94 protein-coding genes, 3 pseudogenes and 2 riboswitches (2 of these 99 cut by a window edge) are annotated in these 115,343 nt (G+C 37.1%); of the genes and pseudogenes, 70 read left to right on the forward strand and 27 right to left on the reverse strand.

Annotated elements, in window-relative coordinates:
- The 4 genes from QNH29_RS02115 to QNH29_RS02130 all read left to right on the forward strand — a co-directional run.
- Positions 1–533, forward strand: partial view of a hypothetical protein gene (locus tag QNH29_RS02115; protein ID WP_283863219.1) — the 3' portion only. Its footprint begins 379 nt before the window's first position; only the last 533 of its 912 coding nucleotides appear in the window; the start codon falls outside the window, past its left edge; its stop codon occupies positions 531–533.
- Positions 534–710: 177 nt separating this feature from the next.
- On the forward strand, positions 711–1,652 hold the full coding sequence (locus QNH29_RS02120) for a diacylglycerol kinase (protein ID WP_283865513.1): 942 nt from the start codon (positions 711–713) through the stop codon (positions 1,650–1,652).
- Positions 1,653–1,753: 101 nt separating this feature from the next.
- On the forward strand, positions 1,754–2,305 hold the full coding sequence (locus tag QNH29_RS02125) for a cysteine hydrolase family protein (protein ID WP_283863221.1): 552 nt from the start codon (positions 1,754–1,756) through the stop codon (positions 2,303–2,305).
- 58 nt (positions 2,306–2,363) lie between these two features.
- Complete coding sequence (locus QNH29_RS02130; protein WP_283863222.1) at positions 2,364–3,830, forward strand: nicotinate phosphoribosyltransferase; 1,467 nt, start codon at positions 2,364–2,366, stop codon at positions 3,828–3,830.
- A gap of 212 nt (positions 3,831–4,042) precedes the next feature.
- On the opposite strand, the gene QNH29_RS02135 is transcribed toward QNH29_RS02130, so the two are convergent.
- Complete coding sequence (locus QNH29_RS02135; RefSeq protein WP_283863223.1) at positions 4,043–4,342, reverse strand: hypothetical protein; 300 nt, start codon at positions 4,340–4,342, stop codon at positions 4,043–4,045.
- A 212-nt stretch (positions 4,343–4,554) separates the two neighbouring features.
- Here QNH29_RS02135 and rlmD point away from each other — a divergent pair, with 212 nt between their 5' ends.
- From rlmD to QNH29_RS02190, 11 genes are all read left to right on the forward strand, one after another.
- On the forward strand, positions 4,555–5,925 hold the full coding sequence (gene rlmD / locus QNH29_RS02140; RefSeq protein ID WP_283863224.1) for a 23S rRNA (uracil(1939)-C(5))-methyltransferase RlmD: 1,371 nt from the start codon (positions 4,555–4,557) through the stop codon (positions 5,923–5,925).
- A gap of 179 nt (positions 5,926–6,104) precedes the next feature.
- Entirely contained in the window at positions 6,105–7,553 is a 1,449-nt protein-coding gene (locus QNH29_RS02145; RefSeq protein ID WP_283863225.1) for a Wadjet anti-phage system protein JetA family protein, read from the forward strand.
- Positions 7,554–7,558: 5 nt separating this feature from the next.
- Positions 7,559–8,182, forward strand: a complete 624-nt coding sequence (locus QNH29_RS02150) for a DUF4194 domain-containing protein (protein WP_283863226.1) — start codon at positions 7,559–7,561, stop codon at positions 8,180–8,182.
- Entirely contained in the window at positions 8,154–11,360 is a 3,207-nt protein-coding gene (locus QNH29_RS02155; protein WP_283863227.1) for an ATP-binding protein, read from the forward strand. The genes QNH29_RS02150 and QNH29_RS02155 overlap by 29 nt, the downstream gene beginning before the upstream one ends.
- The gene (locus QNH29_RS02160; protein WP_283863228.1) at positions 11,357–12,529 is read left to right on the forward strand and encodes a Wadjet anti-phage system protein JetD domain-containing protein; all 1,173 of its coding nucleotides are present in this window, start codon (positions 11,357–11,359) and stop codon (positions 12,527–12,529) included. Before QNH29_RS02155 ends, QNH29_RS02160 begins: the two co-directional genes overlap by 4 nt.
- A 404-nt stretch (positions 12,530–12,933) precedes the next feature.
- The gene (locus QNH29_RS02165; RefSeq protein WP_283863229.1) at positions 12,934–13,119 is read left to right on the forward strand and encodes a hypothetical protein; all 186 of its coding nucleotides are present in this window, start codon (positions 12,934–12,936) and stop codon (positions 13,117–13,119) included.
- A 512-nt stretch (positions 13,120–13,631) separates the two neighbouring features.
- Positions 13,632–15,434 (forward strand): hypothetical protein, encoded by a 1,803-nt coding sequence (locus tag QNH29_RS02170; RefSeq protein ID WP_283863230.1) that lies wholly within the window; start codon positions 13,632–13,634, stop codon positions 15,432–15,434.
- 532 nt (positions 15,435–15,966) lie between these two features.
- Complete coding sequence (locus QNH29_RS02175) at positions 15,967–17,568, forward strand: HNH endonuclease (RefSeq protein ID WP_283863231.1); 1,602 nt, start codon at positions 15,967–15,969, stop codon at positions 17,566–17,568.
- A 479-nt stretch (positions 17,569–18,047) separates the two neighbouring features.
- Complete coding sequence (locus QNH29_RS02180) at positions 18,048–18,749, forward strand: DUF5677 domain-containing protein (protein WP_283863232.1); 702 nt, start codon at positions 18,048–18,050, stop codon at positions 18,747–18,749.
- Between the two features lie 375 nt (positions 18,750–19,124).
- Positions 19,125–20,231: a DUF6946 family protein gene (locus tag QNH29_RS02185; protein WP_283863233.1), complete on the forward strand. Its 1,107-nt coding sequence runs from the start codon at positions 19,125–19,127 to the stop codon at positions 20,229–20,231.
- A gap of 90 nt (positions 20,232–20,321) precedes the next feature.
- The gene (locus QNH29_RS02190; protein ID WP_283863234.1) at positions 20,322–21,566 is read left to right on the forward strand and encodes a phospholipase D family protein; all 1,245 of its coding nucleotides are present in this window, start codon (positions 20,322–20,324) and stop codon (positions 21,564–21,566) included.
- 532 nt (positions 21,567–22,098) lie between these two features.
- On the opposite strand, the gene solA is transcribed toward QNH29_RS02190, so the two are convergent.
- Positions 22,099–23,277: an N-methyl-L-tryptophan oxidase gene (gene solA, locus QNH29_RS02195; protein WP_283863235.1), complete on the reverse strand. Its 1,179-nt coding sequence runs from the start codon at positions 23,275–23,277 to the stop codon at positions 22,099–22,101.
- A gap of 132 nt (positions 23,278–23,409) precedes the next feature.
- A riboswitch (SAM riboswitch) is annotated at positions 23,410–23,520 on the forward strand.
- Positions 23,521–23,665: 145 nt separating this feature from the next.
- Here solA and QNH29_RS02200 point away from each other — a divergent pair.
- The 5 genes and pseudogenes from QNH29_RS02200 to QNH29_RS02220 form a co-directional block, all read left to right on the forward strand.
- Complete coding sequence (locus QNH29_RS02200) at positions 23,666–24,487, forward strand: transporter substrate-binding domain-containing protein (protein ID WP_283863236.1); 822 nt, start codon at positions 23,666–23,668, stop codon at positions 24,485–24,487.
- A gap of 20 nt (positions 24,488–24,507) precedes the next feature.
- Entirely contained in the window at positions 24,508–25,230 is a 723-nt protein-coding gene (locus QNH29_RS02205; RefSeq protein ID WP_283863237.1) for an amino acid ABC transporter permease, read from the forward strand.
- A complete protein-coding gene (locus QNH29_RS02210; RefSeq protein WP_283863238.1) occupies positions 25,227–25,964 on the forward strand; it encodes an amino acid ABC transporter ATP-binding protein in 738 nt (245 codons plus the stop codon). The genes QNH29_RS02205 and QNH29_RS02210 overlap by 4 nt, the downstream gene beginning before the upstream one ends.
- A gap of 30 nt (positions 25,965–25,994) precedes the next feature.
- Entirely contained in the window at positions 25,995–26,930 is a 936-nt protein-coding gene (gene mmuM / locus QNH29_RS02215) for a homocysteine S-methyltransferase (RefSeq protein WP_283863239.1), read from the forward strand.
- Between the two features lie 458 nt (positions 26,931–27,388).
- A pseudogene (locus QNH29_RS02220) lies at positions 27,389–27,714 on the forward strand (anti-sigma factor); the annotation flags it as partial.
- Positions 27,715–27,943: 229 nt separating this feature from the next.
- Here the strand turns inward: QNH29_RS02220 and QNH29_RS02225 are convergent.
- From QNH29_RS02225 to QNH29_RS02235, 3 genes and pseudogenes are all read right to left on the reverse strand, one after another.
- A pseudogene (locus QNH29_RS02225) lies at positions 27,944–28,789 on the reverse strand (aminotransferase-like domain-containing protein); the annotation flags it as partial.
- Between the two features lie 408 nt (positions 28,790–29,197).
- The gene (locus tag QNH29_RS02230) at positions 29,198–29,482 is read right to left on the reverse strand and encodes a DUF4368 domain-containing protein (RefSeq protein ID WP_283863240.1); all 285 of its coding nucleotides are present in this window, start codon (positions 29,480–29,482) and stop codon (positions 29,198–29,200) included.
- 111 nt (positions 29,483–29,593) lie between these two features.
- Entirely contained in the window at positions 29,594–29,839 is a 246-nt protein-coding gene (locus tag QNH29_RS02235) for a recombinase zinc ribbon domain-containing protein (RefSeq protein WP_283863241.1), read from the reverse strand.
- 158 nt (positions 29,840–29,997) lie between these two features.
- On the opposite strand from QNH29_RS02235, the gene QNH29_RS02240 reads away from it, so the two are divergent.
- The 6 genes and pseudogenes from QNH29_RS02240 to QNH29_RS02265 all read left to right on the forward strand — a co-directional run bounded on the left by QNH29_RS02240 (position 29,998) and on the right by QNH29_RS02265 (position 37,454).
- Positions 29,998–30,156 carry a hypothetical protein gene (locus tag QNH29_RS02240; RefSeq protein ID WP_283863242.1) on the forward strand — a complete coding sequence of 53 codons (159 nt, stop codon included), beginning with the start codon at positions 29,998–30,000 and terminating at the stop codon, positions 30,154–30,156.
- Positions 30,157–30,779: 623 nt separating this feature from the next.
- Positions 30,780–31,553, forward strand: a pseudogene (locus QNH29_RS02245) (ABC transporter permease); the annotation flags it as partial.
- 191 nt (positions 31,554–31,744) lie between these two features.
- On the forward strand, positions 31,745–32,137 hold the full coding sequence (locus QNH29_RS02250; RefSeq protein ID WP_283863243.1) for a hypothetical protein: 393 nt from the start codon (positions 31,745–31,747) through the stop codon (positions 32,135–32,137).
- Positions 32,100–33,302, forward strand: a complete 1,203-nt coding sequence (locus tag QNH29_RS02255; protein WP_283863244.1) for a glycoside hydrolase family 32 protein — start codon at positions 32,100–32,102, stop codon at positions 33,300–33,302. Before QNH29_RS02250 ends, QNH29_RS02255 begins: the two co-directional genes overlap by 38 nt.
- Before the next feature lie 42 nt (positions 33,303–33,344).
- Complete coding sequence (locus tag QNH29_RS02260) at positions 33,345–33,599, forward strand: hypothetical protein (protein WP_283863245.1); 255 nt, start codon at positions 33,345–33,347, stop codon at positions 33,597–33,599.
- A gap of 39 nt (positions 33,600–33,638) precedes the next feature.
- Complete coding sequence (locus QNH29_RS02265) at positions 33,639–37,454, forward strand: GH32 C-terminal domain-containing protein (protein ID WP_481858810.1); 3,816 nt, start codon at positions 33,639–33,641, stop codon at positions 37,452–37,454.
- A gap of 617 nt (positions 37,455–38,071) precedes the next feature.
- Here QNH29_RS02265 and QNH29_RS02270 read toward each other — a convergent pair.
- Positions 38,072–38,557: a hypothetical protein gene (locus QNH29_RS02270; RefSeq protein ID WP_283863247.1), complete on the reverse strand. Its 486-nt coding sequence runs from the start codon at positions 38,555–38,557 to the stop codon at positions 38,072–38,074.
- Positions 38,558–38,866: 309 nt separating this feature from the next.
- Between QNH29_RS02270 and QNH29_RS02275 the strand changes: the two genes are divergently transcribed.
- Positions 38,867–39,094 (forward strand): hypothetical protein, encoded by a 228-nt coding sequence (locus tag QNH29_RS02275; protein ID WP_283863248.1) that lies wholly within the window; start codon positions 38,867–38,869, stop codon positions 39,092–39,094.
- 7 nt (positions 39,095–39,101) lie between these two features.
- On the opposite strand, the gene QNH29_RS02280 is transcribed toward QNH29_RS02275, so the two are convergent.
- The gene (locus QNH29_RS02280; RefSeq protein WP_283863249.1) at positions 39,102–39,638 is read right to left on the reverse strand and encodes a ferritin-like domain-containing protein; all 537 of its coding nucleotides are present in this window, start codon (positions 39,636–39,638) and stop codon (positions 39,102–39,104) included.
- Between the two features lie 139 nt (positions 39,639–39,777).
- Between QNH29_RS02280 and QNH29_RS02285 the strand changes: the two genes are divergently transcribed.
- From QNH29_RS02285 to QNH29_RS02310, 6 genes are all read left to right on the forward strand, one after another.
- Positions 39,778–40,218 carry a ferritin-like domain-containing protein gene (locus tag QNH29_RS02285; protein WP_283863250.1) on the forward strand — a complete coding sequence of 147 codons (441 nt, stop codon included), beginning with the start codon at positions 39,778–39,780 and terminating at the stop codon, positions 40,216–40,218.
- A gap of 38 nt (positions 40,219–40,256) precedes the next feature.
- Positions 40,257–40,874 carry a peroxiredoxin gene (locus tag QNH29_RS02290; protein WP_283863251.1) on the forward strand — a complete coding sequence of 206 codons (618 nt, stop codon included), beginning with the start codon at positions 40,257–40,259 and terminating at the stop codon, positions 40,872–40,874.
- A gap of 606 nt (positions 40,875–41,480) precedes the next feature.
- On the forward strand, positions 41,481–42,059 hold the full coding sequence (locus QNH29_RS02295; protein WP_283863252.1) for a TetR/AcrR family transcriptional regulator: 579 nt from the start codon (positions 41,481–41,483) through the stop codon (positions 42,057–42,059).
- Between the two features lie 356 nt (positions 42,060–42,415).
- Positions 42,416–43,114, forward strand: a complete 699-nt coding sequence (locus QNH29_RS02300; RefSeq protein WP_283863253.1) for an SDR family oxidoreductase — start codon at positions 42,416–42,418, stop codon at positions 43,112–43,114.
- 94 nt (positions 43,115–43,208) lie between these two features.
- Positions 43,209–44,291, forward strand: coding sequence for an alkene reductase (locus QNH29_RS02305; RefSeq protein WP_283863254.1), 1,083 nt, complete (start codon positions 43,209–43,211; stop codon positions 44,289–44,291).
- Positions 44,292–44,597: 306 nt separating this feature from the next.
- Positions 44,598–45,596 carry an NADP-dependent oxidoreductase gene (locus QNH29_RS02310; RefSeq protein ID WP_283865514.1) on the forward strand — a complete coding sequence of 333 codons (999 nt, stop codon included), beginning with the start codon at positions 44,598–44,600 and terminating at the stop codon, positions 45,594–45,596.
- A gap of 236 nt (positions 45,597–45,832) precedes the next feature.
- Here QNH29_RS02310 and QNH29_RS02315 read toward each other — a convergent pair whose 3' ends face one another.
- The 4 genes from QNH29_RS02315 to QNH29_RS02330 form a co-directional block, all read right to left on the reverse strand.
- Positions 45,833–47,203, reverse strand: a complete 1,371-nt coding sequence (locus QNH29_RS02315) for an MFS transporter (protein WP_283863255.1) — start codon at positions 47,201–47,203, stop codon at positions 45,833–45,835.
- Between the two features lie 126 nt (positions 47,204–47,329).
- Entirely contained in the window at positions 47,330–47,776 is a 447-nt protein-coding gene (locus QNH29_RS02320) for a PaaI family thioesterase (protein ID WP_283863256.1), read from the reverse strand.
- 75 nt (positions 47,777–47,851) lie between these two features.
- Positions 47,852–48,427: a TetR/AcrR family transcriptional regulator gene (locus QNH29_RS02325; protein ID WP_283863257.1), complete on the reverse strand. Its 576-nt coding sequence runs from the start codon at positions 48,425–48,427 to the stop codon at positions 47,852–47,854.
- 324 nt (positions 48,428–48,751) lie between these two features.
- Positions 48,752–49,384, reverse strand: a complete 633-nt coding sequence (locus tag QNH29_RS02330) for a recombinase family protein (RefSeq protein WP_283863258.1) — start codon at positions 49,382–49,384, stop codon at positions 48,752–48,754.
- A gap of 533 nt (positions 49,385–49,917) precedes the next feature.
- Between QNH29_RS02330 and QNH29_RS02335 the strand changes: the two genes are divergently transcribed.
- The 4 genes from QNH29_RS02335 to bla all read left to right on the forward strand — a co-directional run bounded on the left by QNH29_RS02335 (position 49,918) and on the right by bla (position 55,542).
- Positions 49,918–50,304: a BlaI/MecI/CopY family transcriptional regulator gene (locus QNH29_RS02335; RefSeq protein WP_283863259.1), complete on the forward strand. Its 387-nt coding sequence runs from the start codon at positions 49,918–49,920 to the stop codon at positions 50,302–50,304.
- The gene (locus QNH29_RS02340) at positions 50,304–52,100 is read left to right on the forward strand and encodes a BlaR1 family beta-lactam sensor/signal transducer (RefSeq protein WP_283863260.1); all 1,797 of its coding nucleotides are present in this window, start codon (positions 50,304–50,306) and stop codon (positions 52,098–52,100) included. Before QNH29_RS02335 ends, QNH29_RS02340 begins: the two co-directional genes overlap by 1 nt.
- 277 nt (positions 52,101–52,377) lie before the next feature.
- Positions 52,378–54,264, forward strand: a complete 1,887-nt coding sequence (locus tag QNH29_RS02345) for a peptidoglycan D,D-transpeptidase FtsI family protein (RefSeq protein ID WP_283863261.1) — start codon at positions 52,378–52,380, stop codon at positions 54,262–54,264.
- 351 nt (positions 54,265–54,615) lie between these two features.
- Positions 54,616–55,542: a class A beta-lactamase gene (gene bla, locus QNH29_RS02350; protein ID WP_481858811.1), complete on the forward strand. Its 927-nt coding sequence runs from the start codon at positions 54,616–54,618 to the stop codon at positions 55,540–55,542.
- Positions 55,543–56,097: 555 nt separating this feature from the next.
- Here the strand turns inward: bla and QNH29_RS02355 are convergent.
- The gene (locus tag QNH29_RS02355; RefSeq protein WP_283863263.1) at positions 56,098–56,247 is read right to left on the reverse strand and encodes a hypothetical protein; all 150 of its coding nucleotides are present in this window, start codon (positions 56,245–56,247) and stop codon (positions 56,098–56,100) included.
- Positions 56,248–56,637: 390 nt separating this feature from the next.
- Between QNH29_RS02355 and QNH29_RS02360 the strand changes: the two genes are divergently transcribed.
- Positions 56,638–56,754: a hypothetical protein gene (locus QNH29_RS02360; RefSeq protein WP_283863264.1), complete on the forward strand. Its 117-nt coding sequence runs from the start codon at positions 56,638–56,640 to the stop codon at positions 56,752–56,754.
- 174 nt (positions 56,755–56,928) lie between these two features.
- Here the strand turns inward: QNH29_RS02360 and QNH29_RS02365 are convergent, their stop codons facing one another.
- Both QNH29_RS02365 and pssA read right to left on the reverse strand, forming a co-directional pair.
- A complete protein-coding gene (locus tag QNH29_RS02365) occupies positions 56,929–57,402 on the reverse strand; it encodes a DUF2062 domain-containing protein (protein ID WP_283863265.1) in 474 nt (157 codons plus the stop codon).
- A 184-nt stretch (positions 57,403–57,586) separates the two neighbouring features.
- Positions 57,587–58,270: a CDP-diacylglycerol--serine O-phosphatidyltransferase gene (gene pssA, locus QNH29_RS02370; protein WP_283863266.1), complete on the reverse strand. Its 684-nt coding sequence runs from the start codon at positions 58,268–58,270 to the stop codon at positions 57,587–57,589.
- A 303-nt stretch (positions 58,271–58,573) separates the two neighbouring features.
- On the opposite strand from pssA, the gene QNH29_RS02375 reads away from it, so the two are divergent.
- Positions 58,574–59,602, forward strand: coding sequence for a LacI family DNA-binding transcriptional regulator (locus QNH29_RS02375; protein WP_283865515.1), 1,029 nt, complete (start codon positions 58,574–58,576; stop codon positions 59,600–59,602).
- 221 nt (positions 59,603–59,823) lie between these two features.
- Positions 59,824–64,164 (forward strand): pullulanase X25 domain-containing protein, encoded by a 4,341-nt coding sequence (locus QNH29_RS02380; protein ID WP_283863267.1) that lies wholly within the window; start codon positions 59,824–59,826, stop codon positions 64,162–64,164.
- Positions 64,165–64,295: 131 nt separating this feature from the next.
- Here QNH29_RS02380 and QNH29_RS02385 read toward each other — a convergent pair whose 3' ends face one another.
- Positions 64,296–65,849, reverse strand: coding sequence for an ABC-F family ATP-binding cassette domain-containing protein (locus QNH29_RS02385; protein ID WP_283863268.1), 1,554 nt, complete (start codon positions 65,847–65,849; stop codon positions 64,296–64,298).
- 296 nt (positions 65,850–66,145) lie between these two features.
- Between QNH29_RS02385 and QNH29_RS02390 the strand changes: the two genes are divergently transcribed.
- The 3 genes from QNH29_RS02390 (at position 66,146) to QNH29_RS02400 (ending at position 69,395) form a co-directional block, all read left to right on the forward strand.
- Positions 66,146–67,579, forward strand: a complete 1,434-nt coding sequence (locus QNH29_RS02390) for an alanine/glycine:cation symporter family protein (protein WP_283863269.1) — start codon at positions 66,146–66,148, stop codon at positions 67,577–67,579.
- A 515-nt stretch (positions 67,580–68,094) separates the two neighbouring features.
- Entirely contained in the window at positions 68,095–68,421 is a 327-nt protein-coding gene (locus QNH29_RS02395) for a hypothetical protein (RefSeq protein WP_283863270.1), read from the forward strand.
- Between the two features lie 185 nt (positions 68,422–68,606).
- Positions 68,607–69,395, forward strand: a complete 789-nt coding sequence (locus QNH29_RS02400) for a transposase (RefSeq protein WP_283863271.1) — start codon at positions 68,607–68,609, stop codon at positions 69,393–69,395.
- A gap of 80 nt (positions 69,396–69,475) precedes the next feature.
- On the opposite strand, the gene psiE is transcribed toward QNH29_RS02400, so the two are convergent.
- A complete protein-coding gene (psiE, locus tag QNH29_RS02405; protein WP_283863272.1) occupies positions 69,476–69,904 on the reverse strand; it encodes a phosphate-starvation-inducible protein PsiE in 429 nt (142 codons plus the stop codon).
- A gap of 146 nt (positions 69,905–70,050) precedes the next feature.
- Positions 70,051–70,157: riboswitch (SAM riboswitch) on the reverse strand.
- Positions 70,158–70,500: 343 nt separating this feature from the next.
- Between psiE and QNH29_RS02410 the strand changes: the two genes are divergently transcribed.
- The 6 genes from QNH29_RS02410 to rbsB are packed head-to-tail and all read left to right on the forward strand — an operon-like array spanning position 70,501 to position 76,161.
- On the forward strand, positions 70,501–71,487 hold the full coding sequence (locus QNH29_RS02410; RefSeq protein ID WP_283863273.1) for a LacI family DNA-binding transcriptional regulator: 987 nt from the start codon (positions 70,501–70,503) through the stop codon (positions 71,485–71,487).
- Positions 71,480–72,358 carry a ribokinase gene (gene rbsK, locus QNH29_RS02415; protein ID WP_283863274.1) on the forward strand — a complete coding sequence of 293 codons (879 nt, stop codon included), beginning with the start codon at positions 71,480–71,482 and terminating at the stop codon, positions 72,356–72,358. The genes QNH29_RS02410 and rbsK overlap by 8 nt, the downstream gene beginning before the upstream one ends.
- A gap of 3 nt (positions 72,359–72,361) precedes the next feature.
- Positions 72,362–72,757: a D-ribose pyranase gene (rbsD, locus tag QNH29_RS02420; RefSeq protein WP_283863275.1), complete on the forward strand. Its 396-nt coding sequence runs from the start codon at positions 72,362–72,364 to the stop codon at positions 72,755–72,757.
- A 17-nt stretch (positions 72,758–72,774) separates the two neighbouring features.
- Positions 72,775–74,256, forward strand: coding sequence for a sugar ABC transporter ATP-binding protein (locus QNH29_RS02425; protein ID WP_283863276.1), 1,482 nt, complete (start codon positions 72,775–72,777; stop codon positions 74,254–74,256).
- Positions 74,257–74,299: 43 nt separating this feature from the next.
- Positions 74,300–75,223 (forward strand): ribose ABC transporter permease RbsC, encoded by a 924-nt coding sequence (rbsC, locus tag QNH29_RS02430; RefSeq protein WP_283865516.1) that lies wholly within the window; start codon positions 74,300–74,302, stop codon positions 75,221–75,223.
- Between the two features lie 17 nt (positions 75,224–75,240).
- Positions 75,241–76,161 carry a ribose ABC transporter substrate-binding protein RbsB gene (gene rbsB / locus QNH29_RS02435; protein WP_283863277.1) on the forward strand — a complete coding sequence of 307 codons (921 nt, stop codon included), beginning with the start codon at positions 75,241–75,243 and terminating at the stop codon, positions 76,159–76,161.
- Positions 76,162–76,244: 83 nt separating this feature from the next.
- Here rbsB and QNH29_RS02440 read toward each other — a convergent pair whose 3' ends face one another.
- Complete coding sequence (locus tag QNH29_RS02440; RefSeq protein WP_283863278.1) at positions 76,245–77,756, reverse strand: DHA2 family efflux MFS transporter permease subunit; 1,512 nt, start codon at positions 77,754–77,756, stop codon at positions 76,245–76,247.
- A gap of 405 nt (positions 77,757–78,161) precedes the next feature.
- Between QNH29_RS02440 and cysK the strand changes: the two genes are divergently transcribed.
- The gene (gene cysK, locus QNH29_RS02445) at positions 78,162–79,085 is read left to right on the forward strand and encodes a cysteine synthase A (RefSeq protein WP_283863279.1); all 924 of its coding nucleotides are present in this window, start codon (positions 78,162–78,164) and stop codon (positions 79,083–79,085) included.
- A gap of 75 nt (positions 79,086–79,160) precedes the next feature.
- Here the strand turns inward: cysK and QNH29_RS02450 are convergent, their stop codons facing one another.
- Complete coding sequence (locus tag QNH29_RS02450) at positions 79,161–83,588, reverse strand: endo-1,4-beta-xylanase (protein ID WP_349654881.1); 4,428 nt, start codon at positions 83,586–83,588, stop codon at positions 79,161–79,163.
- Positions 83,589–83,803: 215 nt separating this feature from the next.
- The gene (locus QNH29_RS02460; RefSeq protein ID WP_283863280.1) at positions 83,804–86,107 is read right to left on the reverse strand and encodes an N-acetylmuramoyl-L-alanine amidase; all 2,304 of its coding nucleotides are present in this window, start codon (positions 86,105–86,107) and stop codon (positions 83,804–83,806) included.
- 182 nt (positions 86,108–86,289) lie between these two features.
- On the opposite strand from QNH29_RS02460, the gene QNH29_RS02465 reads away from it, so the two are divergent.
- Both QNH29_RS02465 and QNH29_RS02470 read left to right on the forward strand, forming a co-directional pair.
- On the forward strand, positions 86,290–86,997 hold the full coding sequence (locus QNH29_RS02465) for a M48 family metallopeptidase (RefSeq protein WP_283863281.1): 708 nt from the start codon (positions 86,290–86,292) through the stop codon (positions 86,995–86,997).
- A gap of 57 nt (positions 86,998–87,054) precedes the next feature.
- The gene (locus QNH29_RS02470) at positions 87,055–87,576 is read left to right on the forward strand and encodes a YehS family protein (RefSeq protein ID WP_283863282.1); all 522 of its coding nucleotides are present in this window, start codon (positions 87,055–87,057) and stop codon (positions 87,574–87,576) included.
- 104 nt (positions 87,577–87,680) lie between these two features.
- Here QNH29_RS02470 and QNH29_RS02475 read toward each other — a convergent pair whose 3' ends face one another.
- On the reverse strand, positions 87,681–90,764 hold the full coding sequence (locus QNH29_RS02475; RefSeq protein WP_283863283.1) for an efflux RND transporter permease subunit: 3,084 nt from the start codon (positions 90,762–90,764) through the stop codon (positions 87,681–87,683).
- A gap of 100 nt (positions 90,765–90,864) precedes the next feature.
- Here QNH29_RS02475 and QNH29_RS02480 point away from each other — a divergent pair, with 100 nt between their 5' ends.
- The 8 genes from QNH29_RS02480 (at position 90,865) to QNH29_RS02515 (ending at position 98,107) form a co-directional block, all read left to right on the forward strand.
- Entirely contained in the window at positions 90,865–91,698 is an 834-nt protein-coding gene (locus QNH29_RS02480; RefSeq protein ID WP_283863284.1) for a TetR/AcrR family transcriptional regulator, read from the forward strand.
- Positions 91,699–91,717: 19 nt separating this feature from the next.
- Positions 91,718–91,987, forward strand: a complete 270-nt coding sequence (locus tag QNH29_RS02485) for an iron-sulfur cluster biosynthesis (protein WP_283863285.1) — start codon at positions 91,718–91,720, stop codon at positions 91,985–91,987.
- Between the two features lie 192 nt (positions 91,988–92,179).
- The gene (locus tag QNH29_RS02490) at positions 92,180–92,953 is read left to right on the forward strand and encodes an IclR family transcriptional regulator (protein WP_283863286.1); all 774 of its coding nucleotides are present in this window, start codon (positions 92,180–92,182) and stop codon (positions 92,951–92,953) included.
- Between the two features lie 53 nt (positions 92,954–93,006).
- Positions 93,007–93,894, forward strand: a complete 888-nt coding sequence (locus QNH29_RS02495; RefSeq protein ID WP_283863287.1) for an acetaldehyde dehydrogenase (acetylating) — start codon at positions 93,007–93,009, stop codon at positions 93,892–93,894.
- Between the two features lie 22 nt (positions 93,895–93,916).
- A complete protein-coding gene (gene dmpG, locus QNH29_RS02500) occupies positions 93,917–94,933 on the forward strand; it encodes a 4-hydroxy-2-oxovalerate aldolase (protein WP_283863288.1) in 1,017 nt (338 codons plus the stop codon).
- Positions 94,934–95,299: 366 nt separating this feature from the next.
- Positions 95,300–96,409 carry an ATP-binding protein gene (locus QNH29_RS02505; RefSeq protein WP_283863289.1) on the forward strand — a complete coding sequence of 370 codons (1,110 nt, stop codon included), beginning with the start codon at positions 95,300–95,302 and terminating at the stop codon, positions 96,407–96,409.
- 198 nt (positions 96,410–96,607) lie between these two features.
- Positions 96,608–97,282, forward strand: coding sequence for a Na-translocating system protein MpsC family protein (locus QNH29_RS02510; protein WP_283863290.1), 675 nt, complete (start codon positions 96,608–96,610; stop codon positions 97,280–97,282).
- Positions 97,283–97,429: 147 nt separating this feature from the next.
- Positions 97,430–98,107, forward strand: a complete 678-nt coding sequence (locus QNH29_RS02515) for a Na-translocating system protein MpsC family protein (RefSeq protein ID WP_283863291.1) — start codon at positions 97,430–97,432, stop codon at positions 98,105–98,107.
- 67 nt (positions 98,108–98,174) lie between these two features.
- On the opposite strand, the gene QNH29_RS02520 is transcribed toward QNH29_RS02515, so the two are convergent.
- From QNH29_RS02520 to QNH29_RS02530, 3 genes are all read right to left on the reverse strand, one after another.
- Positions 98,175–98,612: a MarR family winged helix-turn-helix transcriptional regulator gene (locus QNH29_RS02520; protein ID WP_283863292.1), complete on the reverse strand. Its 438-nt coding sequence runs from the start codon at positions 98,610–98,612 to the stop codon at positions 98,175–98,177.
- Between the two features lie 11 nt (positions 98,613–98,623).
- Complete coding sequence (locus QNH29_RS02525) at positions 98,624–99,103, reverse strand: glutathione peroxidase (protein ID WP_283863293.1); 480 nt, start codon at positions 99,101–99,103, stop codon at positions 98,624–98,626.
- Positions 99,104–99,222: 119 nt separating this feature from the next.
- The gene (locus tag QNH29_RS02530) at positions 99,223–100,713 is read right to left on the reverse strand and encodes a peptide MFS transporter (RefSeq protein ID WP_283863294.1); all 1,491 of its coding nucleotides are present in this window, start codon (positions 100,711–100,713) and stop codon (positions 99,223–99,225) included.
- Positions 100,714–101,109: 396 nt separating this feature from the next.
- On the opposite strand from QNH29_RS02530, the gene QNH29_RS02535 reads away from it, so the two are divergent.
- Both QNH29_RS02535 and nagE read left to right on the forward strand, forming a co-directional pair.
- Positions 101,110–101,592, forward strand: coding sequence for a PTS sugar transporter subunit IIA (locus QNH29_RS02535; protein WP_283863295.1), 483 nt, complete (start codon positions 101,110–101,112; stop codon positions 101,590–101,592).
- 232 nt (positions 101,593–101,824) lie between these two features.
- Complete coding sequence (nagE, locus tag QNH29_RS02540; RefSeq protein ID WP_283863296.1) at positions 101,825–103,270, forward strand: N-acetylglucosamine-specific PTS transporter subunit IIBC; 1,446 nt, start codon at positions 101,825–101,827, stop codon at positions 103,268–103,270.
- A gap of 125 nt (positions 103,271–103,395) precedes the next feature.
- Here nagE and QNH29_RS02545 read toward each other — a convergent pair whose 3' ends face one another.
- Both QNH29_RS02545 and QNH29_RS02550 read right to left on the reverse strand, forming a co-directional pair.
- Positions 103,396–104,214 carry a PRD domain-containing protein gene (locus QNH29_RS02545; RefSeq protein WP_283863297.1) on the reverse strand — a complete coding sequence of 273 codons (819 nt, stop codon included), beginning with the start codon at positions 104,212–104,214 and terminating at the stop codon, positions 103,396–103,398.
- A 129-nt stretch (positions 104,215–104,343) separates the two neighbouring features.
- Positions 104,344–105,534, reverse strand: a complete 1,191-nt coding sequence (locus QNH29_RS02550; protein ID WP_283863298.1) for an MFS transporter — start codon at positions 105,532–105,534, stop codon at positions 104,344–104,346.
- Positions 105,535–105,775: 241 nt separating this feature from the next.
- Between QNH29_RS02550 and QNH29_RS02555 the strand changes: the two genes are divergently transcribed.
- From QNH29_RS02555 to QNH29_RS02580, 6 genes are all read left to right on the forward strand, one after another.
- Positions 105,776–106,000 carry a hypothetical protein gene (locus QNH29_RS02555; RefSeq protein WP_283863299.1) on the forward strand — a complete coding sequence of 75 codons (225 nt, stop codon included), beginning with the start codon at positions 105,776–105,778 and terminating at the stop codon, positions 105,998–106,000.
- Positions 106,001–106,249: 249 nt separating this feature from the next.
- Complete coding sequence (locus tag QNH29_RS02560; protein ID WP_481858812.1) at positions 106,250–106,753, forward strand: shikimate kinase; 504 nt, start codon at positions 106,250–106,252, stop codon at positions 106,751–106,753.
- A gap of 23 nt (positions 106,754–106,776) precedes the next feature.
- Positions 106,777–107,541 (forward strand): type I 3-dehydroquinate dehydratase, encoded by a 765-nt coding sequence (gene aroD, locus QNH29_RS02565; protein WP_283863301.1) that lies wholly within the window; start codon positions 106,777–106,779, stop codon positions 107,539–107,541.
- A gap of 337 nt (positions 107,542–107,878) precedes the next feature.
- On the forward strand, positions 107,879–109,237 hold the full coding sequence (locus QNH29_RS02570; RefSeq protein ID WP_283865517.1) for an arsenic transporter: 1,359 nt from the start codon (positions 107,879–107,881) through the stop codon (positions 109,235–109,237).
- Positions 109,238–109,267: 30 nt separating this feature from the next.
- Positions 109,268–109,945, forward strand: a complete 678-nt coding sequence (locus tag QNH29_RS02575) for a DUF2642 domain-containing protein (protein WP_283863302.1) — start codon at positions 109,268–109,270, stop codon at positions 109,943–109,945.
- Between the two features lie 354 nt (positions 109,946–110,299).
- Positions 110,300–110,800, forward strand: coding sequence for a hypothetical protein (locus QNH29_RS02580; RefSeq protein WP_283863303.1), 501 nt, complete (start codon positions 110,300–110,302; stop codon positions 110,798–110,800).
- A gap of 63 nt (positions 110,801–110,863) precedes the next feature.
- On the opposite strand, the gene QNH29_RS02585 is transcribed toward QNH29_RS02580, so the two are convergent.
- Positions 110,864–111,778, reverse strand: a complete 915-nt coding sequence (locus tag QNH29_RS02585) for a response regulator (RefSeq protein WP_283865518.1) — start codon at positions 111,776–111,778, stop codon at positions 110,864–110,866.
- A 5-nt stretch (positions 111,779–111,783) separates the two neighbouring features.
- Complete coding sequence (locus tag QNH29_RS02590) at positions 111,784–113,031, reverse strand: ATP-binding protein (protein WP_283863304.1); 1,248 nt, start codon at positions 113,029–113,031, stop codon at positions 111,784–111,786.
- 379 nt (positions 113,032–113,410) lie between these two features.
- Here QNH29_RS02590 and QNH29_RS02595 point away from each other — a divergent pair, with 379 nt between their 5' ends.
- Together QNH29_RS02595 and aspA are read left to right on the forward strand one after the other, a co-directional pair.
- Entirely contained in the window at positions 113,411–114,724 is a 1,314-nt protein-coding gene (locus tag QNH29_RS02595) for an anaerobic C4-dicarboxylate transporter family protein (RefSeq protein WP_283863305.1), read from the forward strand.
- Positions 114,725–114,758: 34 nt separating this feature from the next.
- A protein-coding gene (aspA, locus tag QNH29_RS02600; RefSeq protein ID WP_481858770.1) for an aspartate ammonia-lyase crosses the window boundary here: on the forward strand, positions 114,759–115,343 show its 5' portion. The gene runs 864 nt beyond the window's last position; only the first 585 of its 1,449 coding nucleotides appear in the window; its start codon is at positions 114,759–114,761; its stop codon lies off the right edge, out of view.

Below are 115,343 nucleotides of genomic sequence, written 5' to 3' on the forward strand. Positions count from 1 at the left end.
GGACAGTCGCCTACCAAACCACGATTGAAGCAACTGAAGAAAAAGAGGTATCGATGTTTGGGACTTACAGGACACAGACCGCTAAAAAGGAGAAGCTCTTAGCGAGTGCCAATGATTATGTGTATGCAAAAAGAAAGGGAGATACTCTTTATATAAACGTTAAGACACTTCCGAACGAATTGGGTCCTTTTTATAGTCATCGTGAAGTTGCTTCAACCATTCTTATTCCTAGGGATGTGGAGCTTGAGGTAATTAGTACCGGAGCAGACATTACGTTAAACCCAAGGGAACTCGAGAATCATTGGAATATTAAAGGTGTATCGTCACTAGATATTAAGGTTGCTGAAACGAGCAACTTGAGTGTTCAGGCGGTTGACGTAGATGGAGTTAATGGTGCGGACGGCGCATGGAATATTACAAAAGAAGGTGATCCTAATCTGGGTGACCGTGTAGACGCTGTACACAAGTCTGGTGAGGGTAAGTACCATATTACCATTTCGAATACACATTATGTTAGCTTAAATCGTAATTAGTTCAGCATTTTACTTTTTGCAAATTAATAAAAAAAAGGTATGATAGTAGACGGCAGAGATATGGACAGAATAATATTTGTGTCTTGGGTTAATAATTGTAAGCCAAGGGGTAAATTGGTAGAATATAGAAGGGCCGTCAATGCCATCTAATGATTTCAAAAAATAGGATGATGAATGATGAAACGAGCAAGGTTAATATATAATCCTACTTCAGGGCGGGAAATTCTTAAACGCCATCTAGCAGAAATACTAGAGAAACTTGAGATTGCCGGATATGAAGCCTCTTGTCATGCGACCACTGGTGCTGGAGATGCGACGGCTGCCGCTCGGATAGCAGTAGAACGACAATATGATGTTGTCATAGCTGCTGGAGGTGACGGTACCATTAATGAAGTGGTTAACGGGCTTGCAGAGCAGGAGTACCGTCCCAAATTAGGTATTATTCCTTCAGGTACAACAAATGATTTTGCGAGAGCACTGCATATACCAAGAGATATTGGTGCAGCGGTTGATATTATTACAAAAGGTGATCGAATTCCGGTGGATATTGGTCGAATCAATGACCGTTATTTTATCAATATCGCCGGCGGCGGGAGAATCACGGAGCTTACATACGAAGTTCCAAGTAAACTAAAGACGATGCTTGGGCAGCTTGCCTACTATCTAAAAGGCATGGAAATGCTCCCTTCGATTAAGGCGTCAGATATAAGTATCGAGTATGATGGCAAGCTTTTTGAAGGGGAAGCGATGTTGTTCCTTGTAGGGCTGACGAATTCAATCGGCGGCTTTGAAAAGATTGCTCCTGATTCTTCGATTAATGATGGACTATTTTCATTACTTATCTTGAAAAAAATTAACTTGGCGGAGTTTATTCGAGTTGCAACGCTGGCCATTCGAGGTGAGCATGTGAATGATCCCAATGTGATTTATGCTAAAGCGAGCCGGATTAAAGTACATTCTAATGAAAAGGTACAATTGAATCTTGATGGTGAATTTGGCGGATTACTGCCTGCAGAGTTTGCAAACTTGTACAGGCATTTGGAAGTATTTGTTCCCCTTGATGACATCCGTCCACTCGATAAACCAACCGATTGGGTACCGGGACAGAGATATAGCTGATAAAGTTCGTTCCATTGAGGAGCGGACTTTTTTATTTAGAGGAAAAAAAACTTTGGTACAGAATAAATAAAATAATAAAGTACGAAAGAGGAGGCAGAGGAATGGAAAAAAAGGCACTCATTAATATTGATTTTACATATGACTTTGTTGCGGATGCAGGGGCATTAACCTGCGGGAAGCCGGGGCAGCAAATTGAGGAGAGACTGGTCCATATCACACGAGAGTTTATCGAAGACGGCAGCTATGTGGTTTTTGCGGTCGACGTTCATGATAAAGGAGACTCTTTTCATCCCGAGACAAAACTTTTTCCGCCTCATAATATTCGCGGTACTTCAGGAAGAGATTTGTTTGGCGGACTGCAGGTTCTATATGAGGAGAATAAAGAGCGCGAAAACGTATATTTCATGGATAAAACAAGATACTCCGCTTTCGCTGGCACCGACCTTGAAATTAAGCTGCGGGAACGGGGAATAACCGAGCTGCACCTCGTTGGGGTTTGCACAGATATTTGTGTTCTTCACACTGCTGTAGATGCCTACAATAAGGGATTTAAAATCGTTGTTTATGAAGATGCAGTTGCTTCATTTAATCAAAAAGGGCATGAATGGGCATTAGGACACTTTGAACAATCACTTGGAGCGCTGGTGAAATAGTTTTTATAATGGTAAAATTATTAAATATGTTGAAAAAGTAGTTGTTCGGAGGGTTAGAATGAAAAACATTTATCAGGATGATAGCTTAGCACTGCATACTGATCTATACCAGATCAATATGGTAGAAACGTATTGGAGAGACGGAAGATATAATAAACGTGCAGTGTTTGAATTGTTTTTCCGTAAGCTCCCTTTTGGGAATGGATATGCTGTATTCGCTGGCTTGGAAAAAGTCATTCAATTTATCCAGAACTTCCGTTTTTCAGATGATGATCTGGAATATTTAAAAAACGAAGTAGGCTACCAGGATGACTTTTTAGAATATTTAAGGGACTTGCGCTTTACGGGTACCATTCGCTGTATGAGAGAAGGCGAGTTAGTTTTTGGAAATGAGCCGATTTTGAGCGTAGATGCCCCGCTTTGTGAAGCGCAGTTAATTGAAACGGCACTATTAAACATCATTAATTATCAAACATTAATAGCGACCAAAGCCTCTCGTATTAAGCAGGTTCTCGGCAGCGAAATTGCAATGGAATTTGGTACCCGCCGAGCTCAAGAAATGGACGCTGCTATATGGGGTACAAGAGCGGCTTACCTAGCAGGTTTTGATGGAACCAGTAATGTACGCGCGGGTAAATTATTTCAAATTCCCGTTTCAGGTACACACGCCCACTCAATGGTCCAAGCGTATAAGGACGAATATATCGCATTTAAAAAGTATGCTGAGTCTCATAAGGATTGTGTCTTTTTGGTTGATACATATGATACCCTGCGTTTGGGGGTTCCAAATGCTATTAAAGTGGCCAAAGAAATGGGCGATTCTATCAACTTTATAGGAATCCGTTTGGACAGCGGTGACCTTGCCTATCTTTCAAAGGAAGCACGAAAATTGCTCGATGAAGCAGGGTTTAAGGATGCAAAAATCTTTGCATCAAGTGACCTCGACGAGTATACCATTCTCAACTTGAAAGCACAGGGTGCAAAAATTGACAGCTGGGGAATTGGGACTAAACTGATTACGGCATATGAACAGGCAGCATTAGGGGCAGTCTATAAGATTGTTTCGATAGAAGATGATAACGGCAAAATGGAGGATACGATAAAAATCTCTTCCAATCCAGTAAAAGTGACGACTCCTGGGATTAAGAAAATTTACCGTATCATTAATAATAAGAATAACCATGCTGAAGGAGACTACATTGCGCTCGAGGATGAAAAATTGCCAGAAAAGCGCCTGAGAATGTTCCACCCTACGCATACTTACATGAATAAGATTGTGACAAACTTTACCGCTAAAGATCTTCATGAAGTGATTTTTTCAAAAGGTGAGCTTGTCTATGAAATGCCATGTTTGGAAGAATCACGTGAATATGTTAAGCAAAATCTGGCTGCCCTTTGGGATGAATATAAACGTACGATGAACCCCGAGGAATATCCAGTCGACCTTAGCCAAAAATGCTGGGATAACAAAATGAGAAATATAGAAGAAGTAAAAGAAAAAGTGGCTGAAATGAAGGCAGAATAGGTAAATGTAAAGGCACCCTAAGTGGGTGCCTTTTGTATGAAAAAAGAGGTTTGCATGATTTAAACTGAACTTTTATTTATTTTTAAAGAAATCCATGAAAGCATGGTAAATTTCTATACCTTGATAGGTAAGCATTCCTGCTGCTGTTAATGAAAATACTCCAATCATTAAGAAGCGAATCCACATTTTATTTTCCTCCTTATTGTAAGTTTCTAGCTTATCAAATGAGGAGGAGAGATCACATAATTGGATTGATGGAAAACTGGGGTAAGGAAAATGAATATCCTGTTGTGTATCCTTAAAAAGATTTTTTGAAGGATGACTACGATTAATGAAATTAGAATAAGTACACCCACAAAATGTAAATGAAATAAATGCTTTTGATCATCGTCGTTTTGGGATTTCATAATCGAATCATCAATCATCAGCACTGCTTTATCGGCATGATGGGATTGCGTAATTACATTAGAATGATGAAGAACAGTGAAGGATAAGAAAGTAAGGAGAAACACAATGGGTAAAATATTTAACTTCTTGATCGTAACCACCTCCTTATAACCGGATTGTTTTCATTATAAACACATTAGTTGTAATGTTAAATTAAAATGCTCCGACATTTTACGCAGATAGTAAATGGTATACAATCAAATTATGGCTGATTTCGCAATTAGACTGGGTTTATGATACAATCTTGCTAGTTAATTCGGAGCAAAGGAAGTAAATAATGAAAAAAACAATACCGGTTAAAAAGAATGATTACATAGATGTGGTATTTGAGGATTTAACACATGATGGTACTGGAGTAGCGAAGGTGGATGGCTACCCATTATTCATACCAAACGGTCTGCCTGGTGAAAAGGCGCAGGTTAAAGTGATAAAAGTGAACAAAGGCTACGGGTTCGGGCGCTTAATTGAAATCTATGAAAAAAGTCCATACCGCGTAGAGATTCCTAGCAGCGAGACACACAAGTATGGCGGCTGTCAGCTAGAACACATCAGCTATGAAGGACAGCTGAAATATAAGGAGAATCAAGTGCGTCAGGTACTGACCAGAATTGGAAAACTAGAGGACGTGATTGTTCATCCAATTTTAGGGATGGACAACCCATGGCATTATCGAAATAAAGCACAGGTACCAGTCGGTGAAAAAGATGGTAAGCTGATTGCTGGATTTTTTAAGCCTAGAAGTCATGAAATCGTGGATACAGATGAGAGTCTAATCCAGCTGCCTGAAATTAATGAGGCAGTTAAAGCTGTAAAAGAAATTTGCAGCAGATTAGGGATATCTGCCTATCAAGAAGAATCACATAAAGGTATTCTTCGCCATATTATGGCTCGTTATGGACAACAAACAGGTGAGCTGATGGTTGTGCTGATTACCAGAACGAATGATATTCCAAACAAAAACAAATTGGTTGAGGAAATAATCGCACGCCTTCCTAAAGTGAAATCAATTGTACATAATGTGAATTCAAAGCGTACAAATGTAATCCTTGGCGAAAAAACAACGATCCTTTGGGGTAATGAAGTGATCTATGACTTAATAGGAGACGTTAAGTTTGCGATATCAGCTCTTTCTTTCTATCAGGTAAATCCTATTCAAACGAAGGTCCTTTATGATAAGGCACTGGAATATGCAGGGCTAAGTGGGCAAGACTCAGTAATCGATGCATACTGCGGAATCGGAACAATATCACTGTTTTTAGCGCAAAAGGCAAAGAAGGTCTTTGGAGTAGAAGTTGTTCCAGAAGCGATTGAAGATGCGAAACGGAATGCAGAGATCAATGGTATGACAAATGTAGAGTTTGCAGCTGGGGAAGCAGAGGTTGTGATTCCAAAGTGGTATAAAGAGGGGAATTCGGCGGATGTGCTGGTTGTTGACCCTCCGCGTAAGGGCTGTGACGAAACGTTTTTGCAAACAATAATTGAAATGAAACCGAAAAAGGTAGTTTATGTATCCTGTAATCCAGCCACACTTGCGCGTGATTTACGGATTCTTGAAGATGGTGGTTATAAAACGGTCGAAGTTCAGCCTGTTGATATGTTTCCGCAGACGACGCACGTAGAAGTGGTCACTAGTATAGTCCTCCAATAAATAAAAAAGTGCCTGTACACCTGGAATTTGTCCATTTTATCGACTAAAACCGGGATGTGACATAGGCACTTATTTTTTTGAGTGAAATTTGTCCAACTACAAGTGCATTATAGTTCTATCCTAACGGTTCACTAGACCCACAATAAAGGATTGGTATATCATGGAATTAGCAAAAGGAAATGGTAGGAAATTTTCTCCCAAGTTTTAATGAGGTGATTACTATAAATTTATTTAACATAATCTCTGAAGATTTTTTCAAACCACTAACTAGTAAATATAAAGCAACTTATATTGATTGTATCCGGCTAATATACAATACATATAAAACTGAATTGTCGTTTGGTGTTGATAAAGAAGTTATACTTACAGAACTAGAAAGTTATTTTGAAAATCAATCAAGTGAGGATATGATATTTGACGATAACGAAGAGATTGCTAAAGATTCTAGAGCAAAAGCAAATGCAATTTTACGTAGCTTGAAGGAAAGTGGTTGGATTGAGTATGAGGTTTCCAATGACTATAAGGTAAAGATAAATTTGTTTGATTATGCTGCTACTATGATAGAATCTTTCAACAAGATATTAAAGAATGAAGAAATGGAATATCAGAGTCTAGTATCTCAAATACATGCCACCCTTTTGAATAAAGAAGCCTATGTGAAGCCCTATGAATATATTATAAAACGTGTAGTAGAAAATACGGAAGAATTAATAACAGGTCTAAAGAAACTAAATACCAATATAAAGAAATATATTGATGCTATTACAAATGAAAAGACGGCTGGGGAAATTGTACAGGATTTCTTTGTATATCATAAAGATATCGGATCTAAAGCCTATCATCGTATTAAAACAAGTGATAATATATCACATTTTAGAACGTCAATAATTGAGAGTCTTTACAACATATTGAACGATAGAAATATTTTCGAGCGTGCGGTACTAGGCTATATGGAAATAGAGCAAGTAGAAAAAAAAGCAGATGCAGAAGATTCATTGCGAGAAAAGATACTAAATGTTATTTCGGCCTTTAGAAATTATGATGATATTATTTCTGAGATAGACAACAAAAACGCTAAATACATAGGAAGTGCTGTGGCAAGAGCAAAGTTCCTGTTGACTAATACAAATAATGCAGAAGGTAAGATTTCAAAGATACTAGCGTATTTATCTAATGAATTTAATCGTGATGAAAACATAAACCTATATGATGAGGTGGATGACACGCTCCTTGAGGTGTTTAATATATTCCCACAAGGATTTATCGATAGTGACTCGCTATATGTAGTTCCTATTTCAAGGAAAATGTCTATGCCACAAGAACTTAGCCCTACGCTGGGGATTTCGGAAGATGAGCGAGAACGACGGAAACTTGCTTTACATGAAAAAAATAAGAATAGATTTTCTAGAATAAATATTAATACATATATTGAAGAATTATTAAAGGATAAACAAGCGGTACTTGCTTCTACGCTTCCTTTAGATACTAAGAGAGATTTAATACGGATAATTTTTATAAGACTCTATGGAAAAGACAAAAAGTCTATGTATAAAACAACCCAAACTAATGAGGTTATAACTGTTAATGATTTTCGATTCTCAGATTTTGTAATTGAGAGGTGTGAATAGTAAAAATGAAAATATTAAATGAAAGTGTCATACAAAAAGAAAAGTTTAGAACGACTGCTAATAAACTTCTCAATCATTGCTTTATCCTTAAGAAAAAAGACGATACACGAAATGATTATATTTTTATTGTCCAGAATAGAGAGCTTTTCATAGAATACTTTGATTTACTAGGTTACAAAATTGAAATTAATGAGATGCAAGGGGTTGTGGCCCTAACTAATGTTGCTGGAACTGGGAGGATAAGACTAAGAAAAATTGAAAGTGTTATTTTATTAATCCTAAGGCTTTTATACATAGAAAAACGTAAGGAATTAAGTCTAAATGAAGAAGTAGTAGTTTTATCAGATGATATACATGAAAAGTATAATATGCTCAAAATAGAGGCCAAGTCAAACTTAGATAAAACTATGTTTAAAGATACGATTAGATTGTTTAAAAGATTTAATATCATTTCAAATCTTGATAGTGACATTACGATGTCTGATGCAAGAATAAAGATTTATCCGTCTGTATTATTTGCTGTGCCCAATGATAATTTAACTCTTCTTTACGATGCTATAAATGAAAAACTAAATAAATATATGAATGGAGGTGAGCAGAATGATGATGAAGAAACTATGCAGGATTAGATTAATCAATTGGCATTACTTTGTTAATGAAACCATTAGTGTCAATGGTTCATTTTTAGTCAGTGGTGAAAATACGGCAGGAAAATCAACAATTTTAGATGCAATTCAATTAGTTTTAACTACGAATACTCGTAAGTTTAATACAGCTGCAAATGAGAAAAGCAGTCGTGATTTAAAGGGCTATGTCCGTTGTAAAACAGGAATTGAAGGTAGTAACTATGTCAGAAGTGGCAGTGTAATTACATATGTTGCACTAGAATTCTATGAGGAAAAAACAAGTAAATATTTTACTTTAGGTGTTAAAATAGATTCTCCTGATGAGGAAAGTAAACTTACGACAAAATGGTTTAGAGAAGAATGTAAGCTTGAGGAATTATCATTCTTGTCTGGAGGAAGACCATCTATAACAGAGGAATTCAGGAGAAATGATAAAAAAATACAGCTTATTTCTCAGATATCTGAAGCCAAAGCAAGGTTTGGGCAAAGATTAGGAAATTTAGAGAATAAGTTCTTTGAGATGATACCTAAATCATTAGCATTTAAACCTATGGATAATGTTAAAGACTTTATTAATAAATTCATACTCCCAGAAAAAACAATAGAAGTCGAAACTTTGAGAAATAATATAGCCGCATTAAAAGAGCTAGAAGATTTGATGGATTCAACGAAGGAAAAGATATCAGAGCTCGAGATAATTTTATCAAAAAATGAAGACATTGTTTCAAAAGATCGAGAGATAAAGACCAATGAAATTTTAATAAAAAAAGCTGAGATTGAAGCAAAAAAGCTAGAGTGGTCAGAACTGGAAAAAAGAAATCATACCTTAATTCAAAGGCTAAATAATGAACGTGAGACAGAAAAGGCTCTAAAAGCAAGTCTTGAAAATGAGCGGGACAGGTTAACTAATTTACAAATAGCGCTTGGACAAAATGAAACAACACAACTTATCACAGATACAAAGCATAGAATTCAAATGTTACAGAAAGATAAGGGAAATGAAGTAAAAGCGGTGAATAAGCTTAAAACCATGTTAAGCAAAGTAATTGATGCCTTAAGCTTACTAAATAAACATGAAGTTTTTATAATGGCAAAAGAAGAATTATTAAGGTTAGAGTCTGTTGATACAGATACAGAAGCGAAAGCTGAAATTATCTATAAACTAAAAAAAGAATTTAAGAAGTTATATGAAGATTATAGTTCTGAAAATTTTAGAATCAAAGAGTTACTTAAAGAATATAAAGCTCAAAAGCTTAATTTAGAGAAGGAAATAAAGAATCTTAAAAATAAGAAATTGACATACCCGGAAAATACGATAAAACTGAAAACCGCAATTGAAAAGGAATTTATTAATCAAGGAATACGTGGTGAAGTAAGGATATTTTCCGACTTACTGGAGATTACAGATAGCAAGTGGCAAAATGCTGTGGAAGGTTACTTAAACAGTCAGAGGTTTTATATAATTGTTGAACCTCAGCATTATCGAGTTGCTTTAAGGGTTTATAATAAAATAAAAAAAGAAGTTCATACTGTGGGTCTTGTAAACACAGGAAAACTAGATATTAATGCCGTAGCGGAAAAAGATTCTTTAGCCTATCTTGTAAGAAGTGATAATCGTTATGCAAAAGCATATGTGATTTACTTACTTAATCGAGTAACTCGTTGTGATCATATAGAGGACTTGAAAAATAACAAAGTATCAATAACATCCGATTGTATGCTTTATCAAAACTTCGCTGTTCGGAAAATTGATGAGCGTATTTATCGTACACCATTTATAGGCGCACATGCGTATGAAATTCAGCTTAAAAATAGGGAAACTGAGCTGAAAACTCTTAATGAGGACATAAAAACAGCAGAAAACAAGGGGATTGTTTTTGAGCAAATAATTGAAAAAGTAAATCAGTGTAAAATGGATGACCTGGAAGAAAATATTGATGCTCCTAGACGATTAGAAGAGTATAAAGAGTTGATCTTAAGAGAAGAATTACAGCTGAAAAAAGCAGAAGCGAATCCTAGTTTTATCGAGATACAAATGCAGATTGAAGAATGTAGAAAAGCTGTAGAGAAAAAGGATAAAGATCATACTTCATCAATTAAGAGCGTTACCGAAACAGAAAAGACGCTAGATATAAACACAACCAACATACAACAAATCAAAAGTTTAATATCAGATCTTGAGAGTAATTTCCAAGTATTGTGTGATGAAGACACTGAAATTACTATACAAGGGATTAATAAGTTTAATGAGCAAGTAAAAATCAAATCTCCAGCAACTATAGTTCATAATTTCTCACCACTTAAAGTTGGATTGGAAAATAAGAAAGATGAGTTTTGTACCGAGCTGATTAAGCTCCAAAGCAGCTACTGTAGTAAATATGACTGTGACCTTGGTACAGGGTATGACCAAATCAATGAATATATTCAGGAACATCATAAGTTGGTAGCATCAGACATCATTAAATATGAAGAAGATTTAAAAAGAGCTAAGGAAAATTGCGAATTGGAATTCAGAGAATCATTTTTAGCAAGATTGAAAGAAAACATTGAAAATGCAAAATTAGAATTCAAGTATCTAAATACTTCACTTAAAGACATATACTATGGCGAAGATAGTTATAAGTTTGAAATTACGCATAATAAAAAGAAAGAAAGTATATATCGAATGATTACTTCGAAGGAAAATAATGAGGGTTATACCTTATGGTCCAATTCCTTTGAAGAGGAATACAAGGAAGAAATGGAAGATTTGTTTGGTAAATTGACTGCATATGACGATAAGGGAGAAAAAGTACTAGCAGAGTACACTGATTACCGCAGTTATTTAGACTATGATATTGTTGTTGAGAAAAAAGATGGTACTGTACAGCGTTTTTCTAAAATCTATGGTGAAAAGAGCGGTGGTGAGACCCAAACACCGTATTATGTTGCAATAGCAGCGTCTTTTGTACAGCTTTATAAGCTTGGGGATACAATTAGGATTATTATGTTGGATGAAGCGTTCGACAAAATGGATGATAATCGGATTAGTTCTATGATGGACTTCTTTAATAACCAATACTTTCAAATTATATTGGCAACACCACCTGCAAAAATCGAAATAATAGGTGAGAAAGTAGATACTATTTTAATGGCAATGAGAGAAGGAAGTACATCTATAATTGAGGAGTTTGACCTATGATTAGCAATTATGAGAAAGAAATTATTAATAGGTTAATAGATAAATATGAGAAAAGTAAAAGTTTTACCGGGGATAATAAAGTTAATCAAAGATTTACTATAAAAATTCCTTCTCTCTTTCCTAAATATAATGATCACTCGGAATATGAGCTATTTGTGGCCCTTAATGATTCCATTGATACTCTTGTTAAAAAATCATATGTTATTGCAAAAGCGAATTCTGCCCATGTATATAGTAATGTTACTTTGAATGTTGATAAACTAGCTGATATATATAAATATGTCGGTAGACAAGAAAAGAAAGATATCTATAACTCAATCCTTGAAATATTGGCAAACTATAAGGAAAGAAATCAGATACTAAATCTATATTGCACATCCCAAAACGAGAGAATTGATTCTAATAAATCCATACAGTTTTTCAATGATGATTTGGTTGAATTAGATAACATCTTATTAGCAGTTGATGAATTATTAAAGGTTGACACAGAGACATTTGTAAGAGATTTTTCTGTTAAAGTTTTCAAAGATTCTAAAGTTTTCGAGAGAATAGCAGGCAAGGTGGTAAATCTCATATATGAGTACGGGAACTTTCCTGAGAAAGATAAGGTTTTAGGGAATTTAAATATTATTAAAAACCCCACTTATGTTAACTTTAAAGGTCCAGGAAGTATTTCTATAAAGGAACAGAGGCTTGACTTAACTAATTTTAGGGGAGATCTTGCAGTCTCATCCATCATGCTTTCAGATATCGATAAAATTGATATTACAGGTAAAGCTGTCATTACCATTGAAAATCTAACAAGCTTCCACACATTCAGTGATAAAGAAATGTTTGCTATTTACCTCGGGGGATATCACAACTCTGTAAGACGAGATTTTGTTAAAAAGTTACACCAACAAAATCCACAGAAAGCTTTTTATCATTTTGGTGATATTGATGCTGGTGGATTCAACATATTAGAGCATTTAAAGCATGATACGGGAATAGGTTTCATACCGTATAAAATGGATATTGAGACTTTAAAAGCATATAGAAATTACACGAAAAAGCTAACAGAAAACGATAAGAAAAGGCTTCTAATGCTGGTTGATGGCCCATACAGTAATGTTGTTAAATATATGCTTGATAATAATTGTAAGTTAGAACAAGAAGCTATAAATGTATAACGTACCTTGATAGAAGATCATTCCTCTATCAAGGATTACAAATAAAAGTGTAAAGGGAGTTAGCAGGTTTAATACCTGTTAAACAAATTCTCACCGGATACAAAACAATTACAAGGAGAAAAAATCATCACTAACAGCCTGCACATCATAAATGCAATCGTTTAAATGAACTAGTTACTGATGTCGAGGAAAAAATCCATCTTGAGAGGATGCTCAATAAGGTTTGTATGGATATTGGTGGTAAAAAAAGAAAGTAAATGGATGATTGCACTGCTGTGATTAAGGAGAGTGGTCACTTTTTAAAATGGTGCAAAATAATAAAGTTTTTGTATTGGTTGTTAATAGGTTCTACAAAGAGTGGTTAGTGCACTGCTCTTTTTTTGCGCGCTTGCCAATATAAACTTTTGGAAGATAGTGTGGATACTGCAAGTGATTATGAAAATATACTTATGTCTCATGAGCTTGATATAATCCATGTGTCAAAGGGGGAAAATGAAAGAGTAGGAATATTTTCGCTTAATGAGGCAGGGGATCCTAGAAATGATACAGGGGCTGTTTTGATGTTAAATGCTGCTTATAAAGAATTATAGTAAAGCAAACAAAGCAATTAGTGAAGACACAATCAACAAAGCTTTTAGTCGTACAGCTACAACTGTAGATATACAGTTAAGAAAGAAAATCAGTGACTGTCACTTGGCTTTATTGAAATGTCCAGTTTTTCTTTTATTCATTAAGTAAACATGGGCTATTTAATAATTGCTTTTATGAATCGAATATAAAAAATAATAAAATAAGAGTGCTAACATCCTTTGGGGGAATCATCGAAATGACCCATTTCAAAAGAGAGAAGCACTCATTGTTCTAGGATTAATTTATAAATTTATAATAACATTGCTTAAAGAATTCGTCAACAAATAGGAAAATAAATTCAATATTGGTTAAAGTATTTGTGATTATTAATTATAATAAGAAGAGTGCTAACATCATCTGGGGGAATCACCAAAATGACCCATTTCAGATGAGAGAAGCACTCTTTTCTCTGTTTATATAATATGTGTATACATTCAGTTTTATTTATCTTTTTAGAGGAAGAGTGGTAAAAGTGTCCAAGGAATATACAGCAAAAAAGTATTTTATTAATGGATTCAAGCAATATATAAAAAATGAAAATAAAGCTTTGTCTAAATTATACATGCCAAGTCTAAGAGAGTTACTAATTGAGTACATTGAAATTCATGAGGATATTACTACTAATTTAGAATTGGATAAACTTGGAAATGCTAGGAATGAGCATATAGAGGCAATGATTTATTATATTAAAAATAATATATTATATGAAAGAAGTGTCTATAAGAAGGAATTAAGTTTTCTTATTCAACAATTAGAAACTTTAAGTGATAAAAGTGACAAAGAAAAACTATTACATTATTCCAAGATATTTACACTATGTATTTCGCTTATCAAGAAATTCGATACAAATAATATATATAGGCAAATAGTTGATTTAGTAAAAACTTATTCGAATTTTAGTCAATCTGAAAATGCAATTCACTTTATTATAAATGAATTGTTATATGATGGTTACTCTTTAAAATATCTAGATTCTTGGTACAACGAACAGATTGCTAAAGAAAAAATCGAAGAGTCAAATATTGATAATGTATTAGATTTATTTTGTAAATTAAAACAAGATAATAAAAAGTTTACTTATTTTATCAATGTACTTGACAATAAATATTTTGAAAATGAAAAGTTGTATATAGATTTTAATTTAAACCTTCTTAAAAAAGATTATAATCAATTAACGTTAATAGATTCAAAAAGTAATCAGGAGACTAAGAAGTATTTGCAACAAACAAAAGGTTATAATATCTGTAGTATTGAAATAAGTGCAAAAGATTATTATAAAGGGCTCGATAATATATTAAATTCAATAAATTCATACTTTCAAATGATTCATTATGTATCGTCACCGGATGAGAGCCTATTTTTAGAAAAAATAGTTTGTGAGATTCACGATGGAACATATAAAAAATTAAGATTGAAAGAAAATGAGATGCCTAATGATACCGAAATCTTATTTGGGAATACTGAAAATAGAGAAAGACAGGATGTCGAGGATTTTATTAGATACAGAGAACAGGTTTTTACAGAAAGTATAAATTCTCAAGAAGTATTTAATATTCAAAGGGCATTAAATATTATAAAAAACCAAGTAAACCAATCGCAGGAGAACAAAATTATCAATCTGTGGGCAGTATTAGAGTATTTGCTAACCTTTAAAGAGTCTGGTGGGAGTATAATATCAAAAGTAAAAGATGTTGTTCCGAAGGTTGTATGTTTATATTATTTAAAGGATAAAATTAATGTATTTTGGAACCGCATATACGAGCATAGAGATAAAAAAATCCCTATTATTGATGAGTTCCTTAAATGCAAGAAACAAGGTGAAATCTATCAATATGATTTAGATAAATTGATTGAATTTATTTCGAATAAAGGTCCAAATTTAATTACGGAACTTGAGTTTAGTTTAGCTTTATCAAGAGATATAGCAGAAATTGGCTTATTCTTAAACAATCCTAAGAAATTAGCAGAGCAAATAAGTGTAAAAAATCAAGAAATAAAACATGATTTAGTGAGAATTTATAGGGCAAGAAATATGTTAATTCATTCGGGAAAGGAAACTAAGGCAAATTTAAGTTGCAGGTCACTCCGACTTTATAAGTATAATAATAATTTAATTGGTTTAATCATATATTATATGTGTAAAAATCCACATTTTAAAATATCAGAGATATTAAATTCTATTGATTATACTTATGAAAATTATATTCATGAATTAAAAGAAGGGGCTTCATTAGAAACTGATATTATTAAACCAAAATACCTTTTTATAAGTTAATTACTGAGATCCGAATGTGTGAATAAAGGGATAACTATGGTTAGTTTTATTAAATTAAGGATCTTTTTGATATTTTCCTGCGAGCTGCTCAATAAGTTAATGCAAATTAAGACAAGATCATTTTTATTAATGGTCTTTTTTTTTATATTTCAATTAGAGTTTCTCTAAGGAAGTAATAAAAATTTACTGTCAAAAGTCTATTTTCTTTTATTAAGTGGGTACACACCTGAAATTATTCAATTTAAGGAGTCTAATAGTTAAAATTTTAAGGTTTTCAAGGATAAAAAGAAGGTAATTATGAGTAATTACTTCGTTCGAACAAAAAGAATAGGCTCTAGGAAAGATATTTTAGTAAATCCAGAAAAGCAGTGGAAAGGTGATAATTAAGCTTGTGAAATAGCAATTTGTTGGGAAGGAGCAAAAGAATAATAACGCTGAATGAATAAAGTACAATATTTTGAAAACAGTCACCAAATGCAAATATTAATGTAGTAAAATATAGGAAAAAGTCTAATATGAGGAGTCTTCACTGGTGGCAAAAATAAAAATAAATAAAATAGAAGCAGCAATTTTTTTAGGGATTAGTATCGAACTTATCGACTATTTTACTAAAAATTGTCCAAAGTCGGGGGAAACTAGAACTCTACCCGTTCAGAGAACTGATCATGGGGATTTCTTTTTTAGAGACGATCTTATCCAATATTCTGTTTATCTTAGTAGACCCTGGCCTAAAACTAAAAATGGTACACGACCAACAATACCAACAGCTATTAGAGATGATATAAAAAAAGAGTCCCATTACTCATGTGCAATTTGTGGACATATGGAGAATGGAGAAATAGCCCATATTGAAGCAGTGGCAAGAACATATAATAATAGTCCAGAAAATCTAATACTATTGTGTCCTAATCATCACTCACAGTATGATTTTGGTTATAAGCCTGCAAGTAATGTAACGTTTGAAGAAGTTAGAGCTGCAAAGATTATAAAACAAAACTCACGAAGGCGAATGCTGAAGTTTGAAGCAAATGCAGCGAACAGTTTAATCCAACTAATAAACACTATAAATAATATCGAAAATACCCTTAGCAGAGAAAACAACGATAATATAAAGAATATATATATAAATGAAGCCAAGCAATTGCTTGTTAAGATTCCAGAAGTAACAAAAATTGCCTTAGAAGAAGCTAAAAGAGATTCTTCTAGTACTACTGAAGTAGAAAAAATGATGTTGGATGCAATTCCTAACCTTACCAAATCAGTTGCAGTTAAAATTCAAGATTCTGATGATAAACAAGAAATCAGGGACATAATGTCGGATGTTATTAAGCAAGCAAATGATATTATTATTGATATCGACGAAACATACTGTCCTAGATGTGGAGGAAAAGGAACCACAGGACTGATTGGGGATTTATGTACATACTGTAAAGGTTCCTGTTTTGTAAGTAAACAGGAAGCGGATGAATACGATGATGCAGAAATAGATGAAGTTGATTGTCCAAGGTGTTGTGGAGCAGGAACAACAGGACTGGTTGGGGATCTGTGTGCGTATTGTAAAGGTTCCCAATTTGTAAGTAAAGAACAAGCTGAACAGTATGATGAAACAGAAATAGATGAAGTTGATTGTCCAAGGTGTTATGGAAGAGGGACTAAGGGATTAGTTGGTGACTTATGTGCATACTGTCAGGGTTCCCAATTCGTAAGTAAAGAACAAGCTGAACAGTATGATGAAACAAAAATAGATGAAGTGGAATGTCCAAGGTGCTATGGAAGAGGAACCACAGGATTAGTCGGCGATCTATGTGCATACTGTAAAGGTTCCCAATTTGTAAGTAAAGAACAAGCTGAACAGTATGATGAAACAGAAATAGATGAAGTGGAATGTCCAAGGTGTTATGGAAGAGGAACCACAGGATTGGTCGGTAATCTTTGTGCATACTGTAAAGGTTCCCGATATGTAAGTAAAAAACAAGCTGGGCAGTATGATGAGGCAAAAATAGATGAAGTCGATTGTCCTAGATGTCATGGAAAAGGGGTTACTGGATTAGTTGGTGATATTTGCAAGTTATGTCAAGGGAAACAAAAAGTATCAAATAGGACCTATAAAGCTTATAATGAGCAATTTAATTAATTATTATCGAAAAAGTGAGTAGTTTAACGAAATGTTGCCCTTAGTATCGGAAACTTTCAAATATTTATGAAAGCCTGAAAAGGTTTTTATTAAATTAACTCAAGAAGGTAAGGAAAGCTGACTATTATTTAATTAATGAATTTCTTAGGTAAACACAGTTACACCAATCTATCTGCCAATCACTATTCAAGTCACGGTGAAGCGGTTGTAAAATTGGTTTTGAGGTAGGGACCTTTTTGGTATTTTCCCGCGAACCGTTCATAAGTTAAATAATCAATTAAATGAAAGTTTAGAGAAGATCATTATTAATAATGGTCTTCTTTTTTATATTACATTAAGAGTTCTCTTAGGAAGGAATTTGCAATTTACTGTCGAAAGTCTATTTTATTACATTGGGTGAGTACACACCCGCAAATATTAACTGTAATATGTTTGGGAATTAGTACAGTTAAAAAGTGTAATTAAAGGAGAGCTTTATTTTGACTAACCAGCATGAAAAATTAAAGAAAGAAATAAATAAACTACATCAAAGCTATCGGATTTTAAAATCAACTGGGGATGATAAAAGATTTTTAGATTTAAGCAGAGGATATAAATCTGACAGGAACAGAATTCATAAAGAAATATTACACAAATACTCAGATTTATTCGCTGTTATACAAGGTATAAGAAAATTAAGCGTTCTTGGTGTTCAAAATGTAGACCTATTAGTCTATAAAAATGAAGATGATTTTCAAAATTGCATTAAAAGATACAATGCAATTAATTCATTGATGATTAAGTACATAGATATTTTTGATGAGATAATTTGCCTTATAGAAAATGGCTTTCCCGACGGTGCTATGCAAAGATGGAGAACATTGCTCGAGTATTCGATAATCATTATTTTCATCCTAGAGCAAGGTGAAGAGGTAGCAGATGAGTATTCTAAGAATTTATTAATGTCTATTGTAAGCGAATTGCACCATAGAAAGAACTTTGCTTGGGCTAAAGTGGCAAACTGTTTTAAGGGAGAAAAACAGATCACCATAACAAAGTTGTTAGATAACTTAAATGGGATAGATATTGATACTAAAAAAGGGTTTCTGGCTATGTATAAACTTACATCGCAATCTATTCATGGTTCATCATTTGGTGTTAACTTATCTTTTAATGATCATATATCAATAGATATTAATTAATTGGATACAAAAAACGCTAACTACTATACTGGAGGAATTAGCACAGTAATTACACATACTATGATACTTTTACATCAAACCTTTAAGAAATACTTTGATACATTTCCTGATGTGGGAATTAACTTTAACAGCCTTTGGAGAGACCTATTCAATGAATATGTAAAAATATATAAACGTCTTTTAGAAAAGTAAAGGGGGAAGGTGAGGAATTAGGCTCATTATTTTGCTTACATTAGTAAAACTAACCTTACTCATTGTAGCTTTTTTAGAAAAAACAATAAGATGCTATGTGAGACCTGTTTTTTGCTAAAAAGGACATCAGATAATATATGTCTAATCGTAAAAAAATTTAAAAGTTCAAAAAGGAGGGTAATTATGAGTAATTACTTTGTTCGAACAAAAGGAATAGGCTCATGGAAAGATTTATTAGCAAATCCAGAAAAGCAGTGGAAACCTGGTAACTCTGCATACGAATTGGCACTTTGTTGGGAAGGTACTAAAAATCTACCACCATGTGTGGATAAGGTATTTAAAAAGAGTAATATGTCTCTGTTTCATAATGTGAAGATATTATACGGATTCCCTGAGTACAAGGTTTCTTTACCCGGTGCAGGTGCAAATTCACAAAATGATCTCTATCTGCTAGGTAAAGCAGAAGGTGAATTAATGACGATCATGGTAGAAGGAAAGGTCTACGAAACTTTCGGTGAAAAAGTGGAAGTCTGGATAGGTGAAAATCCAAGTGAGGGGAAAAGAAAAAGGCTAGAGTACTTATTGAACCAGTTGAATTTAAAAGAAGAGGATACCTTAAACAAAAGATATCAATTACTTCACCGGACAGCATCGGTAATATATGAAGCCGAGGAAGTGAATGCAAAAAATGCTCTAATGCTCGTCCATTCTTTTAGCAAAGAAGGAAAATGGTTTGAAGATTATGCGGAGTTTGTTGAATTATTTAAGTTGAAAGGAAAGAAGGATTCGGTTGTTGGTCCAGTGTTAGTGGGTCGAGTTAATCTTTATTTTGGATGGATAACTAGTGAGACTGTGGGCACCAATTCTAAGGAGTATTTTTATAGCTTATTTAAAACAGATAAATCTAGAATGCTAGCAAAAGAAATTGATGACTATATTTATAAAAAGAGTCCATATAAGACCGAAGTGGAAGACTATCATCATCGATATAATAATGGAGTCCGAACAGATTGTATAGGTTATGTCAGCAAAAAAGGCTCGTATAAATTCGTAACAATAACTGCAGCAAGGAAAGTATGCTTTGTTCTTCATCTTGGGAAAAAAATACACTCAGAAACAGCAAAAGAAATGCAAAGGGAGATTGATGAATTGCTTGGTCATGTATATGAAAAGTTTGACCCAATAAAATTGACTCCTGGTGAAGTATACATACGGTTAGAGTGGGTAGATAAATTAGAGATGATAACTAAGTTTATTGATGAGGCATATAAATTGAGGTTGCAGAAATAGTAATAACTAATAATAATAGTAGTTTAGCTGGGGATATCCCGGCAGCTTTTTTACAGGGGTTTTGGATTTTCCGTTTCAAATCAAGAATAAATGGGCGGTGTTTATATGAGCGTTAATTTTCTTAATGAAAACATAGGGAAAGAGTATCTATCTTTGCTAGAATCAACTAGTAAATCTATTTATATCATGTCCCCTTTTATAAGCTTTTCAACGGCAAATCAACTCTCTACCTGGTTGGAAGAAACTTCTGATAATATTGTTTGCAAGATTATCACTCGTTTTAATCGTGAAGAATTCATTCAGGGAGCCAATAGTTTAAAAGGAATTGAACGATTATTTGAAGCAGGAGTAGAACTATATGCTCTTCAACACTTACATTCCAAGTTATATCTATTTGATAATAGTAGCTGCATCATGGGGTCTGCAAATTTTACCTTAAGTGGATTTTTCAAAAACCATGAACTTGGAATTATTCTGAAAGAGGAGCCAGATTTCACTAAACAATGTGTTGATTATTTTGAAGATACACTTGAAAGAATCAAACAGTGTGGTGACTTCCGAATCACAAGAGAAGTTTTGGATAAAGAATTTAAATATGTTTCCCGATCAACTTCTGGTCTCGGTAAAATGAAAAAAGATACAAATCCAAATGAATTTAATCAACACCGATGGGGTGCAGTGTTAGACAAAAAAGAAAACGAACGACAAAGTGATTTTCAATATAAATTCAAAGAGCATTATGACATCCTAGAAAATACTTCTATCTTATATTACAATACCACGGAAAATGTAATAGGCGGTCGAATCAAATTCGAGGGCAACGGTGATAATCGCATTGCTAATACGGATATTTATTTAGAACGTAAGAAGAAAAATTATCAATTTATGAATCGAACATTCTTTCATAAAAGACCATCTAGTATTAAAGAAGGAGAAACGTTATTTATCGCCCAAGTTAGCCGAGACAAACATGGAAATGGTACTCCTATGATTGTCGGTTATGCAGTTGCTCACGCTTATCAGGACGGAAATATGATACAAAAGAACGATCCAAGATACCACAAATGGAACGAGGATTATCCGCATTATATAGAATTTTCAAATGGAAAATTTTTAAAAACTCCAATCGTTAATGGTATATCTTTAATTGAAGTAGGAAACGAATTAAAGCACAAATTATATCCAGGTACTGAAACTAAACCAGATACCCCTTTACCAGATATTTTAAAACGCCATCACCAAAAGGCACATATTCAAATCACACAAGAGGCAACACATTACTTAAAAACACGTTTAGATAGGTTATTCGAAGAACAAGGATACGATACTATTTAAAAATGCGGAGAATTAATAATTTATTAACATTTATCAATTAATTTAACTCTTCATTTAATCTTCATATCTTTATGTCCAGTATCAAATTTTTACATCAATAATAAACTCTATTTTTTGCGTTTAACATAACCAAGGTGAACCGTATCATAAGTAAATAAAATAAACAGGTAAACACTCCTACATCTAAGTATCTGCCATCACCATTCAAGCCATGTTGAGTGCGTGTCGCAGTTAGTGTTGAAATAGCCTGCGATCACTATTCAAGTCACGTGGAGTGCGTGTCGCACTTAGTGTTGAAATAGTCTGTGATCACCATTCAAGCAGTTTTGAAAGAAGAAGCAGAAGCCTGATAGGTTTCTGTTTTTTGGTTTTTGAGAGCAGAAGGTGAATTAGATGAAAATTGTAGAATTAATTTATTATGTAATAAGCATCTCTGGAAATATAGACACTTATTACATGAAAGATCGATTTAGCGTGTTATGGATCATCTTGGTCTAGTTATGACTAAGTTATTCTTTTTCCTGATGACATATTACAAATCAAATCTCTTAAGAGAGAATAAAGAAATATCAAAACTACTTTTCCCTTTTTGCGCCAGTTGGCCGAGCACTTCTCCCATAACGCTTCCAAACTTAAAGCCATGGCCGGAAAAACCGCATGCAATGATGATATTTTCATGTTCGGGGTGATAATCAATGATAAAGTGATTGTCACTTGAGATGGTATATAAGCATGTTTTTCCTCGTTTTAATTCTCCATTTGCTTTAGGCATATAGGTTCGGAGGAAGAATCTTAGTTCCTCTTCATCTGTTTCGTATTGACCAAAGTTCTGTTTGTGTTGGTTAGGATCAATAGCTTGACCTCCATCTGATCTTCCTATCTTAAGTCCTGCTCCATCTTTGCAAGGAAATCCATAACACATATTCGTATCGTCCTCTACGTAAAAAGAGGGGAAGTTGGCGATATCGTAAAGGTCTGCAGGGGCGTCAAACCAGCCGAAGGCTTTACGGGTTGGCTGAATAGGGAGATTTAAGTCTGGTAATAGTTTGGCTACCCATGCCCCTGCTGTAACAATCACTTTTTTCGCATAATAAACCTGGTTTTCAGTTGAGATTTTTATATTGTCCATATCTTCCATCTCAATTTGCTGTACTGGTGTATTTGTAACAAGTTTTGCTCCATTATTAATGGCGATTTCTTTATAAGCTTTAATGGCATTCTCACTATAGATGAGGCCTGACTCTGACTCAAAACAACCAATAAAATGATCTGGTACGGAAAAACCAGGCCATCTTTCTTTTATTTCTTTGCTATTTAGGATATCTAATGGCAAATCATATTTATTAGCAGCCTCAATCGTTTCTTGAAGAAAGGAAGAGTCTTTTGGACCTAATCCAAGAACACCGGTTTTTTCAAAGATTTTATAGGTGGTTTGCTGTTCTAATTCCTCCCATAATTGTTGTGCACGTTTTACTAATGTTACATACTGTCTGCCTTCACCATAAGCATGTCGAATCATACGGGTATTTCCGTGATGGCTTCCATGATGATGTGGTGGGTCGAAAGCATCGATTAACACAGTATTTACTTTCTGTTGAGCTAAAAAGGCACCGGCAGCTATTCCCATTGTACCAGCACCAATAATTGCTACATCAAAATAGGCTTCTTCTTTCAAGTTCATTTCTCCCATCTTTTTATCATGAATTCTCATAATCTATAAGATTTAGTGTGTTTACACTACAATCAGATCATTTAGTGAATTGTACATAGTAAAAAAGCAGTTGACAATAGTATTAATATTAAATATTATCATAATATACAAAAAACAACATGAAAAATGAATAACTTATCACGAGAGACCGAGGGACAGGCCCAACGACGTCCAGCAACCATCATTCGATGAAGGATGAAAGGTGCTAAATCCTGCAGAGTGTTTCATTCTGAGAGATAAGGTTTAGATAAAAAGCCTCTTTCTGATTGGAAGAGGCTTTTTTATTTTATTGTTCTGTTTCCGTTTTAGTGATTTGAATTGGATATAAGTAATGACTTAGATTCTCATTCAATAATAATAATTAATTTATTTTAAAGGAGATAGTAAAATGAAAAAGAAATCTAGGTTATTGTTATCAAGTATTGCACTAGTAGGTTTGGTTGGTATATTAAATGGTTGTTCCTCTAAAGAAACAACAAAAGCAGATGGAACGGAGGAAAAGGTTATTTTAGTTGGAACTCAAAATGATTATCCTCCTTTCGCTTATGCGGATGAAAGTAATGAACTTATCGGATATGATATCGACGTTATAAAAGAAATTGATGAAAGATTAGAGGGGTATACCTTTGATTTTGTTGCTACTCCATGGGACAGTATGTTTCTTGCACTAGAATCAAATAAAATTCAGGCAGTTGCCGACCAGGTGGCGAAAACATCTGAACGTGAAGAGAAGTACTTGTTTACAGACGAATCTTATTTTGCTGCAGAAACCGTTATTGTTGTGAAATCAGGTCGAACAGATATTCAAACAGTAGATGATTTAGAGGGGAAAAAAGTTGGAGCTTTAGCTGGTGATTCTTATACATTATTACTTGAAGAACATAATAAAAAAGCAGAAAATGATATTATTTTAAAATATAGCGAAAGTGGAACCCCTTCAGAAATTTTACAAGATGTACAAAATGGACGTGTGGATGCCTATGTAAATGACCCAATTATGATTCATTCTGTTATAGAAAAATATAATTTAGATTTAGAAGTTGTAGGACAGCCTATCGTAAATGATAAGATTGGGATTGTTTTTAAAGATGGAAAGCAGGGAGAAGAGTTAAAAGGATTAATTGATCCTATTCTAAAGGAACTCAAAGAAGACGGTACATTAGCTGACCTGTCAGTCAAATGGACGGGTGGAGAATACGTCCCTGAATAAGGCTGGAAAGGGAGGAAGAAATGGAAAATTTATTGGATATTCATTTTTTAATAGAAAGCTTTCCTGCGATAGTTGCAAGATTACCTATTACAATTGGAATTGCCGTGGGTTCGTTGATTATTAGTTTATTTATTGGGCTTACTACAGCACTGATAAAAATTTATCGAGTACCCGTATTAAAGACAATCTCTTCTTTTTATGTCTCTTTTGTTAGAGGAACTCCTCTCTTAGTGCAGATATATCTTGTGTTTTATGGAATACCAAAAGTGATTTACTTTTTTCAAACTGAATATGGATGGGTTCTGAATATTGATGTAAATATCATTGCACCGGAAGTATATGCTTTATTAGCCTTTTCAATTAATTTAGGTGCTTATTTGTCTGAAACGATACGATCAGCAATTGAATCTGTTGATCGTGGTCAGTTTGAGGCAGCTAGAGCTATAGGGTTGAGTCCCACTCAAATGATGCTGAAAATTATTTTCCCGCAGGCTTTATCGGTAGCCATACCTAATTTAGGTAACATGTTTATAAGTACAATTAAAGACACTTCTCTAGTCTTTATTATTGGAGTTATTGATATCATGGGACAAGCCAAAATTCTTGGTTCTCGAGGTTTAGCCTTTTTTGAAGTCTATATAGCAGTTTCTATTATTTATTGGATCATTTGTATTATAGTCGAGAGATTGCTAGTTATAGTAGAAAAGCGTGCCCGGAGATATGAAAGAGGGGTTGTCTCATGATTAAAGTGGAAAATCTCCATAAATATTTTGACCAACAGCATGTGTTAAAAGGGATAAATTTTTCCGTTAATAAAGGAGAGGTTGTTTCTATTTTAGGACCAAGTGGTTCAGGGAAATCAACCTTGTTACGCTGTATCAATTTCTTAGAACAACCTACAAATGGCATCGTTGAAATTAGTGGAAAGAGAGTAAATGTTGAATCCGCTAGAAAGGTAGATATTCAGTCTTTACGATTATCCACAGGAATGGTCTTTCAACAGTATAACTTATTTAAAAATTTAACAGTGTTACAGAATGTCATGATTGGCTTAACAAGTGTGAAGAATATAAGTTCGAATGAAGCGAAGAAGGTAAGTGCAGAAATCCTAGAAAAAGTTGGTCTTCAAGATAGATTGGAGCATTATCCAGTACAGCTATCGGGTGGACAACAACAAAGGGTTGGTATTGCTCGAGCACTGGCGCTCAATCCAGAGGTTTTATTATTTGATGAGCCGACTTCATCGCTTGATCCAGAGTTAGTTGGGGAAGTGTTAACTGTTATAAAAGATGTAGCAAAGGAAGGCAATACCATGCTGATTGTCACACACGAGCTTAATTTTGCACGTGAAATTTCTGATCGAATTATCTTTATGGAAAATGGAATGATTCTTGAAGAAGGAACAGCAGAACAAATGTTTACAAATCCAAGTGTTGAAAGAACGAAGCAGTTTATAAGTAAAGTATTAAAAAAGTAGGCTATTCTACTAGGAAGAAGGATAAGTAAAATGAATCCGATAGAACAGATCTTAGATAATTATCCAATTATGATTATCGATGGAGCAATGGCTACAGAGCTTGAGAATTATGGGTGTAATCTAAATGACCGTTTATGGTCAGCAAAGATATTAATGGAAAATCCAGAGCTAATCAAGCAGGTTCATTTAGATTATTTTAAAGCGGGTGCAGATTGTGCCATAACAGCTAGTTATCAAGCTACTATTGAAGGTTATAAGGAAAGAGGGATATCTGAAAAAGAGGCCACTGATTTAATTAAAAAGTCTGTTCAACTTGCTATTAATGCACGTGATGAATTTTGGGATAATACCGAAAATCAGAAGAACAGACCTAAACCAATAGTGGCTGCATCAGTCGGTCCATATGGTGCTTTTCTTGCGGATGGTTCTGAATATCGTGGGGATTATGTATTAAATGAGGATGAACTAGTTTCTTTTCATAGAGAGAGAATTAGAATACTAGTTGAAGCTGGTGCTGATATCCTAGCGTGTGAAACCATTCCATGTCTGATAGAGGCTAAAGCAATAACAAGGGTGATAAGAGAATTCCCAGAAATCTACGCTTGGATTAGTTTTAGTGCAAAAGATGAGCTTCATATTAGTAATGGAGAAAAAATGTCTGATTGTGTGATGTGGCTAGAAGGGGAGAAGCAAATAGCGGCCATTGGTATTAATTGCTCATCACCAGATTTTATTGATTCATTAATTAAAGAAATAAAAGGCAAAACTTCTAAACCAATTATTGTTTATCCAAATTCAGGAGAAGAATATGATGCTACGAATAAAAAATGGAATGAAGGAGCTTCTTCTAAACAATTTACCATTTGCACTCAACGCTGGTACGAAGCGGGAGCAAAAATAATAGGTGGGTGTTGTAGGACGAAACCTGAAGATATAAAAGCTATTAATGATTGGGCACGTAAGTAGCTTTAACTTACGGGCGGCATGAGGTAATTACCACTAAATAATCTTTAAGCACTTTCCTTAAGCAAAGGGAAAGTGCTTTTTCTATGTTTCTCAATTTTTTTAAGGAAAGCATGGGGACGGTTTTCTTGCACTTTAATTTTCATTGTTCACCAACAGGTAACAGATAAGTTTGTTAATCTTTATAAGAGTATGGCGTACTTTACGACTCACTCTATGTCGTTGGTGGACATACAGTAATATTAATGTGTGATTAAATTAGGCTCAGTCTTATTAGGACTGGGCCTTTAATCTGGGGGAAAGAAAACAAGAAGGAAGTTAATCGATGAATCATAAAAAAATATTTATAATTAATGTAAACTTTTCTTGGACGTAATACGTCTTGTAGACGGGAGGACGATAATGGATGGATTTAAAAAGAATCATGAACTCAATGTAGAACTTAATATTGTGTATAGATACTTACAAATAAGATTTTCAATAAGAGTGACAGTTGGTATAAGATGAAAGTCGGCTATTTACCAGAAAATATGGAAGCATATGAGGCTATGAAATATTCCTTTAAAGATAATTATGCAAATGGTGGGTTTTCATTCATTCTATGGAGATTAGGGAAAGATTCTGATTTTCAAACTTGTATGCAAACGACTACGAAGAAAAGGAGATCAATGGTAGGAAAGTAGTGATTGTTAATAAAGATACTGGAAACAAAAATGTAATGTTTGATAGACAGGTCTTTCTCTTATTCGAAGAAGAAGGGTTGTTGGTTAAAAGTTATGTTGGGACGACTGGATTCAATCTTCCTTGATGCTTTCCATTACAGTGGGGTTAGTCATACAGAAGACATGAATGCGGAAGATCGTTGGTGGATTGATATTCGTCAATAGAGAAAATGGGAAATTTCAGGTAATGCGGGCTATTGATATGAAAATACCCACCCCTGTCTGAAAAAGGCAACTAACCCATTGGAACTGCCCCGCAATCGTTAGATCTAACTAACGACGACGGGGTGTTTTTTATGCCCAATCCTTTTTTAAGAGCCTGACACCAAGCTCAATTTCATTACAAGAAAGATGACTAAATCCAAGTTTAATAATCCGGCTATCGGAATTATTTTTAAGAAAGTAGGTGGGACACACTTTTACACCATAAGAAGAAGCGCGCTCTATGAACCATTCTTCTGAACCGTTCAGGTGTAATTTGATTAATAAGTACAAACCAGATTGCTCACCGATAATAGAAATATTTTGGCCAAATTGCTTTTTTAATTTAGAAACTAAGTGCAGCATTTTCCTTTTATAAACAAGACGCATTCGTTTAATGTGGCGATTCCACTCTCCCATTTCCATAAATTTTGGCATTGTGAGTTGGCTGAAGAGCGAAGTGGTACTCTCGAAATAAGAAAAATGCATTTTATAACGAGTTAACAATGGCTCTGGCAACACCATATAAGTTAAACGGATTCCAGGAAGAAATGATTTTGGGAAGTTCCCTAAATAAATGACTCTTGCTGAATCAATGGAGGCAAGGGCAGGAAATGGTTTTGTGTATAGCGAAACTCACTATCATAAACGTCTTCGATAATATATCCACGCATATTGTTAACCCAATGAATAAGCATTTGCATCTGTTTTCACTCCACGTGATTGGAATAAATATGAGGAGATTTGTTCGCGCAAGGCTATTTCCCCAAATGGATCTCCGTATCGAAAGCTATCCTGTAATGTTAATAGTTGATTGGCAATTCTTCTCCAAATTTTCAGTGGGAAATGTGTTTGATCAACGGCATCTGCGCTGAAATTGACAACAGGAGGTTTCTTGGACTCTGCTTGTTTTTTATTATGAGAGATTAATGCTTCCTGAACCAATACGTAACCCATCTTCCACTTACACTAAATAATGAGAACATCTCTTAGCTTTTTTTTGGTGTTAATGGCGTAATACTCGTTGTCACATTCTTGTAGTTTATGATTAAGTTCAGCCTTTTTAATTTGAAGATCTTTTTTAATCGTTTCACATCCATAAACAGTGATGGCAGCCAGCTAGGAAATAGCTGGTTGTTGACTTTTCGTTGTATTTAAATAAGAACAATTGATGCTGTCAGTCATGTTGTGGCAAATTCCCTGGTTATAGGGGGGGAATTAAAAGGTAAACAACACTATATCCTTGTGATGTCTGCGATCACCACTAAAGCCACGTTGAGTGCGTCTCGAAGATAGTTTTAAAAGAAGCAGCAGACCCCGACCCCAAATAGGGGATTCTGCTGCGTTTTAATCAGGTATGGAAGCCGAAAAACGATAGTGGATGAAAGGTGTTCCATCATCCTTTACTTCAATACGATTTATAAAGCGGTGCAAAATCTCGGGTGTTAACTCATCGAAATTTAGAAATTGAAGTAATTCTTGTTTGAACTTCTCGATGTTATCCGCCGTTTGTTCACTTTCCATCGCTGTTAAAAGATCGTTCTTCTTTTCTGCTAACTCGTTAATTTCAATATTATTAGCCTCTACATTTTCACGGTATTCCTCTTGAGTAATTATCTCTTCGGCTAACATATTGATGTAGTTTCTTTTGCGACGCCTAATGACCTCGAGTTGCTTTTCTAATTTCTCAAGTTGTTTTTCAATGTTTTGCTTCGATTTTTTTGATTGAGCTTCTAACTTTTTTTAATATTGCTGCTTGTCAATCTGTTTCACTAACTTCTGGATGTCAGTTAGAATTGTTTCTTTCAGTAATTTCTCTCTAATTAGATGATTACTGCATGCTTTTTTACCTTGACGTGCATAGCTTCCACAAATATAGCCTTCACGATTACTCCTGTACCACATTCCTGTACCGCAGTCTTTGCAAAAAAGAATGTTGGTAAATAGATGCTTCTTAGGTGCTGTAATATACTTTGTTCTAATTTTCATTTGTTGCTGAACGGCATCAAATACTTCGCGTGTAATTATTGCATCATGAGCCTTTTCAACAATTATTAGTTTTTCAGGACTCAACCTTTTTTCTCTTTTTACTTGTCATACTTACTGTAGTTGAACGATTCTGTACTAAGTCACCTACGTAGTGAGGGTTGGGAAATCGATCGGTTATACCTGCATATCCTGTTGTCAGCGATGCAATCAAGACATTATTTGAAGATGTCGGAATCGGCAGGAAAAATGTAGAGGCTTCCGCAAGAGAAGCGGTGGAAAAAATCAACATAGGTATAAATGAAATACAGAAACCATAAATCTGTTATTCCTCTAGTAAATAAGCTAGAGGTTTTTTTATTGAATAAAAATGTCTCATATTAGTACAAAACCTGCTCACCCTAAACCTATGGGAATGAAATTGTATTTAAGTGCCAAAAATTTTAAATACCCCTATCCAAAGATATTGGAATCTAACTTTTATACTACCTGATATAGTTAAAAGCAAATAAGCAATAAAATTCTTCATAGAAGGTTAAGAGATTGCAAGAGTAGGTTAATGCCAAAAATGAAACCGCTTTAAATGTCATAACGGATACGAAAGCTGTATCTGTATGTTAAGTTTGCTTCTGCCAATTAAGAACAAAGGAGGCAGCAATTAGAAAAAATTTTGTGGAACACCCGTAGACTGACGGGATTTTTGCTAGTCATGATTAAATAGTAACAGCAAGTTTAAGGGTGGCAAATATGTTGATTATTGATTGGGAATAACATACTGCACAAAAGAGAAGTGTTGCAAAATTTCTGTATTAGGAGGGGGCCATCGAGAAATGACAAAACTTATACCAAAGGTTACAGCCTATAGGAAGAATATAAAGTCTAATACTCTAGTGTTAGAGCATGTAGAGGTCAAAAAAGAAACCAGTGGTACTCTTTTCAATACATCAGGCGTAATTACGCACTGTATCTGTTTTTAGCTCCTGCCATTATTCTAACCATTATTTTTAAATATGTACCTATGTATGGATCGATTATTGCATTTAAGGATTTTAGCCCAATGAAAGGGATTTTAGGAAGTGATTGGGTTGGACTGGAGCATTTCAGAGATTTCCTAACATCACCAAATTTTGGCGACATATTTATGAATACGCTTTTGTTGAGTGTTTATGGACTTATTATTGGGTTTCCAGTCCCTATCATTTTAGCTTTAATGCTGAACCAACTAAGAAGGGCAGCAATTAAGAAAAATATACAACTTGTGCTATATGCACCAAATTTTATTTCAGTTGTAGTTGCTACAGGGATGTTGTTTATCTTTTTCTCACCAACAGGACCCATTAATTTTATAATGTCTGTTTTTTTTGATAAGCCAATATCGTTTATGACAGATACGGACTATTTTAGGTCGCTTTACATTTTATCAGGAATCTGGCAAGGTGCTGGTTGGTCTTCGATTAATTATGTAGCGGCGCTGGCGAGTGTCGATCCTCAGTTATATGACACAGCTAAAATTGATGGTGCTACACTTTTACAAAGAATCAGGCATATAGATCTTCCGACTTTAAAACCGGTAATGGCTATTTTATTTATTCTTGGAGCTGGTGGAATTATGGCGATTGGGTATGAAAAGGCTTACCTAATGCAAACATCTATGAATCTGCCAACTTCAGAAATTTTACCAACATATGTTTATAAAAAAGGATTGCAAGCTGGTGACCCTTGGGATAAAGGTAATATATCCGGTAGAGGCACTTGAGCAAATTCTTCAGTTTGGAAATGCAATGGGAGCATATGTAGCTCAAAGAAAAGGTGGCATTCCATCCATGCCGACTTTATGTAAAATACAGGAATTTATAGCAAACCAAATGGAGATTTAAAGTAATTGGAGGTAGGTATGACCGATTGGGTATGAAAAAATTACTGGCAATATTAACTGCTGCAATGTTATTAGGCGGGTGTACTATATTAAATCAAGATCTAAAGAATGGAAAGGATTTGGAAGCACTGCGACCCAAGAAAATGCAAGCAGCCACATCAGATTACTATACAGAAATGTATCGTCCCCAGTACCACTTCTCAACTCCTACAGGAAATTTAGCTGATCCTAATGGACTCATCTATTTTGAGGGGGAGTATCATTTATTCCATCAGAAAAATGGGAACTGGGCACATGCAGTAAGTAAAGATTTGCTTCATTGGGAACACTTACCGATCGCACTGGAGCATGATACTTTAGGACAAGCTTTATCTGGAAGTGCTGTAGTTGATTGGAAGGATTCGACAGGTTTTTTTTGGAGGTAAAGCAGGCCTAGTTGCCATTTATACGAATACAGAAGGTGGTGAGGCACAAAGTATTGCTTATAGTAAGGATAATGGAAGAACATGGGAGAGATATAAAGAGAACCCAGTCATAAAAAATCCAGGAATTAAAGACTTCCGTGACCCGAAAGTGTTTTGGCATGAGAAAACAAAAAAATGGGTGATGGTTGTATCAACCAATCAAAGTGTGACCTTTTTTAATTCAGATAATCTTATTGATTGGAAATTCCAAAGTCAATTTGGTGATAAAGAAGGTTCGCATGTGGCTGTATGGGAATGTCCCGACTTATTCCGATTACCTGTAGATGGGGATAAAGATAAAGGAAAATGGGTCCTTCATGTAAGTATCGGTGATAATGATATAACAAACGGTTCGACTGCCCAATATTTCATTTGGGAATTTGATGGTAAAAAGTTTGTTAATGAAAATCCCCCTGAAACAGTGTTAACAACAGATTTTGGTCAAGACTTTTATGCGGCACAATCATTTTCCGATATTCCCAAAAAAGATGGCAGGAGAATTTGGTTAGGTTGGATGGCTAACTGGAGATATCCATATCAATCCCCGACAGATCCATGGATGTGTTCTATGTCGATACCTCGTCAATTATCCTTGAGGACTGCAGCAGATAACAGTTTTAAGCTGTTTCAAGAGCCTATAAAGGAAATGGAAAGTTTAAGGTCAGACCACATCTCCCTTGATCCATTTGAGGTAGACGGTGAGCATTTAATAAAAGAATTTTCCGGTACAAACTATGAATTTCAAGCAACGATTGAATGGGATAATGTAGAGGAATTGGGGATTCGATTACGCCAATCTGAAAAGGAAGAGACAGTATTTGGATTAAATGCTAAAGGGGAAAGACTCTTTTTAGATAGGTCCCGCGCAGGAATAAATAGTCTACTTGACCGCAATGGCAGCGCATTTCAATTTGGTAGAAGCTATTCAGCCGATTTTACACCGGAAAAGAAAAAAATGAAAATAAGAGGCTTTGTTGATGAGTCGTCTATCGAATTATTTATAAATGATGGAGAATACACCTTTACAAATCTGATTTACTCAAAGCCTACGAGCGATGGGATTGAATTCTATTCAAAAGGCGGGAAAATGAAGGTTGTTAAACTAGATTTCTATCATTTGTATTAAACATGGCGTGAACGTCCTAAAGAACAGGAAGTCGAGCGCATTGTGTTAAGTGAGGAATATGCAATGTTGGAAGTGGGGGAAAGTAAAATAATTCAAGCTCAATTAAAATCTGACTGGGTAGAGAACGATGCAAAGTTCATTTGGGAATCTAAAGACCAAGAAAATCTCACTATCACTCCAATGGATGACTCTAGTATTACAATAAAAGCCATTAAACCAGGTGTCACACATATTCAGGTGAAAGAACAATTAAGTGGAAAAACCAAGGAAATGAAGATTAGAGTTGTGGAAAAGTAAGAATAAAGTAGTATACTCTGCAAAACTACTTTGGAACAAATGACAAGGAGGAAACTAATTTTGAAAAAATGGATTTCAATATTTTTGTCAACTATACTTATTACTACCTCCGTGGGAACGTATCTTGTTTATCCTTCGAAAGGCTTGGCAGCTGTACCCAATCAAACCATAGGGGAAGAAACGAAGGTGGAATCAACTATTTTTGAAAACACAAACAAAGCAACTACAAATCTAACAGGCTGGCAAATTAAAGGGAAAGGCACACTGGAAGACACAGAACAGGGACTATTGCTAACATCAGAACCAAAAGAAAATGTAATGGCGATTTCAGATGTCATCTCTGAAGATTTTATCTATGAAGCAGATGTGAAAGTAATAGACAAGAATGCGGATGCCACCTTAGTATTCCGCTCTAATGAGGATGGCTGGGATTCCTATATGCTGCAAATCGTTCCTAATGCGGGAATCATTCGCCTTCGTGATGCTCGTGATGAAAAGAGATTAAAAGAGGAACGCAAGGTTAAGTTGCAAGAGGGTGGAATCTATCATCTGAAAGTGAAGGTGGTAGGAGATACGATCAAAGTTTATTGGGAGAACAAGTACGCTCCTATAATTGAGGTAAAAAATGCTTCATATAACAAGGGGTTTCTTGGACTTAACGTATGGGATGGGGCAGCATTATTTCAAAATGTAAAAGTCAGCGAGCTCTCAACAAATCTTGGTTCAACCATATATAAGGAAGGAAACTGGGAACCAGCTATCAAAGGTTTGAAAGGAATAGCTGATAATGCTGTGAAAGCAAAGCAAATCTATAATAAAAGCGCAAGCGACTTTGTACTCGAAGGAAATGTTTCTTTTGATCAAAACCCATCGGAAGCAGCACTTGCTTTTCGTGCAAATGAACAGGGAACAACTGGTTACCAGGCGGTGCTTTATAAAGAAGGTCATACAGTCAAGGTGCAATTGAAAAGGGCGGACGGTACAGTACTTAAAACATCGGACCATACCTATGAATCTCAAGAAAGTACCAAACATCATCTTGAAATTATAGCAAATGGCAATGAAATCGAACTGTATGTTGATGGCTACTCTGAAGCTGCTGTTAAGGTGACGGATAGAAGCTACAAGACTGGGTTTGCAGGATTTACCGTAACATCAGGTTCTGCCTACTTCCAAGATGTTTATCTAGTTCCAACATCCAGCTATTACAAAGAAAAATATCGGCCAGACTATCATTATACTCCAGCTCGCGGGTCTGTAAGCGATCCGAATGGTCTGGTCTACTACGAAGGCGAGTATCATTTGTTCCATCAAGATGGTGGGACTTGGGCCCATGCGGTAAGTAAGGATTTGGTGAATTGGAGTCGACTTCCTATTGCCTTGCCATGGAATGATCATGGGCATGTCTGGTCCGGATCAGCTGTAGCGGATTTAAATAATGCTTCCGGTTTATTTACGAATACGGGAGGGAAAGGTCTTATTGCATATTACACTTCGTTTAATCCAGATGGATGGAATGGGAACCAGCGTATTGGTCTTGCCTATAGTACCGATCAGGGACGTACTTGGAACTATTCAAAGGAACGCCCGATTGTAATTGAGAATCCCGGCAGGAATGGGGATGATCCGGGAGGCTGGGACTTCCGTGATCCTAAAGTCGTCCGGGATGATGCAAACAATCGATGGGTTATGGTTGTATCCGGCGGAGATCACATTCGCTTTTTTACTTCTACGAACTTAATAGATTGGAAGCTTACTGATAATTTTGGTTATGGAAATTATGTGCGCGGCGGAGTATGGGAATGCCCTGATCTCTTCGAACTTCAGGTTGAAGGGACAGATGAGAAAAAATGGGTTTTGATGATTAGTACTGGGGCAAATCCAAAAACGCAAGGGTCTGATGCGGAGTATTTTGTTGGACAGTTGACAGCTGATGGTAAATTCATCAATGACAATCCAACTGGGAAAGTACTTAAAACGGATTACGGAAAGGAGTTCTATGCATCAATGTCATTCTCCAATATGCCGGATAATCGCCGTGTAATGTTGGCCTGGATGACCAACTGGGATTATCCGTTTGCATTTCCAACTACGGGTTGGAAGGGAGAACTGACGATTCCGCGAGAGGTACGATTGGTGAACACAGATGAAGGGATAAGACTCGCACAAGCTCCGATTAAGGAACTACAGTCCATTCGCAGCACCATATACCAGACACAGAACAAAATAATAAATCCGGCTAATGCTTCAAACTTGTTAAAGGGAATCAAATCAGGAGCTTTTGAAATAGAAGCTGAGATTGAAATTCCTTCTACAAGCCAAATAACCGAATTTGGTTTTCAAGTTCGTGAAGGTGCGGACCAAAAAACAGTTGTTGGATACAAATCAGCAGATAACAAAATTTTTGTAGATCGTGCTGAGTCAGGTGAATCTGATTTTTCCAGCCTTTTCTCAACGTTACATGAGGCTCCATTAAAACCGGATAATAAACGTATTAAGATGAATATCTTTGTAGATGATTCATCCATTGAGGTATTTGCTAATGATGGGAAGATAGTTTTTTCTGATGTTATTTTCCCTGATCCTTCGAGTCGTAATATTCACTTCTACGCCAAGGGAGGCGAAGTGAATGTTGTATCATTACAAGTACATTCACTTAAAGATACTTGGGGCCACAATGCGGAAGATGGTACAAGTATTGTAATGGATACAAATCAAAGGGAGATGAATATTGGTGATGCTTTAAACTTATTTGCATCTGTGAAAAATGGAAATGGAAAGGGTACTCAGCCTATTAAATGGACATCCAGTGATTCGAATATAGTGGAGGTTGCGTCTTCTACTAACACCAGCGCAGTACTTAAGGCGGGAAGCAAAGGAGAAGCAATCATAACAGCGTCTACGCCGAATGGAAAGGCTTCTGCAAGTGTAGTGGTAAAAGTATATGATGGTGAATTTCATACTAATTTAACTGGATGGGAATCAGACCTTTCGGCATCAAAATGGACTATCACCGAAAATGGAATCCGTGGTACGCATACAAGTGATGCAAACTATATGGCTAAGGAAACTGCGGGAGACTTTATCTATGAAGCAGAAATGATGCTGGGAGAAGCAGGTGGTGCAGGTTCCATTCTATTCCGGGCAAGTGAAGATGGTAGAAGCGGATATTACTTTAATCTTGATCCGAATATGAAGGCTTTTCGTCTATTTTACAAGATTGACGGAGGCTTTGAGGAACGTATGGTAATTGGGAAAGTTCCTGCCTTTATTCAACCAGGAAAGACATATAAAGTGAAAATCGAGGCGAAGGGTCCTCACATCCAGATTTATGTGGACGGTCAGAAAATCATGGATTTACAGGATGGAACATTTGCCGAAGGGCATTTTGGTGTAAATGTCTTTGGAGGTCAAGCAACTTATCAACATGTTAATGTCATCAATGCCTCAGAAGCAAACTTAACGAAAACAAGCTTTACGAATATAGTAACAGGAAAAGCTCTTTATACATCCAAGTCTCAGAACGGGGAGCCGGTGACTATAGCTGATGCAGACCAGGCTACAAACTGGACCCTGATTCCAACGGGTGATGAGCATGGTTCCTATTCAATCCGAACAGATGGCGGCAAAGCGCTTGATATGGATGCTGGGCAAAATAAAATTCAGCTGTACAACTATCTTGGCTATAATAATCAGCGCTGGATTATTACTAAAAATAATAATGGGACTGTTAGTATCACTTCTGTTCATAATGGGAAAGCACTCGAAATAACAGAAGATGGAATTTTGACTCTTGATGATTTGAATCCAGATCAGGGGCTTCAGCAGTGGGCGCTTTCTTCTGATAAAAATTAAAGAGATTTGAAGAGATATAAGAAGAAGAGCTTTGATCGGTATAAAAAAGTTATAGCCACATTCGGTGAAGTATTGGATTATCAGCCTTCCGTTACAACTAGATAGTATTTAAGATTAAAAATAATAAGATGGAGATTAGCGGATTAGGCTAATCTCCATTTTAAATGAGTTTAAGGGGAGAAAAAATAATGTTAAAAAATATTTTTTCCTCGATTAAAGAAAGAGTGATATTTTTGGAATATCCCCTCATTTCCTCAATTTGGCCGGATAGTCAGTAAGTAAAACTATACCTTTTGTACGAGTTTGGGAATAATACACTTATAAAAACGAAGCTTATGTTTAAGATTATAAATAAAAATACCAAGTTATTTGCTGCGCAGTACAAGAATGCTGTTCAATATAAAAAAGAAACTGTACAAACGGTGATTTTTTAATAGAAAAACTGCTTTAAAAGGTATGCACCACTACATCAATAAATCTGCGATCACTATTCAAGCCACGTTGAGTGCGTCTCGCAGTTAGTGTTGAAATAGTCTGCGATCACTATTCAAGCCATGTGGAATGTATCTCGCAACTCATTATAAAGAAAGGCAACTAACCCTTTGGGCGTTGCCTTCTTACGTTTCTTGTAGCAGATTAACAAAGCTGTATTGAATATGGACAGTTCCATCGTTCTTACAGGTGATCTTCTCAACCAGGGAATGAAGATCCTGCGGTGTTAATTCCTTTAGGTTGAGGACATCTTTTAGCTTTTTGCCGATATTAATGGCGTAATACTCGTTGTCGCATTCCTGTAGTTTCTCATTAAGTTCGGCCTTTTTGGTTTGAAGGTCCTTAATCTTGCTGTCCGTTAATTCTCGATATTCAACCAAATCTTCTTTTGAAATGACATTTTCAGTATAGAGGTCTACATATTCCAGCTTTTTGTTTCTTAATTTTTCTATTTCGGATTGGACCTTTTCAAGCTCTTTTAAAATGTTCCGCTTTTTTACATTAAGCTTATTTAATAGGGAGTTTAAGAAGGTCTCTTCCTTTAGAGAGTTAAACAGTGCTTTTAAGTCCTCCATAATCACATGCATAAGCTCTTTTTCCCGAACGGCCACCTTGTTAAGACAAAAAGTATCACCATGTCTAATGTTTCCTCCACAGCGGTAGCTGTTCTTGTACGGTTTTCTATCATTACCTGTATGGCATTAAAGGTTTCCTTTGGAATGATTTTTCTGTTCTTTATCCATATTGGTATGAATTTACTTTAGAGTAAGCTTTAACCTAGAATGGTTGAAGGGCTTAAATTGAGGAATTTGCAAATATATCTATAAAATGGCTATAATGAATTAACATAAAGTGCAGTGGCTTATATAAGCTACCAAGTAAGAAACCCTTCAAACTGGTTGATGTGAAGGGTTTCTTTTTTGTTTGAGATAATTAGCTTTGATTGTTTTGAGATTGAGGATAAGATCGATCAAACAGAATTGTTTAAAAATAATACAAACTCCTATTCGGAAATATGCATAAATATTAGTTGTTATTGCGGAATCTTTATTGAAGTAACGGGAAGTTTAGTGGAACAAACAACAACATTTATTTATATCCAAAATAAAAAACCCCAAAAAGGGGTTAATATCTTTGATTATGTGTAATTTAGTTTTACTGATATTGACTTAGACCTCTTTTGAAAGCTGCTAAATGATTTTGAGAAGCGTCACCAAGTTGTTTCATTACAACTTTAACATCTTGAGGAAGACCAGAAATTGATGATAATTTATTATACATTGCTATGTTGTCAACTTCTCCTTCAACGCCAGCCTGATAAGCCTCTTTTAAAGAACCAGGTTCTTTTGTATACAGTTTTGCATTGTCTTCGGGAACCTTAATTTTGTACTTTTCAAATAAAGAAAGAAGTGCTGAGATATGTCTTTGCTCTGCAGCCTTAATATTCGTAAAGGGTCTAATTGAACCGAATTTTGCAATTATAGTATCGTATCTAGCTTGTGCCAGATACTCATCTTGAATTGCATAAGTTAAAGCTTCTTCTAAAGTAATAGATGAATCCTGAAGTGCTCCTTTAGCCCCGTAATTTTGTGGAAGTTGAGTTTCAGCACTTGCTTCAACACTATAAAAGGCAAAAAGCAAAAGAATGACCATTATAATAATGTTTGGCAATCTTGTTATTTTCCTTTCCATCAAACATCCCCTACCTTCTAAAGTTTTCTTAGTTATTTTTCTCAAAATCCTTTTTTAATACACAATAAATTTTTTAGACTTGCACTCCATATTTTTGCTTTCCATAAGATAACATTATTTGAATGGGGAGATATGTAATATGTATCCTTTTAAGAACAATTACAATGTTAATTACAGACAAACTGATAATTTAGTAAGCGACATTGAGAGAGCAATTAACGGAGAGTATAGTGCCATACAGTGTTATGCAAATATTGCAAGGATGGCACCTACGGAACAAGTAAGGAATCAAATACTTGAAATTAGAAAAGATGAACAAAAACACTTACAACAGTTTGTCCAGATTTACATGAGTCTTACTGGGAGACAACCTCAACCGAAAATTGTGGAAGGATGTCCAAACAATTATCGAGAAGGACTTGAATTTGCTTTATTAGATGAGCAAAAGACAGTGGATTTTTATCTAGATATTGCAGATGAAACTAATAACCAATTTATAAAAGAGATGTTTCGTCGAGCTGCAGCGGATGAACAAAATCACGCAGTTTGGTTTTTATACTACCTTTTTAAACAGGGTTAAAAGGCGATTATTATCGTTAAATGAATTGAGGTGGAAATATGGAATTTAAAAGACCTGACGATATTCAAGAAAACTGTGTTCTTCCTTATTGTGCACAAACAACGGATTTTGCCCCCTTATTTGTGGCTGAAGCTTACGACAATGTAGAAAAGAAAATAAAAGAAGTTCGTCTGGAAAGTTATCGTGGAAAATGGGTTATCTTATTTTTCTATGCAAGTGATTTCACTTTTGTTTGACCCACAGAGTTGGCAGCGGTCGCTGCGATTTATGATCAACTGATGTTTCTAAATACAGAAGTCCTTGCTATAAGTACAGACAGTGTATATTCCCATAAAATTTTCACTGAGGTTTCTCCTTCAGCATCACAGGTTACGTTTCCGCTCTTAAGTGACCGAACACATAAAATTAGTAAAGCATACAGAGTGCTAAATGAAAAAACTGGGGCTACATTAAGGGCAACCATTATTATAGATCCAGAAGGAACGATTGTTACCAAATTCGTAAATCCTTTGGAAGTCGGTCGAAATGTTTACGAAATTTTACGGGTAATTCAAGGGATACAATATAGTAGAAGGACTGGGGAAGGAGTCCCTGCTAATTGGGTCCCAGGTCAGCCTGGAATTATTAGGGATCCAAAGTACATTGGTAGGATTTAAGGACTATCAAATAATCATTTTTAAATAAAAATGATTATTTGATTTTTAGTATACATTTTCGGTTCTCCAACAATCGGGTGCTTGAGTTGTAGATGGGGGTTGCGGTTACGCAGCTCTTTTTTTTTCGTTGATCAACTAACGAAGCAGGTTAGTTGAATAAGAAATGGGAATAATACTCCTAAAAATGTTAAGGTGATAGAAATATGACTACTTTCTTACTTATATCCTGTGTGCCAATTTGTGGTGCTGTTTATGTAAATTCAAACGACGAGTCGGGTTTTGATTTTGATACCAATAAAAAAATGCCCTCCCTTCTAAATCACAAAAATCAAATTTCTTAAATTACACAGAAAAAAAACAGTTTTTCTATTTCACAAAAGTATGTTCTCCTTAAAAATCAGTCTTTGGTAAGATTCTTAGGATCATATGATCAAGGGATTTAGGTTATGCTGACAGATAAAATGTAGAAGAGATTGTGGAGTTTCCTTATTTGAGCTATAGGTAGTTTCACTACATTTGATAATATTTGGAATAATTATTATGAGGTTACTTTCTTTACCGTTCGTTCTCAATATGTTATAGTGACTATGGGAGGAGGAAAATAGAATGGCAAGAAGTAAAGAATTCGAAGAGAACGTAGTATTAGACAAGGCGATGAAGCTCTTTTGGGAACAAGGTTATGAGAAGACATCCATGACCGATCTGGTCCAGCATATGGGAATCCATCGCAGAAGTTTGTATGATACATTTGGCGACAAACATACGCTGTTTTTGAAAGCTATGGATCGATTTCGCGATAAAGTCAGTGCTGAGCTTACGGGAGAAGTTAAACGCTCCAAGAATGCAGCGGAGGCTCTTCAGTTTATTTTTAGTTTCATGATATATGGTGAAGAAAACTCTCCTTCAGGCTGTTTAATGGTGAATTCGGCGGTGGAATTGGCAATGCGCGATGCCGACGTGGATTCAAAGTCCACTGAATCGTTCACACTATCAGAGCAGCTACTCAAGGATATTATTCTGTGGGGGCAAGAGGAGGGAGAATTTACTTCAGAGTATGATGCCGGCGAACTGGCGGATAATCTGCATACTGTGTGTGTTGGGTTAAGGGTAATGACAAGAACCTCCATTCCCAAAGAAAAATTACACCGTATAGCCAATTTATCGATAAAACTTTTAGATAAATAGTTCCTATAAGAGAAAGTCTAAACTGTAGTAAAGCTTTCTCCTATGTAGATATCAATGCTTATGCATTTTTTAGAATGATTGTTCTCATATATGAGTCTTGCCTTGCTTAAGCTCTCTCCATGAAGGGATTTTTCTTTTGTGTTTTTTAGAATGATCGTTCTTGTATATGATTCTTGCCTTACTTGAAAATTTCTCAATGAAGGGATCATTCCTTTGTTCTTTTTAGAATGATCATTCCCATATAACGAGCCTTGCCTATGCCCAAAACTTCTCCTTAAGGAAATCATTACTTGCGTAGTTTTGAGGAGTAAGACATTTTGTTGTACCAAAATAAATATTAAAAGGAGCACATAAAAATGAAAATTTCTGAACAAGTCGTATTTGTAACCGGAGCGAACCGAGGTTTTGGACGCCATTTAGCACTTGAACTTCTATCCAGAGGGGCTAAGGTTTATGCCGGTGCAAGAAATCCGGAGTCCATTGACATTCCCGGTGTAATTCCTGTGAAGCTTGATATTACCAACCCTCAAGAGGTAGCTGCAGCCGCTATGGTCGCTAAGGATGTTACGCTATTGATCAACAATGCAGGATCGTCTACAGGTGCTTCTTTGATTGACGGTGATCTCGATAAAATACATTTGGAGTTTAATACGCATTTCTTTGGCACACTTTCCATGGTTCGAACTTTCGCACCGATTCTAGCAAATAATGGGGGAGGAACGATTCTGAATATTCTTTCCGCATTATCTTGGGTCAGTTCGGGAACTGTTGGGGCTTATACTGCTGCAAAGGCGGCAGAGTGGGCATTGACAAACGACCTACGTTTAAATCTCTATCCTCAAAATGTGAGAGTAGCTGGATTACATGTAGGCTTCATGGAGACAGACATGACATCGAGCTTAGAAGTTCCCAAATCCAACCCTGAGGATATCGCAAAAATTGCTGTTGATGGATTAGAATCCGACAGCTTTGAAATTGTTGCTGATGATGTGAGCCGAAAGATCCAAAGAGTTTTTGCCGGTGGTGTATCTGCGATATACCCACATCTCTCCTAATACAAATTACTAATACAGTGATTTGTCCAAGATTTCAAACAAAAGGTACACCCGTATACAACGGGTAACATAATTTGAAGAGGAGTGTACAAAAATGGATAAATTGTGGAGCAAAATGAAAATTGGAAATTTGGAATTACCTCATCGTTTAGCGATGGCACCAATGACACGTAGTAGGGCGCAAGAAGATGGTACACCAGGAGAACTAAGTTCCCTTTATTATGCTCAAAGAGCATCTATGGGATTAATTATTAGTGAAGGTACACAACCTTCTGATGATGGACAAGGTTACTTATGGTCACCTGGCATCTATACTGAAAAGCATATTGAAGGGTGGAAAAAGGTTACGGATGCTGTGCATGAAGCAGGTGGATTTATGTATATCCAATTAATGCATGTCGGTCGTATGTCGCACCCTGACAATACACCACATCATCGTCAAGCAGTTGCACCATCTGCGATTGCACCTGGAGTAGAAATGTTTACTGCTAAAGGGATGCAGGAAATACCCGTTCCCCGTGAGTTAAGTGAAGAAGATATTCAAGCGACAATTGCAGACTTCCGAAAAGCAGCATCTGCAGCTATTGAAGCAGGAGCTGATGGTGTTGAAATTCATGGAGCAAATGGTTATCTAATTCATCAATTTATCGGTGAAAATTCTAATAAACGAACGGATAAATACGGCGGATCAATAGAGAATCGTGCTCGCTTTGCTATCGAAATAACGAAAGCAATCGTTGAAGAAATTGGAGCAGAAAGAACGGGCTTTCGTATCTCACCAGGGGTACCTCTTGGTGGAATTGAAGAAGGTGAACAGGGTCCTGAAGTTTATCTCCATCTTGTAAAAGAATTAGCTCAATTCAATTTGGCTTACCTTCATGTTATGCATGTAGGAAACGAAACACTGCTCCAAGAAATTCGTTCAATTTGGTCCAATCCATTATTAGTCAATCGAGCAGGTCGAGCTCTAGAAGATATTAGTGTAGATATTGATAATGGCGTTGCTGATATGGTACCAGTCGGTGTATGGTCATTAGCTAATCCGGATTTAGTAGAACGTCTCAAAAAAGGGTTTCCTTTGAATGAGGCAGACCGTACAACATTCTTTGGTGGTAACGGAAGCTTGGGTTATACGGATTATCCTACGATGAAAGAATTAAAATCTCAAGAGGGGTAAGTATAGCTTATAAGATGAAGAATGGCGTAAAACTGAAAAATTGTAAGCCATTCTTTCATCAAAATTAGAAATTATGGGAAACAGTTGTCTCGATAATTAATATAATAAAAGTTTGTGCCGCTTTTTTTGGCTCAACCTGAAAATCAGTGTTTGACGCGTGAATTAGGTGTATTTGCAACGTAAGATGCATTCTTGGGCATATATCCCTTCAAGCACTGGTTTTGTTTTGAGTCACTTACATTCAACGCTAGAGATTGCATTTCAATGAAAAAGCACCAAAAAATTGTAAAGGATGAGGATGAAAAAATGAGAGCTGCTCAAATGCAGAAATATTCAAAAGAAGTTCAAGTGGAATTGAATGATGTTAGAATACCAGAATTTAATAGCCGCGAGGTACTCGTTAAAGTAAAAGCAGCAGGTGTTAATCCAGTAGATATCCTTATTTTAAATGGAAGTATTCGAATGATTTCTGATTATGATTTACCATTAACTTTAGGAAATGAACTATCTGGAGTTATTGAGGCTGTTGGAAAAGATGTTAAGAACTTCCACGTTGGTGACCACATTTATACGAGGTTGCCAGTTAATCAAATTGGAGCTTTTGCTGAATATGCGGTCGTCAATGAAGATGCTATATCCATAATGCCTAAAAATCTATCCTTTATTGAAGCAGCCGCTGTTCCTCTCACTGCTTTGACTGCTTATCAAGCATTAAATGACGTACTCAATGCTCAGCCTAACAAAAAGCTATTTATCCCTGGAGGAACCGGCGGCTTTGGTGCTATGGCAATCCCCATCGCCAAATCAATGGGGTTATATGTTATAACAAGCGGCAGTGAAAGAGGTAGATCCCGTACACTGTCGATTGGCGCTGATAAATTCATAAATTACCATGAGGAAAACTATGCCAACATTTTATCTGATATAGATTATGTTATTGACACCTTGGGAGCAAAAGAGATAAAAGCAGAACTTGGTATTTTAAAGCCTCAAGGGAAATTAGTATCATTAAAAGCCGTACCTAATTATCGCTTTGCGGTTGAAAATAATTTTCCAGTGTGGAAAAAACTATTGTTTGGTTTAGTGGGTGCTCGTGTAGATTCTTTAGCACGTAAACATAAAAATGAATATCACTTTTTATTCGTGCAAGCCAATGGCAGTCAATTACAAAAAATCACTAACCTTGTTGAAAAAGAAAATATCACGCCCTCTATTGATTCAATTTATAATTTTAATGACATTAACAAAGCATTAATAAAAGTTTCTACTGGACACTCACAAGGCAAAGTTATTGTAACCTTCTAATCTATAATTTAAGTACGTGGAAGAACTCTTGTAAACTATAAGGTGCTTTCCTTTTATAGTTCCAGCTACCAATAGGGTAGCTTTTTATTTATTTCGCAAACGGGGAAGTTTAATTATGAGATGACTCACAACTGAAAAAATTATTTTATTGACCTTCTTTGGAAATAAAACAGCACCCTTGAAGAGTGCTGGAAACCTATTATGGAAGTCCTATTTCTATTCAATCGATGAAGAATTTAACTTTGCTCCTTTAACCTAGATCTACGAAGATAGAAGCCGTATATGAAACCAGTCATAATGTTAATAATCGAGAAGCAAATAAAAATATTTCGATAAACCATTTCCAAAGATAAACCTTCTTGAATGGTTATGAGTAATCCAGAAATAGTCACTCCGAGACCCGCACCGAAAAATTGCATTAATTGTCCGATTCCTATCCCCGAACCAATTTGATTGATTGGCAAGATCCTTGTTATCTCGTTCGAAATACTTGAAGAAATTGCCGTAAAGCCAACGCTAGCAAACATATAAATGAAAAGGATAAAATAGGGATTTGCAGAAGAGAACCATGCAAATAAGATTGAGGCGCTTAATAACAATAACTGCCCAAAAATAATTAAGGGTGCATTCCCAAAACGGTCAATGAATCTTCCTATATATATGCCAGCAACCACGGCGATAATGGCACCTGGAAAAATCATCAGTCCTAGCTCTGCCGGTTCTTTTCCGAATACAGTAGTGAGAATAATAGGCATTAAAAACAGATTTGAAAAGTTAATGAAAAAAGCGGAACAATTAATAAGAAGGAGCTTTGTATATTGCTTATTTCTAAGTAGGATTAGCGGAATAAACGGTTCTTCCGTCTTATTAAGATATTTCCAACATACCGCAAAAAGAACGACTGTTCCTAATAGTATCCCATACGAAAATGTAGATAGAAAAAGTAACAGACCTGTTACACTAAGCCCCGTAAGAATAGCACCGAATAAATCGAAACGTCCTTTTTTAATCACCTCATTAGGCAATAACTTTAGGAAGAAAGGAATAGACAGGACAGAAAAAATAGTGACAACGAAAAGATAATTCCATCCTAAGTATTGAGTAATCACTCCCCCTAGTACAGGACCTAACCCAAATGCCAAAGAGGCAGCTGAAGCAATAATCGCCATCGCTTTTCCACGCCTTGATAGAGGGATATACCGCCCAGCCATGATCATACTTAATCCCATAACGGCTCCTGCTCCAGCTGCTTGAAGAATTCTAACTCCTAATAGGATAAAAAAATTTGTTGAAAAGAAACCGATGACTGATGATATTCCTAATAGGCAAATTCCATGGAGTAGAAGTCTTGAGAGGGGAACAAAATCAGATAGGCGACCAAAAGTTAACGTTGAAATGGCAAACATGATGGAATAACCTGACACCAGCCATGAGCCCAAGGATGAGCTTAAGGATAAGTCTTTAAGTATAAAGGGTAATGCAACATTAAACATGGTTGTATTCATTACCACAAGCAAAGTGGTAACACTCCATATTAAAATGAGTTTATTCTCTTGTAATTGCACCGTGCTTTCCATTTTGGAAGGAGCCGTTAGAATAGAAGGCATTTGTTCCCACCTTACCTTTTTAAAATTGATAAAAATGAACTTTACATCGTACTACAAGCTAAATGATAGCTAAAACTTTATGGACTTACTTTGAATGGACTTTCTTTTAACAAGAGATTAGTTATATTATTCTATTTTCAATCTTTTTCCGGCAGAATTACCCTTCAAAATCATACATGTACTTGTAGAATGTGCCACAAGACTTTGTTTTTCATCATATACATGACACTCCAGCAATCCGACTGATGAACCTTTTTTTATTAATTTTCCCTCAGCTCGAAGTCTAGATTTAAAAATAGGTTTTAGGAAATTTAATTTAATTTCCATCGTCGTAAAAAGTTCTTCCTCAGCTAATGTAGTTACAAAAGCTAAGCCCATCGCAGCATCGGCTATGTCACATAAAATTCCCCCGTGCAGCGTACCCATTGGATTATGTAACCTTTCAGTTGCATCGATTTCAACTACAACTCTGCCTACTTCCACTTCCGTTACGTTAAAACCTAATACCTCCGCAACGGGAGCTCCAGGTAATTCACCGGCTGCTATTTTCTTTAAAACCTCTAAATGATTCATTCTTTTCACCCTCCATATTAAATAAAAAAGATTAGACAAAATCATTACTTTTTTAGAACGTCCATTCTAAAATTGTTAATCTAATACCGCTAAAGTGGAATCAATGATGTTTTGAAGTTTCTCTTTATCTGACGTTGTTTTGGCTAATACTCTTACCCCAATAAGTGAATTGTGAATAAATTGAGATGATTTTTCTATATCAAGTTGATTGGATATTTCCCCACTTATTTGCCCCTGCAATAGTAGTTCGCATATAAATGATTCTGTCTTACTAAAGCTTCTACTAATCCTGTCAGCAACTTCTTGGTCATGTAAGGCTAATTCTACAGCTGTATTAACAATTAAACATCCTGGGGGTTTTTCTTCATCCGAAAAAGCCACCATTTCAAATAATCTTCTTATCGCTAACTTGACCGAATTAAAAGGTTTAATTTGTTGCTCCATTCTTTTTCCGATTATTTCTTCGAAGAGTTGTAAAGCTCTTAGAAATAACGTCTGTTTATCACCAAATGTGTCATAAATACTTCGACGGTGTATGTGCATATAGTCTACTAAATCTTGCATAGACGTTTTTTCATATCCATTTCGCCAAAAAAGCACCATTGCTTTTCGTAAAACCTCGGCTTCATCAAATTCTTTGTGTCTAGCCATTTTTTCCCCCCTTTTAAAAGAATTGTATCATTTTTAGAACGAACGGTAAAGAATATTCGAACTATTCAAACGGTAAGGTAATGAGCAACGGTAACATCGCTATTTTCTTGTTCATTTAAAAGAGATTGTGAAGAAATGTACTTAAAGTAACGGGTGCATTTGTTCAATATCCCCAATTTTTAATAAGTCAAAAATATGCAAGTTTTTATTCATTTCTTGCATATTTTCAACTTATTTACATTCAAAAAACATACCGCCATTAATAGCATTTTTTAATTGCCAAATACACATATCCGGCGTAAAATGGATCCTTAGCCATGGAAATTAATTGTTCGTCAGTCTTTTTGAATTTTTTTCGATATTCCTTCGTGACCTTATACAAATCATCAAGGGAACGAATTTCATTAAGAGTCGCAAAGTATTGTTGCACGCCTTCCCTCTTAGAAGAGTCATGTAAAAAACGCTTTGTCTCTTTTTGTTTTTGGTAACCAAATTTTTAGCTGGATATCTTAATCTTGCCTCCCGGCTTCTGCGAGCGATGTTTTTCCCCTCAATGTCACTGAACATGCTCAGTAATCCTTCTACAAAAACATCATCACTCGCTGGCATGTTTCCGTTCCCCACAGATGTGTAAATCACCTGGACATCATACTTAGTGCGTAAGTCATTAAATTCCATGCCTTCGTAAAAATCACGGAACAAGCGGCTGCGGTCAAAGGCATAGATACTGTGGACTTTCTTATCCTTTACCAATGAAATGAGCCTTTGCATCTCTGGCTTTTTATTAATCGCTTTTTTGTTTGCGGAAGTGGCTATTTCATTAATAATCAAAATTTCGTCATCCGACAGTTTCTCTCGGAAGGGCAGGTCTGCGGCTTCCTGGGTTATGATATCTTGTCCTGCTGTACTCACTAGTCGGAAGAAAACATGCTTTTTCTGGCTGTTAATTGCATTCATCTAATTTACATCCTTTCTTTCTCTGGATAATTCATATAGCAATTTTGCCTGCAGTCTGTGTGGGATATTCCAAAGGTTTTCTTAGTTTGTTAATAAAAGGGGAGTTATTGTCACTCATGCAAGCATCCCCCTATCTCTTAGGCGCTGTATTGCAGTTTGTGTATTGATTCGAATTTTTTTTTCAGTTGTATTTTGTTGTGTTTTTTTCATGGTTTGTTTCCTCCATTTAATTATTTTGCTCTGTGGTTCATCCACCGGCAAAAGGAACATAACCATTTCATGTAAAATGTCAACAGAAAAAATAAATTTCCTGTATTAGATTAAATGATGAAACCAAAAAGAAATCCTCCTTACTGTAAAAGGAGGATTTCTTAAAGCGCTTGGAAATAACTAAATGAGGTGAATGATATTAGAATAAATAGTCAACACACAGGGGGATTATTTACCATAGGCTAAAGTCACGAATATTTCTTTATGTTTTTGGACCGTCTTGCTATAATAAATACTACAGTTGTAAAAGCAGGAGGGTTATCATGAAGGAGATTCCACAAATATCAGAAGCAGAATATGAAGTGATGAAGGTTATATGGAACTTTGAACCGATTTCGACTCCTGAGGTAGTGGAGAAATTATCGAATAAGAGTGATTGGAAGCCAAATACCATTCACACCATGCTGGCGCGCCTAGTTAAGAAAAAGGCTTTGCTCGCAAGCAAAGATGGCCGAGTGTTTATTTATACTTCACTGGTTGAAAAGCACGAATATGTTGAGCAAAAAAGTAAATCCTTTTTGCAGCAGTTTTTCGGCGGCACGTTAAATTCAATGATATTAAATTTTATTGAAAATGATAAGTTATCGAATGAAGATATTTCGGAATTAAAGGAAATATTATCCACTAGAGACAAGAAAGGGGAAAAATAATGGATACCATGCTGCTGCGGATTTTAGTTAGTACGATCGTGGTATCACTCCTTATTTTCATAATTTTGTTAATCAAAAAGCTATTAAACAATCATATGACGGTGAAAGCACATTATCATATTTGGTATTTCCTTTGCATTCCAATCCTTGCTACCTTTTTACCTTGGAATTATTTTCGACTTGGAGAAGGAACGCGCTATTTTAAAAGCTTACTTTTTTTTCATAGAGACGCGCCATCTAAGAGTGAAAGGATTAATGGAGTGGATGCCACTCAGGCGCCAAACAGCGATCTATTAAATGATTTCACGGTATCGGTTAACAAGTCAACGCCCGATTTCGTCTACCATACCTTTTTTACAGTTTGGGTCATTGGAGTGGTTCTTTTTGTTGTGGCTGCTGTTTATTCAAACTATCAAATCTATCAAATGAAAAAGTCAGCTGCGGCTGTTCATAACAAAAAGTTAAATGAACTATTAGAAGCGTGCAAAGAGTTGGTTGGGGTGAAAAGAAACATAAGGCTGCGGGAGACCTCTCTTATTACCTCGCCTATCGCGGTGGGGGTTTTTCAACCCTATATTTTTTTACCAAGCAAACCGCGAGAAGGATTCTCGTTAAATGAATTAAAGTACGTGTTTTTGCACGAGCTGCACCATCATAAAAGCAAGGATCTGTTCGTGAATTACGTCATGTGTTTGTTTCGTATTATTTATTGGTTTAACCCGTTCGTTTGGTATGCCTTAAAAAGGATTCGAATCGATCGGGAATTGGCCTGTGATGCCTCCGTTTTAAATCTCTTGGATGAGAGTGGACATATCGAATATGGGCATACCATCATTCGGTTTGCAGATAAAAAATATGATCTTACCCTTGAACAGTTTGCTCCAGGTATAGGGGGGACAAAAAAACAAATCAAACAAAGAATCCAGCGCATTGCAAACTTCTCTAGTGATTCTCTATTATTGAAATGGAAAAGCAAGGTCATCTGCTCAGTTTTAGGAATTGTTGTGCTATTCCTTGCTCCAATCACCACCGTTATTGCCAGCCCAGATGATGTGTATCAGTTTAGCGGGAAGAAGGCTGTCTATGAAGATCTAAGCTCCTATTTTAAGGGCTACAAGGGCAGCTTTGTTTTATATGATCCCTCTAAAAATCAATATCAAATTTATAACCGAGAGATGAGTGAACAGAGAATTTCTCCTAATAGCACCTATAAAATATATTCTGCCTTATTTGCATTAGAATCCAATGTGATTTCCACGAATAACAATAATCAGGTTTGGGATGGGAAAATTTATCCCTATGAAGAATGGAACCAAAATCAAAATTTAGCGACTGCCTTGGGTCGTTCCGTGAATTGGTATTTCCAAAATACCGATCGTGAGGTAGGAAGAAAGCAGCTGCAAGATTATCTTCACAAGATAAAATACGGGAATGAGGATCTTTCAGGGAATTTGGATAGTTACTGGATGGAATCTTCTTTAAAAATATCACCCATTGAACAAGTTCAATTATTAGTCCAATTAGAAGAAAATCAATGGGGTTTTAAAGCGGAAAATATCAAAGCGGTAAATAAGGCAATTTTAATAGATGAGCAAAAGAATGGACGGCTGTATGGTAAAACGGGAACCGGCATGATTAATGGAAAGAATGTAAATGGCTGGTTTATTGGCTTTGTCGAAAAAGGTGAAGATCGTTTTTATTTTGCCATAAATATTCAAAATAAGGATGGGCATGCCCAAGGAAACAAGGCAGCGGAAATTGCCAAGCAGATTCTGGATCATAAAAAGATATATTAATCATTAACCCCAGAAAGGATTACTCTTCCTTTTTGGGACTTTTAGGATTTAAATACTACAATTGTAGTATTTATAACAACCTAATAAACTTCCAGTATGAAAGGGCTGATGTGTTTTGAAGAAGAAAAAGCAGAAAGAAAATATAGTAATAATCCGCTCGAGACTGAATGCTCTCTTTTTCATAGTCTTTGTTCTTTTTTCTATCCTAATTCTCCGCCTGGGCGTCACTCAAATTATCAAAGGAGAAGTCTTTGCGGCTCAGGCAAAGAGGACAGATGTGACGCCCGTCAGCTATTCCGTCCCGCGCGGGAAAATATACGATACGAATCAAAAGTTAGTAGTCTACAACATTCCAGAAAAGGCGATTATCTATACACCGCCCAAAAATCCCCAGCCGGGCGAATTGCTTGAACTGGCCAATAAGTTAAATACCTTTCTGGACATGACTGATAAAGAGATAAATAAAGTGACAGATCGGGATTTGAAAGATATCTGGCTGGTTGTACATAACAATGGCACGGATTTAATTACAAAGAAGGAGGAGAAATTATACCAACAGAAAAAGCTGAATGACGAGGATTTATATCGATTAAAATTGAACCGCATTACAGAAAGCGATCTAAAGGCAATGGACAAAAACTTGGCGGCAATTTATCGGAAACTATCGTCCGCAATCGCTCTAACACCGTCGATGATTAAAAATGAAAATGTAACAGAGGAAGAATTTGCGAAGGTCAATGAAAATCTGGAAGACTTGCCGGGTGTGGATGCTACGACCGATTGGAAAAGGGGCAAGACTTATGGGGAAACGTTTTGGAATATGCTTGGGGAAGTAACAAGTGAAGATGAAGGTTTACCCGCAGAAAAGGTAGATTACTATACTGCTAGAGGGTACAGCCTGAATGACCGCGTCGGGAAAAGCTATATTGAAGAGCTATATGATGGCGTGTTGCAAGGCCAAAAGGAAAAAGTAAAAACGGTAACAGATCAAAATGGAAATGTAGTGAGTACAGACATTGTATCGGAAGGGAAGAGCGGGAACGATATTGTTCTGACCATTGATATGGAGTTCCAAGCCCAAGTGGAGAATATTATGCAGGAAGAATTAGTTAATGCAATCCAAAAGCCGCATACGGATACCCTTGACACTGCCTTTGTTGTGGCAATGGAACCGAAAACAGGTCACATTCTGGCGATGTCAGGAAAAGTGTATAACAGGCAGTCCAGAAAGTTTACCGATTTTACACCGGGAGCTTTCACTTATGCGTTTGAACAGGGGTCCGTTGTAAAAGGGGCTACCGTATTAACTGGATATCAAACGGGTGTCAGGGATTTCGGGGAAATCGTGCTGGATGAGGTCATGCGATTTAAGGGTTCTGGAACCTTTTCCTCCTACGAAGTTATGAACAGAATTAACGAATTAGAGGCATTAGAGCGTTCATCGAACGTATATATGTGGAAAACCGCGATTGAAATTATGGGTGGCAAGTATGCTCCCAATGGTACATTGAATATCGATCCGAAAAAAATTGAAACCATTCGCTATTATTTCAATCAATTTGGTTTAGGCATCCCGACAGGTATTGATTTTGATAATGAGACGGCAGGAATTAAAGGAACCAATACTAGCACCTACTTTCAAATTGCCATCGGACAACTAGATACCTATACTCCGATGCAAATTGCCCAGTATATTACAACGATTGCCAATGGAGGATACCGGATGAAGCCTCAATTAGTGAAGGAGATTCGTGAACCCAATTCGAATGGCAATGAACCAGGTAGCGTAATCGAAGAAATCGAACCAGTGGTGCTAAATCAGGTGGATATGAGTGAGGAGATGATTAAGCGGGTTCAACAAGGTTTTTGGCTGGTTACCCATGGTGCCAAAGGAACAGCGAGAGGATATTTTAAAGACGAACCGTACAATGCCGCGGGTAAAACTGGGACCTCGGAATCCTATAAAAATGGGGTGAAGACATGGAATCTTTCTTTTGCTGGTTATGCTCCATTCAATGATCCTGAGATTGCCATTGCCGTTATTGTACCCAATGCCTACCGTGATGGTTATGCTCAGCCGCACAGTGCAGCTAATATCATTAGCCAGCGGGTTTTTCGAGCATATTTTAACCCTAATGAAAAAGGACACCAAACTACAAAATGATATTGACATCTTTTTATTACACGTGTAGTATAACGTATGTAATAAATACTACAATTGTAGTATTTATAGCAAAATCTACTATTACGTATGTAATTAAATTGGGGAAAGGAGGAAATTCTCCCGAGCAATTCGTGGCAGCAAAAGGTTATCAAAGTGATATTGACTATGATTAAAAAGCCGCAAACGGAATAAATTTTTCGTTGCATAAATAATGGAATTGAATTCGAAAGTAATCCACAATTTTTAGAATCTGTGGTTAATATCAGACGGTGTTAATCAATACATAATGATTAAACCCACTTATTCTATTTTCTGTACATCTATTATTAATAGAAAGAGGTTAAGATCTTGATGAAAACACATAATATTTTCAGTATGAAAAATTTCATACATGCCCTGCTTGTGCTAGTGGTTGCAATTGTACCACTCGGCGGCTGGTCGACCGCCAATAAACTTTCGGACAAGCCCGAAAAGGCAGGCTTGAAAATACCAGCACCCCATTTACACCGTGAGTTTGCAGAACTCGAGAGCAAATTTGACGCCCGGCTTGGGGTCTACGCTATCGATACAGGCACAAACCAGACCGTTTCCTATCGGCCTCATGAGCGGTTCGCTTACGCATCTACTTACAAAGCTCTAGCAGCAGGTGCATTGCTGCAGCAGTACTCAATTGATCAATTCGACGAGTTAGTCAAATACAACAGTGAGGACATAGTTTCGTATTCACCCGTGACAGAGCTTCACGTAGATACCGGGATGACTCTTCGGGAAGTTATCGAGGCTGCTGTCCGATATAGCGACAACACCGCTGGGAACCTTTTATTAGAGAAACTGGGAGGCCCTGAGGGATTTGAAACAGCACTGAGGCAGATTGGCGATAACGTTACCCAGGTTGATCGCTACGAGCCGGATTTGAACTCAGCTGTTCCTGGAGATACACGTGACACAAGCACACCAAAATCACTTGCTACGATCCTTCAGGCTTTCGCAGTCAGCGACTTGCTCCCTACTGAAAAACGTAAGATCCTGACAGATTGGATGCGGGGAAATGCCACTGGAAATGCATTGATCCGTGCTGGTGCACCAACAGGTTGGGAAGTCGCTGATAAGAGCGGGGCGGGAAGTTATGGAACGCGGAATGACATTGCGATTGTTTGGCCGCCGAATAGAGCTCCCATTGTCATCGCAGTCCTATCTAGCCGCTATACACAGAATGCCACCTATGACAATGCGCTTATCGCAGAAGCTGCCAAGGTCGCACTTAACGTTCTGAAGTGAACAGATAAATAAAATATACTTATCACAATTCTCAAATGCATCAGTGAGCAGGCTTATCATTCAGTCATCATATACACACATTAGAAAGATTTAGTATGTGTATGTGCTGACTGTTTTTTCTATATATTAATAGGAATGGACAACATTAAGAAAATAGTTGTAAAGCATATTGCCACACAAATAACAGGAAGCAGTGGAAGATGTTTTAAAAGCTAAGCTTGCAGGCTTGAATATGTATTTGAATTGTATTAACTGTCAGCAAATGAAGTACCAAATCTAGATGGATTCTGCTTTGTTTTGTATTATTAACTAACATTTGCTAGAGTATTGACCGGATGCATATATACTTTTAGGTAATGCGGGCTTTTGCTATGGAAAATAAACCCAACCCTGTCTCTAGAACAACAGGGTTCTAGGACAGAGGAAGTGGTATTTAATCAAGGGACAATATACTTTAGTGCAAAGCTTGGGAACCGCTGATGCTGCTGTTTAATACCTGAATTTCTTCAACTTGCCCCTAGCTATTTACTAGCGTAAGTGTTTCGCCCACTTACTTCATGACAAGTACCATTGGCCATGACCAATCGAAACTCCAACCGAACCGTTACTGCAAGAAGCCGCTCCCGCTCCTCTAAGTCTAGTAACCCAGTCTGAAAACAGCAGCAAAAGACCTTGTCTAATGATTACTACGCTGATTTTCTGCATCGGCTCAGCTCACCACCTCTTATTTAACGTGATGTAAGGATTTCCCACGCTCAATATTCTTTTCGTAGTTTTTTCATGTCGAAACTACCAAGCGACAGTATTTTGACAGAGGTAGCTGCTCTGACCCTTTTGGGGATTTACCTTTGTGATGTTAATACAACCCTTTACGTAAATAAGTGCAACATTTTATTGGAGTTTTTTTGTTTTTTATTAATTACTAAAGGAAAGAGAAGAATCAATATTTATTTTATAAAGGAGCAACGGCACGAAATAAAAATTGCAATATTATGTAGTTTTTTGTAATAAATGGTAAAATAATGCAGAGGAGGAGAAGATATAAAATTAACAAAACTAACAATAAGAAATTTTAAAGGCATTAAAGAACTTAGCTTGGATATAGAAAACATTTCAATTATTATTGGTCCAAATAATTGTAGTAAGAGTACGGTGTTAGAAGCCTTATGTAAATTCGGTTCCAACGACTCAACACTGGATAACATTTTTTAAACGCATTCCCGGAGGTAATTTATATTCCTGCGGTCAAAAATGCAAATGACGATATAAAAGATTCTTCTCCCTCAATACCTGAATAACGTTTATCATGGCCTGCCCACCTTAAATTGGAGATAGCGATTTTGGGAAAAGGTTTTAGAGTGGTATTTATTCAATGACTAGACATTTTTATCTAATTTTATTTAAAATCTTTACCCGGTACTTCTTAAATATGAAGTACACAATCAAGTAAATTAGAATTGAGGAAATCAGTATATTTATCACTGCCCCTGTTACAAATAGGAATCCACTTGAATGGAGTCCAACTATCCCTGCAAATGTATGATAAATAGCATTTATATATTCGACTTCTTCAAGTTTATCAAACATAGTTTTCCTATCCAATATAAAGCTTCCAACCTTATAATTTAATAGGAAAAGTAATGGCCAAATAGGAGTTCCGATAATACCACCTACAATGGCTGAAACTGTATTCGCCCTTACTAGCTTTGCCAAACCAACAGAAAGGACGGGACCCAGCCCGAACGTAGGAATCCAGCTTGGAATAAGTCCCATAGTTAGACCTAATGCTACCTGATGTGGACTTGATTTCAGTCGAAATAGACGCACTAGATTATATTTAATTCTACGTGTTATTTTCATCTATTTTTTACATCCCTTCCGAATACCTCAGCAAAATCACTGTATCACATCTATAACTTTACTGATATTCACAAATTTCTACTCAAAAATTCTCAAGGTACTGAGCCCCTTCACTTTAATAGTGAAGCCATTGGGCGCTAGAGTGGAATGGGATTCCGAAAAAAACACGCAAAAAATATATTACCTATTTCTTTATCCTTTTTACAAATTGATAAAATAAATAGATGATATAAGTAGGTGCTGCAATATATATTAGATAAGGAAACCTTCCGTATGTTCCTTTATATATCAGAAATAATAAACATCCTAAAAAAATAGTAACAATGGTGCCGTACTTAGGTAATGGAACATCTTTTAAGCTAGGTATTCTAATCTTGCTGACCATTAAAAAGCAAAGCGCCGTAAAGATAACTGTTGTAATAATATTCGGAATGGAATTACCAAACAAAGTTAGTAATGCTAAAATACCACCCGCTGCAGTAATGGGTACACCAATAAAATAATTTTGAGATGTTTTATTAGTGCTTATATTAAATCTTGCTAATCGAAAAGCACCAAACAACGGGAACAAACCAGAAACAGCGAATCCAAGTAATCCAAATTGATAAAAATAAGTATAATATATTAGAAAAGATGGAGCGACTCCGAATGTAACAATGTCAGCTAATGAATCTAACTCTTTTCCTAAAGTACTATCAGCTTTTAAAATTCTAGCTAACCTGCCGTCCATACTGTCAAGCATCATTCCAATTATGATCAAGATCGCTGCGTTTTTAAAATGACTATTTGCAGCAAATCCTATTGAAAGAAACCCACAATACAAATTACCTAAAGTTAAAATATTTGGGATACTTTTCGAAAAACGCAAATCCAATCACCTACTAATTATATTTATAATTCTAAGCAGTTTTTATTGCACAATTGATTTTTGAAAATTCATCCTGAATCGTTTAATTCTATCAACTAACAGAGGTTGTGTCTAGAAGAGCTTATTTTTATATGTGCGATTCTTTCTGGTCATTCCAGCGTTATTTTGTATCTGGTTTAACTGCAGGCGGTACCAAAGGCTAATTCTTTGCGCGAGAGTGCTCACAATTTCCGATTCGGTTATTACCATTATATAATGGTTTATGAGAATTCCATAAAACTCCCTACGAGAGGGGTGTTAGACATAGCGGTTACAATTAAGGATGTTGCAAAGCTTGCGAATGTTGCTCCATCAACAGTCTCAAGAGTAATTGCCAATAGTCCTCGAATAAGTGAAGCAACAAAGCGTAATGTAAATGCAGCAATGGGAGAGCTTGGGTACCATCCAAACTTAAATGCAAGAAGTCTAGCCAGCCAATCGACACAAACCATTGGGCTTGTCATGCCAAGTTCAGGAGATGTCGTATTTCAGAATCCCTTTTTCCCAACCGTATTACAAGGAATTAGTGAAGGGGCTCATGAAAAAAAATACGCTTTGCATATGACAACTGGAAAAACAGAAAAGGAAACACTTGAAGCAGTGGTTGCAATGGTCCAGGGAAGAAGAGTAGATGGGATGATTCTACTAAAATCTAAGGTGGAGGATAAAATTATCTCCTATTTACTAAAGAGAAATTTTCCATTTGTCCTTATTGGTAAACCTTATAAAAATATAGAAGAAATTACTCATGTTGATAACGATAATTTTCGTGCCACGCAAGAAGCTACCGAACATTTAATCATGCAGGGCCATCATCAAATTGCTTTTATCGGTGGATGTCTTGAGCTTGTAGTAACGGTAGAGCGGCTACTTGGTTATGAACGGGCATTACGAAATGCTGGTATTGAATTGAAAAATGAATATATTATTCATGAAGAATTTTTACGTGAAGGTGGTCAAGAAGCTGTTAAAGAGCTCATGTCACTAGAAAATCCGCCTACTGCCCTCGTGGTAGTTGACGACTTTATGGCTTTAGGTGTCTTGAATACACTAGATGAGTTAGGAATCAGCGTTCCAGAGGATATTTCCATTGTCAGCTTTAATAATGTACTTCTTTCAGAAATGGTGAAGCCCCCGTTAACATCTGTTGACATCAATATATTTGATCTCGGCTTTCAAGCATCAAAGAACTTGATTCAAAAGATTGAAAACAGTAATGAACCAATAAAGCGCATTATCATTCCCTATAAATTAATTGAAAGATCATCATGCTCCCATTTGAAAAATAAGTAGAATCCACGAAAGCCCCTAATTTTTATAGGGGCTTTTGTATTTTAAGTAAAATTGCTTATTTTTATCAAAAACAAGCATAAAGACCTATAACCAAACCTGTTAATGAGTATAAATTTCCTATTCTTTAGAAAATACAGATAATGAGATAATACATTTTAAGAAAGCGTTTGCAAATTTGTGCAAACGCTTGCTCAAAAATAATATAAAAGGGAGTAGAATGCATGAAGGGTAGATCGAGGAAAATTATAAGTTTCATAACTCTTTTTATTTTATTTGCGCAAACGATTGCTCTTGGGTTTATTAATCCAATTGAATCAAACGCGGCAGAACGTGTGGTAACACTAGTAGGGAATCTACAGGATGAACTTGGCGGAGCAGGTGAATGGAATCCTGCTGATACCTCAACAAGAATGGCCCTTCAGGAAAATGGAAAGTACAAATTAACAGGCACGCTTCCTGCAGGCAACTATGAATATAAAATTGCGATTAATGGGTCATGGGATGAAAACTATGGAGTAAATGGTGTTCCTGGGGGCGACAATTACAAATTATCTCTTGACCAGGAAAAACAAGTCACGTTTATTTATGATGATGGTACCCATAAAGTTTCTATTCCTGTAGAGCTGCCAGACGACCAGAAACCAAGGATTGTGGGAGACATTCAACCGGAGCTGAACGCTGGTGGAGAATGGGCGCCAGGTGAATCAACTGCGATGTTAAAGGATGAAGACCTTGACAACATTTACACCTATTCAGCACAAGTGCCGAAAGGAAAGCATGAATTTAAGATTGTGCTTGGGGACAATTGGTCTGCTCCAGCGTATCCAGCCAATAACATTGTTCTGAATGTAGTAAAAGACACGATGGTTACATTCTTTTATAACCATGATTCAAAGGAAGTGTACACCGATTATGATCCTGGTTTGCCAGATGGTAATGTTCAAGGAGATAAGCTGTTTCACGACACTTGGGATCCAGCTTACAGGTCACCATTTGGGGCAGTAAAGGCAGGGGATACGGTCAAGCTTCGACTCCAAGCGAAGAAAGGCGATTTAGCCTCCGCAAAGGTTCAGCTAAAAAACTACAACACTGGTAATACCATCATGGTGGAAATGGAATATGCCGGATGGATTGAGCTAAATGCTGCAACAGTAGAGTTTTGGGAAGCTGATATAAAGCCGAAAGAAAAGGGCGTTTATGGATATAAATTTATTGCACGTGACGGAGAATCTCAGAAGGAATACGGTGAAGATATTAATGAAGGTGGAAAAGGGACAACTTCTGATGCAAATGCTTCTCTATTCCAATTAACGGTTTTTGATCCAGCGTACAAAACGCCAGATTGGATGAAAGAAGCGGTCGTATATCAGATTTTTCCGGATCGCTTTTTCAATGGAAATAAAAAAAATGACGATGCCAAGGATACAGCACGCGGCGAAGAGCCAATCGAACATCAAGAGTGGAGCGGGCTTCCGGATAATCCTCGTGAAGCTGCTTCCGAAGGCTATCATGGAGATGAAATTTGGTCCAACGATTTCTTCGGAGGTGACATTTCCGGCATTCAAAAGAAACTCGATTACATTCAATCTTTAGGGGTCAACACACTTTATCTAAACCCAATTGCTTATGCAGCATCGAACCATAAGTACGATGCGACAGACTACAAAGAAATTGATCCAATGTTCGGCTCTCCAGAAGAATTTAAGGCTTTTACGAAAGAGTTAAAAAAGCGGAAAATGCATTTAATTTTAGACGGAGTATTTAACCATGTTGGTGACGATTCCATCTACTTTGACCGGTATGGAAAATATCAAACGGTTGGTGCTTACGAATACTGGTCAGGGGTTTATGATCTTGTCAATAAAGGAGTTACAGAAGAAGAGGCAAAGAAACAAGTAGAAGAAAAATTAAAGGCAGAAGGACAAACCTTTAGCCCATACGGTTTCCACAACTGGTTTAACATTGAAAATGTGAAGGTGGATGGTGTTTATAAATATCAGGCATGGTGGGGATTTGATTCATTGCCAGAAATCAAATCGATTCCTGGAGAAGTGGTGGACTATCCATCAGAGTTAAATAATAAGCAGTTTGCTAACTATATGATGTACGATGACGATTCTGTTGCTAAAACTTGGCTGCAGCGGGGTGCAACAGGCTGGCGTTTAGATGTTGCGAACGAGGTCGATCCAGAATTTTGGCGCGAATTCCGTAATGAGCTTAAGACAGGGAAGAAGGATGAACCGCTGATTCTAGGTGAAATCTGGGATGATGCTTCTGAATATTTCCTTGGCGACTTATATGATTCCGTAATGAATTACCGATTCCGCGGTGCTCTTATCGATTACCTGAAAAATGGAAATGCCGAAGGGGCAGAAAATCAGTTGAATGCGGTATACGAAGATTATCCGAAAGAAGCATTTTACTCCCTTATGAACTTAATGGGCTCTCACGACACTCCTCGCGCAGCATTTATTTTAGGTAATGGAACCGACTCCTTTGAACGTGCGGAGTACGATAAAAATTACAATCATCAACTCGGATTACAGCGCCTAAAGCTTGCTGCGATCCTGCAAATGGGTTATGCTGGTGCGCCGACTGTTTATTACGGCGATGAAGCCGGTGTTACAGGGTCGAAGGATCCTGATGACCGCAGAACTTATCCTTGGGGTAACGAGGACACCGATCTGGTAAAACATTATCAAACGATTGGAAAAGTAAGAAACACCTATCATGACCTTTTCAGTTACGGTGATATAAACCATCTTTATGCAAAAGGCGATGTGCTTGCTTTCTCCCGTTCAGACAAAAAGAACTTCGCTGTCGTATTAACAAACAGGGGCAATGAAGAAAAGACGGTTGCACTTGATATTGAAGATTTATTAATCAATGGTGTGAAATTTACCGATCAGCTTGATAACAAGTACACAGTGGTAACAAAGGACGGAAAGCTTACTGTCACGATCCCAGCCATGAGCGGGCGCATGCTTGTGTCTGAGAAGGGACAAAATCTGAAACGTCCGGCTGCCGTCACGGGATTAACCATTGAAGAAGGGAGCCGCTCGGCCACTTTAAAGTGGGAAGGTGATTCAGCAAAGTATGCCATTTATCAAACAACAATTTCTGGAGCATTTTATAAAAAAGTAAAGGAAACGTCCGCAAATACGGTAACCATCGATGGTTTAGAAAATGGCCGCAATTATTATTTTGCCGTTGCTGCGCTTGATAAAAACGGGAATTCTTCTGACAAAACAGTAACAAAGAATGCCGTTATTCCACATGTTGAGTTAACTGATAACACCTACCAAATTACTAAAGTAACAACACTTGAAACGGGCATCATTGACCTTTCGAAGCCGCAGACGGTCACAGCGAATATCTTTGTAAAAGGTGAAACAGAAGCAGGTCAGATGGAAGGCTTACAGGCGAAGCTCGAAGTAAAACAACCTGGTAATGAAAACTGGACTACCTATAAGGCTTCCTATATCAATCAACAGGAAACCTTAAATGCCTTTAGTGGAAGTTTCCTGCCATTAAAAGAAGGAAACTATGAATATCGATTTGCTTTTTCAACTGACCTTGGACGTAACTGGGTGACGAGTGAAACGCAGGATGTAAGTTTTGCAAAAGGGGAAGATACGATTGCTCCGGCGGATAAAATAACATTGGAACAGCCAGCGCAGGAATCGGGACAGGTCAATCTTTCATGGAAGGTGGAAGGAACGAACGATCCCTATATGATAGCGATTGTCCGCGATGGTGCTATCATCGATCAGTTTTTTGAGCCAACAAAGCAATCTTACAAAGATATCAATATAACAAACGGAAAGTCGTATACCTATGAAGTTGACTTGTATGATCAGGCTGGTAATATCGTAAAATCAAACTCTGTTACGGTAACGCCAGAACTTATAACCGTTAAGGTAACCTTTAAAGTCAACGCACCAGCGTACACTCCACAGGGAGTCAACATTACAATGCCAGGATCGAAAAACGGCTGGAATACTGGGGCATGGAATATGACACGCGGAGGAGCCGTGACAAATGATTATGAGTATACAATAGAAGCACAGGAAGGTGAAGTGCTTACTTACAAATACGTCAAAAATGGCTCTTGGGAGCAAGAAGGTTTAGCAGACCACACTCCATCGAACACAAATGATGATGATGTAAGCTACTATGGTTACGGGGCAACTGGAACCGACCTTTCGATTATCGTAACAAATCAAGGCGGTAACCAAATGGTTGTTCAAGATAAAATCCTCCGATGGATTGATATGCCTGTAGTTGTGACTTCTCATACGGATGGACAAAGTGTCACATCGGACAGCATCACCATTCAGGGGAACGCAATTAAAAAAGGTGTCCTTACCATTAATGGAGAAGCCGTAACCGTCAATGACGACATGACCTTTTCCAAAAATATTAAGTTAAATCAAGGTGAAAACAAAATAACCATCCATATTGAGCCATCAACAGAGAACAAATCAACCATCTTTAAAAATGATGGCGGTGCCATTGGCAAAGCTACGAAAACCATTCAAATGACGATTTTAAAAAATTAATGAAAAGAGCTGTTGCAGAATTAATAGTTAATAGACAAAAGCTCATTCTAACTTTAGTTTTAAAAATTTTGGATGATTAATAAAAAGGGGTACCAAGTAGATTTTATCATTGGGTACCCCTTAATCTTTATTTAAAACACTTTCGTTGTCCAATCCTCACAATTCCAAATATCCGTCGCAATTTCACGATAGAAATCAGGTTCGTGGGATACCATCAAGATACTTCCGCGATATGCCTTTAATGCACGCTTCAATTCTTCTTTTGCGTCCACATCCAAGTGGTTGGTAGGTTCGTCTAGAATTAATAAATTCGTTGGTGTGTTAATAATTTTGCACAAACGAACTTTAGCTTTTTCGCCGCCCGAAAGGACTTCCACTTTACTTTCAATATGTTTCGTCGTTAATCCGCATTTTGCAAGAGCAGCACGGACTTCAGCCTGATTCATACTTGGAAATTCGCTCCAAATCTCTTCAATACAGGTGTTGTAGTTAGACTGTTTAACTTCCTGCTCGAAGTAACCAATGTGTTGATACTCACCGCGTTCCACTTTACCCGAAATTGGATCAATTAGCCCAAGAATACTTTTTAAAAGAGTAGACTTACCAATACCGTTTGCACCCACGAATGCAATTTTTTGTCCGCGTTCCATTTTCAAATTTAGAGGTCGAGAAAGTGGTTCGTTGTAACCAATAACTAGGTCTTCAGCCGTGAAAATATAACGACTAGCCGCACGAGCTTCTTTGAAGTTAAACTCTGGTTTCGGCTTCTCTTTCCCCAATTCGATAACTTCCATTTTGTCGAGCTTCTTTTGACGAGACATCGCCATATTACGAGTCGCAACACTTGCCTTATTTCGAGCAACGAAATCCTTCAAATCAGCAATTTCTTGCTGCTGGCGCTTGTAAGCAGACTCTAGCTGCTGCTTCTTCATTTCATATATGTTTAAGAAGTTATCATAGTCACCAACATAGCGATTCAACTCTTGGTTTTCCATGTGATAGATCAAGTTAACAACATTGTTCAAGAATGGAATATCATGGGAAATCAAAATAAAAGCATTCTCATATTCCTGCAGGTAGCGCTTCAACCATTCGATATGCTGTTCATCCAAATAGTTCGTAGGCTCATCTAGTAATAGGATTTCGGGCTTTTCTAGCAACAGCTTTGCTAGCAAAACTTTCGTCCGCTGCCCGCCGCTAAGATCATCTACATCTCGATCGAGTCCAACATCATCTAATCCTAGACCACGAGCAACTTCCTCAACTTTTGAATTAATTTGATAGAAATCATTACTATCTAACGTTTCTTGTAGCTCTCCAACTTCTGCAAGCAGTGCATCAATATCTGCACCTTCATCACCCATTTTTGCATAAAGTTCATTGATTTCTGCTTCCGCATCAAAAAGATATTGAAAAGCAGTACTCAAAGCGTCACGCATCGTTGTACCTTTTTGAAGGACAGCATGCTGATCTAAATAACCAACACGAACTTTTCGTGACCACTCCACTTTCCCTTCGTCGGGCTGCAGCTTCCCAGTCACAATATTCATGAAAGTAGACTTACCCTCACCATTTGCCCCAACTAGTCCAACGTGTTCTCCTTTTAAAAGGCGAAAAGACACATTATTAAAAATCGCACGATCACCGAAACCGTGGCTTAAATTTTTTACGTTTAATACGCTCATTTTTTTAACCCCTTCTATAATGTCTCACATGTGGATATCTTACTAGATTTAGACTGCTTTTTCTATCTTGAAGTTTTTGAAGGACATAGGGACAGGTTCCATGTCCCGTCCTTGGCCATCAGAGTCTATTATACAACCAAACCTGGAGGCATGATATGAGTTATTCAATGGGAATAACTGTAACCTAGATGTGTGCAATTTTATGCTGAACTTCAGGATATGCATTGTTTTTAGGTTTTGTTAAGGAGTTTTTCGGGTACACCCGAAGTGTAAACAACAAATAAAGGGAGTTTTTTATGGAAGAACTAGTAAATTGGTTGAATGGGTATGTTTGGAGTTCTGTATTGGTCTATACATTTTTAGGTTTAGGATTGCTTTTCACAATTCTCACACGATTCGTTCAGATTAGATATATTAAGGACATGTTGAAGCTGACATTTCAAGGTGGAGGTTCAAAGGCAGGTGTTAGTTCTTTTCAGTCCCTTACGATGTCACTGGGCAGCAGGATTGGCACTGGAAATGTGGCGGGAGTGGCTACCGCCATTGCATTCGGTGGACCTGGTGCCGTTTTCTGGATGTGGATAGCGGCCATTTTAGGAAGTGCTACCTCTTTTGTTGAAACCACTCTTTCTCAAGTCTACAAAAGTAAAATAAACGGAAAGTATCGAGGGGGGACCCCTTTTTACATATTAAAAGGATTGAAGTTAAAATGGTTTGCGGTCATGGCAGCCGTTGTAACATTAATAGTTATGGGATACTTATGGCCAGGTGTTCAGGCGAATACAGTAGCGTTAACGATGAATAATGCCTTTGGAATGTCACCTGAAGTAACTGGAATGGTTATTGTCGTACTGCTTGGCTTTATTATTTTTGGCGGTGTAAAGAGGATTGCTAAAACGGCCGAGGTCATCGTTCCATTTATGGCTGTTGGCTATATACTAGTTTGTATTATTATCCTCAGCATGAATTTCTCAGTGCTGCCTAATGTAGTTTCTCTCATTTTCACTAGTGCTTTTAATTTAAACTCAACTTTTGGAGGGTTAATGGGTTCTGCCATAGCTTGGGGTGTACAAAGAGGGGTATACTCAAGTGGAGCTGGTATAGGAAGTGAAACATTTGAAGCGGGTGCAGCAGAAGTATCTCATCCCGCAAAACAGGGTTTAGTCCAGGCATTTTCTGTTTACATCGATACTTTGATTATTTGCCCGGCAACAGCCTTTATGATCCTGATTACAGGAATGTATGACGTGCAGCCGGAAGGAAAAGCTCCTATTACCGATAGACTCGGAGATGTAGAACCCTCTGCTTACGCTCAGCTTGCTGTGGAATCTGCATTACCGTCATTTGGAATAGCATTTATGGCCGTTTCCTTGTTCTTTTTCTGTTTTACTACTCTATTATCCTATTACTATAAGGCGGAAACAAACCTTGCGTTTTTAATAGGCAATAAGAAAGTAAAATTCGATTGGCCCAACCATTTATTGAAGGTCACTTTGTTAGTTGCTTCATTCTATGGGAGTATTCGAACAGCGGATGTTGTCTGGGCAATGGGCGATCTAGGAATGGGGACAATGGCATGGATAAACCTTACCGTAATCCTGCTGCTTGCCAAACCTGCACTCAAAGTATTGAAAGACTATACAAGACAGAGAAAAGCAAACAAAGACCCAGTATTTAAACCTGCCAAACTCGGAATCGACGGCGCTGAGTTCTGGGAAAAGAAGGCATAGGGACAGGTTCCGTGTCTCGTCCTTTTAATTTCAGTCCACGTATGTGGAGTGTTTGGCACCATTCATACTAAGGATGGCAACTAACCCTCTGGGAAGTTGCCTTTTGTATGCCAAATAATTGTTCACATAATTGTAGAAAATCTTTAGAAAAGACTAAATTTATTTGAAATGCAATGTGATATTATTTTTCTAATAGGAGGCCGTAAGTGGAAACGAGCCAATCCTTTTAATAACTTCTATATTCCGGCTTTTTTATCCCTCTTTTTCCCTTTGAACAAATGATTTCGAAAATCCTTAATAATTTTAACAACTATTAATTATCCAACAACCCTCTTTATTGAATCTTCACATTCTTCTACATTTCTCTATTACCGTCCTTAAAGTTTCAATGAATATAACTTAATAAATAATTGAAAGGAGTGATAAGCAATGTAAACTACTTATTATCATTTAACCTACCTAACGAGAAGTATTCATTTCTAGTTTGAAAATAACTTTTAAAGGAGAATAATCAAATGGGTCATGATATATCAGGATTTAATAAAGCAGGAGAAGAAATTGCTTATGCACGTTTTAGCATGGGGAATTATAATGCAACCATACTGTACAGTTTACTTGATGCATCAGAGTACTATGCAGGAGTAAGTGGATCTGGCGGCAGTTCTACCTTTTCAAAACAACAAATTGAAAAGGCTTTGAATGACTACAAGAAATTATATAATGATGATTCAAAATCAAATAGTGAATTCATAGATTATGATGAAAAGCAAATCAAGAATTTTATAATAAACTGTTTAGAAACAGCACAAAAAGAAGAGAATGTGAGAGTTTATTTTGGCTAGACATAGGTAGACATAGGGACAGGTTCATGTCCTAGCTAGGAATGGTATTATCTGCAATAAGTAAGGAGACCCCGAGGTATTATATTTTGTTAACCACATGTCTTTTCTTCCTATTTCAATATTCATTTTGTATCCCATTTCCCGAAAACAAAAGAAACCATATGTAATATTGAGGTGATTCAAATTTGCCAAGAAAGGCAAGAAAAAAGAGTTGTACCGGTATCTATCACATCATGTTAAGAGGAATTAATAAACAAACGATTTTTGAGCAAGAAGAGGATAAAAGTAGATTCTTGGAGACTATCAAAAAATATAAAGAGATTTGTAGATTTCATCTTTATGGGTACTGTTTGATGGATAATCATATACATTTATTGGTAAAGGAAACAGAGGAAAGTATATCGCAAACGATTAAGAGGATTAGTTCAAGTTATGTGTATTGGTATAATTTAAAATATGAACGAGCTGGGCATCTGTTCCAGGAAAGATTTAAGAGCGAAGGGATTGATACTCAAACATCTTTTTTGAGGTGCCTTCGTTATATTCATCAAAATCCTCTAAAGGCAGGATTGGCACAAAACGTCTTTCACAGTCAATGGACAAGCCTTAATGAATATATCAATGGGAGATTGATGGTAGATATTGATATAGCGTTAAATCTGTTTTCAAACAATCGAAAGACGGCTATACGTCGATTTTCCGAATTTATGAATCAATTGAACAACGATCAATTTTTGGAGCATCAGGAAAGAGTTAGATTGACAGACGAAAAAGTGAAGGATTTTCTCATTCATCAAGGAATAAAAAACATTAGCGACCTACAACAAATGGAAAGGGAAGATAGAAATGCTGTATTAACGAGAGTCATACAGCAGCGGGGTGTATCAATCCGACAGTTATCTAGAATAACAGGGATTTCCAAAGGTGTAATCGAGCGTGTTACAAAAAGAGTGAAAATAGAGGAGCGGCAATGAACATAGGGATAGTAGGGGCAGGGGAACCTGTCCCTATGTCTTCCCCCCAGGGCAAGGAACCTGTCCCTATGTCCCTCCCTCTATTTTTTATCAGGCCTTTCACGAGGGGTAAAATTAATGATGAAGTACCCAATGATTAGAATTAATATGATTAACGCATAAAATAGGGAGTTGATTGGATGTTCATGGTCGACAATAATGACTCGTACCATTGCGGTTATACCAATATAGATGAAATAACGAATCGGGAAATGGTATTCTTCTTTGAAGTATTTTACAATCATTGAAATAAACTCAAAATATAAAAAGAAAATTAGGATATTGGCCAGGAAAAGTTTATAGTCATTTTTACCGTTCTCAAGCAAAATCTGAATGAAGATGATTATTTCCTTAATAAGTAAAATGGATAAAATAATACCTAAACATACGAGGGACAAATTCAAAAATAATTGTAGAACCCTTGGAATCAAGCACAAAAGTGTATTCATGTCGTTTTTTTTACTAAACATATATACATACCTACCTCTCAATTCAAAATACAACTTCCTTTTTGAAATATTCGGTTACCATTTACTCCTTTCATGATTTTTTTTCATTCAGTAAAACAAAAACGCACTCTAAAAATGAGTGCGTCACTGACAAATAAAAAAGTAAGAACTTATCTATCAAGGTATCATCACCCGCAGGAATTAGCACAGTGTCATTGTCAGACCTGTTGCTGAGGTTTCTTTGGGCCAGTCCCTCCACCTCTCTGGATAAGAAATATTTTTTTATTAAATTTAACAACTGACAAGTTAGTTGTCAATATCTTTTGTTTATTTAGATATTTCAGAAATAATTACAGGACATCTTCATCCGCCGTTCCACTTGATCATTGTCCGGCCTTTCAAACAAAACGCGTTCAAAGGTGTAATCGAGCGTGTTACAAAAAGAGTGGAAATAGAGGAGCGGTAATTTACATAGGGATACATAGGGGCAGGGTACCTGTCCCTATGTATCCTCGGTCTTCCCCCCGGGGCAAGGAACCTGTCCCTATGTCCCTCTTGCATTCGAAATAGTAGTATGCTACTATATGTGTAACCGGTTACACACAAGAGGTGAATAAATGGTTACAATACGTGATGTTGCAAAAAAAGCTGGAGTATCTGTGGCGACCGTTTCGAGAGTATTAAATAATAAAGGTTATTCACATGAAGATACTAGGAAGCTAGTGAACGATGCCATTAAAGAATTAAACTATAAACCAAATGAAGTGGCAAGATCTCTTTTTAAGAAAAAGTCTAGATTAATTGGATTATTGCTGCCCGATATCCGAAATCCCTTCTTTCCTGAGCTGGCTCGCGGAGTAGAGGATGAAATACAAGAACAAGGACTCCATTTAATTATTGGAAATGCTGATGAGAAACCTGAAAAAGAAATAGACTATATACAAACGTTTAAACAAAATAATGTGATAGGAATTATCTCGTCAACAAATCAAGCTGAAACAGAACTTTATGAAAACTTATCTATTCCTGTCGTATTTCTAGATCGTATCACAAATAATCATCCTTCCGTTTATGCAGATGGATTGGATGGGGGAAGAAGAGCAGCACGTGAAATAATTAAAAGGGGAAGTAAGCGAATTGCCTTACTTCGAGGTCCTATTGAAGTAAGGACAGCACAAGACAGATTCAAAGGTGCTGTGGAAGAGCTATGTAATGCTAACGTGGATTTCCAAGTTATTAGGTCGTCGTTTAGTTTTCATGATGCAGAAAAAGTAGCGAAAACATTATTTGAAAATTTTCCAGAAACAGATGGAGTCATTGCCAGCAACGATCTTAGTGCAGCCGCCATATTACATGAGGCACTGCGATTAGGAAGATCTATTCCAGACGACTTACAAATAATCGGGTATGATGATATACCACTTAGTAAGCTGCTATTTCCGCCGCTATCCACTATTAGACAGCCTGCCTACGATATGGGAAGGGAAGCAGCAAAATTATTAATAAAAATTATTGAAAAACAACCGTTAGAACAAAAGAATATCCGTTTGCCTGTTTCATTTATAGAGAGGCAGACGACAAGAAAGGTTGAGAAAAATGGTTAAAATGACGATAATTGGCAGTTCCTCAATGGATTTGGTTGTAACCGCTTTAAAGCGGCCAAACAAAGGAGAAACGATTATGGGGGAGAGCTTTAAGACAGTCCCTGGCGGCAAAGGAGCTAACCAGGCTGTCGCAGCTGCCAGGCTTGGTGCTGAAGTGTACATGGTGGGATGTGTGGGAAATGATGGATTTGGTGAAGAAATAGTTAACAATTTCATTTCAAATGGTGTTATTACAACCTATGTGAAACCGGTTACACATTCGGAGACCGGAACAGCACATATTACCCTTGCCGAGGGCGATAACAGCATTATTGTGGTGAAAGGTGCTAATAATTATGTCACGCCAGATCTTGTTGAAAAAGCATTGGACGTAATACTTGAATCAGATATCGTATTAATCCAGCAGGAAATTCCTGAGGAAACAGTGGAATACGTAACGGAAATTTGTTTTACAAACAATGTGCCCTTATTACTAAATCCGGCACCAGCCAGACCTATTAGCAAAACTGTGATTGAAAAGGCCGCTTATATTACACCAAATGAATGGGAAGCTTCTGTTCTTTTTGAAAACAAGGATATCCATGAAGCTTTAAAAGAGTTTCCAAATAAATTATTGATTACAGAAGGTAAAAACGGAGTCCGTTATTTTGATGGTAAGAATGAGGTACTTGTCCCGGCTTACGTTGTGGAGGCAGTCGACACAACTGGTGCTGGAGATACTTTTAATGCAGCATTTGCAGTTGCCGTAGCTGAGGGAAAAAGCATAAAAGATAGCATTCGTTTTGCTAACCGAGCTGCGTCATTGTCTGTAACAAAATTTGGGGCACAGGGTGGTATGCCAACAAGAGAAGAAGTCGAAGGGAGTTTATAGAAAATGAAACGTTATGGAATATTAAACAGCCATATATCTAAGGTATTAGCTGATTTTGGTCATACCGATTATATTGTGATAGCAGACGCTGGTTTGCCCATTCCAGAGGGAGTTAAAAAGATTGATTTAGCAGTCAAAACGGGCATGCCCTCATTTATAGATGTAGTGAATGCTGTTGAAGAGGATATGGTTATTGAAAAAGTAATGATTGCCTCTGAAATAGAAGAAGGAAATCCTAAACATGCTGACTATTTAAAAGAGAAATTCGCTGATAAGGAAATAGAACAGGTATCCCATGAGGAGTTTAAACAATTAACAAAACAGGCTAAAGCAGTAATTCGTACAGGTGAAATTACTCCATATGCAAACTGTATTTTACAATCTGGCGTATTTTTCTAAAGGATGAGGTGATAAACATGCGGATTACGATGAAAAATATACACAAAGCATTTGGGAGCAATCAAGTTTTAACAGGTGTTGATTTTGATTTATTAGATGGCGAAGTACATGCACTAATGGGGGAAAATGGTGCAGGGAAATCAACGATGATGAATGTACTTACTGGACTTCATGCTCGTGATTCAGGAACCATCATAATTGATGGGAAAGAAACTTATTTTAAGAACCCGAAAGAAGCGGAGCAAAGCGGAATTACCTTTATTCATCAGGAATTGAATATATGGCCTGATATGACGGTTTTAGAAAACTTATTTATTGGCAAGGAACTAAAAAATTCTTTTGGGCTTTTAAAAACAGCTGAAATGAAAGCGTTGGCAAAAAAACAGTTTGATAGATTAGCAGTATCGATTCCGTTAGATAAAGAAGCCGGAAGTTGTTCTGTCGGAGAGCAGCAAATGATTGAGATTGCTAAAGCTTTAATGACAGAAGCAAAAGTGATCATTATGGATGAACCAACTGCTGCACTGACTGAGAGGGAAATCAGCAAACTTTTTGATGTTATTTCTTCATTAAAAAAAGCTGGTGTATCGATTGTCTATATTTCTCACCGGATGGAGGAGATTTTTGCCATCTGTGACAGAATTACCGTCATGCGTGATGGGAAAACCGTTGATACAAAGGCGATTCCTGAAACCAATTTCGATGAAGTTGTCAGGAAAATGGTTGGCAGGGAATTAACAGACCGTTTTCCTAAACGGAATCCGAACCCAGGAGAAACCGTTCTTCAGGTAAAAGGCTTAACAAAAAAGGGACATTTTGAAAATGTGAATTTTTCTGTTCGTGCTGGTGAAATTGTCGGGGTGTCAGGCCTGATGGGAGCCGGCAGAACAGAAATCATGAGGGCAATCTTTGGCCTTGATTCATTCGATGGCGGTGAAATTTGGTTGAAAGGAAAGAAAGTGACAATCAAAACACCTGAACAGGCTGTCAAGGCAGGAATCGGATTTATTACAGAGGATCGCAAAGATGAGGGATTAATCCTGGATTTCTCAATAAGAGAAAATATGGTTTTGCCCACCCTCTATAGCTTCGCACCTAAAGGAATCATCAATGAAAAAAGTGAGACAGATTTTGTTACTATGCTAATCAAACGCTTGACAGTAAAAACGGAATCGCCCGATATTGCCGTTGGAAAGCTATCAGGGGGAAATCAGCAAAAAGTGGTCATTGCCAAGTGGGTCGGAATAGGTCCAAAATTACTGATTTTGGATGAACCAACTAGAGGAGTAGATGTTGGGGCGAAGAGAGAAATTTATGAATTAATGAATGAATTAACAGATCGGGGTGTAGCAATCATTATGGTATCTTCCGAATTGCCTGAGGTCCTGGGAATGAGTGATCGAATTCTCGTCGTTCATGAAGGAAAAGTAAATGGTGAAATATTGCAAAGCGATGCTACCCAAGAAAAAATTATGACAATGGCAACAGGAGGTCAGTGAGATGAATTCCATTAATGCAGTGACAAAACCCGGCAAGACAAATATGATGAATGCCATCACCCAAAAGTTAGGGCCATTACTTGGTTTGATTATATTGGTTGTGATTGTATCCATATTAAATCCTAGTTTTCTCGAACCTTTGAATATATTAAATTTACTAAGACAAGTTGCGATTAATGCACTTATTGCATTTGGTATGACGTTTGTAATTTTAACAGGAGGTATAGATTTATCCGTTGGGGCTATTCTTGCGTTATCGAGTGCGTTGACAGCAGGGATGATGGTATCTGGCATCGACCCGATTCTCGCGATCTTAATTGGAGTGATTCTAGGCGGGTTGATGGGAACGGTAAACGGATTGTTCATTACTAAGGGTAAAATGGCTCCGTTTATTGCAACTCTAGCAACCATGACAATTTTTAGAGGATTAACACTCGTTTATACTGGTGGAAACCCGATTACTGGTCTTGGTGATAATTATCTGTTTCAGTTATTTGGACGTGGTTATTTTCTAGGAATACCTGTACCAGCTGTTACGATGATTCTTACATTTGTTGTTTTATTCATTCTTCTTCATAAAACTCCATTCGGCCGTAAAACATATGCGATTGGCGGCAATGAAAAAGCAGCATTAATTTCAGGGATTAAAGTACCAAAGGTAAAGATCATGATTTATAGTCTTTCAGGCATGCTTGCGGCGTTAGCAGGGGCGATTTTAACATCTCGTTTAAATTCAGCTCAGCCTACTGCAGGTACTTCATATGAACTTGATGCAATCGCTGCAGTTGTATTAGGAGGGACAAGCCTTTCAGGGGGAAAAGGAAGAATCTTTGGGACACTGATTGGTGCGTTAATTATAGGTACCTTAAATAACGGCTTGAATCTTCTTGGAGTATCATCTTTTTACCAAATGGTGGTCAAAGGGATTGTTATCTTAATTGCAGTATTACTTGACCGTAAAAAGTAGCATAAGGAGAGATTAACATGAAAAAATTAATAGCTATATGTCTATCACTAACAATTTTGCTCCTAAGTGCTTGTTCCATGCAGCCTCCTGGGTGGGCAAAACCGGATAAAAAAGAAAGTTTAGAAGATATTAAAATTGGCTTATCCGTTTCTACATTAAATAACCCGTTTTTTGTTTCTTTAAAAGATGGAGTTGTGAAAGAAGTAGAAGCATTGGGTATGGAAGTAATTATTGTAGATGCACAAAATGACTCGGCAAAACAAGTGAATGATGTAGAGGATTTAATTCAGCAAGGTGTAGATGCTTTACTTATTAATCCAACTGATTCCGCTGCCATTTCAACGGCTGTTCAATCAGCAAATAATATTGGCATACCGGTAGTGACGCTGGATCGTTCAGCAGATAAAGGGAAAGTAGAAGCATTAGTGGCTTCAGATAATATAAAAGGCGGGGAAATGGCTGCAAATTATATTATTGAAAAGCTTGGTGCAAATACACAAGTGATTGAATTAGAGGGAGTTCCTGGGGCATCGGCTACTCGTGAACGAGGTCAAGGATTTCATAACGTAGCAGACCAAAAATTGAATGTAACGGCTAAACAAGCAGCTGATTTTGACCGTACAAAGGGATTAACCGTAATGGAAAATCTTCTGCAGGCTAATCCTGATATTAAAGCTGTATTTGCTCATAATGATGAAATGGCATTGGGGGCTATTGAGGCAATTAATAGCTCTGGTAAGGATATTATGGTCATTGGATTCGATGGAAATGACGATGCGCTTAATGCAATTAAATCAGGAGCCATGGAAGCGACCGTTGCTCAGCAGCCAGAGTTAATTGGTAAGCTCTCTGTAGATGCTGCACGAGATGTTTTGCAAGGGAAAAAGGTTGAGAAAACAATAGCGGCTCCATTGAAATTAGTAACGAAAGATAATTAATATAATTGATACATTGAACTGGAAAAGTCCCAAGTGATTTCTCATCACACTTGGGACTTTTTCTTGCATTCGGGAGTCGGATTCTATGCCAATTTACGTGTAATCCTATTTTTAGAAGGTTCTCCTTCTATTTGATCTCCTGATCGTATTGCCCGTTTGATAAAAAACGATAGAAGCAAGGCGAAACAAGCAATTATGGTTGACAAAAAGAACGTATAATTGATTCCTTCGAGCATAGCTTTCATGGCTATCTGCTCCTGGATTTCAGCCATCCCTGCTGCCGGTGTAGTTTTTAAAGCGGCTTCTGTTAATTGAGCGGTGTAGGATTTCGAATAATTGGACATAGCTGTGACCAACAAGGCGGTACCAATGGCGCCAGATACTTGATTTATGGTATTATTCATGGCCGTACCGTGTGGATAGAGACTCGCAGGCAATTGATTTAACCCATTTGTTGAAACGGGCATCATCACCATTGATATGCCAAACATCCTTACAACGTGTAAAATCACTAAGTAATTGTAGGGTGTTGTAAAAGTTAATTTGCTGAAATAATAAGTTGTCATCGTTGTGATCATCAGGCCGATTATTGCTAACATCCGCCCCCCAAACTTATCGAATAATCTTCCTATAATCGGTGACATAATGGCCATCAATAGTGCTCCAGGAAGCAGTAATAATCCTGTGTCCAATGGCGATATACCACGTATTGTTTGGACATAAATAGGCAGAAGTAAAAAACCGGAAAACATTGCCATATTGAGCACAATGGTAATTGCTGCAGAAAGCGAAAACATTGGATGTTTAAATACTCTAAAATTAAGCATCGGAAATTCCTGTTTTGTTTGCCGTAAGATAAACCATATTAACGAGATAACTCCTATAATCAGCGGCATATAAACTAGCGCACTGGTCCAGCCTTTACTGCCGGCAAAACTAAAACCAAATAGGATACCGCCAAAACCAATGCTTGATAGTAAAAGCGAAAATATATCAAGTTTAATATCGGATTTATCCTTTTTGTCTTTGAGCGTGAAAAAGCCAATCAAAATAACGACAATAGCGATAGGCGTGATAAAGTGGAAAAGCATTCTCCAGTGATAGTGTTCAATAATCCAGCCTGATAAAGTAGGACCTATTGCTGGAGCGAACATGATAATTAAACCAAATACTCCCATCGCTGCTCCGCGCTTTTCAATCGGAAAGCTTACTAGCATAACATTCATTAATACCGGCATCATGATTGCTGCTCCAGAAGCTTGAAGAATCCGTCCAATTAATAATATGGAAAAGAAATCAGTACTGCCGGCAATAATCGTCCCAAAAGCAAATACACCCATTGCTGCCAAAAATAGCTGCCGGACTGAAAACTTTTGAAATAAGAATGCCGTTGTTGGAATTAAGACTCCGTTCACTAACATAAAGACCGTCGTTAACCATTGAACGGTTGCCGTATCAATATCTAAGTCCACCATGATCGAAGGCAGTGCGATATTTAGTAATGTATTATTTAAAAATGTAATAAATGTGCCGACCATAAGAACTGCAAGAATTCCGTACGGTGGACGAGGAGTCTTTTTTAGCGATTTATCCATGGTATCTCTCCTTAGTGTATAAAAGACTCTCTTCAATTGTAAATTTGGAAGGGATCATGCAATCTCGGGCTGCCATACAAAACTCTCATTCTGTTGAGAAAGCGCTAACATTGGTTACGTTCTATTTTAAGCTCCCCCATAATAAAAAACATTCTCCAAAACTGCTTGATTTTAGCATATAGTTGACTGTTATTGCTTTATAAATTGTATCTGGAGAAACATTCAATTAGAAATAAGAAAACACATGTGGAGTAATAAGGTTCGGAAATTCCAATTAGATGGTTGTTTTTTTAAAAGAATGTATAATAAAATAGCCTACAATAAGTAAAAGAAAAAGTTTTAAATGGATAGGTTATCCCCCATTAAGGGGGATTATTTTTGAATGATTAGAAAGGTGGAAGGACAATGAAGCTATACAGTTCAGTACTTGATTTAATTGGGAATACTCCAATTGTAAAATTAAATAAATTACCTGACTCTACTGGCGCGGAAGTTTACATAAAGTTGGAATCTTTTAACCCAGGAGGAAGTGTAAAAGACCGTGCGTCCATCAATATGATTGAACGTGCAGAAAAAGAAGGTAAATTAATTCCTGGAAAGAGTACCGTTATCGAGCCGACTTCTGGTAATACAGGGATTGGAATTGCGATGGTATGTGCAGTAAAAGGGTATCATTGTATTATTACAATGCCTGATAACGCAACGCTTGAACGTGTGAAGATTTTAAAAGCCTATGGAGCGGAAGTTCATTTAACTCCTGCCAATTTGAGAATGCAGGGAGCGATTGAAAAAGCAAACACATTGGCTGAATCGATTTCTAATAGTTTCATTCCTATGCAGTTTGAGAATACTGCAAACGCAGATGCACATCGCGATACCACTGCGGTGGAAATTCTAGAGGCCTTTGAAGGAAAATTAGACGCCCTTGTGTTAACTGCAGGAACAGGAGGAACAGTAACAGGGGTAGGGGAAGAGCTTAAAAAGAAGATTCCAGACTTGAAGATTTATGTAGTAGAGCCGTTTGGATCCCCGGTACTATCGGGTGGGGAGCCTGGACCGCATAAAATTCCAGGAACTGGACCTGGTTTTATTCCTGCCATTTTAAATCGGACTATTTATGATGAAATATTGCTCATTAAGGATGAAGATGCCCAAGTGATGGCCCGCAGACTTGCTGCTGAAGAAGGAATCTTTGTAGGGGCTTCAGGAGCCTCATCAGCTTATTTTGCTGTGGAGGCAGCAAAAAAATTGCCAACTTCAGCAAGAGTACTTTGCTTAGCTCCAGATACGGGAGAACGTTATCTGTCTTCTGATCTATTTCCGGGTTGATACAACAGATTTACAAATACCAATAACGAAAACACCCTGAACAAGACATATTCAGGGTGTTTTCGTATTCTCATTTTACTTTTTTGAGTTGTCGCGAGGAACTAAAACCTCAACACTCTTTGTTACCGTATTACCTGCATTATCTGTTGCTGTATAAGTAATGGTGTAAACACGTCCATTACCATTCCCTAGTCTTTCTGCACGAAGTTTAAAGGAATCTGTAGTACCGGAAATCGGTTTATTATAATTGGCGTTCTGAATATCATCTGATTGAATGGTTTCATTGCTAGTAATGGAAGTTAACATTACTGAATGAATTCCAGAATAAGCGTCAGAAGCATTAATAGCAGCCGTTATCGGCACCATCTTTTGATTTGCAGGTGATAATATTGTTTTGTCTAATTTAATAGTTAAGGTTGGTGCAGTCTTATCCAGCTTAATTGTTTTTGTCTTTACTGGTTCACTGTTTCCAGCGTTGTCTACACTCCAATAGGTTAGAGTGTGAACACCCTCGTCGGAGATAGTGACTGAGTTTCCGCTTTGTACGGCCCCATTATCAACTGTATAATAGGTCGCAGCCACACCGGAATCATCATCATTTGCGCTGAAAGTAACCGTAACATCTTTGTTTACCCAATCTTCTGGGGCGTTATCGGTTGTTACAGGAGAAACGGTGTCTATTTTAATCAGCGTCAAGACGCCGAACACAGAAGTGTCCTGATATCCTAGACCAGTTAAATCGTTCCATGTTGCAGCACTTTGACGAGCACCATCTTTACCATCATTAATCTGAACATCAAAACCGATTTTCGTATTGTTATCTGGTGTTATGGTTTTGAAAGGAATCTTTACTTCAACGGTATAGCCATTACCTGATGCTTTGGTTGCAGATTCGAAACCTTCTCCAATTCTTACAGGGTTAAAGGAAGTTTCATTGTCAAAGTTTACTCGATATTGTCCATCACCATCTTCGTAGGAAGATGTCTTTGCATTATTCTCGTCCACAAAGACTTCAATTGAATCCTGTTCCCATGGATTTGGGCTAGATTTGTCAAGCTGGGAGTCACTAACTTGAATTAGAACATATAGGTTTTCTTTATCCCAGAGGACCTTGGAAACACCGTTTGCTCCCTGCCAAGCCATTTGGAAACGGTTAATCGGCAGTTCCGCTGCCTTGCTCCAAATACCATCGACAGTTCCATCAATCATTGGTGTGCCGGAAACCGCACTTCCTTGATTAGCCTCTCTTACCTCAGGTTGATTTTCTGCAATAAATTTTTCTGGGTTGATAACCGCATAATAAGCTGGTTTTGCCTGCAAGTCTTTATCAAACAACAATGGACTTTGTGCAGCTCTCCAGCTGGTAGCATCATTTAGTCCCCAGAACGTTACACGAGAGATATGATCGGCGTGTTGTTTGTAGATTTTGAATAGTTGCGCGTATAAATACCCCTGTGCAATTGCCTCTTTTTCAGTAAGTACGTTGTTGGTTCCAGCGGTAATGTCAAGTTCAGTCACACTTACTTCGACACCTAAGGAGATAAACTTCTCCAGGGAGAGTCTAACATTTTCCGGATTGGTGTTTTTATTGTAGTGCGCCTGCATACCAATACCGTCAATGAGGAGAGCGCCATTATGCTCATCTGCATACTTTTCATTGATTTCTTTCACCATTTGATAAATGGCTTCAGCTTTGCTTTGATTATCATCGTTGTAGTCATTGTAATATAGCTTAATATTCAAGCCTTTTTCATTAACAACCTCTTTCGCTGCAAGGAAGGCCTGCTCTACGAAGTCTGGACCAATCGCTTTATACCAGCCGGACTGACGAAGTGATGCTTTCCAATCACTTGGATTCGGCGGGTTATCGATAATCGCTTCGTTGACCACGTCCCAAGAAATCACCTTGTCACCAAAATGTTCTACAACTGTTTTAACGTGGTTCCTTAAATTTGCTAGAGCTTCTTCTCTGCTTAAAGGTGCGCCGTTTGCAGCTGAAAATAACCACTCCGGCGACTGCTGATGCCAAACGAGTACGTGACCATGGATCTTGAGACCCGCTACCAAAGCTTTATCAACAAGTGTATCCTCGGCTGTAAAGTCAAATTGTCTATTCTCGTTATACGCCTGATCTGGCTTCATAGCATTTTCCGCTGACACAACATTATGGTGCATTTTAAGCAGCTTAAGTCTATTACCCTCAAAATCAGATGCTGAGACAGCGTTTCCAATTAAGAAGTCGTTTTTATAAACATCTTTTATTGGTGTCAAATCTTGAACTTCAATCGGACCCGAACCAGTCGGTTCAAAAGTGACATGGTCAATATAAAAGGATGCTGTGCTATTATTTGAGCTTTCTACATAAATGGTTAAAAACTCATCACCTACACTGCTATAACGGTATGTTCCCTCAAGCTTAACCCAGCCGTCTTCCGTGCTGATTGTTTTACCTTGTAGATTATTGTAGCTGGCAGTACCGCCATTGCCAACTTGTGTAGAAAGCTGAAGCTGTGAAGTTGCTGGTGAAATCAGCTTCACCCAGGCTGAAATTTTATATTCCGAATCCTTGTCAACATATTTCTCTACACGTAAAGCTGGACCATGCCAAGCTTGGGATCTGCCCTCAACCTTCAATGCATAGGACCCGCCTTCAGTGTGATTGGCTTCATTGGTTATCGTCAGAGTCTCACTGCCCGCTCTGCCTTCAAACCCACCTTCATTTTGATTTTCAAAAGTAATGGGTGCAAGGGCTTGTGCTGGTGGTCTTTCTTCGTCACCGCCGCCGCCAGAAGCTGCCTTCTCGGTGATTAGAATATCTCCGATATAGAAGGGAACGGTTTTCCCTGCATCGTTGGATTGTATCCTCAGTGCTCTATCTTTGCTGGTATCTACGGTATATTGCCCCGTTAAAGTGAATGGCTGCCCCGCCTTAAAATCTGCCGCTGCATACAAACCGTTATAGCTGTCTACATTCTGAAGTAAAGCTTGTGCACCTGCAGGAACACTTACACTGTTATCAACAAAACCAGTGACTGTAATCGTATAGGCATTGCCATTTTGCATGCCGACACTGCTGAACGGGATATCAACGCCGTCCCAGTTATTTGTTCGACCATTAACAGAAATTGCTTTTCCATCACTATTGCCTTCAAAAACGAACTCAGAAACAGAAGTCAATTTCGCACTTCCCGCTTGTGAAGCAAGACCAAGACCAGCTCCAAATGTTTCGTGAAATACTACTCGATCCGTTTCAGGTGCAGTCGTTTTTTCAGTTGTAATTAAGATGTTTCCAATATAAAAGGGGATATTTTTCCCAGCATCATTTGATTGAATACGTAATGCTCTATCTTTGCTGGTATCAACGGTATACTTACCCGTTAGAGTAAAAGCCTGTCCTGCTAAAAAATCTGCAGCAACATACAAACCTTTATAACTGTCTACATTTTGCAGTAAAGCTTGTGCACCCGCAGGAACACTCACACTGCTATCAACAAAACCAGTAACTGTAATACTATACGTTTTGCCGTTTTCCATACCGACACTGCTGAATGGGATATCAACACCGTCCCAGTTGTTCGTCCTGCCGCTAACAGAGATCGCTTTTCCATCTTCATTGCCAGCAAAAACTTTACCAGAAACGTGGGTTACTTGTGGGTTACCCGCTTGTACTGCCACACCCATGCCATTGGCAAAGGTTTCAGTAAAGACTGTTTCTGTTCCTGGCTGGACGACAGGTGCAGGCGCTGGACCGCCAATCCAGGAAGCAATTTGTGCTAGAGTCGTATCCATCATGACATAATGACGCCCAATAGCATAATTCCCTGAGTTAGGGTATCCAACCTTAAATGCGTATTTAATACCATTCTCTCGATTTGCTGCTTCTGCGTTTGAATTATATGCGCCATAAGGATATGCCATTAGGACTGGATTTTTATCTGTAATAGACTTTAAGTATACGTTCGCTGCTGAAATTTCTTGGGAGGCTTCTTCCAGGGTTATATCAGAGTTCCAAACCAGTGTTTGTTCATGAGTTTTGGAATGATTCTGGAGGCTGACACTAGGTTCATTTGTGAGGCTTTGCAATTGTTCTGTTGACATACTGTAACTTCCGCCAATCCAGTCACTGACAACAAACAGAACGGAGTTCATATTATATTGTTTTAAGACTGGAAGAGCATTGGTAATGAAGTCGGGTGTAGCGTCATCAAAGGTTAGCAGAATCGGCTTTTCAGGAGCCGTTGCAGTCCCTTCCATGATAGCTACATATTGTTCTGCTGATAAGGTTGTGTAACCGTTTTCATTTAAATACTGCATAGTCCGTTTAAACTTTTCAATGCTGGTATCAGTCCATTGATTAGTAGGATTTTCGACAACCCGATGATACAGAAGAACTGGAATGTCATTATTGGTTTCTGCTGCTGCAGCCTGTGTCATCCAGCTTGATGGGACAATCAAAATCGCCACTAAGAGTAATGAAATAAATCTTTTCAACTTTCTCCTCATTTTCTGCATTCCCCCAATTAAGGTTTTTAATATAACGGGTAAAGCACTCTAATAAAGCAAACCTCCTCTCATTCTATAATTCTAGCTTGGTGCCCTAAATATTTAACCGGTAAAAACTAAAGATTATACTTAAAAAAGTAAATATGCTTTAGGCTGATACTCGCAAAAAAAAGATAGGACTAGAAATTTACTAAATTTCTAGTCCTACCCGTATATTAATAAACTTTAAAGTACTCGATAACGCCGTCAGCAATAGCTTTAGCCAATTTATTCTGATAGGAATCTGTAATTAACTTTTGCCTTTCACTGGCATTGTTGATAAAACCAATCTCCGTTAACGTTGCAGGCATAGCGGACTCGCGGAGAACAGAGAAGGTATCCCCGTCTGTACCACGATTATTTGCGCCTGTATATTCAATCATATTTTGCTGAATGAAGGTTGTAAGTTTCATACTTTTTGCGATTCTGTCAGGATTATCATGCCATTCATCATTAATTTTCGATGGGTAATCTGGATCAAATTCATAGAAGTATGATTCAATGCCATTCGCAGAAGTGTCTCCTCCTCCTGCAGTGGAATTCGTATGAATACTTATGAAAATATCAGCCTTTAAATTATTAGCCATTATAGAACGGTCTAGCAATGAGACATAGGTATTGTCAATTCTAGACATATAAACGGTATAGCCTTGGTTTAATAAAAGTGCTTGAACTTTTTTTGCAACAGCCAAATTCAAGTTTGCTTCTTTATATCCTCCAGCTACTGCCCCTGGGTCAGAGCCGCCATGTCCCGGATCTAAAAATATCTTATAGGCTTTTTGATTAAACGTTACAGTATTGGCAGGAAGTGTTGTAACGATACCGTTTTTACCTGTTTCTCTGATGGCAATCGTATGCTGGCCGTCAGGGAATTTGGCGGTGTCAAGAGTAAAATGAAAACCCGCTTTTCCATTGTTGAACTCAGGGTAAAATCTTTGGACATCAGCCCGCGTATCTCCATAGGCAGCCTGACCAACAACAGAACCGTCCACTATCACTTCTATCTTAGCAACCCCGCTTTTATCCAAAAACCAGCCGTACACATTATGATCGCCTCTAAGTGTTGCACCAGTCAAAGGACTATCCAGAAAACCAAAAGCATTTTGAATGGTTATGCTGCGGTCAGATATAGTAGTAACTGTACCGTTCTTGCTGATTTCTCTAACTGTTACTATATGCTTGCCATCTACAAATTTGGTAGTATCCAGAGCAAAATGAAAACCTGCTCTGCCATTGTTGTATTGAGGGTAAAATCTTTCAACATCTGGCCGTGCGTCACCGTAGGAAGCCTGACCTACCACAGTGCCATCTACCAAAACTTCTATAGCTTCGACCCCGGATTCATCCAAAAACCAGCCATAAACATTTTGGGTCCCATAAAGCGTTGAGCCAGAAACAGGTTTATCCAAGAATCCTAAGGCATTGTCAATTGTTACCGTGCGATTAGTCAATGTGGTGCCATATCCGTTTTTACCTGTTTCTTTGATTGTTACGGTATGCTGGCCATCTGGAAATTTGGTAGTATCCAGAGCAAAATGATAGCCTGCTTTTCCATTGTTGAAAGTAGGATAGAATTTTTGGACATCAGGTCTCAAATCGCCATAGACTGCCTGGCCAACTAAAGCGCCATCCACTAATACTTCAATTTTTGCAACGCCGCTATGATCCAAGAACCATCCATAAAGGTTTTGAGTGCCATTAATGGTCGAACCAGCTGACGGCTTATCCAAAAATCCAAAGGCATTATCAATCGTTAATGTATTCGCGGGTAGCGTTGTGACTTGCCCGTTCTTTCCAGTTTCTCTGATGGCAACTGTATGTTGACCATCCGTAAATTTAGTTGTGTCTAGAGCAAAATGATATCCTGCATTCCCATTCTTATATTGAGGATAAAACTTTAGGACATCCGGTCGGGCATCGCCATAGGCTGCTTGGCCAACGACCGCATCGTCCATTAATACTTCTATTTTTCCGACTCCACTCTTATCTAAGAACCAACCATAAACGTTTTGAGTTCCATTAACAGTAGATCCAGAAGTAGGGCCATCTAAAAATCCTAGGGCGTTATCGATGGTTATTGTACTAGCTGGCAATGTTGTAATTTGCCCGTCTTTTCCAGTACTCCTTACAGAAATGCTATGTTGACCATCGATAAATCTGGTGGTATCAAGGTTATAGTGAAAGCCTGCTTCTCCATTTTTATATTGTGGATAAGCCTTTTGGACATCCGGCCGAGCGTCCCCATAGAAAGCTTCACCAACGACAGTCCCGTCCACTAACACTTCTATTTTTTCAACTCCGCTCACATCAAGAAACCAGCCATACACTTTTTGCGTCCCAATTAGTGATGTACCTGAGACAGGCTTATCCATGAATCCAATGGCAGTTGTTTGCGCTGAGGCATACAGTGGGATTTTTAGATACAGAAACATTACAATTGCCGCCATGAAAATAACTGCAAAAACCTTATTTAACTTCATATCTTCTCCTTTCTTTAGCTATTAATCTATCCGAATTATACTATTCTATAATACTATTATTTAAATTAAAAAAAAACATATATTTACAATTAATGACTTTATTCGGATGAATCCAACTTGCTTCATTTGTCGAAATATGTTTAAGTTTAGTAGTGATTTAAGGAATCAATAAGGGGATTGAAATGATTCATAATTATTTAGGGCAAACCATTCATTTTGAAATAAAGTATAAAAACCGTACATCAATGAGCATTTCTATAGATCTGTATGGGAATGTTGAGGTTCAGGCTCCCAGAGGAATTTCCGATGACCGCGTCATTCAAGCTTTAGAAGAAAAATGGGATTGGATCCAGCAAAAACGAAAAGAAATAAAGGATAGGAACCATGGACCAAAGGTAAAGTCCTATGAGCATGGCGAGAGTTTTCTTTATTTAGGAGAAGAATATCCCATCCAGATTTCACATGATATAAATATCCAGCAAGACTATATCGTGTTTGATGAGGAAAAACTACATATATATGTGAAACATCTGGAGGATGAAAAAATAAGACAAGCATTAAAACGGTTTTACTATCAGCAATGTAAAATGTTAGTCGAGAGGAGTATTAAAACGTATCAAAGCAATTTCAAGACAAAGCCACGGTCTATCAAAATTACAGATAATAAGACCAACTGGGGAACCTGTGATTCGAAGCTGCAGTTAACCTTTAATTGGCGGCTTGCAATGGCGCCGCAGAGCGTGGTTGACTATGTAGTTGTCCATGAAATGTGTCATATGGTCCATCTGAATCATGATCGTTCTTTTTGGCGGCTTGTTGGAAAAATACTTCCCGATTATAAACAGCAGGAGAACTGGTTAGCCTTATCCAGTTGGAAAATGACTGTTTAAATTTGAAATGGATATACTTGTGCTATGTAAATAGCCAATCTTATTGGAGGTTTATAAATGGAGAATAATGATATATTAATTCGATTAAGATATGCACTAGATATTAAAGATACCGATATGGTTGAGATATTTAACCTAGGCGGTATTGAAGTGGCAAAAGAGGATGTCCTAAAAGTCCTTACGAAGCCAAAGGACAGTTACGACGAAGAAGATTACGATGATGATATTGCAGAAGATGAGGAGCATATTAAATGCACGAATAGTATGTTGGAGTCGTTTTTAAATGGCTTTATTACGTTTAAAAGAGGCAAGCAAGAACCAAAGCCTGGACAGCCTGAAACCCCAGTACCTGCGAAGAGTAAAGAAAGTATTAATAACCAGCTGTTGAAAAAAGTGAAAATCGCGCTGGCGTTAACTAGTGAAGATATGCTTGATATCTTTGAAAAAGCAGGAATTAACATAACAAAAGGTGAACTAAGCGCGATGCTTAGAAAAGAAGGCCATAAGAATTATAAGCAATGCCTTGACAAATACGCTAGAAATTTCTTAAAAGGATTAACTTTAAAATATAGAAGCTGAAGCTGAAATTTCTGAAGCAAGAGGAGTCTGAATAAGACCCCATTAAATAATAATACAAACAAAAGCCCTGCAAAGTGAGAATGCCACCTTACAGGGCTTTTTAATTAGTTTTCTATAATATCCTTACGATTCTTCTTAAATATTTTCGATAATACTTCATAAACGATTGGTACAACAATTAGTGTTAATAATGTTGAACTTGCTAAACCGCCGATTACTGTAATACCAAGTCCTTTCGAGATTAAACCGCCGCCGCCTTGGCCGATTGCCAATGGAATTAGCGCACCGATTGTTGCGATAGCTGTCATCAGGATTGGACGAAGTCGTGTTGCACCTGCTTCCAGTACTGCTTCACGCATACTCATACCATCACGTTCCATATGAATAATACGGTCAACCAGTACAATGGCATTTGTTACAACAATACCAATTAACATCAATAATCCCATCATGACAGATACAGAAATGGTTTCACCTGCGATTAATAAACCAACGAATGAACCAATAACTGCAAATGGTAATGAGAAAAGGATCGCAAACGGTGCGACACCTTCACGGAAAGTTACAACTAGGATAAAGTATACAATCGCAATCGCAGCAAGCATTGCCATACCAAGCTGTGTAAATGTCTCCGTCATATCTGCCTGAACACCGGCAACGCCAATGGTAACACCTTTAGGTAAATCTAATTTATCAATTTCTTTATCAACTTCAGCTGTTGCTTTAGAGATATCCTTATCAAGGATGGTTCCTGAAACAGTTGCATAGTATTCACCTTTGCTGCGTGAAAGAGTATTTAATGTTGTACCCTTTTCAACTGTTACTAGCTCAGAAAGAGGCATTGTCGTACCAAGTGCTGTTGGTACTTGTGTTGCTAAAATATCGTCAATTGATTTTGGTTGTGCAGCTTGTTCCTGCTGAACGATTACTTCTAATTCGTTGCCGTCCTTTTCAACCGTTGTTAATACATCTTGCGTTTTTACAGGGTTTAACATCATGACGATTTGGCCAGTTGTTAAACCATACTGCAGCAATTGATCCTGTTCCACTTTGAATGTATATTCAACGTATGCTTCCTCCGCGCTTGAAGAAATATCTTCTAAACGGTCATTTTTGCTCAGAACACCTTCTACCATCTTTACAGCTTCATTTAGTTTATCTAAATCTTCACTGTAGAAAGTGTAGCTGACTTCATTTGAAGCCATCGATGTAGGAGCAAAGTTCTGTGATTTCCATTCGCCTGTCTGTCCGATATTAAACACATATTCTTCAATTTCTTTACGGACCTCTGGGAAGTTTTCCATATCTGGGTCAAAAATCAGGTACATTAACGCACCATCTCCGCCGCCGCCCATCATAGCGGCCATCGGATCTCCAGTTTCGGTAACAGAAATCTGAACGATGTCGATATCATCACGTTTAAGCATTTCTTCCTCAACTGCTTCAACATTTGCTAATGTTTCATCCTTTAACTCACCAGCTTTTGGTGTGTACGTCAAGTACATAACCTTTTCTTCTTCACTGCCCATAAAGCTGAATCCAATTAATGGAGTTAATCCTAAACTGCCAACTAATAAAACAACCGCAATAACGGAGGTAATAATTTTATGGTTCAGCGTCCAGCCAAGGACACCTTTATACCAGTTCGCTAGTTTACCAACTTCTTTATGACTGCTTTCTGCCTTCTCTCCATATAGTTTTTTCTTAAATAAGAAGTGAGACAAAGCAGGGACGATCGTAATCGCAACAACTAACGAAGCACCAAGAGCAAAGGTCATGGTTAGTGCGAACGGTGTGAATAGCTCACCGACCATTCCGCCAACAAAGATAAGCGGTGCAAATACGGCAACAGTTACTAATGTTGATGACAGAATTGGTTTGAACATTTCAATGGTTGCTTCGCGGACAAGCGCGCGCCCTGATAATTTTTCTTCTTTTAAATGAAGACGTCGATAAATATTTTCAACTACCACGATAGAGTCATCGATTACTCGGCCGATGGCAACCGTAACGGCACCGAGCGTCATTATATTGAGAGTAATCTCCATCCAATTCAGCAGCAGTAATGCCATGAAAATGGAAACTGGAATTGACACAATCGAAATAATGGTTGATTTAAAATCACGAAGGAATAAAAGTATAATTAATACCGCAATTAAACCGCCAAAAAGTGCTTTCTCAACCATTGTTTTTACTGATTCTTCAATTGGTTCTCCTTGATCGAGAGATACATCGATGACAAGACCTTCAATTTTTTCCTTTTGTTCCTTGATTAAATCCTTCACACTGTTTACAACATCTACCGTGTTTGCTTCCTGACCTTTAACAATTTGAATGGCAATCGCATTTTCACCATTGGTACGTGAAATCGATTGTACTTTACCAATGACTTTAATTTCAGCAATGTCGCTAAGCTTTACAAATGGAGAAGGCTGTGTTGCTGAAGGTGTTACTGGAATCAGCATTCCCTTTAATTCATCCGCGGTCATGAACTTCCCATCAATTGCTACAGCTTGTTCGCCTTCTTCAAATTCGTAAAGACCTAATGAAACAGCCATGTCACTTGCTTGAATCATTTGCTTGACAGTATCTTCTATTAAACCAAATTCAGCCATTTTGGTATCGTTATACGTCAGTTGAACTTCTTCAATGTGTTGACCTGTAATGGTGGCAGAGGCAACACCATCAATTTTTTCAATTTTTGGAAGGATATTATCCTCAACAGTCGACGTTAATTCAACGATATCCTCTGTTGTACTGCTTACACTAAGTGCAACAACTGGCATCATGTTCATACTAATGGCTGTAATAATCGGCTCTTGTGCATTTTCAGGCAGCTTCACGGCCTCTAGGGCAGACTTTAATGCACGATTTGCCTCGTCCATATCTTCACCGTACTCATATTCCACTTGAAGACTGGCCATATTAGCATTTGAATTGGAATAAACGGATTTAACACCCTTGAGGTTTTCTATAGCTTTCTCTAGAGGTTTCGATACGTCTTCCATTACTTGTTCTGGAGTTGCCCCAGGGTATACATCCATTACCATTAAGTATGGAATCGAAATATCTGGAATGGTCTCCATATTCATTCGGGTACCTGAATAAATACCAGATACTGTTATAATAATCGTAAGTAACCAAACCGCTAGTTTATTTCCGAGAACAAAGTTGACTAAACCTTTCACACTTACACCTACCCTTAATTGACTTATCTAACCCATTTACTTATAATACTGACTAACCGGTCATCTGTCAACGATTGAACCTAGGAGTGAAGAATGAACAATGAAAAAACAACTGATTATGGAAAAAGCGATAGAACTATTTGCTGAACAGGGGTTTGAAGCTACATCTGTCCAACAGATTACAGAGCACTGCGGCATTTCTAAAGGTGCTTTTTATCTATCTTTCAAGTCAAAAGATGAATTAATTAACGAGATAATTGATCACTTTATGATTCAATTTACCACTGAAATTGACTATCTAGTCAGAAACGCGAAGGATGGAGAAAATCTCCTATATAACTTTTATTATGCGATATTCAACACATTTCAAAAGCATTCTGACTTTGGGAAAATACTTATCAAGGAGCAATCTCGTTCTTTTAATGAGGATTTCATCGTAAAGATGCGTTACTATGATAGATTAATGGAAAAAACCATTCTTTCAATGGTCGAGCGGTTGTATGGAGATGATGAAGTAAAAGAGATAAAATATGATTTAGTATTTTGTATCAAAGGCTTTATGAGTATGTATTCTCATCTATTTTTGTTTTATAACGTACCATTAGATTTGGATTTATTGTCAACGTCATTGGTAGAAAAAACAAATCTGCTTGCTAGAAACTCGACCGTTCCTTTTATTTCAAAAGGACTGATTGAGGTGCTTGAAGAGCCGGCACTAGAGGATTTAACAAAAGACCAGATTCTCTTAACGTTGGAACAAGAAATAAAAGAAATGGAAGAGTCAGTAGAAAAGGAATCCTTAATACTGTTAAAACAGCAGCTGCATGAACCAACATATGGGCGGGCAATTATTAAGGGGTTACTAGAAAATATTCGAAATCATCCCCAAACCAAATGGATTGCGTATTTATTGGGTAGTTTTTTTAATATGTAGTGTAAAAGGTGGGCTAACGGTGTTTATTTTAACAGAGGCTGCAAAAACGGAAATACAGAACCGGCTGGAATCATCGGATTCTGCAAAGTTTATCCGATTACAAATGCGTAAAAGCTGTTTCATGAAAGTGAAAGTAACAGTAGAAGGAACGATAGAAGTTAATGATAGTGAGATAATAAAAGATGATCTTCATTTCATCATCGACAAAGGTGAATGTCATTATTTTCGTGATAAAAAACTTGATTTTATGCCAGATCAAACTGGTTTTAAACAATTTGAAGTCATTTAATATTCTATAAACCAAAAAGAGCTCAATCTAAAAAGAATGAGCTCTTTTTATTTTGCTATAGAAATGCAACGTATCCCTTAAGAATAATGTATCCAATTTTATTGACATACTAGTTGTTGCGAGGTAGTATAAATACATTGATTAAATATTTACGAACGCCGTTCGACAATGGCGAATGAAAGAAGGATGGTAATGTCTGAACGCCTCATTCAATCGATTGAAAGGGCAGCTGATGTCCTTGAATTGTTTTTATCAACAAATCCGGAGCTTAGTGTTAAAGAAATATCTGATAAGCTTCAACTATCAAAAAGCACAGTTCATGGAATCATTAAGACTCTAGAACATAGAGGGTATCTTGAGCAGAATCCAGAGGATTTGAAGTATAAGCTCGGAATAAAACTTTTTACATTAGGTAACTTCGTGGGTAAACATCTCGATATTGGAAACATAGCCAGACCGATTATCGGAGATTTAGCTGTTGAATTAAATGAAACCGTTCACTTGGTTACATTAAAGCGTGATGAAGTTATTTATATTGAAAAAGTAGAAGGTCCAAGAGCCCTTACAATCTACTCTCATATAGGAAAAAGAGCACCTGTTCATTGTACAGGTGTGGGGAAGGCAATACTTGCTCATTTAAGTGAAAATGAGGTTGATAGGCTGTTATCAGCAGCAAGTCTAGAAGCATTCACAGAGTACACGATGACCGATGTTAATGAGATAAAAAAGCATTTAGTTTCTGTCCGTGAGACTGGATATGCGGTTGATGATGAAGAAATCGAGTTGGGACTCAAATGTATTGCAGCACCGATATTCAATCATAAAGGAAATGTAATCGCTTCAATAAGCTGTGCGGCACCTAAAATGAGACTTGATGAAGAAAAGCTTCCGAAAGTAATAGCGGGGATTAAGGGAGCTGCTTCTGATATATCAAGGTCCTTAGGCTATAAAGGGAACGTCTTTTAAAAGTAGCTAAAGTAAAAAAACATAAAAAAGTAATTACTAGGGGGAGAATTATTTTGTCAAAAGTTAAAGTGGCTATTCTTGGCTCAGGGAACATTGGTACTGATTTAATGATTAAGCTTGGTCGCTCCGAATATCTAGAGCTGACTGCTGTGATTGGGATTGACCCGCAATCTGACGGATTACGCCGTGCGAGAGAAATGGGTTATGCAGGGGTAGATACCGGTATTGATGGTTTCCTGGCAGATCCTACTTTAGAAGCTGATATTGTATTTGATGCCACATCAGCAAAAGCCCATCTCTATAATGCAAAGGTGTTAAAAGAAGCAGGTATTAAAGTAATTGATATGACTCCAGCCGCTGTTGGTCCATATGTATGTGCGGCCGTAAACATTGATGAGCATTTAGAAAAAGACAATATTAATTTAATTACATGCGGGGGTCAGGCTACAATCCCTATGGTTCATGCTGTTAACCGTGTGAGTTCGGTAGAGTATGCTGAAATCGTTGCAACGATCTCAAGTAAAAGTGCTGGCCCTGGAACGCGTGCGAATATTGATGAATTTACTGAAACCACTTCCCGTGCGATTGAAGTAGTTGGCGGGGCTAAAAGAGGCAAGGCAATTATAATTTTAAACCCAGCTGAACCTCCAATCATCATGCGTGATACTGTGTATACGCTTGTAGAGGAAGGAACAATGGACGAAGAAGCTATTAGAAAATCAATTGCTGATATGACAGAAGTTGTTCAATCATATGTTCCAGGCTATCAACTCCGTACGGAACCTATTTTCGATGGAAATAAAATCACCATCTTTATTCAAGTAGAAGGTGCCGGTGATTACCTGCCAAAATATTCAGGAAACCTTGATATTATGACGGCTGCAGGTGTAAAAATTGCCGAAGAGTTTGCTAAAAATTTATTAAAGAAAGAAACCGTTTAAGCGGTAGAAAGGGGAAAATAAAATGACAAATGAAAGAGATATTCTGATTACCGAGGTTGCATTACGAGATGGAAGTCATGCAGTCTCTCACCAATATACAGTAGATCAAGTATTAAAGGTCGCAAAAGCATTGAATGATGCAAATGTTCCCTATATCGAAGTATCACACGGTGATGGTTTAGCAGGATCATCCTTGCAATATGGCCTTTCACGTACAAATGAAATGGAATTAATTGAAGCTGCGGTTTCCGTTGCAGATAAATCTAAAATAGCTGTCTTATTATTGCCAGGTATCGGTACGCTGCACGAATTAAAAGAAGCAGCAAATTTAGGCGCAAAGATGGCTCGTATTGCAACACATGTTACAGAAGCGGACGTAGCTCCACAGCATATTGCTTATGCAAAAGAATTAGGTATGGAAACGGTAGGATTCTTGATGATGAATCATATGGCTCCTGTCGATAAATTAGTAGAACAAGCAAAATTAATGGAAAGTTATGGAGCAGATACTGTCTATGTAGTAGATTCAGCGGGATACTTGCTTCCAGGTCAAGTGCGCGAGCGAATTTCTGCACTAAAACAATCAGTTGGTGTTAACATTGGTTTCCATGGGCATAACAATTTATCGCTGGCGATGGCTAACACGCTTGTTGCGATCGAAGAAGGCGCAACTCGAATTGATGGCAGTGTTCGCTGTTTAGGAGCAGGTGCCGGTAATACACAAACAGAAGTACTTGTAGCCGTTTGTGAGCGGATGGGAATTAAGACTGGCGTAGATTTATACAAAATGATGGACTTAGCTGAAGACATCATTGCCCCACTTTTACCAGTGCCGCAAGAAATTACAAAAGACAGCTTAACACTAGGGTATGCAGGTGTTTACTCAAGCTTTGCGCTTCATTCAAAGCGTGCGGCAGAGAAATTTGGCGTAGATTCACGTGATATTTTAATAGAACTAGGTAAACGTAAAGTGGTTGGCGGTCAAGAGGATATGATCGTAGAAGTGGCAGCGGAAATTGCTAAAAACAAGAATCGTTAATTGGTAGATTCGAAGACTTGATAAGCAGTTTTAAACAAAGTACTTACATTTCCGTTATTAAAACCATTGCTGCTTTCTTTATCATTTCAGTATATCTGTTAACTGGAATCTTTTAATTTGAAATATTTTGAAGTTTAGGAATTTATTATTTGAATATTCTTAAACAAAAGTATAGTATTAAAGGTGGAAATAGGGATAAAAGCTCTGTTCTACTAAAAAAGACTCTTTTTTTGTTGAGTACGTTATTTTAATACTCGGTAATGAGTTTCTAGATTTGTGATGCTAGAATTTACGCCAAAATAAGACGCAGGGATATCTGCGCTTATTTTGGCTTTTTTAATGCTAAAAACGGGAGGGATGTTTCTGATGGATAAGGATGAAATGAAGCGGCTAAACTTCTTACTAGAAATATATGTGGATGTTAATGTGGATAAAGATTTCTCTGTGCTTTCTAAAAAAACGGATCCATTCTTTATATTGAACATGTCTGGTCAGTTGGTTTATGTCAATGAAGTCTGTGAAGAATTATTGCAATGTTCAAGAAAAGATCTATTCGGTATGAAGCTAAGTAATATTTTCATCTCGTCTGTTTTAAATGATACCCAAACGTTTTTTAGTAAAAAACCACGCGAAAAACTAACAAATTTTGATTCTAAAATTAGTATGAGACCTGAAAATACGATGGACGTAAACGTAACTTCCTTCCCAATTCTTTTTAGTGATGAAGTGGTTGGAAACTATGTTGTGTTAAAAGATATCACGCTGATTAAGAGAGAGAGGCAATTGCTGTCTGAAAAACAAGCCGCGGCAGGTCAGCTGGCGGCAGGAATTGCACATGAAATACGCAATCCTATTACGGCCATAAAGGGCTTTCTACAATTAATGATGGGGGAACATAAAGGGGATACGACCTATTATAATATTGTTGAATCAGAGATTAACCGCGTTGAAATGATTCTAAAGGAGTTAATGGTTCTGGCTAAGCCCACCAAAATTAACTATCAAAAGTTGGATATCCAAAGTTTGTTGGACAAAGTTGTGACGTTGATGGAGTCGCAGACCTTATTAAATAATATTGAAGTAATTAAGAATTTCCATACACTAGAAGCAACCGTTGTTGGGGACGAGAATCAGTTAAAACAAGTGTTTATCAACTATATAAAGAATGCGATTGAAGCAATGCCAGATGGAGGAATAATCATTGTTGAAGGCATAGCCTTACATGATAGTGTTCATATTCGCATTATGGACCAAGGCATTGGAATTCCGTCAGAAATTTTAGAACGAATAAATGAACCGTTTTTTACAACAAAGGAACATGGCACGGGCTTGGGAATGCTGGTATGTAATGAGATCATTGAGGAGCATAAAGGGAAAAGTAATATTTTTAGTAGTCCTGAAGGCACCTGTATTGAAGTCATTTTACCACTACATAAACAATTGCAGTATAATGAAAACAGTGTTAAAATAGATTAGTCTAATGTCTTGCTGTCATTAGTTATAGAAGTCTATTATTTATACATAAAAAAACTATATTTCCTATCTGTGTGGTAAATGGAAGAAACTATTAATATAGTCGTCTGAACCGTGGCCTAACTTCTTTTTTGAAGTTAGGCCCTTTTTATTTTTTTTGTGAAAGGGGAGGTATATATTATAGCTAATCAAGAGAATCTTGTGTATCTCAGCAGCACGTTCAGCAAATTGCTTAAGCGCAAGTTTGGGAAGGGACCAGAATCCTGTAATGTAATCTTAAAAGGCAATAGATGTTTTGTTTATATGAGAAATTTTATTACACCTGCAGAGGAAGTATTAATAAATCAAGGTCAGTTAGACCTTGCACACAACTTCCGTTCGGCTGTGATAAATTCAGTTACTCAAGAGTTTATTCCAGAAGTATCAATTACCTTAGGAATATCCTTTGATCATGTCTTCCATGATTGGAACTATGATAAAAATACAGGAATCCTGCTTTTAGATTATGTTCAATCTAATTATGAGGAGAAGATAGATAACAGTTTTCAAAATAGCCTATTCCACTTAATTGATGATGTAGGATCCAATTACCATAAGAAGCCTGCCAGCTTGAAAGTTGTAAAGTTCACACAAAATATTTGTGCAATAGAATCGAAAGAAGTCCTTTTGCCGCTTGAAAAATTCGTTTACGAAAGAGGAAATATAGATTTACTGCTTCACCAGGCACGGAACATAAAAGATGGCTATTGGATAAACCAAGAAAAATTCGAAAGGATATTTAACCGCTTAATCGAGGATATGTTTATTATGTGGGACTATAAGAATAATAGAAATTATCTTGTTTTTATATTTAACAAATTATATACAATGAAATAATCTAGAAAAACATGTTGTAAGGAAGGAAACCCTAAAATACAATATGTTTTTTTATTTGTATTTAAATAGGTTTTAATTTTAATAAAGGGGGCTTTCGTACATACTAAATGGATATACAGGCAACTTTTTAGTAAGGAGTTATAATTAATGGATCAAAAAAAGGAAGATTATATCAGCAGTTATATTAGTAAATTGTTGCGAAAAAAATTTGGCAGGGGCCCGCAAAGCTGTCAAACGACCGTTTCCAAAAAACATCTCGTCACGTATATACGAGGGTTTTTATCTCCGATGGAGGATATATTGCTAGAAAAGGGTCAGAACAAGTACGTAGATTATGCAAGAAATGTTATTATTACTCACCTTCTGGATGAAATCAAAGGGGTCATACAAGTATCCCTTGATGTTGAAGTAGTAGAATATTATCATGATTGGAATTTTCCAAATAACTCAGGTGTACTCATGTTTGTTTTAGATACAGAAACGGAGCAGGTATATAAAACAGATGTCGATATCCAAAGGGTGGAATCGGAAGTCGGGCGAATCAGCTTTATGGTTCAGAAAGTTCCAGACAAAATTAATACATATCCCATTTCTCCATCTATTTACTTAATCGAAAGAAGGGGCATCCTTATTCAAATCGAAAAGGCACTTATTGAGAAAGGATTTGAAAATGAACTGAAATATACAAAAGATGAACTCGAAAAGACATATTTTCATCGCAATGGCCGATTTGAGGACATTTTTAATAAGTCTGTTAGGGACATCTTTATTGATTGGAAATTAAAAGAGGATAAATCGATGATGGCAATTATTCTCCGTTCATAAGGGAATAGCCAGTAAACATAACAAAAGAGAGCTTTCATCGAAGGAAGACTCTCTTTTTACCGATCCATTAGATTTTTCTTTCTCTCATTTTTTTCTGTAATGTATGCAGCAACTGCATTAACTGCTCATATTCTTCAATCTCTATTTGACAGGATTGGATTACATCTCCGACCTTACTGGTGATCGAATGTTTTTCTTCTACAGCCTTCTCTTGCAGATAGATATAAACTTTCCTTTCATCCTCTTTAGAGCGTTGTTTTCTTAACCAATGATTTGCTTCCATCCGTGAAACCATGGGTGTCAATGTCCCCGTGCCCAATTTTAACTTTTCCCCTAATTCTTTTAATGTGACTCCATCCTGTTCCCATAAAGCCAGTAAGACCAAGTATTGAGGATAGGTTAAACCGAAAGGCTGGAGTACGCTCGAATATAATTTGTTAAATTCACCAGCTGTTTCATATACAGCAAAGCAAAGTTGATTTTTTAATGTTATAAAGTCTTTCAAGCAATCACCTGTTAGGATAATAGTTTTTCTAGATCATTCTTCATTTTTGCAGGTTCTGTTGTTGGGGCATACCGTTCAATGACCTGGCCATTTTGATCCACAAGAAATTTTGTGAAATTCCATTTTATGTTTTTAGAAAGTAATCCTTTCTTCTCTTCCTTTAGGTAAGTGAATAAAGGGTCAGCCTTATCACCGTTCACATTAATTTTTGCGAAGATAGGAAAAGTTACCCCGTAATTTAACTGGCAAAACTGCGTAGTTTCGTCAATATTATCGAATTCTTGATTATTGAATTGATCACAAGGGAATCCTAAAATTTCTAAACCACGATCCTTGTAAGTGTCATATAATTCCTGCAGTCCTTGAAATTGAGGGGTTAACCCGCATTTGCTGGCAGTATTGACAATAATTAGAGGCCTGCCTTCGTATTCTTTGAGAGACTTTTCCTCGCCATTGGCCATTTTTACTGTAAAATCATAGACTGATTTCATTTATATTCCCTCCTAATAAAAATCGTGTACGATTTAATCTTACGCGATTTTTATTAGAAAAACAAGAAATAAAAAAACAGTATCCCATCATAATGAGATACTGCACTAATTTACTATAATTATCGTATACCTTTCATTAAGCCCTGAATTTTCGGAGCTAAAGCAAAAAGGGTAAAACTTAGTACGATGGCTGCTCCACCGATAATACCAAAATAAGCCATCTCGTTTTCTGGTGTATAAAACTTAACGACTTGCGCATTAAGGGCTTGCGCGGCAGCACTTGCTAAGAACCATAAACTCATTGTTTGTGCTGAGAATGCTGCAGGAGCTAATTTTGTGGTTGCGGATAAACCTACAGGTGACATACATAATTCACCAAATACAACAATTAAATAACTTAGAACCAGCCACATTGGGCTAACCAATGAATCCGTACCGCCAAGATATGCTGGGATAAGAATGACAAGGAACGATAACCCAGCAAATAATAAGGATAATGAGAACTTTTGTGGTATTGTTGGCTGACGTTGTCCTAATTTAACCCATAATCCCGCAAATATTGGAGCAAAGATAATAATAAATAATGGGTTTAATGATTGGAACCATGCTGGAGAAATATTAATTCCCATCCAATCTAATTGAGTCCGTTTGTCTGCATAACTTGCAAGGATGGTTGAGCCTTGCTCTTGAATGGACCAGAACATTACAGCTGCAATAAATAACGGAATATATGCAATAATACGTGAACGTTCTACAGTTGTAGTTTTAGGGCTGCGATACATAACAACAAAATAGATCGTCGGAATAATAATTCCTAAAAATGTAACAATATTGATAAAGCTGGCAAATGTAAGAACTCCCATTGGGATTAATACAGCACATAAAACAGCAAGTACAACTACACCTAATCCAATGAATGTAAAAGTCTTTTTCTTTTCAGCTTTTGAAAGAGGGTTTGGAACTGTAGTACCTGCTAGACCAAGATTTTTCTTTTTAGTCAATACAAACATAACAAGTCCAAGGAACATACCAATAGCGGCAATACCAAAGCCTAAGTGGAAGCTATATTTCATCACACTTCCGACAATTAATGGAGCTAAGAATGCCCCTGCGTTAATTCCCATATAGAAGATGGTGAAACCTGCGTCACGTCGGTCGTCTGTTTCACTGTACATTTCACCAACAACAGTTGAAACATTCGGTTTTAACATACCTGTACCGATAACAATCAATACCATGGATACAAAGAACATGGCTACACTTCCAGGTACTGCAAGGACAATATGACCGAGCATAATCAGTACTCCACCGTAGAATACCGCTTTAGATGTACCGAATATCCGGTCAGCTAACCATCCTCCGATGATACCAGACATATAAACGAGTGAACCGTAAATGGACATAATGGAAAGAGCTAGGTTCTCATCAAGTCCTAATCCACCTTTAGAGACCTCATAGTACATATAGTAGACTAGGATAGCTCTCATTCCGTAATAAGAGAAACGCTCCCAGAATTCTGTAAAGAAAAGAGTGAATAAGCCTTTTGGATGTCCAAAGAAACCTTTCTGAGGGACACTATCCACAATTTTCTGCCTATTATAATTCGACATAATTCTACCTCCCTTTATATTATATTATAATACTTTCGACTGTTTTCAATTGTCAAAAACTATTTTTGGCAAAAAGAGTCATAGTAATTAGAAATATTGTTATAACAGGAAAAAAGCAAATGTACTGCGGAAAAGAAAGTTTTTTTAAAATAATATCTCTATTTTGACAAAATAAATTATTGCAAATACTGTTTAGAAAAAAGTGGATAATTTTATTAAAACGCTTCCACTTGTTTTTTATAGAATTAATGGTATGATTGTATTAATAGTAAATAATGATCACATGTTACTGATACGATCAGGCATGGTGGTAAAATAAAAGGCGATTTTCTACCCTTTTATTGTGCCCCCATGCCTTTTTTTATTGATATTTTTAAAAGCGAAGGGGTAAATAATATGGCATTTAAATTCTTTAAAAAGGAAAACTTACAAATAACTGCACCTGTTAATGGTGAGATTCTTCCGTTATCAGAGGTTCCGGATCCAGTATTCAGTCAAAAGATGATGGGAGAAGGGATTGCAATACTACCAAGTGAGGGAAATGTTTATTCTCCAGTAGATGGAACTGTCATTCTAATCGCTTCAACCAAACATGCTGTTGGGATCCGTGCCAAAGATGGAACAGAAATCCTCATTCATGTAGGGCTGGAAACAGTTGCTTTAAATGGTAAGGGATTTAGAGCAGCGGTCAATGACGGGGATAAGATTTCAGCTGGCCAGATAATAATGGAGGTTGATTGGGAATATATTAGTAATAATGCAAAAAGCACGATAACACCGATTGTTATTACAAATAGTAAAGATAGAAACAAGCAGTTTACTCTCACAGAGGAGAAAATTGCTGTCCAAGGAAAAACAGTAATTATCTCTGGTTCCTGATGTAATCTTCTATTAAAGGGGGTGGTTGGTCTAAAAAATGTGTAAGATTCGTACTAGGTAATCTCATTCTGTAATCTGATATTAAGATTGATAATTGTAAAATCCATGCTGTAAAGCAATTATTATTAACTTTCTCTTAAGCAGGAGGATACCATTTCAATCTGATAAAACGTGTTTGAGTCAAACTGGACAAGAATGCAATTGTTCTATAAAAAAATAGGGGGAATCAAAAATGATGAAATATCTTCAAAGACTAGGACGTTCCTTAATGCTGCCAGTAGCCGTTTTACCTGCTGCTGCGATATTAATGGGTATCGGGTACTGGATTGACCCTTCAGGCTGGGGTGCTGGAAGTCCGGTAGCAGCTTTCCTAATTAAAGCAGGTGGATCAATTATTGATAATATGGCTATCCTTTTTGCGGTTGGGGTAGCGCTGGGGATGTCTAAGGATAAAGATGGTTCTGCAGCATTGAGCGGATTGGTCGCATATTTGGTTATTACAACTGTGTTATCAACAAACTCCGTGGCTTTGCTTCAAGGAGTGGATCCAGAAGCTGTTAACCCGGCATTCGCAAAAATTGGAACACAATTTACAGGGATTCTATCTGGTATTATCGCGGCCATTATGTATAATCGTTTCAGTCATGTGAAGCTGCCAGATGCGTTATCCTTCTTTAGTGGAAAACGACTTGTTCCTATAATGACTTCCGTAGCAATGTTAGCTGTATCATTAGTCATGTTCTTTGTTTGGCCAGTGGTTTTCTCGGGACTTGTTTCTTTTGGTAAAGGGATTAGTGATTTAGGTGCAATCGGTGCCGGTATATATGGTTTCTTTAACCGTTTATTAATTCCAATCGGTTTACACCATGCCTTAAACTCCGTGTTCTGGTTTGATGTGGCAGGTATTAATGATATTGGTAATTTCTGGTCAAGTAAAGGTGAACAGGGTATTACCGGTAGATATCAGGCTGGTTTCTTCCCAGTCATGATGTTTGGTCTGCCAGCTGCTGCATTAGCCATGTATCACACTGCAAAATCTTCGAAGAAAAAAACAGTGGCTGCGTTAATGTTGGCAGCGGGTGTAGCTTCTTTCTTCACAGGGGTTACAGAACCACTTGAATTTGCTTTTATGTTTGCTGCTCCTGCACTGTATGTAACACATGCCATTTTAACAGGTATTTCATTAGCTGTTGCAGCTGCGTTCCAATGGACTGCGGGCTTTGGATTTAGTGCTGGATTGGTTGACTTTGTGCTCAGCTTAAAAATTCCAATTGCAAACCAGCCATATATGTTACTTGTTCAAGGTCTAGTGTTTGCAGTCATTTACTATTTCTTATTCCGTTTTATCATTACAAAATTTAACTTAACAACACCTGGTCGTGAAGAAGACGTTGAAGAAAACACAGAGGAAGTCCAGGCAGGAGGTAATAAGTTTGCTGCTATGGCTGCTAAGATTTATGAAGGTTTAGGCGGGGACGCAAACGTTACTTCTGTAGATAATTGTGTAACACGCCTGCGATTAGAAGTTAAGGATATGGAAGCCGTAGACCAGAAGAAGATTAAGTCTACAGGTGTACCTGGAATCAATATAGTAGGTAAAAACAGCATTCAAGTTATTGTTGGAACAAACGTACAATTCGTAGCAGATGAGATTGCAAAAATCCGTAAAGGTAAATAGGATTAATAAGAAACCGCTTGGACCATATGGGTCAAGCGGTTTTTTTGTCTTGCTTCTGCTCCTAGGGGTATGGTTTTGTAGAAGCTGTATGGTTTTTTGTAGAAACTGTACGGTTTTTTTTGGACTTATCTGTTTCTAATTCTTTCTATATGAATGGTGATATATCCAAGTTCTTGTTCAGGCAGATGGATACCATGGTTTTCCGCAAGATGTTTGGCAACTTTTTGTGAAACATTGTAGGATAGTGCAAATTTTTTCTTTAACATCTCCAGCATTTCCTCATCCATTATTGGCTGAGATTCATCATTAATCCTGGATAGGGTAAATCTTAGATGGGTCATTAATCGCTGGTATGAAAGGTCATCTTCTTCTATAGATAGTTGAAGTGATTCTTTAATTGTTTGAATCATTTCACCAATGATAGCGGTTTGCCTCAAAGTTTGTTTCATATCGACACTTTGGGGCTTGGAAGTATGAATATGAAGGGCGATATATGCTGCTTCATCGATTGGCATTTTTACCTGTGTCTTATTTTCAATATGTCTGATTGCCCACATTCCAATATCAAACTCTTTTTTATAAAGAATCTTAATTTCATGAAAAAGCTTATTCTTTAGATGAATTCCATCTGTTGCTCTTTCAATGGCAAATGACAAGTGGTCTGTGAGGCCAATATGAATATGTTCGTTTAATTTTAATCCCAGGCAGTCTTCTGCGTAAGAAATAATCTCCTCTGATATAGAAAAATGTTCCTCGGGTATTTGCTGCAAAAGCTGTTGGAATTTCTCATTTTCCTTCATAACAAATAGCTTTTCAATCTTACTTGGATTAATGATGTCATTCTTCCTTTTTTCAAAGGCAATTCCCGTACCAATGGCTATCTTTTCTTCATTGTTGTCTAAAACGACAACAGCATTGTTATTAAGGATTTTTTTGATTTTCATGAAACACAGCTCCTTGTACGCGCTTACTTCCATCTTACAGGGTAAAACACAATGGGTCTACCATAAAAAAGTCAATACTAATGAAAAAGCCTGATGCAGAATCTTTCACATCAGGCTTTTCCATGACTTCTATATAACGGTTTTCGCTTTGAGTGAACGTTTTTGCCATGTGAATGTAATGAACAGTGTTATTACGAGTAATACAAATCCAAGTATGAATGGATAGGTAATTTCGACGTCATATAGTAATCCTGCAAGTGTTGGTCCAAGTACGTTGCCTATACTCATATACGCATTATTCATACCCATTGCAAAGCCTTGTTCGTTTCCTGCAAGTTTAGAAATCAACGTATTCAACACTGGGCGTAATATAGAGGTCGATAGGAAAATAAAAAGTGAAATAATAAAGAACAGAGAGTAGCTGGAAGCGAACAGTGAAAATAAAAATCCAGCTGCAGCAACAGTAATAAATACATTCAATACCGATCTTTCACCGTAACGATTTACAATTCGATCAACCACAAAGAGCTGTACAATTACACTAACAATACCAGTTGCCGTAACCATTACTGCGATATCCTTCGCGGATGATTGAAATTGATTATCGAGGTATAAGCCAATAACCGATTCGTAGGCAATTAATCCGAAACTCATGACAAGTGTAATAATGAGTGGTATGAAATAAGGCATTTTCACTGAACGAGCGATTTTACGAACCATGGACTCATCAGGAGGCATTTCTGCGGATTCTCCGATAGGAGTGGTTTTACTCTCTTTTAAAAGAAGAATGGAAAATAAAACAGAGACTAAAGAAACAAGTGCTGATATTAAAATAGGGAATTTTAACCCGAAACCTGCTAAGAATCCACCTATTCCAGGGCCTACAACGATACCAAGAGACATAGCGGCGGAAACTAAGCTATTCCCTTTTGCTCGCTGCTCCATCGTGGTAATGTCTGCAATATAAGCAAAAATGGCTGGAACAAGCATTGCACAGCCGATTCCGCCTACTGCACGTGAGGCATAAAGTACCCAAATGGAGTTGGAGGCGTAAAAAATAAACATCGATAAGGTTAAACCTGATAGTCCGTATATAATCATCTTTCTGCGGCCATATTGATCTGTCCATTTGCCTGCAATCGGAGAAAAGATAAACTGGGCTCCGGCAAAGATGGCGATGAACAGGCCAGCAGCTGTTCCGCCTTGATTAATGGATTCAAGATAGGCTGGTAAAATGGGAATGATGATACCAAAACTCCCAATTGCGATAAACATGTTAATCATCAACATGGTGATTTTCTTCCGTTGATCTCCTGTCATCAAGAAGCCCCCTTTATACAAAGAATTATGCCTATATTTATAGTGTAAACTTTTTTCACTGTTTACTATCTTATAGAGGCATACATGCTTTTGTCAAAGAGAAAGTTTATTTAGAAAAAAGGAAAGGAGCCATAAAAGCCATTTTCAAGCGTTCTATTTTTTGATAATTCTGTACAAACTATTACTAAAATTTGGTATCATTTAACATGAGGACAATGTACTGAGCCTAGGAGGGAATAATATGACAGGAACAATCGCAGTTATTATGGTATTCTCAATTCCGATCATTGCTATTCTAACGACCCATTTTCAAAAGCAGAATAAAATTAAATATAAAATGATTCAAGGGGAACTTGAACTGGAGAAACTAAAACATGAAAATTATTTGATTGAAACGGAAAGAATGAGACTAGAGCTAGAGCGTATGAAACTTGATGATCCTCAAGATAAAATTAAATTAGGTTAAGTAAGCAATAAAAATAGGTTCTATCCAATAGATAGGACCTATTTTTATTTAGCGGGCTTGTAATCAGGGTTCTCCCTAGCTTTAAATTCATTGTTTAAACTTATATTCCCTAAAAGAGTTAGAAAATAACCATGATTGGTTTTATGAATTGGAAGGCTTATAATGGTATCAATATTATTTTGTTGTGGGAGATGGAAGCCGTTGTCAAACAGTTCATTGAGAGAAAAAAATATCGTATTTATCGGTTTTATGGGTGCAGGGAAAACAACTATTGGGAAGCTGGTAGCGAAAAAACTGTACCGAGATTTCATTGATATTGATGAAGAAATTGAAAAAGTATATAACATGCCGATACCGAAAATATTTGCCGAAATTGGTGAGAAAGCCTTTAGAGAAAAGGAAAAAGAATTAATTCAGAATTTATGTGAGTATAAGCTAAAAATTGTCTCTGTTGGAGGAGGGGCTTTCCTTCAGGAGGAAATCCGAAATGTTTGCCTTTCTTCTAGTATAGTATTTTATTTAGATATCACTTGGGACGCATGGAAAAATCGTTTAAGTTCAATTATTGACAGCCGTCCTGTCCTGCAAGGTAAGACAATGGAAGAAATCGAGGAGTTATTTTACAAAAGAAAAGAAATTTATAAAAATAACTATCACTCAACGATTGAAATAAGCAATCAAAATATGGATGAATTAGCTGAGAACATTGTGAAAACTCTGAAATTATCCTGGGAGTTGCACGAAACCAAGTAAAAGGTTCGAGTGGAGGGGAGAAAATGAAAAAAAGTGTTACAGTTAGAGGATTAACATTAGGAGAAGGCGCGCCTAAAATATGTGTTCCAATGGTCGGGGAAACGACCGCGGAATTACTAGAAGAAGCATCATTTCTTAAAACAGTTGACTTAGATGTTGTGGAGTGGCGTGTTGATTTTTTTGAAGATGTAGAGGATCCAGAGAAAGTAAAAGAGGCATTAAATGCCATACGATCGGTCCTACCTAATATTCCGCTGATTTTTACATTCCGAAGTGCAAAGGAAGGCGGAGAGAAGGAAGTCAGCGCAGCATACTATTTTGAATTAAATAAGGCGATGGCAGAAAGTGGTCAGGTAGACATCATTGATGTTGAACTATTTAATAATGAAGATGAGATCATAAAGCTAGTTTCTGCAGCTCATAGCTGCAATGTATATGTCATCATCTCAAATCATGACTTTGACAAGACGCCGGCAAAGGACGAAATTGTCTCCCGTTTACGTAAAGCTCAGGAGTTAGGTGGAGATTTACCGAAAATTGCTGTTATGCCGAGGAGCACGGCAGATGTGTTGACCTTATTGGATGCAACCAATACTATGCATGAGCAATATGCAGATCGACCGATTATTACGATGTCAATGGCAGGTAAAGGAGTCATCAGCCGTTTAGCAGGTGAAATATTTGGGTCTACATTAACATTTGGCGCTGCCAAAAAGGCTTCCGCTCCTGGTCAGGTGCCTGTCACCGAATTACGAAACATACTATCAGTAATTAATAGAAACTTATAATTACATTTGATAAATACCAAGTTCATAAAGGTATTGCCTTTTCTTTACAGACAGTAATGAGACATTCCTCATTGCTGTCTGTTTTTTTGCATAAATGAATAAAATTTCTAATGCTTGGGTTGTTTCATTAAAGACAGTTGTTCATAGATTCCAGTGGATTTATTGAGGAAAAGGGTACAAACCCAATGCCCCTTACAGTGAGGATACATATAAATAAAGTACACTCTGACAATAGAGATAGATGGAAGGGGGGGACATGAGCGGACTTGGGCCTATAAGGAGGTAGGTTCACCTCATGATACATCATGAAAAACTAACTAGATTGGAAGGGGAAAAAATGATTCTACCTATGGTTTGGATGACCATTTTCGCTTTTGTAGCAACACTCATTTTTATTCTGTGGCGGCCTGGAGGAATTAACGAAGCCATTCCTGCCACAATAGGTGCGATTTTAGTATTAATCAGTGGAAGTGTTTCCTTAACAGACCTTGGCATTATTACGGAAACTATCTCGGGTGCAGCCATCACCATTATGGCAACGATCGTAATGGCTATTGTTTTAGAAAGTTTTGGATTTTTCAATTGGGTAGCAGAGAAGCTCGCTGCTAAAGCAAAGGGGTCAGGTATACGTTTATTCTGGTATGTTAACCTCTTATGCTTTCTTATGACGCTTTTCTTCAATAATGATGGAAGTATTTTAATCACAACTCCAATTCTTGTCATGTTACTAAACAATATGGGGTTAAAAAATCATCAAAAGATACCCTATTTATTATCTGGAGGATTAATTGCTACAGCCTCGAGTGCTCCCATTGGTGTAAGCAATATCGTCAACCTCATTGCCTTAAAAATAGTAGATATGGATTTGTATTTGCATACGGCGATGATGTTTGTTCCTGCAACGCTCGGTCTTTTGTTACTTGTTTGGCTTCTGTTTCTTCGCTTTAAAAAGGTTCTACCACAAACTGTTCCTGTTAAAGTAACCGGCTTAACGAGAAGCTCATATCATCCACTTAAACCTGGTCCAACATATGCCTCTGAAAAAGATCGTTCCCGGTTTATGCGAAATGTCCTCCTATTCGTATTTGCAGTACGTCTCAGTCTATTCGCAGCATCATACTTTGCCATACCTGTATCGGTAATGGCCGTTATAGGGTCACTTGTCCTTTTAGGATGGAGATGGGCTTATTTAAAAGTATCACCAGTCGATATGCTGAAAAAAACCCCATGGTATATTCTTGTTTTCGCCTTTAGTATGTATGTCATTATTTACGGCTTGCATAATATTGGGTTGACCGATTTGCTTATTGAATATATGCGTCCAATGGTATCAGGAAGCCTGCTCCATGCGAGTGTAATGATGGGAACGTTATTAACGGTTCTCTCTAACATCTTTAATAATCATCCGGCACTCATGGTCGGAACGCTTACGTTAATGAATATGGACCTTAGCCCGCTAGCCTTAAAAGTCTCCTATTTAGCCAATGTGATAGGAAGTGACATGGGCTCATTATTACTCCCAATGGGTACACTTGCAACGTTGATGTGGATGCACATCGTTAGAAAAGGAAAAGTCATGATTACATGGTGGGAATATGTAAAAATCACATTTGTAGTCATTCCCCCAGCGACATTGTTCACATTAATTGTCTTATATTATTGGGTTTCATGGTTATTTGGCGGGGTACTTCAGTAATGAGAAGATATCAACAAAGGAGAATTTTAAATGACGGTATTTAAAGATTTAATCGGAAAAAATATTGAGATAGAGATCTCTGGGAAGAATTTTTACTCTGGTATATTAGTAGATTCTGGGTTAGATATTCTTGTTTTATATATAGGGAGGAGTCAAAGGTTCTATTATATTCCGAACGTTCATATTCAGCGGGTGAAAGAACCAAAACCGGATCCATATTCAGAAGTGTATGAACTTCCTGAAGAAAAGCCGATTGAATCGGTTTCTTCCGCTATATCATTTCGTGGAATATTGACAAATGCCAAGGGAAGATTTGTTGAGGTTTATGTTACAGGTAATAAATCTATTCATGGCTATTTGACGAGTATCATGAATAATCACTTTGTGTTTTATTCACCCATTTACAAAACCGTGTTCATCTCGATGGGTCATGTTAAATGGCTAATTCCTTATCCGGAGCATATTGCGCCCTATTCTATCAATCATCAGACACTCCCTGCCTCTCCTGCCTCCATTCCTTTAGCGAGAAGCTTTGAAGATCAATGCAAAAAATTAGAAAATCAGCTTGTGGTTATTGATGGTGGTGATAGCAGTGAAAAAATTGGCTTACTTCAGAAAGTCTCGAATAACCAATTAACACTGATTACAGCAGAAAGGGACATTGTGTATCGCAATTTAGAGCATGTTAAAACGATACACTTTGCATGAAGGAATTTATATGTAAAGGGGCTGTATCTGATGAAAAAGAACAACAAAAAATAACCCAACCTGTTTGGCTGACAAGGATGGGTTATTCTTCGCTTGAGTGTGATAAAGTTGAACCGTGGTATAAGGTGGTCCACGGTTTTTTTTTGTTATACTTATTTTAGTAATAAATTATGATTTAATCGTTTATTTGGTTCAAGTTCAAAGATAAAAATGTTGTTAGGGGGATTGCAATGAAAAATCAGAGTTCAGGTGGGGTATCATTTGAATGACCGCAGATAAAACTCTGTAATCGCAGATAAATTGAAACTAACGCGGTAATTTATCTATACTGCCTTAATTACGGGAGGGGAAAGCTTGCCGCATAAACTATGGATAGCAGTAAATGGTATTTTAATTATATTTTCGTTTATTTATATCTGGTTTTTCCGTCCACCAGACAGCAGTTTAGTCATCTTGGCACGTTTTTTGGCGCAAATAGCCATGTACCTCTTTTTGATTAATATCAATATGTATTTTATATTCCTGGTTATTCGCAAAACTTCAGTAAGGCAGGTCAAGATACGTCTTGCTAAGTTTTCAAGAGTTATGATGAAGTGGCATATTCCAATTGCAGCAATAGCTACAACGATTATTATTGGTCATGCGGTTATTAACTTAATTGAAATTGCTCCGATCATTGGTTTTAATAACCTGAAACTCATTAGCGGGTATCTTGCTATGTCTTTTCTATTCCTTACATTGGCTGCGGGGTATTTGCGTCATAAAAAGTCTTCCGGTTTTAGACGAAAGTTCCATCTGATAACCGCAATGGCTTTTTTACTTGTTTTCTTCCTACATATGTTCATACCAATTTAATTCAAAATAAAAAGGACCTGCCTTTCTAGTATTAAAGAAAATAGGTCCCGACTCGTCGTATATTTACCCTTTTGCTTCCATGTATAAAGCCTGAATGAATTTCTTTATATTAATACGGCTGTGATAATGTTCGTCGTGTTTTTTACCTTCTAGTTCTAGCATTTTCATTCGGATTTGGCTGTAATCAAAGAAACGCGACGAATAGTTTTCAAATTTTAAGTTAGTATAATCTGTCAGCCCAAGAGAGGCAATATGTTCTATTGCCTGATGAATCGCTCGGCGGATACGCTGCTCAGCTGCTTTTATTTCCTTTTTAACTACGTCCGGAGGAGCAGAGTCTCCATACCTTTTTTTGACTACATATTCATATAATTCCTTTAATGGCGGGATTTCTCGGACTCCATCTTTCTCAAACTGATCCATAATCGCCAAAATGTCCAGTAAGTCCTTATTTCCGCTCTCGCCAATAATTCCAAGCTCTAGCAGGATGTTTTTTCCAGAACTAACAATCCTATTTTGGTGCATGGGAAAAAGGTTTTTAGATTCCTGTGGTTGTATATGATTTTTTAACACGCTTAATGACTTCTGAATGTCATTAAGCGATTTCTCCATTCTAAGGTGATCGGAAACTTTTTTTAGGATAGATACCACTTCAAGGCGATTTATTGGTTTGGTTATGTAGTGGTCAACCCCGAGTGCATAGGCTTCACCAATCATATCCTTTGTTTCGACCTGAGAAATCATTATAATCTTCCCTTGGAAGAAGGGGGAGATTTCCCTAACAGTTTCAATTCCATCCCGATTTGGCATGAGCAGGTCTATGAGTAGAATATCAACGCCCTGATTGGCTAGAATATCCGAGTAAACCTCTGATCCATCTCCTGCTTCTCCAATTATGGTCCCTAGGCCTTCTTCTTCTATAATGTTAGAAAGCATTACTCTAATCGTAGCGGAATCATCGACAATAAAGAATTTCAAAGTCCTCATCCTCTCTCTGTTAAGCACGTTTCTGGCAGTTTTATCCCAAAAGTGGTTTCTCCGGTTGTGTCTACCAGCACCATTTTACCACCAATTGTTTCAATCACATTTTTTATATGTGATAGACCGATACCATTGGAGGGGTTACCACTATCATCAAATTTTGTGGTAAAACCAGGTTCAAAAATAAATGGTTTATTTTTATCCGAGATTCCTGAACCGTTATCACTAACAATAATTTCAACGGTATCCCCATTTTTTGTGACAGTAAGTTTAATCACTCCCTCTTTAACGATAGCTTCAACTGAATTGGCAACAAGGTTATTGACCAGCGAAAAAAGGATAAAAGTGTTGTAAAGTTGGTGATTACCAGAAATATGTACATGATAGTTAATGGACTTTTCTAACAGTTCACTATAGCTTTTATTGGCTGAAATAATAATAGAAACAATATCTGCTATTTTCATAAATTCATTAAAATTCTCTTTTACCATTAACTTAGAAAGGCCGGCATAAATGCGCTGATGATCTTTTTTTATTTCGTGCATTTGCCCGGCAATTTTGAGGGCCGCTTTTGCCTCTTTATTATTATGGGCAGCCTTTAATTCCCGATAAAGTCCATAACAAGTACTAGTTAATTCTTCAGCGTTTTTTGCTGATTTTTTTAGCTGAACCATTTCTACATATAAATTTGAAACCAATAAAAGTATTTCTTCATTTCTTTGTCGCTGCTGCCCTTCAGCAAGCATTGTTTCTCTTAGGATAAGAATATTGAAAAAGCCGAGGACGAAGAAACTTCGGATAATCGCTATTCCGCCAATCAGTAAAAAAGTCGAAAGAGAAATAGGCATATGAGAAGTAAAGGTTCGAATCGTAATTTCGACCATACTTGCAATTACTTCCACTACTACACCCATTACACCAATAAAGAAGGGACTTTCATAAAATGTATGGAAGTTGAAAAAATAGAATAGTGCTGCATATACAGAGTAATAAAAGAAAACAGGGATATTGAGAAAAAAGCCATCTACTAGCTGAACGGTATCAGTCTGAATGCAATACAGGAACATACGAAAAAGGACAACTGCGGAACCTGCAGCTATTCCCGCTGGTATAGGATGAATTTTTCGTAACCATAATAAGATAAAGAAAAAAACTGGCGTACCTAAACTAACTCTAATATCACCATCAATAGGATAAAACTTTAATTCTCCTGCAATCGGTACAGCGATAATGATAAATAAATAAGCCAATAGTTGATTACGCAAGGGATCACTTCCAATAAGTCTATTCGGTCACATATATCAAAAGTGTTTCTTAGAGAATTCTTTAGTAAAAAGTGTCAAATTTATTAAGTTTAATTGCGCTAGTGTAGGTTTTTGTAGTTTTTAGTAGGGCTGACGTTATGCTCAATTTGTGCAGAAAGAAGCTATGAGGATATTTTTCTTCCTGCTGCTTGCTTGACAATTATACTCTAATTTTAGACCACGCAAATGAGGCTGATTTCACAAAAAACGAACTATTTGTGAAAAGTTTCACAATTTTTCTTAGGTGAAAGCAGGTGAAGGATTTCATAGTTAATATTTTTACCATTTTTGAAAAAATACATTTTACCCTATGGAGGTAATCACGATGTTTTGGATTCAATTTGCAATAGTACTAGCTTGTATCTTCATTGGAGCACGATTAGGCGGGGTTGGACTCGGAGTTATGGGAGGAGTAGGTTTAGCCATTCTCGTTTTTGTGTTTGGTTTGCAGCCTACATCCGCTCCTATCGATGTTATGTTAATGATCTTAGCCGTTGTAACTGCAGCAGGTGCCCTGCAGGCATCTGGCGGAATGGAGTATCTAGTCTTTCTTGCCGAAAAGGCTTTAAGAAAAAATCCTAAATGGATCACATTTATTGCCCCAATGGTAACATATGTCTTCACATTTTGTGCTGGAACTGGGCATGTTGCATATTCCGTTTTGCCCGTTATTGCTGAGGTTTCACGTGAGTCAGGTATCAGACCTGAACGGCCAATGTCGATTGCGGTTATTGCATCGCAGCAGGCAATTACAGCAAGCCCCATTTCAGCAGCAACAGTTGCCCTTCTTGCCTTGTTGGCAGACTTTAAGATCGATCTACTTGATATTTTAATGATTTGTATTCCGTCTACATTTATTGCCTGTATGCTGGGAGCATTTGTATCAAGCAAAATGGGCAAGGAACTTAATCATGACCCTGAATACTTGAAGCGTCTGGAAGCAGGATTAGCACCAATAAGAAAAGATAAAAAGGAATACAAAGCGAATTCAGGTTCAAAGCTTTCAGTCATGTTCTTTCTTTTAGCAGCTATTCTTGTAGTTTTATTGGGATCGTTTGAGGAATTACGTCCTGCCTGGACAATTGATGGGGTACTTACTAGGATGACTATGCCAGCAGCCATTGAAATTGTAATGCTCACAATTGCAGCATTGATTATCATTTTCTGCAAGCCAAATGTTGAAGAAATCGTGTCAGGCAGTGTATTTAAAGCAGGTGCCGCAGCGGTTGTTGCTATTTTTGGTATAGCTTGGATGGGGGATACCTTCTTCCAAGGAAACATGGCACAAATTTCAGGGTCAATATCTGATTTAGTTACCGCAGCTCCTTGGTTGTTTGCTGTTGCCTTGTTCGCACTTTCTATCTTGCTTTATAGTCAGGCTGCAACAGTGCGTACGTTAATGCCTCTTGGTATTACACTTGGCATTAACCCAGCATTACTAATCGCCATGTTTCCAGCAGTTAACGGATACTTCTTTATCCCGAACTATCCTACTGTTGTAGCAGCAATAAACTTTGATCGTACTGGTACAACGAGAATTGGTAAATATATTTTAAACCATAGCTTTATGCTGCCAGGATTAACTGCCACTATTGGAGCCGTCGCAATTGGGATCCTGCTTAGCACGATTATTCTTTAACTGATATAAAAAATTGAATTTGGAGATGACAAGAATGAGTTATTCAGATAATTTCCGTATTGAAAAAGACTTCCTTGGTGAGAAAAAGGTTCCAATTGATGCATATTATGGTGTTCAGACGATGAGAGCAGTTGAAAACTTTCCAATCACTGGATATCAAATTGATGAGGCTTTGATCCGGGCTATGGCAATGGTAAAGAAAGCCTCAGCATATGCAAATGCGGAAATAGGACAATTGGACAGGAATGTCGCGAATGCCATTATGGCTGCAGCTGGTGAAGTAATCGATGGAAAACTGCATGACCAATTTATTGTTGATCCGATTCAGGGTGGAGCAGGTACCTCAATCAACATGAACACAAATGAAGTGCTGGCGAATCGTGCTCTAGAGTTACTAGGGGAAGTAAAAGGAAATTATAAAATGATTAGTCCTAATTCCCATGTAAATATGGCGCAATCCACCAATGATGCCTTTCCAACTGCTATTCACTTGTCAACTTTAATGACATTAGAAACATTAATGAAAGTCATGGAAGAGCTTCACTACGAATTTATGAAAAAAGCAAATGAATTTGATGGCATTATCAAAATGGGCAGAACACACTTGCAGGATGCGGTT

Origin of the sequence: Neobacillus sp. DY30 (assembly GCF_030123065.1) — a bacterium.
Classification (GTDB): domain Bacteria; phylum Bacillota; class Bacilli; order Bacillales; family Cytobacillaceae; genus Neobacillus.

What these genes read in the sequence shown, in the direction of transcription:
- QNH29_RS02335 (WP_283863259.1), top strand. Translation starts at nt 49,918, where the DNA reads ATGAAGGAGATTCCACAAATATCAGAAGCAGAATATGAAGTGATGAAG.
- QNH29_RS02355 (WP_283863263.1), bottom strand. Translation starts at nt 56,247, where the DNA reads ATGCAGAAAATCAGCGTAGTAATCATTAGACAAGGTCTTTTGCTGCTG.
- QNH29_RS02380 (WP_283863267.1), top strand. Translation starts at nt 59,824, where the DNA reads ATGAAGGGTAGATCGAGGAAAATTATAAGTTTCATAACTCTTTTTATT.
- QNH29_RS02515 (WP_283863291.1), top strand. Translation starts at nt 97,430, where the DNA reads ATGGATCAAAAAAAGGAAGATTATATCAGCAGTTATATTAGTAAATTG.
- QNH29_RS02325 (WP_283863257.1), bottom strand. Translation starts at nt 48,427, where the DNA reads ATGGCTAGACACAAAGAATTTGATGAAGCCGAGGTTTTACGAAAAGCA.
- QNH29_RS02535 (WP_283863295.1), top strand. Translation starts at nt 101,110, where the DNA reads ATGGCATTTAAATTCTTTAAAAAGGAAAACTTACAAATAACTGCACCT.
- QNH29_RS02300 (WP_283863253.1), top strand. Translation starts at nt 42,416, where the DNA reads ATGAAAATTTCTGAACAAGTCGTATTTGTAACCGGAGCGAACCGAGGT.
- QNH29_RS02265 (WP_481858810.1), top strand. Translation starts at nt 33,639, where the DNA reads ATGACAAGGAGGAAACTAATTTTGAAAAAATGGATTTCAATATTTTTG.
- QNH29_RS02145 (WP_283863225.1), top strand. Translation starts at nt 6,105, where the DNA reads ATGGTAGGAAATTTTCTCCCAAGTTTTAATGAGGTGATTACTATAAAT.
- mmuM (WP_283863239.1), top strand. Translation starts at nt 25,995, where the DNA reads ATGAATCCGATAGAACAGATCTTAGATAATTATCCAATTATGATTATC.
- QNH29_RS02530 (WP_283863294.1), bottom strand. Translation starts at nt 100,713, where the DNA reads ATGTCGAATTATAATAGGCAGAAAATTGTGGATAGTGTCCCTCAGAAA.
- QNH29_RS02250 (WP_283863243.1), top strand. Translation starts at nt 31,745, where the DNA reads ATGAAAAAATTACTGGCAATATTAACTGCTGCAATGTTATTAGGCGGG.
- QNH29_RS02305 (WP_283863254.1), top strand. Translation starts at nt 43,209, where the DNA reads ATGGATAAATTGTGGAGCAAAATGAAAATTGGAAATTTGGAATTACCT.
- QNH29_RS02575 (WP_283863302.1), top strand. Translation starts at nt 109,268, where the DNA reads ATGACGGTATTTAAAGATTTAATCGGAAAAAATATTGAGATAGAGATC.
- QNH29_RS02120 (WP_283865513.1), top strand. Translation starts at nt 711, where the DNA reads ATGAAACGAGCAAGGTTAATATATAATCCTACTTCAGGGCGGGAAATT.
- QNH29_RS02285 (WP_283863250.1), top strand. Translation starts at nt 39,778, where the DNA reads ATGTATCCTTTTAAGAACAATTACAATGTTAATTACAGACAAACTGAT.
- QNH29_RS02570 (WP_283865517.1), top strand. Translation starts at nt 107,879, where the DNA reads ATGATTCTACCTATGGTTTGGATGACCATTTTCGCTTTTGTAGCAACA.
- aroD (WP_283863301.1), top strand. Translation starts at nt 106,777, where the DNA reads ATGAAAAAAAGTGTTACAGTTAGAGGATTAACATTAGGAGAAGGCGCG.
- rbsB (WP_283863277.1), top strand. Translation starts at nt 75,241, where the DNA reads ATGAAAAAATTAATAGCTATATGTCTATCACTAACAATTTTGCTCCTA.
- QNH29_RS02365 (WP_283863265.1), bottom strand. Translation starts at nt 57,402, where the DNA reads ATGAAAATAACACGTAGAATTAAATATAATCTAGTGCGTCTATTTCGA.
- QNH29_RS02205 (WP_283863237.1), top strand. Translation starts at nt 24,508, where the DNA reads ATGGAAAATTTATTGGATATTCATTTTTTAATAGAAAGCTTTCCTGCG.
- QNH29_RS02200 (WP_283863236.1), top strand. Translation starts at nt 23,666, where the DNA reads ATGAAAAAGAAATCTAGGTTATTGTTATCAAGTATTGCACTAGTAGGT.
- solA (WP_283863235.1), bottom strand. Translation starts at nt 23,277, where the DNA reads ATGAGAATTCATGATAAAAAGATGGGAGAAATGAACTTGAAAGAAGAA.
- QNH29_RS02440 (WP_283863278.1), bottom strand. Translation starts at nt 77,756, where the DNA reads ATGGATAAATCGCTAAAAAAGACTCCTCGTCCACCGTACGGAATTCTT.
- QNH29_RS02125 (WP_283863221.1), top strand. Translation starts at nt 1,754, where the DNA reads ATGGAAAAAAAGGCACTCATTAATATTGATTTTACATATGACTTTGTT.
- QNH29_RS02340 (WP_283863260.1), top strand. Translation starts at nt 50,304, where the DNA reads ATGGATACCATGCTGCTGCGGATTTTAGTTAGTACGATCGTGGTATCA.
- QNH29_RS02450 (WP_349654881.1), bottom strand. Translation starts at nt 83,588, where the DNA reads ATGAGGAGAAAGTTGAAAAGATTTATTTCATTACTCTTAGTGGCGATT.
- QNH29_RS02210 (WP_283863238.1), top strand. Translation starts at nt 25,227, where the DNA reads ATGATTAAAGTGGAAAATCTCCATAAATATTTTGACCAACAGCATGTG.
- QNH29_RS02230 (WP_283863240.1), bottom strand. Translation starts at nt 29,482, where the DNA reads ATGTTAGCCGAAGAGATAATTACTCAAGAGGAATACCGTGAAAATGTA.
- QNH29_RS02555 (WP_283863299.1), top strand. Translation starts at nt 105,776, where the DNA reads ATGACAGGAACAATCGCAGTTATTATGGTATTCTCAATTCCGATCATT.
- QNH29_RS02190 (WP_283863234.1), top strand. Translation starts at nt 20,322, where the DNA reads ATGGGCGGTGTTTATATGAGCGTTAATTTTCTTAATGAAAACATAGGG.
- QNH29_RS02560 (WP_481858812.1), top strand. Translation starts at nt 106,250, where the DNA reads ATGGGTGCAGGGAAAACAACTATTGGGAAGCTGGTAGCGAAAAAACTG.
- QNH29_RS02545 (WP_283863297.1), bottom strand. Translation starts at nt 104,214, where the DNA reads ATGAAAATCAAAAAAATCCTTAATAACAATGCTGTTGTCGTTTTAGAC.
- psiE (WP_283863272.1), bottom strand. Translation starts at nt 69,904, where the DNA reads ATGTTTAGTAAAAAAAACGACATGAATACACTTTTGTGCTTGATTCCA.
- QNH29_RS02390 (WP_283863269.1), top strand. Translation starts at nt 66,146, where the DNA reads ATGGAAGAACTAGTAAATTGGTTGAATGGGTATGTTTGGAGTTCTGTA.
- QNH29_RS02160 (WP_283863228.1), top strand. Translation starts at nt 11,357, where the DNA reads ATGATTAGCAATTATGAGAAAGAAATTATTAATAGGTTAATAGATAAA.
- QNH29_RS02310 (WP_283865514.1), top strand. Translation starts at nt 44,598, where the DNA reads ATGAGAGCTGCTCAAATGCAGAAATATTCAAAAGAAGTTCAAGTGGAA.
- QNH29_RS02235 (WP_283863241.1), bottom strand. Translation starts at nt 29,839, where the DNA reads ATGAAAATTAGAACAAAGTATATTACAGCACCTAAGAAGCATCTATTT.
- cysK (WP_283863279.1), top strand. Translation starts at nt 78,162, where the DNA reads ATGAAGCTATACAGTTCAGTACTTGATTTAATTGGGAATACTCCAATT.
- QNH29_RS02490 (WP_283863286.1), top strand. Translation starts at nt 92,180, where the DNA reads ATGTCTGAACGCCTCATTCAATCGATTGAAAGGGCAGCTGATGTCCTT.
- QNH29_RS02460 (WP_283863280.1), bottom strand. Translation starts at nt 86,107, where the DNA reads ATGAAGTTAAATAAGGTTTTTGCAGTTATTTTCATGGCGGCAATTGTA.
- QNH29_RS02385 (WP_283863268.1), bottom strand. Translation starts at nt 65,849, where the DNA reads ATGAGCGTATTAAACGTAAAAAATTTAAGCCACGGTTTCGGTGATCGT.
- rbsC (WP_283865516.1), top strand. Translation starts at nt 74,300, where the DNA reads ATGATGAATGCCATCACCCAAAAGTTAGGGCCATTACTTGGTTTGATT.
- QNH29_RS02130 (WP_283863222.1), top strand. Translation starts at nt 2,364, where the DNA reads ATGAAAAACATTTATCAGGATGATAGCTTAGCACTGCATACTGATCTA.
- QNH29_RS02550 (WP_283863298.1), bottom strand. Translation starts at nt 105,534, where the DNA reads ATGACAGGAGATCAACGGAAGAAAATCACCATGTTGATGATTAACATG.
- QNH29_RS02425 (WP_283863276.1), top strand. Translation starts at nt 72,775, where the DNA reads ATGCGGATTACGATGAAAAATATACACAAAGCATTTGGGAGCAATCAA.
- QNH29_RS02320 (WP_283863256.1), bottom strand. Translation starts at nt 47,776, where the DNA reads ATGAATCATTTAGAGGTTTTAAAGAAAATAGCAGCCGGTGAATTACCT.
- QNH29_RS02525 (WP_283863293.1), bottom strand. Translation starts at nt 99,103, where the DNA reads ATGAAATCAGTCTATGATTTTACAGTAAAAATGGCCAATGGCGAGGAA.
- rlmD (WP_283863224.1), top strand. Translation starts at nt 4,555, where the DNA reads ATGAAAAAAACAATACCGGTTAAAAAGAATGATTACATAGATGTGGTA.
- QNH29_RS02595 (WP_283863305.1), top strand. Translation starts at nt 113,411, where the DNA reads ATGTTTTGGATTCAATTTGCAATAGTACTAGCTTGTATCTTCATTGGA.
- QNH29_RS02410 (WP_283863273.1), top strand. Translation starts at nt 70,501, where the DNA reads ATGGTTACAATACGTGATGTTGCAAAAAAAGCTGGAGTATCTGTGGCG.
- QNH29_RS02315 (WP_283863255.1), bottom strand. Translation starts at nt 47,203, where the DNA reads ATGCCTTCTATTCTAACGGCTCCTTCCAAAATGGAAAGCACGGTGCAA.
- QNH29_RS02295 (WP_283863252.1), top strand. Translation starts at nt 41,481, where the DNA reads ATGGCAAGAAGTAAAGAATTCGAAGAGAACGTAGTATTAGACAAGGCG.
- QNH29_RS02155 (WP_283863227.1), top strand. Translation starts at nt 8,154, where the DNA reads ATGATGATGAAGAAACTATGCAGGATTAGATTAATCAATTGGCATTAC.
- QNH29_RS02330 (WP_283863258.1), bottom strand. Translation starts at nt 49,384, where the DNA reads ATGAATGCAATTAACAGCCAGAAAAAGCATGTTTTCTTCCGACTAGTG.
- QNH29_RS02480 (WP_283863284.1), top strand. Translation starts at nt 90,865, where the DNA reads ATGAAAAAACAACTGATTATGGAAAAAGCGATAGAACTATTTGCTGAA.
- QNH29_RS02395 (WP_283863270.1), top strand. Translation starts at nt 68,095, where the DNA reads ATGGGTCATGATATATCAGGATTTAATAAAGCAGGAGAAGAAATTGCT.
- QNH29_RS02470 (WP_283863282.1), top strand. Translation starts at nt 87,055, where the DNA reads ATGGAGAATAATGATATATTAATTCGATTAAGATATGCACTAGATATT.
- rbsD (WP_283863275.1), top strand. Translation starts at nt 72,362, where the DNA reads ATGAAACGTTATGGAATATTAAACAGCCATATATCTAAGGTATTAGCT.
- QNH29_RS02150 (WP_283863226.1), top strand. Translation starts at nt 7,559, where the DNA reads ATGAAAATATTAAATGAAAGTGTCATACAAAAAGAAAAGTTTAGAACG.
- dmpG (WP_283863288.1), top strand. Translation starts at nt 93,917, where the DNA reads ATGACAAATGAAAGAGATATTCTGATTACCGAGGTTGCATTACGAGAT.
- rbsK (WP_283863274.1), top strand. Translation starts at nt 71,480, where the DNA reads ATGGTTAAAATGACGATAATTGGCAGTTCCTCAATGGATTTGGTTGTA.
- QNH29_RS02505 (WP_283863289.1), top strand. Translation starts at nt 95,300, where the DNA reads ATGGATAAGGATGAAATGAAGCGGCTAAACTTCTTACTAGAAATATAT.
- QNH29_RS02185 (WP_283863233.1), top strand. Translation starts at nt 19,125, where the DNA reads ATGAGTAATTACTTTGTTCGAACAAAAGGAATAGGCTCATGGAAAGAT.
- QNH29_RS02280 (WP_283863249.1), bottom strand. Translation starts at nt 39,638, where the DNA reads ATGGAAAGGAAAATAACAAGATTGCCAAACATTATTATAATGGTCATT.
- bla (WP_481858811.1), top strand. Translation starts at nt 54,616, where the DNA reads ATGAAAACACATAATATTTTCAGTATGAAAAATTTCATACATGCCCTG.
- QNH29_RS02465 (WP_283863281.1), top strand. Translation starts at nt 86,290, where the DNA reads ATGATTCATAATTATTTAGGGCAAACCATTCATTTTGAAATAAAGTAT.
- nagE (WP_283863296.1), top strand. Translation starts at nt 101,825, where the DNA reads ATGATGAAATATCTTCAAAGACTAGGACGTTCCTTAATGCTGCCAGTA.